The organism is Endozoicomonas sp. PH6C, assembly GCF_059322965.1.
The window spans coordinates 1,795,001-1,910,343 of record NZ_CP185342.1 but is presented as its reverse complement, the minus strand read 5'-3'; the positions used below and the strand labels follow the sequence as shown (position 1 = coordinate 1,910,343).

Annotated in this window: 107 protein-coding genes, 1 tRNA gene, 2 rRNA genes and 6 pseudogenes (2 of these 116 running past the window's edge); 68 read left to right on the top strand and 48 right to left on the bottom strand. The window is 45.3% G+C overall.

The window, feature by feature from the left end; all coding sequences use genetic code 11:
- Positions 1–160: the end of a hypothetical protein gene (locus ACOMG9_RS07770; protein WP_494530032.1), read on the top strand. It extends 395 nt beyond the left edge of the window; only the last 160 of its 555 coding nucleotides appear in the window; its start codon lies beyond the left edge, outside the window; the stop codon is at positions 158–160.
- Between the two features lie 90 nt (positions 161–250).
- A protein-coding gene (locus tag ACOMG9_RS07765) for an IS3 family transposase (protein ID WP_494530031.1) occupies positions 251–1,419 on the top strand; the annotation gives its coding sequence in 2 pieces (ribosomal slippage) (positions 251–533 and positions 533–1,419; 1,170 coding nt in all).
- A gap of 14 nt (positions 1,420–1,433) precedes the next feature.
- On the opposite strand, the gene ACOMG9_RS07760 is transcribed toward ACOMG9_RS07765, so the two are convergent.
- The 5 genes from ACOMG9_RS07760 to tnpA form a co-directional block, all read right to left on the bottom strand.
- Positions 1,434–1,694: a hypothetical protein gene (locus tag ACOMG9_RS07760; protein WP_494530030.1), complete on the bottom strand. Its 261-nt coding sequence runs from the start codon at positions 1,692–1,694 to the stop codon at positions 1,434–1,436.
- Positions 1,695–2,379: 685 nt separating this feature from the next.
- The gene (locus ACOMG9_RS07755) at positions 2,380–3,465 is read right to left on the bottom strand and encodes an IS630 family transposase (RefSeq protein ID WP_448218589.1); all 1,086 of its coding nucleotides are present in this window, start codon (positions 3,463–3,465) and stop codon (positions 2,380–2,382) included.
- A 318-nt stretch (positions 3,466–3,783) separates the two neighbouring features.
- The gene (gene tnpC, locus ACOMG9_RS07750) at positions 3,784–5,478 is read right to left on the bottom strand and encodes an IS66 family transposase (protein WP_494530029.1); all 1,695 of its coding nucleotides are present in this window, start codon (positions 5,476–5,478) and stop codon (positions 3,784–3,786) included.
- A 36-nt stretch (positions 5,479–5,514) separates the two neighbouring features.
- A complete protein-coding gene (gene tnpB, locus ACOMG9_RS07745; protein WP_448215654.1) occupies positions 5,515–5,883 on the bottom strand; it encodes an IS66 family insertion sequence element accessory protein TnpB in 369 nt (122 codons plus the stop codon).
- Positions 5,880–6,206 carry an IS66 family insertion sequence element accessory protein TnpA gene (gene tnpA / locus ACOMG9_RS07740; RefSeq protein WP_448215653.1) on the bottom strand — a complete coding sequence of 109 codons (327 nt, stop codon included), beginning with the start codon at positions 6,204–6,206 and terminating at the stop codon, positions 5,880–5,882. Before tnpA ends, tnpB begins: the two co-directional genes overlap by 4 nt.
- 91 nt (positions 6,207–6,297) lie before the next feature.
- Between tnpA and ACOMG9_RS07735 the strand changes: the two genes are divergently transcribed.
- Positions 6,298–7,026, top strand: coding sequence for a DUF4393 domain-containing protein (locus tag ACOMG9_RS07735; RefSeq protein ID WP_494530028.1), 729 nt, complete (start codon positions 6,298–6,300; stop codon positions 7,024–7,026).
- Between the two features lie 193 nt (positions 7,027–7,219).
- Here ACOMG9_RS07735 and ACOMG9_RS07730 read toward each other — a convergent pair whose 3' ends face one another.
- The 6 genes from ACOMG9_RS07730 to ACOMG9_RS07705 all read right to left on the bottom strand — a co-directional run bounded on the left by ACOMG9_RS07730 (position 7,220) and on the right by ACOMG9_RS07705 (position 13,630).
- Positions 7,220–7,651, bottom strand: a complete 432-nt coding sequence (locus tag ACOMG9_RS07730; RefSeq protein WP_494530027.1) for a group II intron maturase-specific domain-containing protein — start codon at positions 7,649–7,651, stop codon at positions 7,220–7,222.
- A gap of 16 nt (positions 7,652–7,667) precedes the next feature.
- Positions 7,668–9,419, bottom strand: a complete 1,752-nt coding sequence (locus tag ACOMG9_RS07725; protein ID WP_494530026.1) for a vWA domain-containing protein — start codon at positions 9,417–9,419, stop codon at positions 7,668–7,670.
- A gap of 94 nt (positions 9,420–9,513) precedes the next feature.
- On the bottom strand, positions 9,514–10,491 hold the full coding sequence (locus tag ACOMG9_RS07720) for a DUF3150 domain-containing protein (protein WP_494530025.1): 978 nt from the start codon (positions 10,489–10,491) through the stop codon (positions 9,514–9,516).
- Positions 10,488–11,492, bottom strand: a complete 1,005-nt coding sequence (locus ACOMG9_RS07715; protein WP_494530024.1) for an AAA family ATPase — start codon at positions 11,490–11,492, stop codon at positions 10,488–10,490. The genes ACOMG9_RS07720 and ACOMG9_RS07715 overlap by 4 nt, the downstream gene beginning before the upstream one ends.
- Positions 11,493–11,588: 96 nt before the next feature.
- On the bottom strand, positions 11,589–12,638 hold the full coding sequence (locus ACOMG9_RS07710; protein WP_494530023.1) for a lambda-exonuclease family protein: 1,050 nt from the start codon (positions 12,636–12,638) through the stop codon (positions 11,589–11,591).
- An 11-nt stretch (positions 12,639–12,649) separates the two neighbouring features.
- Positions 12,650–13,630: a recombinase RecT gene (locus ACOMG9_RS07705; RefSeq protein ID WP_494530022.1), complete on the bottom strand. Its 981-nt coding sequence runs from the start codon at positions 13,628–13,630 to the stop codon at positions 12,650–12,652.
- Positions 13,631–13,877: 247 nt separating this feature from the next.
- Between ACOMG9_RS07705 and ACOMG9_RS07700 the strand changes: the two genes are divergently transcribed.
- The gene (locus tag ACOMG9_RS07700; protein WP_257253224.1) at positions 13,878–14,003 is read left to right on the top strand and encodes a hypothetical protein; all 126 of its coding nucleotides are present in this window, start codon (positions 13,878–13,880) and stop codon (positions 14,001–14,003) included.
- A 297-nt stretch (positions 14,004–14,300) separates the two neighbouring features.
- On the opposite strand, the gene ACOMG9_RS07695 is transcribed toward ACOMG9_RS07700, so the two are convergent.
- Positions 14,301–14,591, bottom strand: a complete 291-nt coding sequence (locus ACOMG9_RS07695; RefSeq protein ID WP_448216473.1) for a hypothetical protein — start codon at positions 14,589–14,591, stop codon at positions 14,301–14,303.
- A 388-nt stretch (positions 14,592–14,979) separates the two neighbouring features.
- Here ACOMG9_RS07695 and ACOMG9_RS07690 point away from each other — a divergent pair, with 388 nt between their 5' ends.
- On the top strand, positions 14,980–15,285 hold the full coding sequence (locus tag ACOMG9_RS07690) for a HigA family addiction module antitoxin (RefSeq protein WP_448216472.1): 306 nt from the start codon (positions 14,980–14,982) through the stop codon (positions 15,283–15,285).
- 42 nt (positions 15,286–15,327) lie between these two features.
- Here ACOMG9_RS07690 and ACOMG9_RS07685 read toward each other — a convergent pair whose 3' ends face one another.
- The gene (locus tag ACOMG9_RS07685) at positions 15,328–16,347 is read right to left on the bottom strand and encodes an integrase domain-containing protein (RefSeq protein ID WP_494530021.1); all 1,020 of its coding nucleotides are present in this window, start codon (positions 16,345–16,347) and stop codon (positions 15,328–15,330) included.
- A gap of 446 nt (positions 16,348–16,793) precedes the next feature.
- Between ACOMG9_RS07685 and ACOMG9_RS07680 the strand changes: the two genes are divergently transcribed.
- A complete protein-coding gene (locus ACOMG9_RS07680; protein ID WP_448216470.1) occupies positions 16,794–16,931 on the top strand; it encodes a hypothetical protein in 138 nt (45 codons plus the stop codon).
- Between the two features lie 198 nt (positions 16,932–17,129).
- Here ACOMG9_RS07680 and ACOMG9_RS07675 read toward each other — a convergent pair whose 3' ends face one another.
- Both ACOMG9_RS07675 and ACOMG9_RS07670 read right to left on the bottom strand, forming a co-directional pair.
- On the bottom strand, positions 17,130–19,565 hold the full coding sequence (locus ACOMG9_RS07675; protein WP_448216469.1) for a DEAD/DEAH box helicase family protein: 2,436 nt from the start codon (positions 19,563–19,565) through the stop codon (positions 17,130–17,132).
- Positions 19,566–19,568: 3 nt separating this feature from the next.
- Entirely contained in the window at positions 19,569–20,153 is a 585-nt protein-coding gene (locus ACOMG9_RS07670) for a class I SAM-dependent methyltransferase (protein WP_448216468.1), read from the bottom strand.
- 152 nt (positions 20,154–20,305) lie between these two features.
- Between ACOMG9_RS07670 and traN the strand changes: the two genes are divergently transcribed.
- Complete coding sequence (gene traN / locus ACOMG9_RS07665; protein ID WP_494530386.1) at positions 20,306–20,830, top strand: conjugal transfer protein TraN; 525 nt, start codon at positions 20,306–20,308, stop codon at positions 20,828–20,830.
- A gap of 17 nt (positions 20,831–20,847) precedes the next feature.
- Here the strand turns inward: traN and ACOMG9_RS07660 are convergent, their stop codons facing one another.
- Both ACOMG9_RS07660 and ACOMG9_RS07655 read right to left on the bottom strand, forming a co-directional pair.
- Positions 20,848–21,150: a type II toxin-antitoxin system RelE/ParE family toxin gene (locus tag ACOMG9_RS07660; RefSeq protein ID WP_494530020.1), complete on the bottom strand. Its 303-nt coding sequence runs from the start codon at positions 21,148–21,150 to the stop codon at positions 20,848–20,850.
- A 5-nt stretch (positions 21,151–21,155) separates the two neighbouring features.
- A complete protein-coding gene (locus ACOMG9_RS07655) occupies positions 21,156–21,398 on the bottom strand; it encodes a type II toxin-antitoxin system ParD family antitoxin (protein WP_494530019.1) in 243 nt (80 codons plus the stop codon).
- 61 nt (positions 21,399–21,459) lie between these two features.
- Here ACOMG9_RS07655 and traL point away from each other — a divergent pair, with 61 nt between their 5' ends.
- The 11 genes from traL (at position 21,460) to ACOMG9_RS07600 (ending at position 29,763) form a co-directional block, all read left to right on the top strand.
- On the top strand, positions 21,460–21,741 hold the full coding sequence (traL, locus tag ACOMG9_RS07650; protein WP_422137534.1) for a type IV conjugative transfer system protein TraL: 282 nt from the start codon (positions 21,460–21,462) through the stop codon (positions 21,739–21,741).
- Positions 21,742–21,791: 50 nt separating this feature from the next.
- Entirely contained in the window at positions 21,792–22,292 is a 501-nt protein-coding gene (locus tag ACOMG9_RS07645) for a TraE/TraK family type IV conjugative transfer system protein (RefSeq protein ID WP_494530018.1), read from the top strand.
- Between the two features lie 25 nt (positions 22,293–22,317).
- Positions 22,318–23,082 (top strand): hypothetical protein, encoded by a 765-nt coding sequence (locus ACOMG9_RS07640; RefSeq protein ID WP_494530017.1) that lies wholly within the window; start codon positions 22,318–22,320, stop codon positions 23,080–23,082.
- Between the two features lie 10 nt (positions 23,083–23,092).
- Complete coding sequence (locus ACOMG9_RS07635; protein WP_494530016.1) at positions 23,093–24,253, top strand: TraB/VirB10 family protein; 1,161 nt, start codon at positions 23,093–23,095, stop codon at positions 24,251–24,253.
- A gap of 18 nt (positions 24,254–24,271) precedes the next feature.
- Entirely contained in the window at positions 24,272–24,667 is a 396-nt protein-coding gene (locus tag ACOMG9_RS07630; RefSeq protein ID WP_448216463.1) for a TraV family lipoprotein, read from the top strand.
- 14 nt (positions 24,668–24,681) lie between these two features.
- The gene (gene traA, locus ACOMG9_RS07625; protein WP_422137529.1) at positions 24,682–25,020 is read left to right on the top strand and encodes a TraA family conjugative transfer protein; all 339 of its coding nucleotides are present in this window, start codon (positions 24,682–24,684) and stop codon (positions 25,018–25,020) included.
- A 140-nt stretch (positions 25,021–25,160) separates the two neighbouring features.
- Positions 25,161–26,219 (top strand): TraI domain-containing protein, encoded by a 1,059-nt coding sequence (locus ACOMG9_RS07620; RefSeq protein ID WP_494530015.1) that lies wholly within the window; start codon positions 25,161–25,163, stop codon positions 26,217–26,219.
- On the top strand, positions 26,209–28,032 hold the full coding sequence (traD, locus tag ACOMG9_RS07615; RefSeq protein ID WP_494530014.1) for a conjugative transfer system coupling protein TraD: 1,824 nt from the start codon (positions 26,209–26,211) through the stop codon (positions 28,030–28,032). The genes ACOMG9_RS07620 and traD overlap by 11 nt, the downstream gene beginning before the upstream one ends.
- Positions 28,033–28,053: 21 nt before the next feature.
- Positions 28,054–28,674, top strand: coding sequence for an IncC plasmid conjugative DNA transfer DtrJ family protein (locus ACOMG9_RS07610; protein ID WP_448216460.1), 621 nt, complete (start codon positions 28,054–28,056; stop codon positions 28,672–28,674).
- Positions 28,632–29,531 (top strand): conjugal transfer protein TraF, encoded by a 900-nt coding sequence (gene traF / locus ACOMG9_RS07605; RefSeq protein WP_494530013.1) that lies wholly within the window; start codon positions 28,632–28,634, stop codon positions 29,529–29,531. The genes ACOMG9_RS07610 and traF overlap by 43 nt, the downstream gene beginning before the upstream one ends.
- Complete coding sequence (locus ACOMG9_RS07600) at positions 29,512–29,763, top strand: helix-turn-helix transcriptional regulator (protein WP_448216458.1); 252 nt, start codon at positions 29,512–29,514, stop codon at positions 29,761–29,763. The genes traF and ACOMG9_RS07600 overlap by 20 nt, the downstream gene beginning before the upstream one ends.
- 69 nt (positions 29,764–29,832) lie before the next feature.
- Here ACOMG9_RS07600 and ACOMG9_RS07595 read toward each other — a convergent pair.
- The 3 genes from ACOMG9_RS07595 to ACOMG9_RS07585 all read right to left on the bottom strand — a co-directional run bounded on the left by ACOMG9_RS07595 (position 29,833) and on the right by ACOMG9_RS07585 (position 31,269).
- Positions 29,833–29,909 (bottom strand) — tRNA-Arg (locus ACOMG9_RS07595).
- Positions 29,910–30,036: 127 nt separating this feature from the next.
- On the bottom strand, positions 30,037–30,246 hold the full coding sequence (locus tag ACOMG9_RS07590; protein WP_448216457.1) for a flagellar biosynthesis anti-sigma factor FlgM: 210 nt from the start codon (positions 30,244–30,246) through the stop codon (positions 30,037–30,039).
- A gap of 117 nt (positions 30,247–30,363) precedes the next feature.
- Positions 30,364–31,269, bottom strand: coding sequence for an EamA family transporter (locus ACOMG9_RS07585; RefSeq protein ID WP_494530012.1), 906 nt, complete (start codon positions 31,267–31,269; stop codon positions 30,364–30,366).
- Between the two features lie 249 nt (positions 31,270–31,518).
- Here ACOMG9_RS07585 and ACOMG9_RS07580 point away from each other — a divergent pair, with 249 nt between their 5' ends.
- From ACOMG9_RS07580 to ACOMG9_RS07570, 3 genes are all read left to right on the top strand, one after another.
- A complete protein-coding gene (locus tag ACOMG9_RS07580) occupies positions 31,519–32,241 on the top strand; it encodes an MlaA family lipoprotein (RefSeq protein WP_422133085.1) in 723 nt (240 codons plus the stop codon).
- Positions 32,242–32,536: 295 nt separating this feature from the next.
- On the top strand, positions 32,537–33,709 hold the full coding sequence (locus tag ACOMG9_RS07575) for a response regulator (RefSeq protein ID WP_422133084.1): 1,173 nt from the start codon (positions 32,537–32,539) through the stop codon (positions 33,707–33,709).
- Positions 33,710–34,303 carry an STAS domain-containing protein gene (locus ACOMG9_RS07570; RefSeq protein WP_422133083.1) on the top strand — a complete coding sequence of 198 codons (594 nt, stop codon included), beginning with the start codon at positions 33,710–33,712 and terminating at the stop codon, positions 34,301–34,303. It begins immediately after the preceding gene.
- 63 nt (positions 34,304–34,366) lie between these two features.
- On the opposite strand, the gene dusA is transcribed toward ACOMG9_RS07570, so the two are convergent.
- On the bottom strand, positions 34,367–35,380 hold the full coding sequence (gene dusA, locus ACOMG9_RS07565; RefSeq protein WP_448216455.1) for a tRNA dihydrouridine(20/20a) synthase DusA: 1,014 nt from the start codon (positions 35,378–35,380) through the stop codon (positions 34,367–34,369).
- Positions 35,381–35,820: 440 nt separating this feature from the next.
- Here dusA and ACOMG9_RS07560 point away from each other — a divergent pair, with 440 nt between their 5' ends.
- From ACOMG9_RS07560 to ACOMG9_RS07540, 5 genes are all read left to right on the top strand, one after another.
- Entirely contained in the window at positions 35,821–36,012 is a 192-nt protein-coding gene (locus ACOMG9_RS07560; RefSeq protein ID WP_422137524.1) for a hypothetical protein, read from the top strand.
- Between the two features lie 229 nt (positions 36,013–36,241).
- On the top strand, positions 36,242–37,936 hold the full coding sequence (locus ACOMG9_RS07555; RefSeq protein WP_448216454.1) for a hypothetical protein: 1,695 nt from the start codon (positions 36,242–36,244) through the stop codon (positions 37,934–37,936).
- A 102-nt stretch (positions 37,937–38,038) separates the two neighbouring features.
- On the top strand, positions 38,039–38,956 hold the full coding sequence (locus tag ACOMG9_RS07550) for a DMT family transporter (protein ID WP_448216453.1): 918 nt from the start codon (positions 38,039–38,041) through the stop codon (positions 38,954–38,956).
- Positions 38,956–39,666 carry a tRNA1(Val) (adenine(37)-N6)-methyltransferase gene (locus tag ACOMG9_RS07545; protein ID WP_448216452.1) on the top strand — a complete coding sequence of 237 codons (711 nt, stop codon included), beginning with the start codon at positions 38,956–38,958 and terminating at the stop codon, positions 39,664–39,666. The genes ACOMG9_RS07550 and ACOMG9_RS07545 overlap by 1 nt, the downstream gene beginning before the upstream one ends.
- Before the next feature lie 75 nt (positions 39,667–39,741).
- Complete coding sequence (locus ACOMG9_RS07540; RefSeq protein ID WP_448216451.1) at positions 39,742–40,137, top strand: helix-turn-helix domain-containing protein; 396 nt, start codon at positions 39,742–39,744, stop codon at positions 40,135–40,137.
- A 56-nt stretch (positions 40,138–40,193) separates the two neighbouring features.
- On the opposite strand, the gene ACOMG9_RS07535 is transcribed toward ACOMG9_RS07540, so the two are convergent.
- The 4 genes from ACOMG9_RS07535 to ACOMG9_RS07520 form a co-directional block, all read right to left on the bottom strand.
- Positions 40,194–41,933 (bottom strand): hypothetical protein, encoded by a 1,740-nt coding sequence (locus ACOMG9_RS07535; RefSeq protein WP_448216450.1) that lies wholly within the window; start codon positions 41,931–41,933, stop codon positions 40,194–40,196.
- A 168-nt stretch (positions 41,934–42,101) separates the two neighbouring features.
- Entirely contained in the window at positions 42,102–42,767 is a 666-nt protein-coding gene (locus ACOMG9_RS07530) for an amino acid ABC transporter permease (protein WP_448216449.1), read from the bottom strand.
- A 68-nt stretch (positions 42,768–42,835) separates the two neighbouring features.
- Positions 42,836–43,651 (bottom strand): amino acid ABC transporter substrate-binding protein, encoded by an 816-nt coding sequence (locus ACOMG9_RS07525; RefSeq protein ID WP_448216448.1) that lies wholly within the window; start codon positions 43,649–43,651, stop codon positions 42,836–42,838.
- Positions 43,652–43,832: 181 nt separating this feature from the next.
- Positions 43,833–44,897, bottom strand: coding sequence for a class I SAM-dependent methyltransferase (locus ACOMG9_RS07520; protein ID WP_448216447.1), 1,065 nt, complete (start codon positions 44,895–44,897; stop codon positions 43,833–43,835).
- A gap of 228 nt (positions 44,898–45,125) precedes the next feature.
- Here ACOMG9_RS07520 and yciA point away from each other — a divergent pair, with 228 nt between their 5' ends.
- From yciA to ACOMG9_RS07505, 3 genes are all read left to right on the top strand, one after another.
- Entirely contained in the window at positions 45,126–45,509 is a 384-nt protein-coding gene (gene yciA / locus ACOMG9_RS07515; protein ID WP_422133072.1) for an acyl-CoA thioester hydrolase YciA, read from the top strand.
- 10 nt (positions 45,510–45,519) lie between these two features.
- On the top strand, positions 45,520–46,143 hold the full coding sequence (gene udk / locus ACOMG9_RS07510) for a uridine kinase (RefSeq protein ID WP_494530011.1): 624 nt from the start codon (positions 45,520–45,522) through the stop codon (positions 46,141–46,143).
- A 357-nt stretch (positions 46,144–46,500) separates the two neighbouring features.
- Entirely contained in the window at positions 46,501–47,538 is a 1,038-nt protein-coding gene (locus tag ACOMG9_RS07505) for a GMP reductase (RefSeq protein ID WP_422133070.1), read from the top strand.
- Positions 47,539–47,626: 88 nt separating this feature from the next.
- Here ACOMG9_RS07505 and pflA read toward each other — a convergent pair whose 3' ends face one another.
- Together pflA and pflB are read right to left on the bottom strand one after the other, a co-directional pair.
- The gene (gene pflA / locus ACOMG9_RS07500) at positions 47,627–48,358 is read right to left on the bottom strand and encodes a pyruvate formate-lyase-activating protein (RefSeq protein ID WP_448216445.1); all 732 of its coding nucleotides are present in this window, start codon (positions 48,356–48,358) and stop codon (positions 47,627–47,629) included.
- 141 nt (positions 48,359–48,499) lie between these two features.
- Positions 48,500–50,782, bottom strand: coding sequence for a formate C-acetyltransferase (pflB, locus tag ACOMG9_RS07495; protein ID WP_448216444.1), 2,283 nt, complete (start codon positions 50,780–50,782; stop codon positions 48,500–48,502).
- Positions 50,783–51,656: 874 nt separating this feature from the next.
- Here pflB and ACOMG9_RS07490 point away from each other — a divergent pair.
- Positions 51,657–52,037, top strand: a complete 381-nt coding sequence (locus ACOMG9_RS07490; RefSeq protein WP_448216443.1) for a hypothetical protein — start codon at positions 51,657–51,659, stop codon at positions 52,035–52,037.
- Between the two features lie 359 nt (positions 52,038–52,396).
- On the opposite strand, the gene ACOMG9_RS07485 is transcribed toward ACOMG9_RS07490, so the two are convergent.
- Positions 52,397–52,855 (bottom strand): methylglyoxal synthase, encoded by a 459-nt coding sequence (locus ACOMG9_RS07485; protein ID WP_448216442.1) that lies wholly within the window; start codon positions 52,853–52,855, stop codon positions 52,397–52,399.
- A gap of 249 nt (positions 52,856–53,104) precedes the next feature.
- On the opposite strand from ACOMG9_RS07485, the gene ACOMG9_RS07480 reads away from it, so the two are divergent.
- Both ACOMG9_RS07480 and mnmC read left to right on the top strand, forming a co-directional pair.
- Positions 53,105–54,091 carry a tRNA-dihydrouridine synthase gene (locus tag ACOMG9_RS07480; protein WP_448216441.1) on the top strand — a complete coding sequence of 329 codons (987 nt, stop codon included), beginning with the start codon at positions 53,105–53,107 and terminating at the stop codon, positions 54,089–54,091.
- Positions 54,088–56,100 (top strand): bifunctional tRNA (5-methylaminomethyl-2-thiouridine)(34)-methyltransferase MnmC2/FAD-dependent 5-carboxymethylaminomethyl-2-thiouridine(34) oxidoreductase MnmC1, encoded by a 2,013-nt coding sequence (gene mnmC / locus ACOMG9_RS07475; RefSeq protein ID WP_448216440.1) that lies wholly within the window; start codon positions 54,088–54,090, stop codon positions 56,098–56,100. Before ACOMG9_RS07480 ends, mnmC begins: the two co-directional genes overlap by 4 nt.
- 292 nt (positions 56,101–56,392) lie before the next feature.
- Here mnmC and msrA read toward each other — a convergent pair whose 3' ends face one another.
- Positions 56,393–57,034, bottom strand: coding sequence for a peptide-methionine (S)-S-oxide reductase MsrA (gene msrA / locus ACOMG9_RS07470; RefSeq protein WP_448216439.1), 642 nt, complete (start codon positions 57,032–57,034; stop codon positions 56,393–56,395).
- Between the two features lie 381 nt (positions 57,035–57,415).
- Here msrA and ACOMG9_RS07465 point away from each other — a divergent pair, with 381 nt between their 5' ends.
- Positions 57,416–58,699, top strand: coding sequence for an ankyrin repeat domain-containing protein (locus tag ACOMG9_RS07465; RefSeq protein ID WP_494530010.1), 1,284 nt, complete (start codon positions 57,416–57,418; stop codon positions 58,697–58,699).
- 166 nt (positions 58,700–58,865) lie between these two features.
- On the opposite strand, the gene ACOMG9_RS07460 is transcribed toward ACOMG9_RS07465, so the two are convergent.
- The gene (locus ACOMG9_RS07460) at positions 58,866–59,669 is read right to left on the bottom strand and encodes a M23 family metallopeptidase (RefSeq protein WP_494530009.1); all 804 of its coding nucleotides are present in this window, start codon (positions 59,667–59,669) and stop codon (positions 58,866–58,868) included.
- Positions 59,670–60,458: 789 nt separating this feature from the next.
- Between ACOMG9_RS07460 and ACOMG9_RS07455 the strand changes: the two genes are divergently transcribed.
- A complete protein-coding gene (locus tag ACOMG9_RS07455) occupies positions 60,459–61,619 on the top strand; it encodes a glycosyltransferase family 87 protein (RefSeq protein ID WP_494530008.1) in 1,161 nt (386 codons plus the stop codon).
- Between the two features lie 54 nt (positions 61,620–61,673).
- Here ACOMG9_RS07455 and ACOMG9_RS07450 read toward each other — a convergent pair whose 3' ends face one another.
- From ACOMG9_RS07450 to ACOMG9_RS07400, 11 genes and pseudogenes are all read right to left on the bottom strand, one after another.
- On the bottom strand, positions 61,674–62,633 hold the full coding sequence (locus ACOMG9_RS07450; RefSeq protein WP_422133057.1) for an ABC transporter permease: 960 nt from the start codon (positions 62,631–62,633) through the stop codon (positions 61,674–61,676).
- Positions 62,630–63,610, bottom strand: coding sequence for an ABC transporter permease (locus ACOMG9_RS07445; RefSeq protein ID WP_448216433.1), 981 nt, complete (start codon positions 63,608–63,610; stop codon positions 62,630–62,632). Before ACOMG9_RS07445 ends, ACOMG9_RS07450 begins: the two co-directional genes overlap by 4 nt.
- 128 nt (positions 63,611–63,738) lie before the next feature.
- Positions 63,739–65,051, bottom strand: a pseudogene (locus ACOMG9_RS07440) (ABC transporter substrate-binding protein).
- A gap of 380 nt (positions 65,052–65,431) precedes the next feature.
- The gene (locus tag ACOMG9_RS07435; RefSeq protein WP_448216432.1) at positions 65,432–67,171 is read right to left on the bottom strand and encodes a dipeptide ABC transporter ATP-binding protein; all 1,740 of its coding nucleotides are present in this window, start codon (positions 67,169–67,171) and stop codon (positions 65,432–65,434) included.
- 542 nt (positions 67,172–67,713) lie between these two features.
- Positions 67,714–68,145, bottom strand: coding sequence for an L-alanine exporter AlaE (gene alaE / locus ACOMG9_RS07430; RefSeq protein ID WP_448216431.1), 432 nt, complete (start codon positions 68,143–68,145; stop codon positions 67,714–67,716).
- Between the two features lie 419 nt (positions 68,146–68,564).
- Entirely contained in the window at positions 68,565–69,152 is a 588-nt protein-coding gene (gene thpR, locus ACOMG9_RS07425; RefSeq protein WP_422133052.1) for an RNA 2',3'-cyclic phosphodiesterase, read from the bottom strand.
- An 83-nt stretch (positions 69,153–69,235) separates the two neighbouring features.
- Entirely contained in the window at positions 69,236–70,642 is a 1,407-nt protein-coding gene (gene menE, locus ACOMG9_RS07420; protein WP_494530007.1) for an o-succinylbenzoate--CoA ligase, read from the bottom strand.
- Positions 70,618–71,652 (bottom strand): o-succinylbenzoate synthase, encoded by a 1,035-nt coding sequence (gene menC, locus ACOMG9_RS07415; RefSeq protein ID WP_494530006.1) that lies wholly within the window; start codon positions 71,650–71,652, stop codon positions 70,618–70,620. Before menC ends, menE begins: the two co-directional genes overlap by 25 nt.
- A gap of 12 nt (positions 71,653–71,664) precedes the next feature.
- Positions 71,665–72,492 (bottom strand): 2-succinyl-6-hydroxy-2,4-cyclohexadiene-1-carboxylate synthase, encoded by an 828-nt coding sequence (gene menH / locus ACOMG9_RS07410; protein ID WP_494530005.1) that lies wholly within the window; start codon positions 72,490–72,492, stop codon positions 71,665–71,667.
- Positions 72,489–74,231 (bottom strand): 2-succinyl-5-enolpyruvyl-6-hydroxy-3-cyclohexene-1-carboxylic-acid synthase, encoded by a 1,743-nt coding sequence (gene menD, locus ACOMG9_RS07405; RefSeq protein ID WP_494530004.1) that lies wholly within the window; start codon positions 74,229–74,231, stop codon positions 72,489–72,491. Before menD ends, menH begins: the two co-directional genes overlap by 4 nt.
- Positions 74,206–75,624: an isochorismate synthase gene (locus ACOMG9_RS07400; protein ID WP_448216426.1), complete on the bottom strand. Its 1,419-nt coding sequence runs from the start codon at positions 75,622–75,624 to the stop codon at positions 74,206–74,208. The genes menD and ACOMG9_RS07400 overlap by 26 nt, the downstream gene beginning before the upstream one ends.
- A gap of 242 nt (positions 75,625–75,866) precedes the next feature.
- Between ACOMG9_RS07400 and ACOMG9_RS07395 the strand changes: the two genes are divergently transcribed.
- Positions 75,867–76,199, top strand: a complete 333-nt coding sequence (locus ACOMG9_RS07395) for a hypothetical protein (protein ID WP_422409404.1) — start codon at positions 75,867–75,869, stop codon at positions 76,197–76,199.
- Between the two features lie 129 nt (positions 76,200–76,328).
- Here the strand turns inward: ACOMG9_RS07395 and ACOMG9_RS07390 are convergent, their stop codons facing one another.
- Both ACOMG9_RS07390 and putP read right to left on the bottom strand, forming a co-directional pair.
- Positions 76,329–76,556, bottom strand: a complete 228-nt coding sequence (locus ACOMG9_RS07390) for a hypothetical protein (RefSeq protein ID WP_494530003.1) — start codon at positions 76,554–76,556, stop codon at positions 76,329–76,331.
- A gap of 93 nt (positions 76,557–76,649) precedes the next feature.
- Positions 76,650–78,179 (bottom strand): sodium/proline symporter PutP, encoded by a 1,530-nt coding sequence (gene putP / locus ACOMG9_RS07385; RefSeq protein ID WP_494530002.1) that lies wholly within the window; start codon positions 78,177–78,179, stop codon positions 76,650–76,652.
- Between the two features lie 280 nt (positions 78,180–78,459).
- Here putP and hutI point away from each other — a divergent pair, with 280 nt between their 5' ends.
- The 24 genes and pseudogenes from hutI (at position 78,460) to ACOMG9_RS07265 (ending at position 105,799) form a co-directional block, all read left to right on the top strand.
- Positions 78,460–79,701 carry an imidazolonepropionase gene (hutI, locus tag ACOMG9_RS07380; protein WP_494530001.1) on the top strand — a complete coding sequence of 414 codons (1,242 nt, stop codon included), beginning with the start codon at positions 78,460–78,462 and terminating at the stop codon, positions 79,699–79,701.
- A gap of 1,039 nt (positions 79,702–80,740) precedes the next feature.
- Complete coding sequence (gene lhgO / locus ACOMG9_RS07375; protein ID WP_448216422.1) at positions 80,741–81,922, top strand: L-2-hydroxyglutarate oxidase; 1,182 nt, start codon at positions 80,741–80,743, stop codon at positions 81,920–81,922.
- 547 nt (positions 81,923–82,469) lie between these two features.
- On the top strand, positions 82,470–83,408 hold the full coding sequence (locus ACOMG9_RS07370) for an NAD-dependent epimerase/dehydratase family protein (protein WP_448216421.1): 939 nt from the start codon (positions 82,470–82,472) through the stop codon (positions 83,406–83,408).
- Positions 83,409–83,463: 55 nt separating this feature from the next.
- On the top strand, positions 83,464–85,296 hold the full coding sequence (locus ACOMG9_RS07365; protein WP_448216420.1) for a glycosyltransferase: 1,833 nt from the start codon (positions 83,464–83,466) through the stop codon (positions 85,294–85,296).
- Complete coding sequence (locus ACOMG9_RS07360; protein ID WP_448216419.1) at positions 85,293–88,199, top strand: glycosyltransferase; 2,907 nt, start codon at positions 85,293–85,295, stop codon at positions 88,197–88,199. The genes ACOMG9_RS07365 and ACOMG9_RS07360 overlap by 4 nt, the downstream gene beginning before the upstream one ends.
- Positions 88,200–88,285: 86 nt before the next feature.
- Positions 88,286–89,152, top strand: a complete 867-nt coding sequence (locus ACOMG9_RS07355) for a class I SAM-dependent methyltransferase (RefSeq protein ID WP_448216418.1) — start codon at positions 88,286–88,288, stop codon at positions 89,150–89,152.
- Between the two features lie 759 nt (positions 89,153–89,911).
- Positions 89,912–90,415, top strand: a complete 504-nt coding sequence (locus tag ACOMG9_RS07350) for an FkbM family methyltransferase (RefSeq protein WP_448216417.1) — start codon at positions 89,912–89,914, stop codon at positions 90,413–90,415.
- Positions 90,416–90,802: 387 nt separating this feature from the next.
- A complete protein-coding gene (locus ACOMG9_RS07345; protein WP_448216416.1) occupies positions 90,803–91,783 on the top strand; it encodes a class I SAM-dependent methyltransferase in 981 nt (326 codons plus the stop codon).
- The gene (locus ACOMG9_RS07340; RefSeq protein ID WP_448216415.1) at positions 91,753–92,976 is read left to right on the top strand and encodes a methyltransferase domain-containing protein; all 1,224 of its coding nucleotides are present in this window, start codon (positions 91,753–91,755) and stop codon (positions 92,974–92,976) included. The genes ACOMG9_RS07345 and ACOMG9_RS07340 overlap by 31 nt, the downstream gene beginning before the upstream one ends.
- Positions 92,977–92,980: 4 nt before the next feature.
- The gene (locus tag ACOMG9_RS07335) at positions 92,981–93,901 is read left to right on the top strand and encodes an NAD-dependent epimerase/dehydratase family protein (RefSeq protein WP_494530000.1); all 921 of its coding nucleotides are present in this window, start codon (positions 92,981–92,983) and stop codon (positions 93,899–93,901) included.
- Between the two features lie 215 nt (positions 93,902–94,116).
- Positions 94,117–94,234, top strand: a pseudogene (locus ACOMG9_RS07330) (IS66 family transposase); the annotation flags it as partial.
- A 55-nt stretch (positions 94,235–94,289) separates the two neighbouring features.
- Positions 94,290–94,358: pseudogene (locus tag ACOMG9_RS07325) on the top strand (hypothetical protein); the annotation flags it as partial.
- 83 nt (positions 94,359–94,441) lie between these two features.
- A complete protein-coding gene (locus tag ACOMG9_RS07320) occupies positions 94,442–94,681 on the top strand; it encodes a hypothetical protein (RefSeq protein ID WP_494529999.1) in 240 nt (79 codons plus the stop codon).
- Positions 94,682–94,831: 150 nt separating this feature from the next.
- Positions 94,832–94,999: a hypothetical protein gene (locus tag ACOMG9_RS07315; protein WP_448216412.1), complete on the top strand. Its 168-nt coding sequence runs from the start codon at positions 94,832–94,834 to the stop codon at positions 94,997–94,999.
- Between the two features lie 249 nt (positions 95,000–95,248).
- On the top strand, positions 95,249–96,022 hold the full coding sequence (locus tag ACOMG9_RS07310; protein ID WP_448216411.1) for a hypothetical protein: 774 nt from the start codon (positions 95,249–95,251) through the stop codon (positions 96,020–96,022).
- Between the two features lie 656 nt (positions 96,023–96,678).
- The gene (locus tag ACOMG9_RS07305; RefSeq protein ID WP_448216410.1) at positions 96,679–97,662 is read left to right on the top strand and encodes a GHMP family kinase ATP-binding protein; all 984 of its coding nucleotides are present in this window, start codon (positions 96,679–96,681) and stop codon (positions 97,660–97,662) included.
- Between the two features lie 14 nt (positions 97,663–97,676).
- Positions 97,677–98,780: a non-hydrolyzing UDP-N-acetylglucosamine 2-epimerase gene (wecB, locus tag ACOMG9_RS07300; RefSeq protein WP_448216409.1), complete on the top strand. Its 1,104-nt coding sequence runs from the start codon at positions 97,677–97,679 to the stop codon at positions 98,778–98,780.
- Entirely contained in the window at positions 98,780–99,898 is a 1,119-nt protein-coding gene (locus ACOMG9_RS07295) for a glycosyltransferase family protein (RefSeq protein WP_448216408.1), read from the top strand. The genes wecB and ACOMG9_RS07295 overlap by 1 nt, the downstream gene beginning before the upstream one ends.
- A 444-nt stretch (positions 99,899–100,342) precedes the next feature.
- Complete coding sequence (locus ACOMG9_RS07290) at positions 100,343–101,125, top strand: ABC transporter permease (protein WP_448216407.1); 783 nt, start codon at positions 100,343–100,345, stop codon at positions 101,123–101,125.
- Positions 101,126–101,134: 9 nt separating this feature from the next.
- Positions 101,135–101,845 carry an ABC transporter ATP-binding protein gene (locus ACOMG9_RS07285; protein ID WP_494529998.1) on the top strand — a complete coding sequence of 237 codons (711 nt, stop codon included), beginning with the start codon at positions 101,135–101,137 and terminating at the stop codon, positions 101,843–101,845.
- Positions 101,846–102,110: 265 nt separating this feature from the next.
- Positions 102,111–102,776 (top strand): annotated as a pseudogene (locus ACOMG9_RS07280) (TylF/MycF/NovP-related O-methyltransferase).
- 575 nt (positions 102,777–103,351) lie between these two features.
- Positions 103,352–103,942, top strand: a complete 591-nt coding sequence (locus tag ACOMG9_RS07275) for a D-sedoheptulose-7-phosphate isomerase (RefSeq protein ID WP_448216405.1) — start codon at positions 103,352–103,354, stop codon at positions 103,940–103,942.
- Between the two features lie 5 nt (positions 103,943–103,947).
- Positions 103,948–104,661: a sugar phosphate nucleotidyltransferase gene (locus tag ACOMG9_RS07270; RefSeq protein WP_448216404.1), complete on the top strand. Its 714-nt coding sequence runs from the start codon at positions 103,948–103,950 to the stop codon at positions 104,659–104,661.
- Positions 104,662–104,686: 25 nt separating this feature from the next.
- Positions 104,687–105,799, top strand: a complete 1,113-nt coding sequence (locus tag ACOMG9_RS07265; RefSeq protein ID WP_494529997.1) for a glycosyltransferase family 4 protein — start codon at positions 104,687–104,689, stop codon at positions 105,797–105,799.
- 144 nt (positions 105,800–105,943) lie between these two features.
- Here ACOMG9_RS07265 and ACOMG9_RS07260 read toward each other — a convergent pair whose 3' ends face one another.
- Positions 105,944–106,213 (bottom strand): hypothetical protein, encoded by a 270-nt coding sequence (locus ACOMG9_RS07260; protein ID WP_494529996.1) that lies wholly within the window; start codon positions 106,211–106,213, stop codon positions 105,944–105,946.
- 708 nt (positions 106,214–106,921) lie between these two features.
- On the opposite strand from ACOMG9_RS07260, the gene ACOMG9_RS07255 reads away from it, so the two are divergent.
- The 5 genes and pseudogenes from ACOMG9_RS07255 to ACOMG9_RS07235 all read left to right on the top strand — a co-directional run bounded on the left by ACOMG9_RS07255 (position 106,922) and on the right by ACOMG9_RS07235 (position 110,065).
- Positions 106,922–107,890 (top strand): UDP-glucose 4-epimerase family protein, encoded by a 969-nt coding sequence (locus ACOMG9_RS07255; protein WP_494529995.1) that lies wholly within the window; start codon positions 106,922–106,924, stop codon positions 107,888–107,890.
- Between the two features lies 1 nt (position 107,891).
- Positions 107,892–108,578, top strand: a complete 687-nt coding sequence (locus ACOMG9_RS07250) for a sugar transferase (protein ID WP_494529994.1) — start codon at positions 107,892–107,894, stop codon at positions 108,576–108,578.
- A gap of 685 nt (positions 108,579–109,263) precedes the next feature.
- Positions 109,264–109,440, top strand: a pseudogene (locus ACOMG9_RS07245) (ISAs1 family transposase); the annotation flags it as partial.
- A 122-nt stretch (positions 109,441–109,562) separates the two neighbouring features.
- Complete coding sequence (locus ACOMG9_RS07240; protein WP_422137483.1) at positions 109,563–109,805, top strand: type II toxin-antitoxin system Phd/YefM family antitoxin; 243 nt, start codon at positions 109,563–109,565, stop codon at positions 109,803–109,805.
- Positions 109,802–110,065: a Txe/YoeB family addiction module toxin gene (locus ACOMG9_RS07235; protein WP_422137482.1), complete on the top strand. Its 264-nt coding sequence runs from the start codon at positions 109,802–109,804 to the stop codon at positions 110,063–110,065. Before ACOMG9_RS07240 ends, ACOMG9_RS07235 begins: the two co-directional genes overlap by 4 nt.
- Here the strand turns inward: ACOMG9_RS07235 and ACOMG9_RS07230 are convergent.
- Complete coding sequence (locus ACOMG9_RS07230) at positions 110,056–110,244, bottom strand: hypothetical protein (protein WP_494529993.1); 189 nt, start codon at positions 110,242–110,244, stop codon at positions 110,056–110,058. The genes ACOMG9_RS07235 and ACOMG9_RS07230 overlap by 10 nt on opposite strands.
- Before the next feature lie 297 nt (positions 110,245–110,541).
- Here ACOMG9_RS07230 and ACOMG9_RS07225 point away from each other — a divergent pair.
- From ACOMG9_RS07225 to ACOMG9_RS07215, 3 genes and pseudogenes are all read left to right on the top strand, one after another.
- Positions 110,542–110,769 (top strand): annotated as a pseudogene (locus ACOMG9_RS07225) (transposase); the annotation flags it as partial.
- Between the two features lie 149 nt (positions 110,770–110,918).
- Positions 110,919–111,143, top strand: a complete 225-nt coding sequence (locus tag ACOMG9_RS07220; RefSeq protein WP_494529992.1) for an AbrB/MazE/SpoVT family DNA-binding domain-containing protein — start codon at positions 110,919–110,921, stop codon at positions 111,141–111,143.
- Positions 111,140–111,553 carry a type II toxin-antitoxin system VapC family toxin gene (locus ACOMG9_RS07215; RefSeq protein ID WP_494529991.1) on the top strand — a complete coding sequence of 138 codons (414 nt, stop codon included), beginning with the start codon at positions 111,140–111,142 and terminating at the stop codon, positions 111,551–111,553. Before ACOMG9_RS07220 ends, ACOMG9_RS07215 begins: the two co-directional genes overlap by 4 nt.
- 863 nt (positions 111,554–112,416) lie before the next feature.
- On the opposite strand, the gene ACOMG9_RS07210 is transcribed toward ACOMG9_RS07215, so the two are convergent.
- Positions 112,417–112,638 carry a hypothetical protein gene (locus ACOMG9_RS07210; protein ID WP_317142562.1) on the bottom strand — a complete coding sequence of 74 codons (222 nt, stop codon included), beginning with the start codon at positions 112,636–112,638 and terminating at the stop codon, positions 112,417–112,419.
- 387 nt (positions 112,639–113,025) lie between these two features.
- Between ACOMG9_RS07210 and ACOMG9_RS07205 the strand changes: the two genes are divergently transcribed.
- Positions 113,026–113,574 (top strand): sugar transferase, encoded by a 549-nt coding sequence (locus tag ACOMG9_RS07205; protein WP_422133013.1) that lies wholly within the window; start codon positions 113,026–113,028, stop codon positions 113,572–113,574.
- A gap of 56 nt (positions 113,575–113,630) precedes the next feature.
- Here ACOMG9_RS07205 and rrf read toward each other — a convergent pair.
- Positions 113,631–113,746 (bottom strand): 5S ribosomal RNA (gene rrf / locus ACOMG9_RS07200).
- 224 nt (positions 113,747–113,970) lie between these two features.
- Positions 113,971–115,343 (bottom strand): 23S ribosomal RNA (locus ACOMG9_RS07195) (it continues 1,720 nt past the right edge of the window).

Here is a 115,343-nt window from a genome sequence, read left to right as displayed (position 1 = left end):
AGAAATAAATCCTGGACTGGCGGTATCATCAGATAATACAAGTCTCATAGATTTTATGGATCATGAGCCACTGAGAAATGCATTTTCTGATAAAGTCTCCCCTGAAGTAGTTGCCATTGGATTTGCTCAATCCTTTGATCCAAGAACCTTTGGCAAATAGAGTTCTTTCATACATCAAGACTGATGAAGTGGTCTAATGACTCCGGACACCTCGTTAAGCACAATAGTACAACCAGTAACGAGGTTCATAATGGCAACGCGAAAACATTATTCTCAGGAATTCAAACTCAAAGCTGTAAAACTGGTTACTGAACAAGCTCAGTCGCCTACAGCAGTCGCCAGAAGTTTGGGAATTTGTGCGACTAACCTCCGTCGTTGGGTTCGACTCAGTGAAGAGAAGAAAGAGCTGGCTTTCCCCGGCAAAGGCTATCAGGCCCTCACGACTGAACAGCAGAGAATCAAAGAGCTTGAAGCTGAAAACAAACAGCTGAAAATGGAACAGGAAATCTTAAAAAAAGCCATGGCCTTCTTTGCGAAAGACCAGCTGTAAGATACGCCTTCATACAGCGGGAGAGGAAGGCCTACCCTGTCGTAACGCTATGCAAAGCACTAAAAGTTAGTCGCAGTAGCTTCTACGAATGGAATAAACAACAGGCAAAAAATCAACAGATTGACCCGGAGATGTTTCGCCTGGAGGCAGATGCCCGAGAGATTTTTGCTCAATCAGATGACTCTTATGGAAGTCGTCGAATGGCGAAAGCCCTGCGTTCAAAAGGTTACAGCATAGGGCGTTATCAGGCCAAAACCCTGATGCAACGGCTTGGTCTGCGGGTTCGGGTGGTCAAAAAATTCAAGGTGACAACCAACAGCAAACACAAACTGCCAGTGGCGGCAAACCTTTTGAATCGTGAGTTTTCAGTTTCAGCACCCGACAGAGTATACGTAGCTGATATCAGCTACCTCTGGACTCGTGAAGGTTGGGTTTATCTGGCGGCTGTCGTTGATCTGTTTTCGCGGAAAGTCGTCGGTTGGTCGATGAGTAACCGTATGACGACAGAGCTGCCCCTGGAAGCTTTGAGAATGGCTTACTGGGGCAGAAAGCCTGGAGATGGCGTGATGCACCATTCAGATCGTGGCAGCCAGTACGCGTCTCTGGAGTATCAGAATCAACTCAGGGAGTATGGGATGGTCTGTAGTATGAGTCGCAAGGGTAATTGCTGGGATAACTCTGTGATGGAGCGGTTCTTTGGCAGCCTGAAAAGGGAAAGAACGGATCATTATATTTATGATACTCGGGTAGAAGTAGAGGCGCATGTTATTGATTACATTTTGTTCTATAACAATAACAGATTGCATTCCTATCTGGACTATATGGGTCCAGTAGACTTCGAGAAGCAAAAATTGAAAAAAGCAGCTTAATCAGGTGTCCGTTTTTACTTGACCACTACAGTCAGTAATCCCAGCGGTCTCGTGCCTCCATCTTTCTTGTTGATGTCTACACGCATGACGGGGGGAGGAAAGTAGCTTCCCGATGACTTCCTGTTCCATAATTTATAAAGGTTACCGCTCAAGTCAGCTTCAAAGTCAGCCAATGACTGACCATCAATGCCAGCGTCACCCTTGTTGGCCTTCACCTTCTGCCAGGCTTGCCAGACAAGCCTTTTCGAAATTGTGAACGGTTTTGCATCAGTCATAGATTCATTCCGTTAGGTTGGTTGATCTATTCCTTCCGCTGGATAAGTCAGCCCCTTCGCTCCACACCCATTACAGGTACTTCATCACTACTCGACAATATCCTCCTGCATTGTCTACCGATTACGTCCATGTAATCGTACGAGCTGATCCGCCCCTGTGCCCTGTATTGGTACTCAGAGCCTTGCTGTTTCGTCAGCTTGGCTGGCTCCTTAACACCAGAGCGACAGGTTCTCATGTTCCGCAAAAGAGCCTGAAATCAGTTCATGCCACCTTTGTGCCGGACACCGCCCAGACAGTAACTGGATAACCTCTGGACTTATCGTGGAGCAGCCAAGCTCCCCAGTTTTGATGTCAATGTACATACTTACGACACGTCATCAGTGGTTTACTTGTGTTCATCTCCTGACTTCGTACCTGACGCAATTTTGTTGCGCCTTTTCTGTAACGCTCACCACCCTGACTCTTAATCAGCGCAGCTCACAGTGGTTTGGTGGTCACTTCCAGAAGCCGCCACCGGAGGGCCTACCTCCATCTCTTTTACAGTTACGAACAGACCGACTCTGTTCTCATGACACACCACGGCCTTGTATGCGATTTCTGGGGGACGCCCAGTCTCCGTCGGCTCGCACCTTTGCAGTCAGACTGCCTCCGCACAATCCCTCGCAGGATTGCACTTGCCTTAAGCTAGTGTAGTGCGTCGTTCTTTTTGCAACTTAACCGGCGATTAGCCCGAACGACTTTTTCTAAGATATCATTTGCCTTAGCAGTCCAGATAAACGGCTTTGGATTTTGATTATGCTTTTCAATATATTCATCAATCGCACTGACTAGCTGTGGCACACTGACAAACACACCACGGCGTAAACGCTGACTCGTGAGATCCCGAAAAAATCTCTCAACCATGTTTAACCATGATGCTGACGTTGGCGTAAAGTGCATATGAAAACGAGGATGTTTTTCCAGCCATTCTCGCACCTTCGGGTGTTTGTGAGTCGCATAGTTGTCGCAAATCAGGTGCAGCTCTTTGTCTTTTGCCGTTTCCCTATTTATCTGTTTAAGAAACTTCAACCATTCCACATGGGTATGACGCTGCTGGCACTGACCGATGACAGCACCATCAAGTACATTCAGTGCTGCAAAGAGAGTGGTTGTACCATGTCGTTTATAATCATGAGTCATTGTTGCGGCACGCCCTTTCTTCAACGGTAAGCCAGGCTGTGTTCGATCGAGTGCCTGAACCTGACTTTTTTCATCACAGCACAGCACCAACGCATGTTCAGGAGGAGACAGATAGAGTCCGACAATATCTTCAAGCTTCTCCACAAATTTCGGGTCTCGGGACACCTTGAATGTCTTTTCCAGGTGAGGCTTGAGGCCATATGCATGCCATATCCGGCGAACACTTCTCTCACTGATACCGCTAACAGCAGCCATAGTTCGGGTGCTCCAGTGAGTGGCATTTTCCGGAAGGGTGTTTGTGGTCAGACTCACAATCTCAGCAGCATCAATCTTCTTTTTACGGCCACTGCGAGCTCGATCCTGTTCAATCCCGGAGAAGCCTTCCTGAGCATATCGGTCACGCCAGCGGCTGACCTGATGACGACCGATCTTCAGTATTTGCGCAATCTCAAGATTGCTTTTTCCTTCTGCAGAGAGAAGAACAATCTGGGCACGGCGGGCCAAGCGAAGAGGGCAAGTATTTGATGAAGTAATCTTTCTGAGTCGTATTTCTTCAGAAGCATCAAGTATTATCTCTGTGGCAACTCGCATAGTAAAAACAGGCAGTGGTTGGAATAACATCCATAGTAGACCGTTAGGAGTCTTTATGTACTGTTAATTAGGTCGCACTACACTAGTGGTTATCATCGGTTGGCTTATTAGGCGCAAGATCCGATGCTGGTTTAGCCACAGGGGACTTTCACCCCATAAGTTCATGCCCATGCCGGGCGTACCAAGAGCGTGGTATCGGCAGCAAGCTACCTGAGATGCCGCCTGTGGCGGCACCCCACACGCAGGCGTTATACAGCTGAGCGGAGAATTGGTAAGCGCCAAATAAACCAGCGTACTGGCTGCCGCCCCCAAGATTTCTTATTCTTTGCCTGTCTTAACATTCCAGGGGAGAAGCTGTTCCAGTTTCTCAACGGTATCGGCGTAAGGCAGCTCTTTTAAAATATGGTTCAGGTAATTGAAAGGCTCCAGACCATTCACCTTTGCGCTTTCAATCAGGCTGTATAAAAGGGCACTGGCTTGCGCCCCTTTTGGCGTGTCTGCAAACATCCAGTTCTTGCGGCCAATAGCGAAGGGGCGGATGGTGTTTTCCGCTGCGGCATTACTGATATCCAGGTGGCCGTTGTCACAGTAAACGACCAGTTTTGGCCATTGGTTCAATGCATAGCTCATGGCTTGGTGCGACAGGCTGCCCGGGTCTAGCCTGGTTATGTTTTTCTCCAGCCATACATGAAAGTCGTCCAGTAGTGGCTTACTCTTTTGCTGACGCAGGATGGCTTTTTCTGATGGAGGAAGATCTCCTATTTCTTTCTCAATGGCGTAAAGCTTACCGATTTTGCCTAAAGCGACATTCGCCTTGCTAACGCGGGTGTTTTTCACCTTTTTGCCCGGTTTGGCTTCGCCCTTCCTGGCATCCAGAAATTTCCTGCGAACGTGGTCGAAGCAACCCGCCTGGGTGATGCCTTCTTGTTTGCATACAGCGTCGTAACTGGCATACCCGTCAGTTTGCAGGTAACCGCTGAACCCTTCGAACAGACGCAGGGGAACCTCCTTGCCTCTTGAGGGATCGTATTCAAACACCACCGATGTTTGTCCGGATGGCCCACCAAGGCTGACCCACATATATTTGTCAGAGTTGATGGACTTGCTGGTTTCCTTGATCACCTGAATTCGGGTTTCGTCAGCATGGATCACCGAACCGGTCTTTTGATGATCTCTCATCAAATTGATGAGTGGCCGCAGTTCTGTAGACAGCCGAATCAAAGAGTTGGCCATCGTCGTCCGGGTGACAGAGCCACCGTATCGCTTGAGGATATTCTCTTGCCTGTACAAAGGCAGTGCGTCGCAGTACTTGGAGACAATGATCCAGGCCAGTGTGCAAACAGAGAGTGAAGATTTGGGCAGTGGGTGTTTTGGCAGCTCTGCAACTTTAATGACCCGCTTCTCCTGTCCATGCTCATCGACTTCTGGAAAGACTGCTTTCTCTTGCAGAATTTCTTTCACCTGAACCTTGGTCGGAACGATATCAAGCTCTTCACGGACTTTGACAAAGAAGGTATCAATGGCTCCGGCTTTTTCTTCTTCACTGAGTTCAGAGCGTTCCTGCACTCTGGGCAGAGACTCTGAAAATGACTTGCGCCCTGTTTTCTTTTTGCGTGGTTTTGGAGGCTCTTGCTCTGGCTGACCTTCAGCTTCGTCTTGCTCTCCGGTGCAGCCTTCCAGCTCCACCTCGTTGAAAATGTCGACCTGGCTGTTGTTTTTTTCAGTGCTTCTTCCGTACAGGCGGGATCGGGAGAGCCTCAGGTACTCTTCCAGTTGCGCAATGCGTTTTTTTTGAGAATCGATGACCTCTGACTTCTTTTGAATAATGTCGTCTTTTTCAAGAAGGGCATTTTCTTTTTCAAGAAGGGCATTTTCTTTTTCAAGAATGACACTTTCCTGCGAATGGATCGCCTCAAACAAGGCGACCATTTCAGGGTTAGTCTCAGCCTGATGAAAGGGCAAATCCAGTGCGGATTTCGGCTGAAAAATCAGAGTGTCGGCGGTCGATTTCATGGTCGCTATTTTACCATAAAACCCTGAAAAACAGGACTAAAAACAGCTCTCATAATGCCTTTTTTTATGGGGTTGCATGGCATTGAGATTGTAGCCGTCCAGCAGCCAGTTTAATTGTTTCCCGGTTAATGTAACCAGCTCTTCGTCCGGTTTGGGCCAGTGGAATTTGTCCTCAGACAGGCTCTTGTAATAAAGCACAAAACCATTATCTTCCCAGAACAGGCACTTGATTTTATTACGCTGCCGGTTGGTAAACGCATATAAATAGCCGTCAAAGGGGTTGTGCCCCAGCTCTTGTTCAACCAACACAGCAAGCCCACGAAATGACTTGCGAAAGTCAATCGGCTCCCGGTAGAGAAACACCTTTGGTAATACCTCTGACGGTCGCATAACCGGGGTGTTCATAGCATATCCCTCACCAGTTGCTCACAAAGCGACAGGTTACTTTCATCAATACCGGACACTGTTACACCACTGGGTAGGGTGATGGAGAGTGGTGTTATCCGAGAAGGCGCACCAGGTTCTGGTTGGGGTGTTACCTGGACAAAGCCAGAGTTGTTCGGGGTCGGTTTTACGCTGGGGGTTGTGTCGAGTTTACGCTTCCAGTATCCGAATTTGGATACCCTTATACCATGCTGTTGGCACCACGCACTCTGAGTCAAACCTGAATCCCGCCACGACTGAACACGCTCTAGCCATTCACTGTCTGCGGGTAATTTCTTTGACATATTGGCCTCCTTATATCGGGAGGCTAATCATTTCAAATGGGGTTTTGATTCTGAAGGGCGTGGGTTTATTTGGCGTTTACGAGAATTGAGTATGGACGAAGAAATCTCAAAAATAATTCCTGAAATTCTAGACAGTAAGGCTGCTGAGAAAATTTATGGTGATGGACTTAAAGATCCTATTTTGGAGACAGGTCATGCCTTAACAGATGCAGTTAAAGCATTGAGGTTGTTTACTGCGCCACTGCAAATAGCAGCTGCATATCAAGATAGGTTATCTGTATGGATTGACCGAACTGTTAGAAGAGTACCAAAAAAAAATAGAATTCAAGCACCATCAAATATTGCTGGGCCTATATTTGACGAGCTTAGATACTTAGAGGATGGGGATGCGATATCCGAAATGTATCTAAGCCTCTTAGCAAAAGCCATAGATAAAGAAAATGTTGGTTCAGCTCATCCGGCATTTGTTAAAGTTATTGGTCATCTTTCTCCTGACGAAGCTCTGATACTTCATCATCTATCAGAAAAACCGTATGAAGAACATTACCACTCAGTATTGGACAGAGAAAAGAATAGGTTTCATAGAAAAGAAATTACTTATCAAGAGTTTCCGGTCTCGGATCTTATTTATCGAAATAATTTCTACGTATACACTTCTCATCTAACTTCACTGGGCCTAGTAGAATTTCCGATATACAAACAAGAGCCAACCTTTGAAGATGATGAAAGAACTATCCAGAATGGAGAAAATGGTTATTCTCGGCTTCACTTAACTGACTTTGGGCTTATGTTTGTCAGAGCCTGTGAACCTTTAACATAAATCGATTAAACGCAGTATAAATCGGGTAAGAGCTGGTCTTTCTCCAGCCCTCCCTAACCACAACGGCATGCGGGTCCGCACCGAGCGGTTCACCGAGGATAGTCAAATCTGGTCCACAACTCTTTCTGAGAAACAAGCCCAGGTTTTGTAAGGTAACTGCCGTTGATTGCCCGCTGTGTTGCGAAGGTTTTGCTCAACCGGTAATACCCTTTGCTACTGGCTGCGATCGAAGCGGCTTTATATGATTAACGCCTAGCTTGATCAGATTTCTATAACGGGCTTTCGGTTTACGCCACTGTTTGATAAAACAGCAACGGATGCGCCGACGTATCCATTGTTCCACTTGCGTTATGGTGCAGTATTGTTCCTTTGTTCTGAAATAATCCATCCAGCCCCGAATATATTCGGCAAGCTTTTTTTGGTGGTAGTTCATTGAGACTACCCAACTACGGTCAGTGAGCTTAAAGATTTTCTGCTTAAAAGCAATGCCAGCTCCTCTGTGAACAGCGGATCCTTTACCAATGAAAGCAAAACTCGGCCACTCTACTTCACCGGCGTTAACCATATTGGCAAGCAGGAAAACATTTATAAAGGGCACTCCCTGCCCGGTTTTATTAATCTCCATCAATCTGATCCACAACCTATTGAACCAACCAGTCCCTGGTCAAAGTGAAGAGAGAGGACTTTAGCTGCCCCAACTGCTCAATCATCAGATTTCTTGGAAACAACTCCTCCAGCAACTGAATACTGATCCCCAGCCCCACAACATCTATCCCTGAATACCCACAACGTTTCACCAGATCAACCACCGCATGATAGTGATCAATATCCGGTGCTCCATCGGTAATCATCAGAATCAAGCGCCTTTCGGCATTTGACTGGCAAATCTGATGCACTGCGTACCACAATCCTGTGGCCATGGGGGTTGAGCCATGACTGTCCAGAGCAGAGAGTATTCCTGCAATTCGCAGATCTGAATCCTTGCCTGAAACTATTGGGTATACCCGGTCAGACACGGTGCCCGGATAGGCAGAAGCCGTCACAGTGACACCTTTGATCGGCTTCAATGCCATTATCAAAGCCAGAACCGCTTCCCTTGCCAGCTCCATCCGCGGGCCCATGGACGCTGAGATATCGAGAGAAATATGAACAGTCGCATTGGTTTCTATGGATTCTGAACGTCGTTTAAAAAGACGACCATCGTCCAGAGCTATCCTGTGCAGCCTTTTACCATTGATTCTCATACCTCGCTTGCCAGTGCGATCTCTGGTTAAGGTCTTCGCCTGAACCAATCCGGCTAGCTGTGCAGCTAGACGAGCGGATTCTGACTTTACCTTCCAGAGCAAATCCTTTGCTGCCTCTCTGCCTTCATCATTTATGAACACTTCATCAATTCCAGGTGTCGTAGTTATTGCTGACAATCTGGGTGATTGCTTATAACTCCAGCATTCAAGCTGTCCTGCCACGGATTCGTAGAGGTCTTCAGGCCAGTCAACATCGGACGACTCCAGGATTCGTTTCAGAATCGGGTCTTCAGCCTTGTCTGAAGCTTCTCCGTTTGCTGAAACAGATTGATCATCGTTTCCTGACAACTTCTCAGTTTTTATTTCTTTTCCTTCCTCAGAATCGGATTCCAGATCATCATCTGACACAGAATCTAATTTATCCTCCTGATCCTGTGTATCAGAATGCTGAGAATAGGTTTCCTGATCTACTGACGAATTTTCTGTTTTTTCCGCACTTGCCTCACCTGAATCTTCGCTTTCAGAATTTTCATGGCTGAGATTCTGAAATAACGCGATAATCTGGTCAGCCAGACTCAAAGCTTCCCTCGTGCTCTTCAGGTCAGGCACCTTGACCAAATGTTCATCAAGTGAATCCAGTAATTGTCTGGAAAAACAGTCACTCATCACTTCACGGGCTTTCGCTGCTTCCTGCTCCAAAGCGATCTGTCCCAGCACCTCGTAGCGCAGAATCGACAATAAAGAGTCGTTTAACACTTTCACAGGTGGATCACTCTTTTTTGGTGCACCTACACGACCTTCAGCCACTAACTGCCGGATGACTTCTGCAAGCGAAAAGCCAGCACCAGGGTATTCCTGGCTGATTGCTTTTTCGATCCGAATGTCCTCAAGCAGGTTAGTTAGCCTGTGCCGAAGAGCAGAGCCTTCATAGTCCAGATCAAAATCCGTGTAACGCACATGGGCGGCCTCATGACTCAAGAATCCCCAGCAAAGGGTTTCCTGTTCACGTCGCTGCGGGTCAAAGGCTGGAATCCAGATGCACTCACCATCGGTGCACGCTTTACGACCAGAGACTTCAACCCGAACACCCATTTTTCTGCCCAATGCACTGCCAACAATTGGGAGTGCTTTGTGTAAAACAGGAGCCATATCGAAATACCTCATATGCATAAGAAAAGGGACATAGCTCCTGCCCCGGCGGGCACTATGTCCCGCTTGGGGTGGCTGGCTTACACCAACCGGTTCAGAAGTAGAAAGTAGCTGTAGGCACCGTTTCCTCGGGTATCACAACCCGTTGCTCTTTAAGAGGTTCTTCCTGAATCTCTATCTCATTTAATGCCGACGACTGGGTTTGAGGCATTTCCTGATCCTGCACCTTCACAGGTTCAAGAGCCGTCAAACCTTCCGCACAACGCTCCATTTGCTCCACAGAACACAGCAGTAAAACCCGCTCCATCAGCTGAGTCAGCACCTCACCCTCCAATGCTCCGTTGTTAGGCAATTGCGATAACCCGGCATCCAGCCGTTGCACTATGGGCGAAATTCCGGGATCAACAAACGACAGACCGTGCAGTTTATCTCTGAGCCGAAGAATCGGATTCAGAGCTTTACGGGAGACTTTGTTTTTCCCTTTAAAGGTTTGCTCAAACAGAGTCTGGGCATCCCGGCTGATTTCTTCTCGCAGTGTGCCACCCAACTGGTTTACCTGTTGATTCAGATTCTCCGGCTGGGGCGATGCCACTACTTTGTAGGTCGTGTAACCAAAATGAAAACGTTGACCTACATGCTGAGCATCCGGCACGGCACTTCTTATGGCTTCGGCAAAATCAGGATGGGCACTCACCCATTCCTGAATATGCTGGTCATAGCCTGTCAGAAACACCTGCTTTTCCTGGTTAAAGTCCTGCTGAACCTGATCCAGTTTCAGGCTTAAACCTGAAACATAATGATCGGGCACAGCATAACCACTCAGAAACCGCACACCTTCTCTACCACAGAGCCGACACGCCTGATCTCTCAGACGATGAAATGGCTTGAGCACTTCCCGTTTACAGAGTTTTTTGCTTCCCAGCGATACCACTTCATCAGACGGCAATTGACCACCTTTTCCCAGCACCAAATCCTCTGGTTTCAGACGACGAGCGCCCGACCAGATGGAGCAGTCCAGGGCAATCACAGACATTTGATCCAGAACTTTGTCTACAACAGCGTGATCTGTCATGAGTCCACTCCTGAAGACCACAAGTCTCCGAATACATCATGCCCAATCCGATGAATCGCCTGTCGCTCCGCAGGTTCCACTCTGGCAGTCAGGGCTTGTTCCAGCGCATACTCAAATACTCTGGGTGCACCCTGAAACCGGAGTGATAACCTTGCCCAGCGCGCCAGTCCACGAGTGGACAAAGTGACACTGAGCTGCGATTCGCCTTCTCCAGCTCTTCCATCAGAATCACCCGTGAACAGACGACGCACCTCGTTAGCGAGTTTCACCATCTTTTCTCTGACGACAACGGGCAGGTCGGGCACCACCTGGTTAAGAATCATCAGCTCTGTGAATTCGTCGGGATAATCCACCGAAATCACACGAAAACGATCCAACCAGGCTAATGACTGTCGTAGTACTCCCTGATACAAACCACTGCCATCCCCTGCTCCAGCACTGTTACCGGTGGCAACAAACCGGAATCGTGGATGCACCGGAATAATTTCTCCGCCGTTTTGCGCCAATACCAGAGGCGCACCGTCCAGCAGATCATACAATCCAGCGAGTTCTGCCGGGTCGGCAACATCCATCTCATCCAGGATCAGAATATGACCGTCTTTTACCGCAATGCTGAGAGCGCCATATTGGAAGGGAGTTGATCCCTTATTCAACACTTTCTGCCCCAGCAAATCATCCAGCTCTAACCTTCCATGAACAGGCACCATCTGCACTGGCCAGTGCAACCTTGCAGCAGCTTGGGAAACCAGACTGGTTTTCCCACACCCTGTCGGACCGCACAAATACAAGCCATCACCCTCCGGATTATCCAGAAACGCCAGCAGCTTCCGCAGTCGGTCTCTGTCAAATACATAAGGCTGAACGGCCGGTACTGCCGGATGCCCACATTCCTTATAACCTTCGAGCAGAATCAGTTGATTGGAATCCAGATCGAAGGTTTCATTCAGCTCATAAAACGCCGGTTGCAAACCCGCTGACTCAGACTGAGCATCATTTTCCATTGTTAATATCCTGCACTCTCATAAAACAAAAAAAGGGCAGAAATCTCCCCCGGATGGGGAAAACAACTGCCCCGCCCGGGTTAATGAAAATTGGATTCAGAAATAGAAGTTCTGTTTACTGACGGTAGGGTTTAAGATCAACCGATCATTCTCAGACACTTCAATTTCTGACTCTCTGTCGTCCACTCTCTTTTCCAACAAGGTTACCCTTACCTGTTCTCTCGCCTTGCGGCGAAAAGCATCAAGATCCGGCAACGCCAGCTGGTGTTGTTTGCACAATGCTTCCAGCGCTTTCTGATAATCTATGGAACCACTGCATTCACTGCAGCAGATACGTAAACCATCAGACTCAGCTACCCGGAATGCTCCCATCAACTTTTGCAACTCCTGTTGCAGCAGCTTCTGTTGAGACTTCCCGGTTTCCAGCTTCTCTTTCAACTCATCGAGACGATACTGACGACGGCGATAGACCATTGCCAGCTTGAGCCAATGCACTTGCTCCGTCGGACCTTCTGGCACAAAAACATCCAGATTCGGATCTTTCTCCGGCTCATCATCGTCTTCGACAAGCTGCCAGAAAGCTTCTGCTTCTATCCGCAACTGCTGAATCAGGTGATCGTCCCTGCTGATACAGACCGGAAGAATCGGCCTACCTTTTCGGTAAAAACAGAGCCAGGCGCGATTAGAGTCTGCAACCAACATCTGAAACTGCACTTGTGCAAATGCACGTCGATAGCCTTCCGACTGCCCCTTCAAAGTCTTCACATCCTGATAGACTTTTTCACTTGGCGCTTTCAGTTCTACCGGAATACCGTCCCTGGTCATACCGTCAAAACTGCCACGCAGCCTTGGGTTCTGTTCCCACTCTCCACAAACGGGCAAGAGCGGCGCATCGCCCAACGCTTCTTCCATCCGAATCCTTGCGTCGTCTTCATCCTCAACGCCACGTTGAACATGAGGGTTTGAAGATAAATCCGGTTCCTTCAGAATCCCTGATTTCTCTGCACCTTTCTTTTCACACCAAAGCTGCCAACGAGATTTATAAGGCGATTGCCCGAGAATCACAGCAGCATCACTGGCTGTGATACCGCAGCTTCTCCAGTCGAACCATTCCTTTGATCGTTGCTCAAGATTGACCTGCTTCATCACAAATCACCTTAAACAGCCTGTTTTGCTGATTCTGCCTGCGCCACATCCAGCCGGAACAGGCAGTAATTCAGAGCATTACCATCTTCCTTAAACCGCTCCTGGGCAAAACCCTGAGCGGCGGTAAAGGCTCCTGTTCCCCTGGCTCGTTCCACAATCTGCTCAATAAACGACACAACCTGTGGTTCAAGACCATTGGGCTCAGGCACTTCATCACCAATAATGGCTTTCGCCGGTAATAATTCCCCTGCTATCTCAGCCAGCGTGTCATCCTGAACATCCGGCTCAGGCGACACAAGCCCAGCATTTTCCTTCACTTTCTTGCCCGCTGCTTCTGCCAGCTTTGACTCAGACTCCCGCAGATCAGGCACAGGATCATCCATCTGGGTTTCCAGTAACCGTTCAGCTTCATCCGGTTCAAATAATCCGCTGAGACCATAGGAAATCCGAATGGCCTGAATCTGAGACTTATGGCGAAGCATTCGCTTAGGACAAGTCTGCCAGGGGCCAGGAAATTTCTTGCCATTCTTTATCACCGCAGGCCGGTACAGCTCATCAAGATACTCACGCACCCGGATCGCATGTTCCCGATCTTTACGGTGAACCGTGCACTCAATCCAGGGATGGCAGGGTTTCATATCCTCATCGAACTGGATAAGTTCATCGGGATAACCGAATTCAATCCCATCACTTTCTTGATACGAGTTCATGATACAAACCCAACCATCGACAGATATCACAGGCAATACTCCACCTTTTCTGTCGGATAAAGCCCACACCTGCCGGATAAATGGGTTCAAACCATAGCTGTCTGCCACTGCCAGCAAAGACAGCATTTGCTCCCGGGTGGGAACGCTGCCGTTCTGCTGTCGAAACGCAGTCTGCGCCAAAGTATTCAACAACTCATCTTCACGGAAGCCATAGCGCTCCGCAAAACGAGCCACCAGATCGTTGGCACTGCCACTATCATTAACAACACAAGAATGATTCATAAGAAGTTCTCTCTCACTTTCCTGAAAACAAGATGCAAGACAGAACTTCCCCGCATGACAGAGAAATTCTGCCATGCACGACGGCACGGATGCCGGAGCTAGGGCAACGCAGGAGCAGTTGCCGTGAGGCACGAATAAGATTCTGGCGAAGCCAGAAGCTCATACGACGTAGGTGGATCACCGAAGCGATCAATGGACACGAAAACAGACTTTCTCTGCTAACGTCATTTGAAAATTGATGCTCTGAATGCCTGATCGCAAAGCTGACAGGCTGATTCCGGAATGCCACTTCCCTGTGACAACCACCTCACCGCTGCGCGTGTTTTATCTGCCGGATCTGCAAAACACACTGACCTGTGAGATCGTATTCTGATCATTACCGTTGTAGCGGTCTCATCAAGGATGAGGTCACTACGCCATAGATCATATTCCAGGAAGGAGTGGTAACTATAGGACACATGATCGGTAATTCAATTTTTTCGAGTCGTCCACAACTTGCTTAGGGCTTTAGTCATTCACGATTCTATTTTCTATTTCAGAGATTCAGCACACACTGTGTGCGGAATTGAGCGGGTTTCATATCAGTCTGATGATGCAAGTTATGAGTCTACCAAGACAACGATCTAAGCGGTTTGCGACCTGCATGACCTGATTCTAACTACAATGATTATCAAATATAGGCAGTGCAGCAAAAACCGTTAATGACATGGATAAACCGGGCTACCACCTTCATCCATTGAAGGCCGACCGTGAAGGCCTTTGGGCCGTTTTTGCCTTTGCCGGGATTGAACTTCTCGGTGGCGCGCTGGTCTAAAGTTAATGAATCCCCCGCTGGAGGACGGAGCACTACGTCAACCACCTCGTATGAGATGTTGCTAGTACCGGTTATTGCAGCGGGGTTTTCTTTTTCTGCTTCCAGTTGATAATGCTGTTTAGTGCCTTTTTCCAGAACCTTGAACACTAGCTTCACATCAAAGGGTTGACCTTTAACCAGTGTTTTTGCATCAAGATGGTAGAGTCCTTTTATGTCTTTCCTTTCACTACGATCCTTTGAAAAACACTGGATTGATCGCACTGCCGATAAGTTTAGGAAGTGCCGGAATGACCAGTGCCCGGTTTCGGTCGTAATAAGTAGGTTTTAATGGGTGCCTCAAGCCTTGCCAATTAAGTACTACATTACTATTCAAGGCAAGGCTGTATACTTCTTTATCCTTATATTTTGCTTTCACATATTCTCTGGCTGCCTGATAAAGTTCCTCTGTTGTGTATTCAGATCAACGTAACTGGCGCATTGTGTTTGAATTTAAAGACGGAGATGCCTACATCGTAAACTATGAGGATTACCACTGATGGCCATACAACAATTTGACCCACCTCACCCAGGGGCATTGATCTACCGCACCTATATTGAGCCATTCACCTCAATGACCGCTAACAGAATTGCCGACCAACTGGGCGTGGCCAGAAGTACTTTCAATCGTTTGCTGAATGAAAAAGCAGGTGTTTCACCGGAAATGGCCATTCGACTGTCCGAAGTACTGGGTGGTTCTGCTGAAAGCTGGATGACACTTCAGGAGAGCTTTGACTTGTGGAAAGCCAGGCAAGTGGTCGATACAGCAAACCTGGAACGCATTGATTTTAATCAGGTTGCGTAGTGACTGATTCTTCGTGTTGCCCAGTTATTTCAGATCGCTAATTCAACGTCTTTTTTTCGGCAGTTGCACTTTGCTTCTATCTCGCTGATTACTGCCAATGTAGGCTGAAACCACAGTGCTTCTGTGATGGCCTAGCAGATCAGCGATGGCTTTTCGGGCTTGAAGATCGTCGTGTTTATCAATGGTGATACCACTTGATAAAACGGGAGCAGAACAACCTGTAATTTGTTGATATTGTTCGCAAGCGTAGGCTGCCCGGAGATCGTGCCGATTATTCAGCCCATACTTTTTGAGAACCGGACCGCTGTGCATTCGCACCAGTGCCAGAAAATCCTCAAGCTTCTTACCGACAGGTATCAGGCAGTCGTTGTCACCCTGTAACTTTACCGCTTGAGACAAAGCCATACGTGCATAGCCGGATACTGGAACCCACCGTTCAACTCGTGAAGGACTGGTAGACGTCGATTTACCACGACCACCTTTTGTACCCCGCTCTATATCGACTTTTCCGCAGGCTTTGTCTTGTTTAAAGGCCCTATGGCAATCAAGCATTACAGCTTCTCGGGAACGCAGCCCAAGCTCTCGACACAAACCTAAAACGGCTGCTATTCGCTCCTGCCCTTTCAAAATTAACTCAGCTTGTGCCTGAGCCAACTTTTCCCTGCTTAGCTCTGGAGGTTCAGTGCGAATCTTCTCCCGGTTTACCTGCAAAGCCTCAGAGGGTTTTATCCTTATATCTTCATTGCCTCGCAAAGCCTTAAGAACCACATTACAGGTAGACAGCAGATTCTGTGCTGTGGCGACAGATAATGGTTTGCCCTGCCCCTCCAGCCTTGCCCGTAGGTAAACGGCATAGTGCTTCAATGTCTGGTTATTCACCTGATGGGCTTCAAAAATATTCCGGGTATGACTCCAGGCACAAAACTGTTTCCATCGCTCAGAATGGGTTGCCACCGTACAAAACTGACCCGGCATCATTGCCCTGAGCGCATTTCGTCCGGCATAAGACAATTGTCGGCCAAAACCAAAATTATGGTCGTTACGACTTAAAAAACGAGACACAACTCTACCCCTCCATCCCAATCTGGCACATCGGACAATCAGTCCCGAAACCCTGAACAAAGTTCAATTCGAAGCCACATCACGCAGTGGCCAGACGGGACAGCCTGTAACGCAAGGGTTGCGGGCAGTGACGCTCATTGCTCCAGAGAGCTGAGCTTTGCTGATGCCAGCAGCTGAGGCGGTTGCTGTTATAACCAATACTGAAGAATGGCCGGGTTTAGCACGTTCGCCTGCTTATAAAAAAGTTGATCAAATCATCAGAAAGTGCCGGTAGAAGACACTGGTCTGGCTGTAGGGTACGGATGCCAATATATCCAGAAAGGGTCTCTTGAAACGGCTTTTTGAAAATGCGCTGTAACCGGATTTCAGTGCGCATTTACCTGTGACCCGATGTAATGGGTGATGGCAAACACAGGTATTCACGCTCTGAGAAATGGGCAGCAAATGTGACAGGTTATTCTGACGAACAGAACAACCCGGTAGCAAGAGTGGTTGAGTTCTGGTGTCATTACAGCAGAGAAGCTGCTGAGTGGAATGACTCGCGAAGAGTGCTTGGTGCCTCACGGCAGTGCGGGTTTCTGTAATAGTTAACGTTGAAACTTTAGTTTCTCCATCCATTACGGAAACAAAAGCCTGCCTATATAAAGCTCAAGTTTTCCCAAGCTATAGCAGTCTGAAATTCAATAGTCCAAAGAATAGACATAGTTTTTTTGCCTCGACAGCAAAATCTGTGGGGCATTTCTGGCTCGGACAGGTTGCCCAGTGCATGATATTAATGATCACTAGCTTTGTCGCAGCCCCTTCCTCACACAGTACTGCTCCAGCCTCAGCTCTACCAGCTCCTGCACCAGCCGATGCAAAATATCCCGATGTTCCCGCTGTATATCCGTTTTGAAAGTAAACCGGCCATGTCTGACTTCAAAAAAGGTATTTTCTCCCTCAGCAAACGCTTTGATTGGGTTTCTTTTCCAGTAATTATGCCAGCCGTTATCTTCAGCAGACATTGCTCGCTGCCCAGCAGGCAGTTCAGAGTTATACAGCGTTGGTCGGCGCTTAAGTAGATGCCAGCTTCTGGCGGCCAGTGCTTCTGTGGTCGGTGCCGAGATAAAACCATCCAGCTCCAGAAAGGCATCAAGCAAAATCATCTTGAAGCATTTAGTCATGTTCGTCTGCTCTATACCATCCAGTAAAAACTGATGATGATTATTGGCCACTTCCGACTCGGATTTATTCAACTCTTTCAAATGTTCAAGCAGTTTGAACCAGCTGCCATGCTCAGATCGAACTCTATTGAAGTCAGTCTCCGTTTCCGCAAGATAATGATAAAACTCTGTCGCAGTGGGGCGATAGCCAAGCAGTGATTTCAGGGATTGATACTCATCCACCATGCTGGGTTTTTGCTTGCGAGCCATACGCTCCAGAAAATCAACCACTTCCGGGTCATAGTTAGCAAAACAGCCAATGGGCAAAGTGGTGATCTGTTGTCTAATTTGCTCTGTAACCTGACGGATAGAATGACTATTGTGTAAGGCAACCGGCTTGGTCAGAAACGATTTATGGTTACCAATAAAATCAATCACTACCAGATACTGCTTGTCTTTATGCAGGCGCAACCCCCGCCCTAGCTGTTGCAGAAACAAAATTTTAGATTCTGTAGGACGAAGCATCAGCACAGTGTCAATGGCAGGCAGGTCAGTCCCTTCGTTAAACAGGTCTACAGAAAACAGTACATCCAACTCACCTGCTTCCAGCTTTTGCAGGGCTTCATGTCGGCGAAGCTCAGAGTCGCTATAAACCGCTGCCGCCCGGAACCCTGCTTTGGTAAATACCGTTGCCATAAAATCTGCATGCCGCTTTGATATACAAAACCCGAGCGTCCTTACCTGCTTCTTTTCCTGCCAATGGTTCAGAATATGCTCTGCCCGCTTACGGGAAGCAAAGGCACTCTCCAGAGCTCCGGTATCAAACTTGCCGTTACGCCATGGAATTTCATCGTAATCGACGTATTTGTCATTAATACCAAAATAATGGAAAGGAGTCAGTAGACGTACATTAATGCCGTGTACCAGATTGCGCTCAAACACCAGGTTGTTGTCGCAAAGACTGAGAATATCAGCCTGATCGGTTCGCTCTGGTGTCGCAGTCAGCCCAAGCAAAAATGTTGGCTCAAAATGCTTGAGAAGGTTACGGTAGGTTCTGGCATCGGCATGGTGAAATTCATCCACCACAATATAATCAAAATGATCTTCGCTGAACTGTTTCAGGTGTTCCTGCCGCCCAAGGGTCTGCACGGAAGCAAACAACATATCAGCCTCTTTATTACGCTGCTTGCCATTATAAAATCCGGTGCGTGCATCAGGTCGAATTCGCACAAAGGTTTGCTGAGCCTGCATTAGAATCTCTTCACGATGCGCTACAAACAACACTTTCTCTGCCTTGCATTGCTGAGTATCAAAAGCCGCAAGCCAGGTTTTACCCAGACCCGTTGCCAAAACCACCAGTCCTCGCTGATATCCATCCAGTCGTGATTGTTGCAATGCCTGCAAAGCCTCAGTTTGAATATCACTGGGCGTGGGGGCTTCAATGAGTTCTTCAGCTTCAACAGCCACCAGCCGCATTTTACGATGGCGTTTCAGGTAACTATCAATCCAGTCATGACTTAAAGGAAGAACAAGGTTATGTCTGAAAATTTCATGGAACTGGTGGCGGATACGGGCAAACTGCCGAACATAAAGGTCATCAGAGTCGCCCTTACATTGCAGACGAAGATTCCATTCATGCCCCGTGGTTAATGCTGCTTTACTGATATTACTGGAGCCTACATAAGCACTGCCTTCAATAAAATCACCATCATGGGTATGGATAAAGATGTACGACTTCATATGGAAGCTTTGCTGACCATCGCACTGATAAATGCGAATATCTGCGCCCCTCTCTTTTAACAGCATCAGTTCCCGCAAAGCCTGCGGGTCAGTCACATCCAGATAATCAGAAGTCAGCACCTTAATCACTATGCCGCGATCAACTGCATCGCATAAAGCACCAAACAACAACTTCAAGCCACTGATGCGTATGAAGGCAACCGTAATCTCAATTTCCCGCGCCCGGTTAATAGCATCTCTCAACTTGGGCAGCAGTGGATCATTCAGCCCTCCGGTTGTCAGCAGAGCAGAATTGTTATCAATAGGATACGAAGGATCAAGCGGTCTTGCTTCCATACATCAAGTCTTTTTCAGAATTGCGTTTAACCAGTGTTCATTTTCACGGCCAGGCCGTAAGTCCTGAGTGACCCAGGTTCTGGCGATGCTCAAATCACTTTTTGCCAGAATCTTCTCAAGCCGTTTTTCATCGAGATGGGTAAAATGCCTTCCCCCCCGTTCTTCTTCACCACTACCCAGCTTGAACGAGCAGTAAAAAAGTCCACCTGATTTCAATAAATTACCAAGGTGAGAGAAAGTCATAGCCAAATTTTGAAGAGGAACGTGAAGCAGTGAGGCACATGCCCAGATAGCATCAAACTTTACTTCGGGGCTGTAATCTATAAACAATGCATGTTTGACATCCAGCCCTGTCAGACAGGTAGCTCGTTCAGCCATACTTCTGCTGCCATCAAATGCAGTAACTGTAAAACCAGCTTTCAAAAAAGCCAGAGAATCCCGCCCTGAGCCACATCCGGCGTCGAGTATATGAGCTTGATCAGGTAATAGTGGTAGAAACCGGTCGTATAATGCCTGTGCATCAACGCTCACGGTAGAGTCATAGAAAGTATCTGAATTGTCTTCATAAAAGGCTATGGTTTTAGACATATAGAGGCATAACTACTAAAAAATCGATAGGTTTGATGATGACACTAAGGGAAGGGGTTGGACAATAGAAAGTCCAAAGAATAACGATATTATTCCTAACAATTGGGATAGTTACAATGTAAAACTACCAGAAGCCATCAGCGACAACTTTCCTGACACAGGGGATTATCCAGATCACCAACAAATGTGAAACCGAAGAATTTGAATTAGCCGCCAAACGGGAGATGAAAACCTGCCATAAAGTCGGCAGCTACAGGGAAAACAAGTTTTTGGGATTGAGCAGCATGGAGTACAACCGCTATTGCTGTTTCAGTTCACCCCTTTCCCGCATCATGCAAGTGCAGATCAGGAAGCAGCTGAACACTGGATGCGGCTCTGCCGAACATCCCGATTGCTCGGGTATAACGCCTGAAACTCTGCAAGCTGTGAACTGGAACCAGATTGACCTTAGCGAGTGGCTGGCATTGTTAAAATTGCAAAACAAACTGCCAGAGTTGAATGCTGATACATTGAAACAGTTGAATCTGGAAACTCTGACGGGCAGAGGGTCAAGGCTGGATTTCGACCAGCACAGGGAGGACAGTCGAAAACGATTGGAAGCCCGATACGACAGTATTACCCCATCAGAACTCAACCACTATCAAAACACCAAAACTATAAATCTTCGACAGCAGTGAGCATTTCCCAGAATCGATCAGTATTTTTGTGATTGAAAATCCATCGATTGGTGAAGCACTCTGACAATTAATACACCATTCACCGTTTCTCTGAAGAAAACGATATGAGCCTTCACAGGGTATGATTTGAGCCCTTTTCTGAGGTCATCCCGGCATCGAGCAAAGCCCGGTGTTTCGGCCAGTCGTTGAAAGGTATCAAAAAGATTTCGGATATACAGATCAGCCTGCTCTTCTCCAAACTCACTAACGGTATAGTCATATATGCCTTCCAAATCCTGTCGTGCACGGGGCTTGAACAAGTACTGCTTGTATGGGGGCATAAGGGTTAACGTTTTTTCATTTGGGAAAGGAACTTTTCAACTTCAAGATCAACCGGTTCACCACTGTTATCACCTTCGTCAATCATTGCCCTCAATTGCTCCAGGTTTGACGAAGCTTTCTGTTCTCTCAGGTTTCTTAACGCCTCGCGCACCACTTCACTGACGGATGAGTACGCACCGGAATCGACCAGCTGTTGAGCATAGCCCTGAAGTTCGTCTCCAAGGCTGATGGTTAATGTTCGAGCCATATTGCACCTCCTGTAAGAATATGTCTTACAGAGTATAGGCGGTAAGTGAGTCGAAAGCATCATGGAAATCCCCCGCACCATCAACGACCCCATCCAGTTCCTGTTCTGGTCTCTGGATGAAATCTACCCCGTAGCCGTGGGCCTGATCTGGGGTATCTGGTTTGACCAGCTGCTTCTGGGCATGCTCCTGGGCTGGATGGCGATTCGTGTCTATCGACGGTTTCGGGACCGTCACCCTGACGGCCACCTGAGCCACCGGCTTTACTGGCTGGGCTTTTATTTTGTAAAAGCCAGAACCTTGCCCAACCCTTATGTTCGGGTCTTTTACCCTTCCCGAAAATGACCATTCAAAACTATCTGCGTCGTCTGAAGCAATGGCGTCAGCAGCTCTGTATGGACAGGCTGATGTTACTGGTACTGGTGCTGACGAATGCACTACTGCTTTTCCACTGCCTGAGTCGCAAACCGGCTGTTGAGTTGAGCTTGCCGTTTATGGATGGACAGGTTGGAATTCAGTCCAGTGCAGCTTCTCGGGTTTATTACGAATGGTGGGGGCTGTCTCTGGCTGAATTGCTGGGCAATGTGAATCCGCAGAATCTGTCGTTTGTTGAATCCAGGCTGCAAAGTCTGCTTTCACCCAATCTGCACCGGCAAGTCCATGAAATATTGAATCGGCAGTTCCACCAGTTACGGGAAGACAATGTTTCCCTGAGCTTTGAGCCATTGCAGCTTGAATTTGATGAAAACACTCATGAGGTCAGAGTGACGGGGAACAGTGCTCTCTCATCGGGCCATCAACGCCTGTATGGGCAGAAAACCTTTACCTTTCAGTTCAGTCTGATCCGTTATCGCCCTGTGCTTGCTGTCATTCAGATTGAATCTGATCTGAAGTAATCCTCCTTTATTCAGCGATTCCTCTATGAACAAAGCGCTTGTTGTTGTCTGTTTTTACTGTTCATTGACTCTGGCAGCTGCACCAGTCAAGTTGCAGGTATCACCGGGTCAGCAGCAACCCGTAACACTGAGTCGTCTACACCTGAACCGAATTGTCACGCCTTTTGCCGCTCCCCAGATTCGAACTATTGATCAGGCTGATATTCGGATTGAAGGTTCAGTGATTTATCTCTCTTCACAGCAAGAAGAACCTTTTGTCGTGTATATCACTCCTCATGATAATGAGTCTCATGCCTTTTCTTTGCTGGTAACACCACTGGATGTTCCTCCCAAAGAAATCCAACTGTCACTATCAAAACAATGGCAGCAAAAAATCAGCCATAACAAGGCATTAGCAAAACGATTCGAAGAAGCCTCGGACTATCAGCAGGCTATCACGGAAGTGCTTGCTGCGCTGGTGAAGGGACAAATACCGGAAGGTTATGAACTGAGCGTGTTGCATCAATCCGATATTCAGCATTGTGAGCAGGACGGCCTGATGTTTGATTTTTCCAAAGGCCAGCAGGTTCAGGGGCATCACTTCAGCATTCTGATAGGCACTGCCCAGAATAACACCGAAAAGCCGCTTACATTCCATGAAAGAAATTGTCAGGGCAGCCACACCGCCGCTGTCGCCATGTGGCCAAACAACAAACTGCATCCCGGCCAGCGAAGAGAGCTGTTTATTCTTCTGAATACGCCTGATTATGAATCTGCTCCCATATTGCGCCCTTCTCTGCTGACCAAATAATCATCAAGCAATGAACACCATCAACCATTATTTAACACCAAGAATAAAGCGTTATGGCATTGTGTTGGGTACCGCAGTGGTTCTGGTCACCCTGATTTTTATGACCAGTAAGCGGCAGGATTCAGGCATTACCAAAACCCCGGAGCAAACTACCACCTCTGTAGACTTTACCGGTGTGCCACCCAAAGAGTTAACTCTGAACCGTATCAGTGGTGATCTGGAACGCATCCATCAGCAACAGAAAGCTTTGCATGAAGCACATCAACAAGAAATGGAGCGGTTGCAACAGGAAATTAGCCAGCTGAAGCAGCCCGTTCAACCCACACTCTCTGTTCCTGAACCTTCGTTGCCAGAACCTGTTCCGGATGTATTGCAGTGGAATCAGTACAGTCAATCACCAGTAACCCAATACAACGAAACAGATTACTATGACACACCTCCTCAACCACCCAGAACTATCCGGGTATTAGGAACTACCAACCCTCAGGCAGTCACCCTAAATTCAAAACCTGAGGATAAACCAAAGCTTTTGCGCTTACCGGCCGGAAGTCTGCTATCCGGCCAGTTAATCACCGGGCTGGATGTTCCGACAGGGCAAGGGGCAAGACGTGAACCTTATCCTGTCCTAATCCGCATCAAAGCTTCTGCCATTTTGCCCAATCGCTATCGCACTAACGTCAGGGAATGCTTTGTTCTGGCATCAGGCTATGGCGATCTGAGTTCCGAGCGGGCTTATCTTCGCAGTGAAACCCTGTCGTGCATCCTCAAATACAACGACAAGGAAGAAGTGATTGAACGACCTTTAGAAGGTTATATCGCCGGAGAAGATGGCAAAGCCGGATTACGTGGCAGGCTGGTCAGTAAACAGGGGCAGGTTATGGCCAAGGCGGCTATGGCAGGCTTTCTCAGCGGTATCAGTGAGGCCTTTGATACCAAACCCGTCCCAGTCTTGTCTGTAATCCCCAACCAGAACGGCCAGATTCAGTCTCCTTTTCAGTCTGGCTTAAAGGGCAGCCAAGCTCTGCAAAGCTCTTTGATTAAGGGCAGTAACAAAGCATTGGAAAAGTTGGCAGATTTTTACCTGCAGCTGGCTGACCAGATGGTGCCCGTCATTGAAATCAGCGCTGAACGTAAGGTGGACCTGATTCTCACCCGTGGTCTTAAGAACTAATCTTTCGAGGCTTTTTCTATGTGTAAACACGATACCAGAGCATTGCTTCTGATGGTTTCGCTGGTACCTGTTATTCAGGGCTGCTCACTGTTTGGTGTTGGTGAAGCTGAGTATGCCTGCCCGGAACCCGGCAAAGGCGTATGTAAATCGGCAAGACAGGTCTATCAGGATACCGGTTCAACGTCTGCTGAAAACCTGTTTCCTTCAGCTCCCAAAAACTATTCAGAACCCGATCTTCGTTTTGTAACGCCCGAAGCGATACCCAACCGCACACCCGCTCAAATCCTGAAAATCTGGATTGCACCCTGGGTTGACAAGCAGGGCAACTGGCACAGCGGCGGAGTTGTGATGACCGATATCGCACCAAGAGACTGGCAGTCTGCCATTCCCGTCTATTCACCGTCTGATGATTAATGGAGTCACTGAATATGTATGTACTGCTTGCTGATAGACCACAACTTGTTATGAAGCTGCAGAAACTGATGGTGTCGCTGGCACCTCTGATCATTCTTTCTCTACTGCCACAGGAGCTGCAGGCGGCCAATCCTGTCAATGTGACAGGTTCCACTGACTTTGCGGAAATTTATGGTCGTTTGGTGGGTTGGATCAAGGGAGACCTGGGACGAACACTGTCTATCTCTTTTGTCCTGATCGGACTGGCCTACGGCATGGCTCGTAACTCATTAATTGGCTTTGCTACCGGAGTAGGTGCCGCTGTGGGATTGCAGGTCACTCCTACAATTATCAACTCGATTTTCGGGCTTTAACCATGTCCACCTCAAAGGCTTTAGCCATTATCAATCAATGGTTACACCCGCATCACGCTGATGAAAAAATCCTATTACCAATCAATCTTCCAAAAGCTGATCAGCCTATACAACCAGGTTCAGGTTGCGCTGGATATCAGGTGAGCACAGGAACAATCCTGCATCAGCAACAAAAGCTTTTGGAACAGTTAAACGAGCAGCTGAATTTGCCAGCAGACCTGCAGCGCATGTTTGACCAAACACTGGATAATCTCACCCACTGGCTCCATCTCTTACCTGCTCATCCTCAGCACCACTGTGAACCAGCAGGCGCGATCCGCCATGCTCTGGAAACGGCCTTCTGGTCCGTCACAGCCATGCAGCAGATTCACAGAGACCATGACTTGTATCCAGATCAACGCAGAGCAAGGGAACCGCTATGGCGGTTAATGGCAGGGATCGCCGGACTTTTATATGACAGTGGGAGAATGACCTCTTGTCTTGTTGTTCAAACATCATCCGCAGAGCAATCAGCAGAGCAATGGCCAGCGTTCCAGAAACCTCTTGGAAGCTGGTTGCAACAACACCGCATTAGCCATTACTCACCCCATTGGAAACAGTGTGATAACGATCCCAGGAAACCATTAGGGCCAGAATATACAGCCATCAATCTGTTACTTTTGCCGCAGCTGACACCGCAGGCATTTCGCAATGCCCTGCAACCTGATGGCAATAATGGCGCTCTCTGGCAGACTTTTATCGGTGCGCTTACCAGACAAAAAAGCGGCCATGGCGTATCGCAAATCATCGATGCCGTTGAGCTGGCACGCCTGAAAAGCATCAAATTGCATTTCGAAAATGGGGAGGCGCTTAACCAGATCACAAAACCGTCCAAAACTGAGGATCAGCCAACAGAGGAAAAGGATAATGAACTCGGTTGGCTTGAGCTGGTTATAGGTAACCTCCACGCAGAGGATATCAAATGGGCGAAAGACAGCCTTCTGCTGCCTTGGCCTGATGCGGTCAAATCCAGGGAAACTCCAGAACCGGATATTCTGCTCAAACAATGGAACCAGAGAGGTTGGATCAGACCTGTTGGCAATCAGATTATTTTTCGACGTAATGGCCGACTGGTCATTGCTCTGCAACCTGTCATTTCCGAACAGTGCAAACAATGGTTGCCAACAAAAAACATCACGGGGACACAGCATGATCAGTGATCGCCCATATCTGCAAAACTGGCGACCCATTTATGAGTTGAGTTCTTCTGCCGTATGGTTCTCCGCCATGATTACAGCCTATACCTTATCGTTTTTCAGTTCACTGCCACTGATTGGTTTTGTCCTGACCTCTGCTTCCTGCGGAGTCATGATGTTCATTCGGCTGAGACAGGCTTTGCCAAGATGGCAACAGCATCGGCGGCTTAAGGGGAAAAAGCTGGCTCTGTTAAAACTAACGGAAAAAAAATGCCATTCATTGCAAACAAAGAATCAGGAGCAAGGCGTCTGGTTAGGCTGGGGCTTTGAATGGCAACGACACCACGGGCAAAGAGCCTGGGACCTATTACGAAGTGATAACCTGCCAACCAAATCAGAAAAAAACATGGGAGCAGGCTGGATTCACGGTATGGAAGAACATGAGGAGCCGTTATATCAGCCTCTTGAACAGACTCAGATGCATACCATGGTGATCGGTGTCCCGGGCAGCGGTAAAACCCGACTCTTTGATTTGTTGGTGACACAAGCCGTATTACGCAATGAGCCCGTTATTATCGTCGACCCAAAAGGCGACCATGATCTTGCTAGCCATACCCTCAGAAGTTGCGAGCTGTCAGGCAATCAATACCGATTTATGAAGTTCCATCCGGGCTTTCCTGTAAATTCCATTCGTATCAACCTGCTACAGAACTTCAACCGTTCCAGCGAGCTGGCCAGCCGGATTTCTGGATTGATGCCTTCCGGTGGTGATAATGCCCCCTTTCAGGCTTTTGCCCAAAAAGCCGTTGATGCCGTAGTTCAGGGCTATCTGCTCTGTGGTCAGCGCCCGACCCTTGTCATGATTCGTCAGGGACTGGAAGGTGGCGTCACCAGACTGCTGATTAGAGCGCTTACTATTGTCTGTACACGACACCTGGCTCAGGCAGCAGATATCATTCTGGCGAAGGAAGTTAAAGGCAAGAATAAAGCCGAAGCCAAGGCACGACGCTGGATAGAGTTCTATCGGGATAAGGTCATGCCTGAATCGCCCTGTATTGATGTGGAAGGACTGATCTCACTGTTCGAACATGATCGGGCCCACTATGGAAAAATGATTGCAACCTTACTGCCTGACCTGGGAATGCTGACAGGAGGCCCACTGGCCCGACTGCTATCACCTGATCCCACCGATACAGACGACCTGCGCCCCTGTACCCATACCGCCAGCCTGATTGAGCAAAACAAGGTGATGTATTTTGGGCTCGATTCCCTGTCTGATCCTATGGTCGGCAAAGCCATTGGACAGTTGCTATTGGCAGACCTGGCGGCCGTGGCGGGGGATCGTTATAACTACACAGATAGCAACGACAAACCCATCAACCTGTTTGTCGATGAAGCCGCAGAAGTGCTTTGCCCTCAACTTCTGTCCCTGCTTAACAAAGGCCGGGGGGCTCAATTCCGGTTATACGTCGCTTCTCAGACACTGGCTGATTTTGAAGCTCAGTTGGGCTCGAAAGCTGCTGCCCAACAGTTTATAGACAACTGCAATCACCTTATCTGCCTGAGAACACAGAACCCTGACACCCAGAAATTTATCACCGACAAACTGCCGCCGGTTCGTTACCGCTACTTTATCCGCAATCAGGGCATCAGCACCGACGCTAACCGCCCTATGGAATTCACCGGCAACCTAAGTGAACAGCAATTGGAAGAAACCGGAGACTTGTTTCCGCCGCAACTGCTTGGTGAGCTGCCCAATCTGGAATACGTTGCACGATTGGGCGGCGGACGTTTATTGAAAGGCAGAATCCCGATTCTTTGCTCCCCAAAATCCTGAACATCTGATTCCATCTTTCTTATGACAACATCTCAAAAACAAGCCAGTCCATTCGCAATCTGGTGTTTCGGGCTTGGCCTGATATTGCTCTGGCTTGCTTTTTCTGGCCAAAAGATGAACCAGTATCTGTACAAAGAGCAGCAACAATATGCCCAGAGGCTGGGGCGGGAGAATGCTCTATGGATTATGCGAACAGGCGACCAATTATATGCGACAACCATTGTAAAATCCGGCATTCAGCACTTTCTGATGGAACATACGACTACAGATCGAAGCTCGGGTGAAGGGTTGGCAAAGGCCATGGAGCTCATTCAGGGTGTGGTTAAGAGCTTGCTTAGTCTGATACGACAGCTGTTCTATCGAATCTCCGTATTGCTGGCTTGCCTGCCATTCTGGGGCGTAATGTTTATTGCAGCTATTCTCGACGGCCTTTTGATCCGAAAAATCCGTTATCACGATTTTCACTATACCAGTCCATTGCAAAACCTCTGGAGCCGACGGGCATCAAAATGGATTCCGGGTTTATTTCTTTATCTAATCATCATCCCTCTGCCGGTTCCAGTATTGCTGATTCCTGCCGCCGCCTGGCTGGCTGCACTATGTCTGGGATGGTGGACAGCCAACTGGCAGAAGAAAGTCTGATGCCCTTCGTTCTGCTATTAGTCGGAATATATTCAGTGACTGCTTCAGCTGAACAACAATGGTTTAGTCGCCACTCCGAAGGCTGGTTCTGGTATGAGCAGATTGCCGAGCCAGAAACCGACGAGAATGTAGCCAACGATCAAACCAAAAGACACCAGCCACTCACAACCGCATGGATCAGAGATAACATCGGTCAATACCTGGACAAAGCCATCGACCTTCCCAGTAGAGAAAACGTGAGTAAATACCTCTATCTCGACAGGCTGATAAAAGAAAAAGCAGAACGGTTTGCCTATGTTGGTAAACAAATCATCGAAAGCGACCCCATGCTGGATGAAAATGTCCGTCGACCAATCTCTCCGGCAGCGGCAAAAATCAAAGATGATATGGCTCATAAGGCCAGGGAAATTATTTTGAGAAAAGTTGCCCGGATAGCCGGACTGGTTTTCTACTACCGGGGCAGCTGCAGACTTTGCCATATTCAGGCCAGGACAGTGCAACTCCTGAGCATGGAATACGACTTTGAACTGATCACCATCTCTACCGATGGACAGTTGATACCAGCATTCCCAAACAGTCGAATAGAAAGGTCGCCACCTGCATCTCTTAATATTGCCACATACCCTGCACTGTTTCTTATGCAGCCTCCTGACAACATCGTTCTTATACGGCAAGGCTCCACATCTTTGACTGCCCTGACGGAACGTATTGTTGATGTTGCCTATCAACAAGGCTGGATCAATGAAAGCGAGTACCAGAAAACCAGAATCACCAATGAAGTCTGGAGTAGCAGTTTGCTACCTGAAAATATAAACCTGTTCAATAAAGGTAAACTCAATGAACCACCATACCGTTAAAGAACTCTCACCTGCCGTCCTGAATACAGCACAAGCAGCAAAGTACATCGGCCTGTCAAAATCTGAATTGGATAAAGCAAGGATTTCAGGAGAACTTTGCGGGGAAGCTCCCCCAAAATTTTTCAGGGTGGGCAAAAAAGTAGTCAGGTACAGGGTAGAGGATCTGGATAACTGGCTGAACAAGCAAAAAAGCTATGAAAGTCTGGCTCAGCAATATTCTGACAATGTGTAGTGCATCCGACCTATTGACGACCCATCGCAAGGATAAAAAAGGCTCAAAATCTGGAGCCTTTACTCTATCTGGCGCTCCCTGGAGGATTCGAACCTCCGACCTGCCCCTTAGGAGGGGGCCGCGCTATCCAGCTGTGCCAAGGGAGCATAGAAAAGCCAGCGGGCAGATCGTTCCGGCTGGCTGACTTTCATTTTAACGAATCGATGAAATTTTTCCAAGAATTAAAGTCGTTCTGAGCACTGTCTTAAGATAAATCCCTGTCGGCGAAATCAGTCAGTTGCTTTTGTCGTTCAGATGACTCCGGTCACTCAGTGCTGATTCAAGTTTACTCTCGAAAGCGAGCAGTTTATCTGCCACTCTGGCACTGTCCACCCTTAGCTCACCCGCAAGGTAAGCTTTTCTCAGAGCCAGTAACCGTGTCTCACTAAGACAATTGGGTAAACTGCTGCGAGTCTCGGTTTCGTTCTTTCGGCTATCGTCCATGATTCCTCCTGATTGCTAAGCACCTGATAGTCTCACAAGATATTTTCAGCTTCCAGTGCCAAAACATGGCTTTTTTACCATTCAGGTTTCATGCCAGATTCATTTACTTATGCATCGTCAGATACTTACCAGAATCAAGCCGGAAACGATGAATCCGGTGCCCCACCATTTTTGTGTCGACCCCCTCTCTCCTAGCAGAAAAACACCCATCAAAACACCTACAGGAATGCTGGTTTGTCGCAAAGCCACAATCAGACTGACATTGTCAGCAAATGCCATGGCAGCCAGTACAATGCTGTAAGTAGAGAACATCGCCACTCCTGTAAAAAACAGAGTGCCCCGATGAGATGCAAACAACTGTGCGATTTCCCTTCGCTGCTTCTGAAAAGGAAATGTGAAAAGCACCAGCCAGAGGCAGGTTGTGATGGCCTGAAGAATCAAATAGAGCAGAGCACTTTTGAAGGCCACCCCTTCGACGGGCCACAGTACTCTCATCAACATAAGAGCCTGACTGTCGACCACAGAATATCCCGTAATACCTACAGCAGCCATTACTGCAAAGGCCGTTGCAGAATTGAGGTAATGAGACCAGCTTATATCACTCCAGTGCCACAATGGCAGGATGATACAGCCTGAAACAATCAGGCTGAATGCCAGCCATTTATCCGATGAGAACTCTGCTCCCCAACCTAATAAACCGATAACCGGTGGAACCAGAAGAACAGGCAGGGCTCGGGAGACCGGATACATCAACGACATATCACCAAAACGGTATGATTGGCCCAAACCCAGGTAGTAGATGGCCTGAAACAGACCACTCAGAATCAACAAATGCCAAATTTCCCGGGAAATTTCTCCCAACCAGTCGATATAGAAAAGCAACAGAGGCACAAAAGCCAGCATCCCCATTATTACGGACAGGGTAAAGCTGGCTCCAGAAGGCCTGACTTTTTTGCCAAGACAATTCCAGCCGGCGTGCATGAAAGATGAAACGAGTACGAGAATAATTGCCAGGTTGTCCAAACGTATACTCCTTAGCTGGCATGGTCAGAAAATATCCTTAACGAACACCGTAAAATAGGTGCAGGCTCGCGGTTTTGGCAGATTCACAGGAAGATTGAAAGATTTTTATACATTTTTCAGATTTTTGAATCCTTAAAAGATCAATATCCGTATGAATTATTTCACTCATCTGTGAAATGATTCAAACTATAACTCTACACACAATGATTTGGGCTAGTTTCTAACAACAAGGAAAGCGAGGACAGGAACGTGAGACGCGCACTGGCTGCAAACCTGAAAAATACTCTAAAAAATATGGTTAAATTAATACCCACTCTGCTACTGGCAGGTTATATCTCGACTGCCGGTGCTGCTGTTGTCTCCTACGACGACCCTTGGGAGCGAGCGAATCGTGCAATCTTTTCATTCAATCATACGCTGGACGACTATACCCTGAGGCCAGTGGCCAGAGGGTATGATGCAGTGACTCCCAAACCTATTCAGCAGCTGGTCACTAACTTCTTCTCAAACCTCGGCGAGATCCGTAATGCTGCCAATGCTTTGTTACAGTTTAAAGGCGGTGAGGCATTGGCTTCAGTTGGTCGCTTCGGCATTAACTCTACGATAGGTATGCTGGGACTGGTTGATGTCGCCACCCCACTGGGGATTGAACAGCAATATGAAGACTTTGGCCTGACGCTTGCTCACTGGGGCAGTCCGTCGGGCCCTTATATTGTACTGCCGTTTCTCGGGCCCAGAACACTCAGATCCGGTATCGGCTTATTGCCAGACTCCATGTTGAACCTTCAGGGACAATTTGAGCCAGAACGGAATCAATGGGTTGTAAGAGGAGTGGACATTGTCAGCACCCGTTCCTCCCTGCTCAGCGCTGAAGATTTGATTGTGGGTGATAGCTATACCTTTGTTCGGGATGCCTATCTGCAACGCCGTGAATACCTGATTACAGGTCAGCTGCCAGAAGACGACTTCTGACAGGTAGTACCTCTTCAAATGCCTTGAATCAGGCTCCTAACCCAGTGATTCGAGGCATAATTGGCCAATTCTGCCTCGATATAATCCGACGATCAGACCAGAAAAAACGGAACCTCAGCTCCGGATAGATTTCCTTGCTTTACCTTCCCTCAGCTTGCAGCAAGGCCGGGTTGAGAGTATGTTTCATCACAGACAAATCAATAATGGTTTAAGGTCAGATGCACTCTGTTTTCCTTGACGTAGATTTTCCTGACAAAGGTTTGGACAGATCTCTCCAGCAGGCAGGATTATAAATATGACCAGCAGGACCATCCTGGTCATTGATGATGACACAATTGTCAGAGAAAGCATCGTAGCCTATCTCGAAGACAGCGGATTCAATATTCTTCAGGCAGAAAATGGTGAGCAGGGGCTGGCTGTATTCAAAGAGACCTCCCCGGATCTGATTCTCTGTGACCTTCGGATGCCGAAGATGGATGGACTGGCAGTGCTTCGAAACGTCCGGGAGATGTCTCCGGATACACCCTTTATTGTGGTTTCCGGTGCCGGTGTCATGACCGATGTCGTTCAGGCATTACGCCTGGGTGCCAGTGATTACATCATCAAGCCTATCGTCGATCTGGAAGTTCTTGAGTACGCCATTAACCGTGCTCTTGAAAATGCTCAGCTGATACTTGAAAACCGCCGCTACCGTGAAAGCCTTGAAGAGGCCATTCACTCACTGGAAAACAACCTGCACCTGCTGCAGGAGGACCAGAAGGCCGGTCGCCAGGTTCAGATGAAGATGCTGCCTCAGGAACCCCTGATTTTTGAAAATTTCAAGGTCGACCACCGGATCATCCCGTCTCTCTACCTCAGTGGCGACTTTGTTGACTACTTCGTCCTGAACGAGCACAGTTTTGCCTTCTACCTGGCTGATGTCTCCGGCCATGGTGCTTCTTCGGCCTTTATCACGGTATTACTGAAACACATGTCCATGAACCTGCTCAAGGAATATCAGTCTCATGGTGGACGGGTCAGGGTCAAACCTTCCCATGTGCTCAACTTCCTCAACCGTAGCCTTCTCGAAACCGGCCTGGGTAAACATGTTGCGGTCTTTGGCGGTGTTGTCGACACCCGTGATAAAAAGCTGACTTATGCCTTTGGCGGTCACTACCCTCTGCCCATTCTTTCCACGCCGGAAGAGACCCGCTGTATTGAAGGCCGGGGGTTGCCCGTAGGGCTATTTGAAGACGCCACTTTTGAAGATGTCACCATTGACTTGCCCGAGCAATTTACCTTGACTATCCTGTCCGACGGTATTCTGGAGGTACTGCCACAGCAGACACTTCAGGAGAAGGAAGACTACTTGTTGTCTGTTATTAAAGAGGGAGCCGTCACCGTATCGGCGCTGACAGAAAAGCTGGGGCTAGAAACCATGAAAGCCATTCCAGATGACGTTGCCCTGCTGATCCTGGCTCGAGACTGAATGACTACTGGAAAGATACTGTTCGCAAAAAGCGATGGCACTTATATTCTGAAACTGGTGGGAGAAGTACGGCTAACCCTCTGTGCTTCTCTTGAAAAGATGCTTAGCAAGCCTGATTTCACCTCTGTCATTATTGACCTGACCGACACTGACACCATCGACAGCACCTCTCTGGGCCTCCTGGCCAAATTGTCGATTCAAACCAAAAAAAATCTGGGGCTGGTGCCAGTTATTATTTCTACTAAAGATGACATCACCCGAATTCTCCTGAGTATGGGGTTTGACAGAGTGTTTGTGATAGTCAGGGAGCTGGAAGGCTATGAAAAACTGAACCTGAATCTGAACATGCATGACATTGCCTGCGATGGAAATCTGGAGCAGTCCAGTCAGGCCAGGAAAGTTCTGGACGCCCATAAGGTATTAATGAGTCTGAGCGAAGAAAACCGTGAAACCTTCAGTGGACTGGTGAAGCAGCTTGAGCAGATTCAAACCAATGGCCCTGATGAAGACAAAAATCAAGACGAAAATAAACATCGAGATAAAAACAAAAATCAAGATGATGAAGATGAACAGGAAGACAAAAACAGGAGCTGAAGATCAATTCCAGAGAGAAGGTTTCAGCTCAACGTCGCTTACCACTGGGACTTTTTTACTATCTCAGGCCGCATCCTGTGCTCTTTCCCTCAGACTTTCAACCTGCTTGACTGCTTCAAGCAGCACCTCTGGCCCCGCGCCATTTTTATGAGCATTTTCGCTGATATAACGACGGAACTTACGAGCTCCAGGCTGCCCCTGGTAAAGACCCAGCATATGACGGGTTATGTGACTCAGGAATGCGCCCTTTGCCAGCTCGGATTCAATGTAGGGCAGCATTCTCTCAACAACCTGATGACGCTCGATCACCGGTTTGCCGGTACCATATAGACGATTATCGACTTCAGCCATCAGATAGGGATTATGATAAGCCTCCCTGCCCAACATAACACCATCCACATGCTCCATATGCTGTTCAATCTCGGCAAAGGTTCCTATGCCGCCATTGATGGTAATTTCCAGTTGCGGGAAATCTTTTTTCAGCTGATAAACCAACTCAGGCTTTAGAGGAGGAATATCACGATTTTCCTTGGGAGACAGACCCTCAAGAATTGCGATACGCGCGTGCACAATAAATGTTTCGCAACCGGCTTCAGCCACTTTTCCGACAAAATCCACCAGCTCCTCGTAAGAATCACGACCGTTTATGCCAACCCTGTGCTTCACTGTTACCGGAATATCCACCGCCTGTTTCATGGCTTTGACCCCTTCCGCAACTGTCTCGGGTTCTGCCATGAGGCAGGCACCAATACGACCATTCTGAACCCTGTCACTGGGACAACCCACGTTCAAGTTGATCTCCTGGTATCCGGACTGTTCTGCGTACTCGGCTGACCGGGCAAGATGTTGAGGGTCATGACCACCCACCTGAAGGGCCAGTGGATACTCTTCAGGATTGTGCCTGAGAAAACGGTCTTTATCGCCAAATACCAGAGCCCCGGTAGTCACCATTTCGGTATAAAGCAGAGAGTGCTCCGACAGCAAACGGTGAAAGTAACGGCAATGTCTGTCCGTTAATGCCATCATAGGGGCAACGGAAAACTTACGGTCCAGGGGTTTGGGCTGAGTCACTGGCATAATGATTTTCAAAATTAGAGAACGGATAATGATATAACAGAAAGCCCATTTCGGCAGTAAAGATCACTCACTATCGACTGTGGGATAGCATCACCCGCATAAGTAATTTGCCCCGCTCATTCCAGAGCATCCCCATTTTCAACTGAATTTGTCAGCGTTAACCGCGAGAGCCTGCATCCAGATGATGCTGTCAAAAAAATACCACACGTCAAAAGAGTGACAGTCGAAAAGAAATCCGATACCTTAGTCTTTACAGCTGAAGAACACAGACAGAATGTTTCAGGGCTGCAAATCTCAATAGCTTTAAGGCTTAACAGGAATACTTTCAGATCGGAGAAAATAAAAATACTGCGTTCATCGACAACTGATTAAACAATTTACCGCTTTAAATCTTTCCCGTTTTAAAGTCTTAAAAAACAGCATCGTAAAGGAAGACGATCATGTATAATCCAGGACTCGACAACAAACGGTTATTTGAGGACGCTACCCACCCTGGTGGCGAAATAGACGACATCCGTTATCCGGAATACCTTATCTCCCTCCAATCAGACAGCAATCAGGAACCTCTGGCCTGTAATGGCTACACCTCCGATCCCCTCTACCAGGCAAATAAGTACCTGCCGCAGGTTTGACAGCGCCAAATACTCTGGAAAACGAGGCAGTATCGTTTTCCAGAGATGCACGAAAAAATCAACCTTCTACTCTTCCAATTCGACAAAACCGGCCTGGACAAGAAACTGAAAGCTTTGGGTTATACCGGTAGCTCAAGTGTCGATACATATACTGAGAAAATCGCCAAACGCCGGGCTCAGGCCTTTAATATCGGGTAGCTGAAAGATTGAAATTGCCAGGGAAGGCAGGATGCACATTTTAAGCAGCGTTTATAATGGACTGTCCGGATTTGCCCGAACCGTCAAGGATAATGTGGTTTCTCGCTTCCGGGGAAAAAAGACCGAAGCAGTCAAACATCCGGTTCGTAAAATGCCCCCAAAAAAAACCAGTGGCTCTGATTACCGGCAACGCCCTGTTATCAGTAAAGGCTACCTTCTGGCCAAAAAGCTTTCCGATCAGTCACTGCCTGCCCACATGGTCTCCGGTGTTGAACTCCCTCCCCGCTTTCCATACGTTGAAACACCGAAAGAAAACCAAACTTTTCCTGAACCTTCGTCACGAGCCAGAAGAATCCTGACAGCCCTTATGCCGGGCAATAACGCAGTGCCAGAAGACTCAAACATATCTTTCAAGCAAGCCAAAAGGTGGCAAATCCGAAGGCTGCGTAAGGGCCTGCAAAAGATTAAAAGAGAAACCGGGCTGGATGTCTCAATTCGCAACTTTGATCATCAGGCAGCCAGGCTCACAGATTTTCTAACAGGTAATGGAGCCACTCCAGATTATCAAGACATAAAATTCTTCTGCGACACTGTCATAAGCGTCATGGAAAAAGCAGACTCACTGCCTCATCTTATCAAACTGGCGGTGACCGAATACATGTTTGTGCTTTCAGATCTGGGACAGGCTGCTCAGCTCAAGACACTGGAAAAAAGGCAGCAACTGGCTAAGCGATTCTTACCGGGCCATGATGGCTTCAAAGCTCACTGTCTGCAGCGAAACATAGATCCGGACTCAGCCCTGAACCTGCACGACCTCAAACAGTTTCAGGGAAAACTGATGGGTTGGCAGGACCGACTGGGGCACCGCCATCAGGGGCTGGTTGAAAGTCTGGAACTCAGTAGCATGGAAGCATTAACCGAGAGACTGAAAGCGGAGCTGGAGATTTTCATCGATAAGATTGAGGGTGTTGCTCCCGACCCCGAAAAAACAGCAACGAAATTCAACCATGATCAGATGCAGGCAGAAGTCATGAGACTTTATGCCCAACACGGTGTCGGGGATTTACCCGACCGACAACCAAACCCTATGTTGACATCTGCAGCTGAGCAACATCCTGTTTTGCAAAGTGCGACCCAATATCAGGTTCAACCTTCCGGAAAACTTCAAAACCATTCTGTGACGCCACTTGAAAAAGCCCGGTTACATCATTGGGTATTTGAGCAGCAATTAGCCGATGTAAGAGCCAGCCACGAGCTGGATGCACCGGAGCAGGTGTCCATTATCCCCACCTACCCTCTGCCTACACTGGTATTGAGAAACAGCAGGGGATTACGAATAGACTCAGACTTCATGAAAAAGCCAGAGCTTGATGAACCGGCCTTTACAATGCATGTCGTTCATTGTGAGACGGAGGATGTCAGGCAAATCGATCAGGCTCTTCTGAATACTCCGGGATTTGAAAGCAAAGAAGTTCTCGATCGATTCAAGGATACGATGAAAAGCTTTACACGCCAGTGCTATCAATATGCCATTGGTACCTCACTACCGAGTAAAGTCTTCTCGGAAAATGACACTCGTCTCATCCATGAATCCCGTCAGCGCATCAACAGTGCCATGGAAACTCTGCTGGCAAACCCTGAGGCCGACACGACAACTGCCTTTCACTACCTGAGGATGCAAGAAGCGGTGCTGGAAAACTTCCTGAAAATGAACGGCGTGGGCTGACTCTGTTAAACCCACATGGCGAAAAGTTGACTGTCGTGATATAAAGCCCGTTTTAGCCGCCTGAGTCAGGCTGGTACCCACTGTTGCGACTTGACACAGTATATGTCTTCACAAACCAAAGCCTGCCTTTATGCTCTGGCCACTGCCCTGATGTGGTCCACCGTTGCTACCGCCTTCAAGCTTACCCTCGACCATCTCGATCCATGGCAAATGGTATTCTGGTCAGTGTTAACTTCAACCCTTCTTCTGGGAGGTTTTGTCATTGCCCGGGGCAAGTGGCCCCAACTGATCCAACAGGGCAGAGAGCACTTTGGACTTTACATCCTGCTAGGTTTTCTTAACCCTTTCCTCTACCACATCGTCCTGTTTGGCGGCTATGACCTGTTGCCCGCCCAGCAGGCTCAGGCACTGAATTACAGCTGGCCTCTGGCGCTCACATTGCTGGCTGTGCCGCTGCTGGGTAACAAGCTGAGTTTCAAGGATGGCATCTGTTGTCTCGTTGCCTATCTTGGCGTCTTAATTATCAGTACCCGGGGGGAGCTGCAAAATCTCAACTTTGGTAGCCCACAGGGTGTTATTCTGATGCTTTCCAGCACCCTGGTCTGGGCCTTGTACTGGATTTTAAACGCCAGAAATAAGGGTGACTCACAGGTTGGCTTGCTGTTGTGCTTTCTGTTTGGATTACCCTGGATCACGGTGGCTGTTTTCTGGCAGTCCAGTGTCTGGCCTATTCCTGTGGAAGGTCTCAGCGGGGCTTTGTATATAGGACTGGTCGAGATGGGATTTGCCTATATTTTCTGGCTCAAAGCCCTCAAACTGGCAAAAAACACCTCAGTCATCAGCAACATCAGCTATCTCAGCCCTTTCCTTTCACTGATATTCATCGCCAATGTTCTGGATGAGAGCATTCATATTTCCACCTATGTGGGGCTGCTGATGATTGTTTCAGCCGTTGTATTTCAACAAAGAAAACCAGAGCCTGAAAAGCCTTCAGAAGCTCCGGTAGCGAGCAACTATTGATGGCCAGAAACAGTTATTTTCAATTCAAGCAGTTCAGGGTAGAACAGGGCCAGACTGCCATGAAAATCACCACCGACGCCTGCATTCTTGGCGCCAGAGCAGAGGTGGAAAACAGTCAATCCATTCTTGATATTGGTGCCGGAACCGGCCTGCTCAGCTTAATGGCAGCCCAAAGATCGACAGCCTGCATCGATGCGGTTGAACTGGACGATCAGGCAGCTATTCAATCCCGGGAAAATTTCTCAGCCAGCCCATGGAAGAGTCGTCTGAAGTTACATCACTGCTCCATTCAATCGTTTGTGCCTGAAAAACGCTATGACTTTATACTCAGCAACCCTCCCTTCTTTGAAAATGCCTCTAAAGCCCCCTGCGACAGACGATCACTGGCACGTCACACAGACAGTTTGAGTTTTCTGGAACTGGCTGAAAATATTGACAGACTAATGTCTGAAGATGGCAAAGCCTGGATTCTGTTGCCGGTTGAATCCAGCCCAGTGTTTTTGGAAGCGCTCCACCAAGCCACCCCCTTGAAGCTGGAGCGAACCTTGGCTATTCGCTCTTCTGACACCCATAAAAATCATCGTCACCTGCTGGTTCTGGGGCATTCCGGATCAAGACATAAGCTTGAGCAGATCACGATCTACAGCGAACACCCAGCGTACACAACTGAGACTATAGATCTTCTCAGGCCCTATTATTTAAAGCTTTAACTGCTTACTCCCTGTCGAGTCTGCAACAATATACAAACACTAGAGAGAAGGGCTTCGTCCCTCCGGAGTTTTGAAATGGCTGAAATATTGAATCACGAAGGAAAACCAGCTTTCGTTGTCATGCCTTACAATGAATATCTGGCGATGTTAGAAAAGATGGAAGACATCGAAGACTCTGAAGCCTTCAGAGAGGCAAAAGCAGATCTCCTCAACGGAGAGGATGAGATTTTGCCTGATCAGGTCACAAACAGGCTCATGAACGGTGATAACCCCGTTACCGTCTGGAGGGAGTACAGAGAGCTTAGCCAGAAAGGGCTACATGAAAAGTCAGGCGTATCGGCTTCCATGATCAGTCAGATCGAGAGTGGACAAAAAACCGGGTCTATAAAAACTATAAGGAAGCTATCAGAGGCTTTAAATATCGATGTAGACGACATTGTCGCTTATCAGAAAATGGATAAGGAATCCTGAAAAAAACGACACCTATAGGTCAGGTGCCGTTTTTTTTGTTTGTTCTTTGAACAGGGCTAGAAAGTATTTCTATTGTTTTGGGAACCTTTTTCAGAGCTCTGGGATGGATCCTCTGATTCACTCGTATCTGGCTCTCCAAAGGCTTCCCATTCATTACCAAAGTCTGGTGGCGGTGGCAATGGACTGGATACAGGTGATCCAGTATCAGTCGGCCATGGAGCCAATTTAAACACCTCTGAAGGATCCTGTTGTTTTTGTAAACCCGAAAGAAATGGATCAGTAGATGGTATTGAAGCGACTCCCGTAAACCGGTTATTCACTGCCGGTTGTATAAGGGGAGGAGTCTGACCAAAAGGAGGAATGGGCAAGTACTCCGGGTGCTCAGCCGTACCTTTTTCTGTTCTGGTCACTGATTCTTCCAGTTGCTTAAAGCTGGTGACACCGTATCTGGCCTGGGCCTCTTTCGTCAACACATCCAGGTTGTAGCCCGGGTGTTCACCCAGTCCCAACTCTTCACCATAACTGGAGAGGAAATCGACCACCCGGCTTGTGCTGTCAGCATCCTTGGTTGCAAACCTTCTCAGTTTTGACAGTGTTTCCTGGAAACTTCTCAGGTGGTGATATTCCCACATTTTTTCTGAATCAAAACTGCCAACGCCATTTTCTTTATCGATATCAACCCTGATTTTATCAATCTCAGACTGAACGTCACTGGCAAACAGAGACCAGTCATTGTGCATGAGTCGAACAGCTTCCAGTACCAGGCGGTCTTTATAGACGGGCTCACCCTGTGGCCAGTTTTCTTTGGCTGCACACATATAATAATCCAACCCTGGTAAACGCTTGGAGTAACCCGCTTCTGCTGTGGCAAATTGAAGCTTGTCAGTACCCCAGATCATCTGTCTGTTACGCTGGGCTCTGACCAGAGTATTGTGTTCTGAATGCTCATCAGGATTATCAACAAAGGCAATAATGTCTTTGTAAACTCTGTTTCTGTACTTATCACTGATCTCTCTGATCCGGGAATCAATATCCAGACGATCCTGAATCACACTGGCGATATTATTGGTGACACCCTGAACAAGATTGAAGGCATTACTTTTCTGCAAGCCCTGAGTTTTCACCTGAACCCTGATGGCATCGCGAAGGGCAGCCTCAGTATCAAACTGGCCACCCAGCTCCTTATACTTGAGCTCTGTAGCCATGTGTCTGAGGTAAGCCAGACGGGATTTCGAGTCATCCAGGTTCTTCTGCAGTTGATTGACTTCATTAATCTCTTCCTGAGTCACCTCGGTAGGGCGTTTCTTCATTTTGGCTTCAAACGCAACTCTTGCCTTGGCAAAAGCTTCAAGATCGATTTCAAACTGTTTATCAGCTTCTTTCAGTGCGCTTGATTTAACCTTAACCAGGAAATCAACAGTTGTTTTGCTACCTTCAGAGCCAACCTCTCGAGACTTCACCTCAAAGCCAGCGTGCTTCTTGAGAAATTCTGACTGATCAGAGCTTAGAGGAATACCTTCTTTACTCTTTGCCTTGATACGGTTACCCATCAAGGCTTCCTCAGCCCTGATCTGGACAACCCTTCTGGCAGTGATACGAACTCTGGGGATACGGTCTGAGATACCGTGGGCAAGACGTTTGGCATGGAAGGCCGCTATTTTCATTCCCTGAACGAAACGGCCCCAGTTTTTAACCAGCACTTTTTTAGGGTGCAATGCCTTGACTTGCTGTGACACTTCACTCTTGAAATGTGCAAGCCGGGGTACCAAGGACTCTATACGTGTTCTTAAACTCATCCTGACCTCTCCATGGTCAAACGCGGTCATAACTTTTCGTTAGTATAGGAAAAAATTAGAATGAATAACGCCGATATTAGTAGAAGTCAGAATAACAACATTATAAATTCAGAATCACCGCAGAAGAGAGGCGGGTGCCGTAGATTCGGCATCCGCAAAACAGAACAACTAAATGTATGCTCGATTGAGTCTTGCTTCAGCCCACTTCTGGAGCCAGGTGCATACTAACACCACTCCCCAGTAAATCAGTGCCACACTGAGGTAACTTTCGAAAAAGCGGAAGCTGCTGGCGGCCTCCATCTGGGCGCGGGCCATGATCTCAACAACCCCCAGAGTAAAGGCAAGTGATGTGCTCTTGAGCAGATCGATCCCATTGTTCATCAATCCTGGAAAAGCCACCCTTGCCGCCTGAGGAATAACAATTCTTCTCATGCCCTCGGCCCGGGTCATACCGACACTCAAAGCAGCTTCCATCTGCCCTGCATGGATACTAATGATCGCTGCCCTCATGCTTTCTGACATATAGGCAGCAAAATGCAGACCCAGACCGATGATCACAGCCACTATGGCAGGCATACCTGCAAGAGCAGGTAGCAACTGTGGCAGGCCATAGTAGAACAGGAAGAGCTGAACCAGCAGCGGCGACCCCCTGAAAAAAGAGATATACAGGTCAGCCAGATGGTGAAGATAAAAGGGCCGGGCAATTTTTACCAGAGCCAGAACAAGACCCAGAGACAGAGATAACACCAGACCACCCAGTGTCATAAAAAACGTCGTATCCAGATTCACGGCAACTGTCGGAAGCATTCCGACAGTGTATTCAAAATCCATCATTCAAATGCCTGTAGCTGACTTCGGAACAAACGGGCCAGTATTCCAGAGAACAGTAATGGATGAAAGGTTTACCCTGCAGGTTTAACAGTAATGTCTCCACCGAACCATTTACCGGAAATAGAAGCCAAAGTTCCGTCTTCAGCCATGGCAGCCAGAGCAGAGTTCACTTGATCCCTCAGAGCCAGACCCTCTTGATCATTGACGAAGGGCATAGCATTTTTCAGGATCTCAATCGGCTCACCGGCTAACTTCAGAGGCAAATCAGACTTATCAATCAGGGCCATTACGCTGACACGATCCATAACAAAAGCATCAGAACGTTTAAGCACAACATCTTGCTCAATGCCGGTATCGTAGGTTACCACATTGATTTTGTTCTCTGGATCATTCTGACGCAGGATCGCTTCAAAGTTAGAGCCCAGATTCACAGCAACTCTCTTGCCTGCCAGATCATCAACTGACTTAATATCATTGTTGTCTTCGTGGACTGCTATCTGGGCACCGTCGTAAACATAAGGCTCGGAGAAAGCATAACGTTCGGCACGGGCTTCAGTCAGCGTAATCTGGTTGGAAATAGTGTCCAGCTGACCTGCTTCCAGCATGCCAAACAGACCAGAGAATGGTGCCGTAACAAACTCGACATCTTTATTCAGGCGACTAGCGATCTCCTTCCAGAGATCAACTTCAAAGCCTTTCAGTTCACCCTGCTCCATAAAAGTGAACGGGTAATAGGTGCCAGACATACCGACTTTAACGACAGAAGACTTAACTTCATCATTGCCTGCCTGTGTCTGTGCAGACTGATCATCAGAGCAGCCAGCCAGCACCACAGACATAGCCAGAGTGACGGTGGTTATAGCTTTTTTAAATGTAAGACCGAACATGAGTGTCTCCCTAAGAACAGCTGTGGGCAATGTGCTCAACCACTCATTTAATCTAATGAAATGTGGTCCTGAAGGCTGCTTGCCCATAATCAGGAGCGCAGATTATCAGCGTCACCAATTATAACTGAAATAACATTTTCATCAGTTTTTATGCGAAAATATTATATAAATATTTTTGCGATCAGCGCTTGAAAGCCTGATAGATTGAGAAACCCTTTTTTACGACAAGTGTTTTACAATCTCCGAAAGCCTGTTTGATGATCGGCTCATAGCGGAGGAAGCTGTTCGCCACAATTCTCAGCTCCCCTCCTTTCTTTAGCAGGTCAACAGACCGGGCAAGAAACTGTTCCGTTACTGCATAATGAGTCTTGACACCCTGATGAAATGGAGGATTGGAAACGATCAGGTCAAACTCACCAGTGATTTCAGATAAACCGTCGCTGGCGATCACGTTAAAGTGCCTTACGTTATTTTCCTGCAGGGTACGGGTTGAACTTTCCAGAGCCAGAGCATCGGAGTCTACCAGAGTATAATGTCCGTCGGGGTTCAATTGCCCCAGAAAGCCGGCTACCACTCCGGCACCACAGCCAAAATCGAGAACACGTTCGGCCGCGCAGTGATCAAAGGTATCCAGAAGTGCTGCAGTACCCACATCAACACGTCCATGACTGAATACACCAGGTAGAGAGAATAACGGCATAAATGTATCACGAACTTTAAGTTCATAGGCACTGTAATAATCCGGCCTGGAGAATTCAACGCCATTGTGCAGATAGCCTGAAGCTTCAATTAAACTGCAATGACGGGCATTATCCATGTTTTTGACTTCAGAAAAGTTCTGTCTGAGTCGCTTGCGCCAGGATTTTATGCCTTCACTGTTTTCGCCCGTCAGCCAGACGACAGCGTCTTCTTTTAACAAAGGTGCAATCATCGCCAGCCAGAAATCCATCAGAGGTTTGCTTTTCTGCAGAAAAATCAGCACGCCATCAAAGTGGCCTGCTGTCGATTCGACCACAGAGCCATAGTGAAGAGTCATCTGACTGCTTGCAGACCAGTCCTCTTTAATGGCCCTGTAGACTGAAAAGTCTCGAGCCAGCCCGTAAACTTCTTCTGCAATGCCTTCCTGAAGAATTTCTCTTCCCAGACCATCAGCAAGCATACCCAGCACGAGCATCTTATCGCAGCTCAGCCATTCACTGTTACGAACCACCAACTGGCTTGGGTTAGAGAGAACTCGAGCGTTCATAGCATCCTTCAATCAAGCAAATAAAATCACAGCACAGAATAATATTCTATTAATGAGAAAACGTCATAAAATCTATGACTTATTGATGGGCCATCAACTGGCCAGGAGGCTGACTTTCCAGACTTGATCGACTTGTGTACGTACATTTTCTGAAACTACCGATTTACATGATCTTCCGTGGCTTTTAGCATTTGAGCCAGATTTTTTTGTGCTCACTGGAGACCCCTAATGCCCGAGCCACAGGGAGAGCTTATGCTCAGAACCCTCGCCATGCCCGCAGACACCAACCCTAACGGCGACATTTTCGGTGGCTGGCTAATGTCACAAATGGATATTGCCGGTGGTATCGCTGCCAATCAGAGAAGTCACAGCCGAATTTCTACTGTAGCCGTTGAATCTATGTCATTTCACCATCCGGTCAATGTCGGTGATGTAGTCTGTTGTTACGCTGAGGTCATTCACGTTGGCACCACTTCTATGCGGATCAAGCTGGAGGTCTGGATCACGAATATGCCTTTTCATCAGCAACGCATCAAGGTGACGGAAGGCGTCTTTACCTTCGTAGCCATTGATGAACAGGGTCGCCCTCAACCTGTGGATAGAGAAAAATAACGGAATATAAATGCTAAAACAAAAAACCATTCTGGTCGGCGTTGCCGGTGCCTCTGCTTCCGGTAAAAGTCTGCTGGCCAGCACTCTGGTCGAAGAACTACGGTCTCAGCACGTTTGTGTCATCTCCGAAGATTCTTACTACAAGGATCAGACGCACATGGCCATGAAGCAGAGGGTTCAGACGAACTATGACCATCCCGAGTCCATGGACCATGACTTGATGCTGGAGCATATGAAGCTGCTAATAGAAGGTCAGACAGTGGATGTGCCGCTATACGATTACACAGAGCACAACCGTAAAAAGGAAACCCGCACAGTCCCTCCTGCCCGGGTGGTTCTGATTGAAGGCATTCTGTTGTTTACCCGTCCGGATATCCGTGAAACCTTTGATCTTCGTTTCTACATGGACACGCCACTGGACATCTGTCTGATAAGACGACTGAAGCGAGATATTCTCGAACGGGGCCGTGATGTTGATTCGGTCATCAGACAATATCTGGAAACGGTTCGCCCGATGTTCCTGCAATTCATTGAGCCTGCCCGCCAGCATGCTGACCTGATCATTCCCCACGGTGGCAAGAACAGAATTGCCATTGACCTTATCAAAACCAAGATTCAGGATCTGATTGATTAATTCATGCCTGTCTACACTCTGTTTTCAGGTCTGCTATTTTATAAGTCAGATCCTGATTTCAGGCAGGGCATAGCCCTTCTGCCGACACTCGTGGGCGAGACCGTCCAGGCGGTAAACCAGCCATGAGCGAAAAAAAACGTTTCGCAAATTCAACCTTTGACCTGAGTACCTGTTTTTGTATAATCGACCGGTATAGGCGTAGAAAGTGCGCGCGCTTTCCGGGTCACCGGTATCTCCTCATAGGTAGCCTCCAAAATCCTGCCGCTTGTACACTCTCCCTTGTCATCAATCTGTCGAAGACTAAATCCTTAACCGTAAATTAGTCTTTAACCTGTAAAAAGGTCTAACGGGAAAGTTATGCGTGTTGAAGCTGATATCAAGCTGGGTTTTAAAGATGTTCTGTTCAGACCCAAGCGTTCAACCCTGAAGAGCCGCTCCCAGGTAAGCCTGGAACGCACCTTCAAATTTGTTCACACCACCCGGGAATGGACTGGTGTCCCTGTCATTGCAGCCAATATGGACACAGTGGGCACTTTCTCCATTGCCCTCGCTCTGGCCGAACACAAGATGCTGACTGCAGTGCACAAGCATTACACCATTGAAGAATGGGGTGCATTTCTGGACAATGCACCCGCAGGTATTGAAAACCATATCATGGTAAGCAGTGGCACATCCGATGCCGACTTCACCAAACTCAACGATATCCTGGCGCTGAACGACAATCTTCGTTTTATCTGTATTGATGTTGCCAATGGCTACTCCGAACACTTTGTTCAATATGTTTCCAAGGTTCGTAACCAGCACCCTGATAAGGTCATCATTGCCGGTAACGTAGTCACTGGTGAAATGGTCGAAGAGCTGATTCTCAAGGGTGCAGACATTGTCAAGGTAGGCATCGGACCAGGCTCTGTGTGCACCACCCGTGTCAAAACTGGCGTGGGCTACCCACAACTGTCTGCAACGATAGAATGCGCTGATGCCGCTCACGGTGTTGGTGGTCAGATTATCTCCGACGGTGGTTGTGCCTGTGCAGGCGACGTTTCCAAAGCCTTCGGCGGTGGCGCTGACTTTGTCATGATTGGCGGCATGTTTGCCGGTCACGACGAGTCCGCTGGTGAAGAGGTGGAAGTAGATGGCGAGAAATTCAAACTGTTCTACGGAATGAGTTCCGAGACTGCCATGGACAAGCACTCTGGCGGCGTTGCCAACTATCGCGCCTCTGAAGGTAAAACCGTTAAGGTGCCTTACCGTGGCCCCGTTGAAAATACAGTCCAGGACATCCTGGGTGGCGTTCGCTCAACATGCACTTACGTAGGCGCAGCCACCCTGAAAGAACTGACCAAGCGAACCACCTTTATTCGCGTTCAGGAACAGGAAAACAGAGTCTTTAACTAGACTTCTATGGCCTTCCCCCTTTCGGGCAAGGCCACCCCCACCTTATGCTCCTTCTACAACCCCGATCCAATTGCTTGCCGGGAAAGGTTTAGTAGGCCGCCACGATCCCCCTCGAAGTAAACTCATCCCGGATCAAATCAAGCTGCTCTTTAGTAGGAGGTATCACCTTTTCCAATTCATAAGTGTCGTTCAACAAATTCCATTTATGGACCCCAAGACTGTGATAAGGCAGTATTTCAACCTTCTCAATGTTTTTCATGGGCTCGATAAACTCAGCCAGCATAGCAGCGTACTGAGGGTCGACTGTGTAACCATCGACTACGACATAACGAATCCAGACAGGCTTTTTAATCTCTGCCAGATATTCAGCAAAGTGCCGGGTATGACTGCCGGTGACATAGGTCAGCTTATGATGCATCTCTTCATCCATGTGCTTAATATCCAACAACACCAGGTCGGTATTATTTAACAGACGAGTAACATCATCGTTAATGTGCTTGGCAAAGCCATTGGTATCCAGACAGGTATGAATCCCTTCCTGACGGCACGCTTCAAACAGGTCAGCAACAAATTCAGCCTGTAAAACAGGCTCACCGCCGGTGACGGTCAGGCCCCCTGAAAGAAAGCTTTTAACTTTTTTGATTTCCCGAAATACCTCTTGGTGGCTTTTCAGCTCCCCGCCTTCACGAAGATCCCAGGTGTCCCGGTTGTGGCAATAGCGGCATCGCATCAGACAACCCTGCATAAAGACCACATAACGAATACCCGGGCCATCTACGGTTCCAAATGAATCCATAGAGTGAACACGCCCAATTGCCATAACTGACCTCATCTCAAAGATGACAAATAGCGAAAATGCAGACCTGCAGCAAGTCATCCCGGATAACGGATTTTAAGAATAAAAAGCCGTAAAAAGAAGGCCGACACAGAGCCGACCTCTTTCACTCAGCACCCAAAAAGTTTACAGGGTTGATGTAAAGGTCCTGGCAATAACATCTCTCTGTTGCTCAGGAGTCAGAGAGTTGAAACGAACAGCATAGCCAGACACGCGAATCGTTAGCGAAGGGTACTTGTCTGGATTGACCACAGCATCCTCCAACATTTCACGATTCAGAACGTTCACATTCAGGTGCTGACCTCCCTCCCGATCAACTTCATGATGGAAATAACCGTCCATCAGACCGACCAGGTTACGACGACGACCGTCTTCATCTTTACCCAGTGCTTTTGGCACTATTGAAAAGGTGTAAGAAATACCGTCTTTAGCATAAGAGAATGGCAGTTTAGCGACGGAACTCAGAGACGCTATCGCACCAGTTGTGTCACGGCCATGCATTGGGTTGGCACCTGGGCCAAAGGGCTGGCCTGCACGACGACCGTCTGGCGTATTACCGGTCTTCTTGCCATACACGACATTGGAAGTAATGGTCAGGATTGACTGGGTTGGAATGGCATTACGATAAGTTTTGTGTGCAGCCACCTTCTTCATGAAGGTTTCTACCAACTCACAGGCAATCGTATCAACACGCTCTTCGTTGTTACCAAACTTGGGATAATCGCCTTCGATCTCGAAGTCTACCGCCAGACCGTCTTCATCACGAACAGGCCTGACCCTGGCATACTTGATCGCAGACAGAGAGTCGGCAGCAACAGACAAGCCGGCAATACCTGTGGCCATCGTACGCACAACATCACGGTCATGAAGAGCCATTTGAGAGGCTTCATAGGAATACTTGTCATGCATATAGTGTATGGCATTCAGAGCCGTCACGTACTGAGTTGCCAGCCAATCCATCAGATGATCCATGCTGGCGTAAACAGCGTCATAATCCAGAACGTCGTCGGTAATTGGAGCTACCTTGGGACCAATCTGAACCTTCAGTTTTTCATCCACACCACCATTGATGGCGTACAGCAATGTTTTGGCCAGGTTGGCACGAGCACCAAAAAACTGCATCTGCTTGCCTACAACCATTGGCGATACACAGCAGGCAATGGCGTAATCATCACTGTCCATATCCGGACGCATCAGGTCATCATTCTCGTACTGAATGGAGCTGGTATCAATGGACACCCTGGCACAGAATTCCTTGAAGCCCTGAGGCAAGCCCTCGGACCAGAGCACCGTGATGTTAGGCTCGGGTGATGGGCCCATGGTGTAAAGAGTATGCAAGAAACGGAAGCTGTTTTTGGTAACCAGTGTGCGACCATCAAGGCCCATACCACCAATAGACTCTGTCGCCCAGATTGGATCGCCGGAGAAAAGCTCATCGTACTCTGGCGTACGCAGGAAACGAACCATACGAAGCTTCATAACAAAGTGGTCGATCAATTCCTGGGCATCAACTTCAGTGATCCTGCCCGCCTCCAGGTCACGCTGGATATAAACGTCCAGGAAAGTCGCTGTGCGACCCAGAGACATGGCCGCACCATTCTGGGATTTCACCGCCGCAAGATAACCGAAGTAGGTCCACTGAACTGCCTGCTGAGCCGTTACTGCTGGTTGACTGATATCGCAATCATAACTGGCAGCCATCTCTTTTATCTGCATCAAGGCACGGATCTGCTCCATAATTTCTTCACGCAGTTGAATGGTTTGCTCAAGATTCTCTCCCGATTCCAGCACGGAATCCAGTTCTCCATGCTGTACTTTCTTGTCTGCAACCAGACGATCAATACCATACAGAGCTATGCGACGATAATCTCCTATAATTCGTCCACGACCATAGGCATCTGGCAGGCCGGTGATAACACCGGACTTGCGACAATTGCGAATAGAAGGCGTGTACACATCAAATACACCGGCATTGTGGGTTTTTCGGTATTCAGTGAAGATCTTTTTCACCATGGGGTCCAGAACCTTCCCGTACACTTCACAGGAAGTTTCCACCATGCGGATACCACCATTGGCAATCATACCCCTCTTAAGAGGCTTGTCAGTCTGCAGACCAACGATCTTCTCCAGACCTTTCTGAATATAACCGGCTTCGTGCGAGGTAATTGTTGAAGGCAGATCATGATCGAAATCGATTGGCGCATGTGTACGGTTTTCTTCCTTGATCCCTTCCATGACATCATCCCAGAGACGCCTGGTAGCTTCAGTGGCGTCGGCGAGGAAATCATCACCCCCTTCATAAGGGGTATAGTTCTTCTGGATGAAATCCCGGACATTGACGTTTTCGGTCCATTCACCCCGGGCAAACCCTGCCCATCCTGCTGGTAGGTCTTTGGCTTGATTGCTCATTGATAGCAGCTCCTCGTGTTTGAATATCCGTGAAGAACATCCTGTCACACTTACAGAGCGCATCTTCACAGAAAAAATATCAGTCTGGCCAAACAGAAAGGAAATGCATACCTGTGTCGAGCAATACCAGAAGCCACTCACGATCTCTCGGTATAATGACAACCATCTTACAAAGCAGTGCAGTATGACTGCCCTTCTGTTCGATAAAAACTGTCGCTCATTGAGTTACAAAATATATTAACCAATTACTTTCTACTATCGTGTCCAATACCTATCAGGACAGCTATCAAACTTTAACCTCCAAGATAACCATTTACTCGACTTACGACTTACACGACCAACTGTACGACTGCAAACAACTTGATGACTGACAAGGTAGCACAACCCTGCATAGAGTAAATCAACCAAAATATAACAACAGAATGCAAAGAAAAACAAAATCACCCACACAAGATTCTTTCAAAATTTATCCATATATAGGCTTTGGAGCCATATAATCAAATCAACTTTAAAGCAGTTATTTTTTGGAAATAGCCGTTAATTTGAACCCATTTAATTAATTAGTTATTAACATTTTTTCAAAATGCAAAAATATTATTTAAATAAACAACCCTAAAAACCACCGACTGCTATTCTTCCCTCCTAACATCGACGCGCCATAGTAATGATTCCATATCAACATTGGTCACGAGCATGTCCATAAGTTACTAATGCATCGTTAGCAAAACGACCCAACTCTCCGTTCCCGGTTCCTAGGTAATGACTTTTTTATTTAGGTATTGTTACCTATACATGGGTTTGTGGAGTTTTAATATCATCAAGTTATAAATAGACAAATTAATCTTTCCGGGACGAATCTCCTCTGGAGACAGTAATGAGCAAATATATTTACGCCACTGTTTATGAGCAATTTACCGGCTTAAAACCGCCCGAGCCAAAATCACATAAACCTCGTAGAAGAAGGGGCTATGGTCATCCGTACAGAATGCGCTTAAATATGCAGGAATCGGAAGACAATATTCAGGAGTCAACGTCCGGCGACTGCAATCATATCAGTGATGGTGAGCTTGATTTTCAGCAAGAGCCAGACAGGCAGCCTTTGAATCAACCGTACCGACATCAAAACTATTCACTTACAACCACGCCTCAAAAACCTGTTGAATGTCAAAGTTTCATTGAAGAGCAGAAGTCGGCTTGCTCTCCGAAAGTGACCTATAAAAAACGTCGTCACTATGAATCAGCTATTGGCAATTAAAGCTTGGATTCGGCTAGCTTAGTAAAGACTTCCAGCTGCCCGGAGTTACATTGTAATCAAATTGCCTGTAATATTTTGCGGGCAATTTTTCTGTTGGCTGTTGTTTCGAATTATTGTTTAGCATCACTCTAAATCTGATAAATTTTCATAAAACCTGTTCATAAAACAGGCATATTTCTTACCAACTTTTCGGAAAAGGGCTTAAAGCTAAGCTAAATTTCGATCAAACTACTGCCCCCACTCAGGAAAAAAATACTCTTGGAAATATTGCTCACAGGATCAAAGCATGCTTCCAACACAGATGATTGAGCGCTCTGTACATGAATCGACTGACCTTATCCGGCGAGCCGTATTATTCATCAAAAGGGTCTGGACTTCAGATAATGCTCATAATCGGGAATCTTTCTTTCGTGACTCTGACTCATCATTTTTGAAGAAAACATAAACTCAGCAGAGTTCTGATTACAGGCCACTGGAATATTCCAGACTGCTGCAATTCTCAGCAACGCTTTCACATCCGGATCATGGGGTTGCGACTCGAAAGGATCCCAGAAGAACACCAACAGATCCAGTTTACTTTCGGAGATCAATGCACCGATCTGCTGATCGCCTCCCAGCGGACCACTGATGAGCTTCCTGATGGGCAGAGACAGCGTCTTTTCCAGAAGACTGCCGGTTGTGCCCGTAGCAAATAACTGATGATTGATCAGCTCATCACGATGACGCAGGGCCCATTCTACCAGCTCTTCCTTCTTTTTATCGTGAGCTACCAGTGCAATGTTCTTTTTTGCTGGCACGACATGTGTTTTATATTCCATCGAGAATATTCCAACCCTGAAAGAAAGATGACTGAAGTATTTAACTGCTGACACTATTGCTGTCAAACAATATCCTTGCATGTGATCGAAAAAGTCAGGATTAGGGCAAAGAACAGACAGAAATGGAGGGAACAGAGTCTTATAAAAAGACATACGTTATTATTGATCGCCTTCAGAAGATAGCACTTGTAGGTGCAGAAATTTCTGTTAGATTGTCTCGTTTGCCCGAGAGCTATACCCTAATCATTCATGAGCACTATAACCCTGGCCCCCATGGAAGGTGTCGTCGACTATCTGCTACGGGAGCTGCTGACCGAGGCCGGTGGCATTGATCTGTGCGTAACAGAATTTATCCGTATCACCGACACCCGGCTGCCGACACAAACGTTTCACCGGATCTGTCCGGAACTCAGGCACGGCTGTCGTACACAAAGCGGAACACCTGTACACATTCAGTTTCTTGGCAACAATCCGGAAATGATGGCCCACAACGCGGCCAAGGCTGCCCGACTAGGCGCACTGGGGGTCGACATCAACTTCGGCTGTCCTGCCAAAACGGTAAATCGCCACAAGGGTGGCGCAGTTCTTCTGAAGGAACCTGAGCTTATTCATGAGATTGTCGCAAGAGTTCGTAAAGAGGTTCCTGATGAGGTGCCCGTCACTGCCAAAATGAGACTGGGCTATCTGGATGGTGACCTTGCCCTGGACAATGCCCTGGCCATAGAAAGTGCCGGTGCCAACTCTCTGGTGGTTCATGCCAGAACCAAACTTCAGGGTTATAAGCCTCCTGCTCACTGGCAGGGGCTGGTTCAACTACGAGAGGCCCTATCCATTCCCTTGGTAGCCAATGGCGATATTTTTAACGTTGAGGATGCCCAACGGTGTCGGGAAATATCCGGCTGTCAGGACATTATGATTGGCCGGGGTATCCTTCGCGATCCTGATCTGCCTGCTGCCATTGTCGCCAGCCAGCATAGCCAGGATCTTGAAGAACGCTGGACTCGCACTCTTTCACTGATCCAGAGGTTTACCGAAAAAGTGGTTTCTGCCCCTGATAATCCAGAGCAGGAGCACCCTTATTTCATCAACAATCCCAGACGCTATCTGGATGGCAGGCTTAAGCAGTGGTTAAGCATAATGAGTAAAAGCTCTGACAACGCCCGTGAACTGTTTGAAAAAGTGAAGCGGGAAACCTGCCTGCAAACCCTCTCCCACATTATCAGGGAAGCCAAATGAGCCGTAAATCTGATTCTGCAATCCTGCCTGTCACCCATGCAGACCTGGAATGGAAAGAAAACGGTCAGCCTGCATCCACTGCATTTGATGACATTTATTTTTCTACCGCTTCGGGCCTCAGGGAAACCCGGCACGTATTTATTGAGGGCAATGATCTGCCAAAGCGCTTCGCCGCTTTGCACCAGAACAAAAGTTTTACGCTTGGAGAAACCGGTTTTGGGACAGGCCTCAACTTTCTCTGTGCCTGGGCCTGTTTCGATGAAGAAGCGCCTCAGTCGGCAAGACTTCATTTTGTATCAACCGAAAAGTATCCCCTGTCCCGTAAAGATCTTCAGAAAGCACTCTCCCTGTGGCCAGAACTGGAAAAGTACACGACACCACTGATTGAATGCTACATGCCCGCCATAGAAGGGCATCAGCATTTCAGCTTTGCTGATGGAAGAGTCAAACTGACACTCTGCATCGGCGATGTGCTAAACACACTGCCTGAGCTGGAAGGTCGGGTTGATGCCTGGTTTCTTGATGGCTTCAGCCCCGCGAAAAACCCTCTGATGTGGCAGCCAGAACTGTTCACAGTTATGGCAGCTAAAAGCCATGCAGGCACCACCTACGCAACCTTTACGGCCGCCAGAGCCGTCAAAGACGGACTCAGTCAGGCGGGCTTCAGTGTCGAAAAAAGCGGGGGCTTCGGGCACAAACGGGATATGATCAAAGGCAGGCTGAAACAAACAGCCAAAGATCAGAAGACCAGGCCGATATGGTTTGCGAATCCCGACCAGCGTAATACTGATGGACCAGTTCAGAGTGCCATCGTCGTTGGCGGAGGACTCGCTGGCTGCAGCACAGCAAGAGCATTGGCTGAAAGAGGATGGCAGGTCACTCTGATCGAGCAACATCAGGCTCTGGCCATGGAGGCATCCGGCAATCCTCAGGGTATTCTTTACGCCAAGCTCTCGGCCAGTAAAACGCCTCTCAGTCGATTTATCACCCAGGGCTACCTCTACTCCATTCATTTGTTGAACACATTTACCAGTGTCCAACCGGAGCTCTGGCAACAATCCGGTGTCGTACAGCTGGCTATCAATGAGAAAGTTCGAAAACGTCAACAAGACCTGGCACAACTCTTTCCCACTGACTTTCTCAGGGCCCTCCCCAGCCAGGAGCTATCCGGGATCGCTGGCCTGCCGCTGGATCATGATGGCCTTTACTTCCCGAGTGCAGGATGGGTAAACCCTGCCCTTTTCTGCCAGACTCTGGCGAACCACGACAATATCAAACTATTTTCTGACAGGAGACTAGAGTCTCTTGAATATGGATCTGATGGCTGGAGTTTAACCCTTCAGGCTGACGGCACTTCCCGGATAATGAAGTCCCGTAATGTCATCATTGCCTGTGCCAGAGCGTCCAGCCAATTGCCCGCCCTGAACTTTATTCCACTAAAGAACATCAGAGGGCAAATCACCGAGATAAGCTGTACTGACGACAGTGCCCTGCTAAAAACAACCGTCTGCGGCGAAGGCTATGCAGCTCCTGCCGTCCATGGTCGTCATACCATTGGAGCCACTTTCGACTTTCACAGTGACTCGGCTGAGGTGTTACAAGAAGATCATGAGAAAAACCTGGCCATGCAAAAGAAATGTGCGCCCGGACTCTTCCGGGCATTGGGAGGAGAACAGGCCAACATTTCAGGAGGCAGAGCCAGCTTTCGTTGCACGACGCCTGATTATATGCCTGCTGTGGGTGGGATTGTTGATCAGGAAGACTTTCTGAATGAGTTTGCCATGCTGCGCAAAAACATGAAGCACCCATTCACTCATCCTCCTGAATACCTGAATGGTCTGTATATCAATGCCGGTCATGGCTCCAGAGGATTGATTACAGCACCTCTGTCGGGAGAATTATTGGCTGCACAGATGAATGGAGAGTGCTCACCTGTCGCTTCTGATCTTCTGGAACATTTGAACCCAACCCGGTTTCTGGTAAGGGCAATGAGTCGAAATCAGATTTAATACCAATCGTGCTTTCTAACTCCCTATTGCGCTGAAGATTCGAGCCATTGTTTCAAACAAGTAATAACCGATAGCAAGCATCGGTATAGCGAATCGTCAAAAGGACATCTACTCAGGGCGAAGCCACAAAAGCACATCTATCATTCGACCACAGGTGTTAATAACACCTTGAAGTAATCATTCATACAGTTGCGTCCGGACAGTTCTCCCCTCTGTGAGACTGTCCGGTTTTTTTTGCCCTGTAACTTTTGCCTTGTAACTATTCATCACCGCAAGGGAAACGCAATTCAATTTATCCATGCAACGAGGGAGGCATGCAGATTCCAGTCCCCCCGATACCACAGTATCCCTGAGGGTTCTTGGCCAGATATTGCTGATGGTAAGGCTCGGCATAGTAAAAGGCCGGAGCATCAACAATTTCTGTAGTAATACTGCCTCTACCCCTTTCATTCAACGCTGTCTGGTATTGGGCCATGGATTCACGAGCTTTCTCACTCTGCTCATCGGTAGTGGTATAAATCACAGAGCGGTACTGAGTGCCCCGATCATTGCCCTGCCGCATACCCTGGGTAGGATCATGAGACTCCCAAAACAGTTTCAGCAAAGCGTCCAGACTGATAACGCCCGGATCGAAAGCAATCATGACCACCTCCGCATGGCCTGTGCCACCGGTGCACACTTCTTCATAAGTCGGGTTAGGGGTATAACCTCCCGCATACCCTACTGCCGTCGTCCAGACACCTTCCTGCTTCCAGAACAGCCTTTCCGCCCCCCAGAAACAGCCCATACCGACATAAATCACCTCCACTGCACCGGGAAATGGGGGCACAATAGCATGACCATTTACAAAGTGTTCTGCAGGTACTTTAATCGCCCGATCACGCCCTTTCAAAGCGCTTTCCTCACTGGGCAGTTGATGTTTTTCAAACAACATTCTAATCCCTCCAATTCCTGACAATCATAATAGCTTTATGGAGCCGCCGATCTGAAAATCAATACTGCCATGGTGCAGAGTTCGCAGACCCAAGCTTACTCGAGCACCCTCAGAGCCGGATCAAACTGTACATCGCAGCAGTTCGCCCGCCAGCATGAGCACCTGTCACTCTGCCCACTGCCCCGAAACTGAGCTGACTCTTAGAAAGGGAACTTATTCCAGCACTATTGGTCAAAGTACTTATGAACGGCATGTTTTTGCCTGACTCAGAAACTTGAAATTTTCACGGAAAATAAAATGAAAGCAGTATTACACCTTACCGCTAACGGGAATGGCAAATGTTTGATACTTATTCTTTAAAACCTGAAAGAGGTACTACTCATGAATTTAACTCCTCACTGTTTTAATTCGTCTCGAATGGATGAAATGCTTTCTCTTCAGGCCGGACTTGCATCAGATGGAACTAATTCCAATGTGACTGCCCAAGGAGATGATAATCCCCTCTGCGGAATATGCCTGAAAAGTCTATTCGGCCCACATACTGTTACGATGCTGCATAAAAATAATCTTTCATACATGCGCGACTCCGAAAAACCTGGCAGGCATTTCTTCCATAATAAGTGTCTGCGTGATTGCCGTTCATCTTCTCCTGTATTGGACATTAGATGTCCTTCCTGTCGCACACCTGCCCCTATTAACCAAGACCTCTCTTTCTCGCCCGTTGCCCATGCCGTCGAGGTCGGCCGGGAAGAACAAGCACTCGAACTGATCGCCGATGGTGTCGACCCAAACGTTCTTCATTCAGAGGCGGGCATGGCAGCTATTCATATTGCCGCAAAAAACGGTAACCCGGAATTGATCCGTTCACTGCTAAACTCTGGGGCAAATATTAATCTGCAAGATAAAAAAGGGATGACGCCTCTACACCATGCTGTATGTAACAGCAATATTCAGACATTAAAGATAATTCTGGACCTCAAAGCAGATATGAATCTCCAGAACGAAGGTGGTGATACAGCTCTTCACATGGCTGCCGAGGACCCTGAAAACCCTGATTTATTTGACACCCTAATCGATAATGGCGCCTCCTTCGATAAAACAGATGGAAATGGCAGAAATGTCATGCACGCAGCTGCACAATCAGGGCATGAGCGGGCACTGAAAAAACTGATAGCCAAACACGCAGATGTTAATGCGGTTGATCTGGATGGATGCACACCTCTTTTCTGTGCAACTTCTGATTCTCTCTCCTGCAGTGAGGGAATTTTGAAGAAAAATGCGCCTGAACTTGCCAGGATACTCCTTTCGGCAGGAGCCAGAATTGACCTTTTTACTAATGCGGGGCATTCCGCTTTTGATGCAATTTCGGACGACCCTCTTTCTCTGGAGTTGCTCAAGGAATTACTTCCGGCTGGCATGGCTGCCTTTGCCGATGTCAATCTGCCAGTTTGTTCTTCTAGAGAAACACTTCTTTTTTTCGCACTTTTGGCAAAAGATAAAGAAGCGGTTCAAAAACTTATTGCCAGAGGGGCCAAAGCTGATGCCAGCATTCCCGGCTTTGGCACTTTCATGTTTAAAACTCTGTTAAAACATCTGGGCGAACAAAAACAGGCATTTGTTGAAATTCTTAATCAAGCAGGCAGCACTCAAAGCGAAGACGGGTAATAACAGAGTTTGAACATCTTCATCAGGTATTGGTCAAACTATCCAGGCGACCCGTAGCCGTATCCGAAACGCCAGAGTAAGCCATGTTCCTGGCTGCCTCTGTAACCGGTAACTGGTAGTGATTGCGAAACCGTATCAGAAAATGCAGAGCATGCAGACCCATCTCCTACTGAAGCATCATCAGAGCAGGATCAAGCCGGACATCGAACCAGTTTGCCCGCCAGTCAAGGTGAGCACCTGTCACTCTGCCCGTTGCACCAATAGCACCAATCACATCTCCCCTCTTTACCTTCTGCCCGTCAACCACCTTTAACTGGCTCAGGTGCAGGTAGCTGGTAGTGATGCCGTAACCATGGTCGATAACGATTGTGCCACCGGAAAAGTACAAATCGGACTCGGCCAGCCGGACAATACCGTTGGCTGGCGCCATGACCGGAGCCCCCTCGGGACCGGCAATATCGAGTCCAAAATGCGGTCGCCTCGGCTCACCGTTAAACACTCTCTGACTGCCATAGACACCACTGACAGGTCCTTCTGCCGGACGTGTAAAGCCTGCAAAAAAATCTTTCTGGACGGAATCAAACTGTCTGGCTGATTTAACCTGCTGGTTTTCATCGGATATTCGACCCAACACTTTTTCCGCCGGGCTGACGTATTTGCGGGCAATACCATTAATTCGCTGAATTTTATAGTCTCGCTTTGACAACCTGAGTTTCAGTTGCTCTTTTTTACCACCCGGAGCGACCAGCCGTAGTGTTTGCAGAAGCCGGGCATCCCGTCCAAACCCAATGATAAATTGGCCCCGTTCCGACACTCTGACGGACCTGTCTTTATAGATGACTTCAGTTCCCGGCTTCACCTGCCCTACATAAAAGCCCCCCTGAATCAGTTTGGACTTAAGGGAAACGACATCCTGGGCCATGGCCAGTGGCAACACCCAAAAGGAAAGCAGTAACAGAATTAAACGCATACGGACTCCATGTCTTATAAGCATCACTATTTTATCGCCACCACTTTTCAAACGTTACAGCAAACTGGTAGATTGATATAAGGCTATCCGGCTCAGGAGATCTCATCCAGCCTGCATTACCCGACAAAGTAACTGCAAAACAGGATATGAGATTTTCGATATAAAAAGAATAACAGCAGGTACCCTTCCATGAACATGGATTACATTATTCTGGCTCTGTCGCTTTTTCTCCCCACCGTTTACGGTTTTGCTTTACTAATGTCCCTGGCTTTTGAACCTGAAACCTGATCGTCAGGGTGCTTATGTCCATTTAATTCGTTTGCCAGTTGCTGAACGAATCGTTCAGCAAACTGTGTTACACGACTCCAATCTGTAAACTCATGATCTCAAAACGACAAAAATCAGCATGATGGTGGCCATATCGGATAGAACTGCCAAGCATCAAGGCATCGTACTACTACAAACGAATCCCGGTTGTCAGCCCTTCAGGATCAACCAAATCCACGCCGTGACCGGCATGACTCACTATGGAGCGCATCCTTTCGATGATTTTCTGTGTCTGACCTTCCCTGGATGCAAACAGAGTCAAAAAACAGCGGAAAACAAGCCCCTTTCAAATACGCTGCATCCACCAATGGACAGGAAATTTCAGACAGGAATTCATACAGACCACTGGCAGAAAAGACATTCTCATCGTATGTTGTAATCAGCCTCGGAAAAAACAGATGACTTTCGGCCAGTTTGGGAGTTATCCATTTTTGGTCATAACTCAAAAAAGAAAGAGTACTGATGAAGGACATAGCCCTCCTTAAAAATCATCCTGCTGCCCTTTTCGGAATGTTTCTATGGGGGCTGGCCGTGGTCCTGATCTTTGCCAAAGTCGCGCTGGAACCGGGTCAGCACACAGTGCTGGACAGCTACCTGCTGGGCGCTGACCGATGGATCGACCGGGTAAAGCTCTATTCGGGACCGGGAGGATTCATTTATACACCTACTTTTGCCCTACTGTTTGTTCCTGTCACCAAACTGCCTGTTTTTCTCGCTGACCTGCTCTGGCGTTTATTTATCATGGGTCTCTATGCCTGGGCCAGCCTGAGACTGCTGAGACACTTTCAGGAATACTCACAGGAGACACTCTTTAACCGATTTGGATTATTCAGCCTGATTGCCGTTCCCATTGCTTTTTCAGGTTTTCGAAATGGCCAGGTGAATGTGATCCTTATTGCGGCCATGATGCTGGTGATCAGCCAGATCATAGAGAAGCGCTGGAATTCGGCAGCCCTGGTTCTGGCCCTGATCATGAGTCTGAAACCCACCTTTATTGTCTTTTTCCTGCTGGTGACCACTTTGTTCAGACCTTTCTGGCTAAGAGTGCCACTGATGCTGCTGGCATTTCTTGCACTGCCTCTGATATTTGGCGGGCTCGATTACGGACTTGAACAGTACAACAACTTTCTTGAGATGGCCGAGTCTGCAGTTGACCGTGGAGTAACAACACCTAACTGGGCCAGTTTCTTTAACATTCCCATGCAGCTTTTCAACTACTCAGTACCCGAAGCCTTGCAGAACATAATAAAAATCATTCTGGCTGCCACCACCTGGGCCGTTTGTTTTTATGCCATTGTCCGTCATGGCACCAGGAATGGCCTGATCTATTTATTGAGTTTTGCAGCCTGCTATCACGTTATGTTCAACCCCAGAAGCGTCAATACCGATTATATTATTCTTGGTTCCGTTCTGGCCTTCTGGTTTGCTGCTGCCGCCTTTCAATGGAGAGATAAAGCACTGACATGGATAATCGGCTTAATCGCCCTGGGTGTCCTGTTAGCATTTGATATTTCAAGAACGCTGGTCACAGATACCACCAGCTGGTTCAACCCTTTAATGGCTGCCGTTTTCGTCGGCGTTCTGATCTGGCAATTGAGCAGAAAAAGGGTTTTTGCCCCATGAGTTCAAAAAAGGAAAAAGGCCGCTAAACGGCCTTTTTCCTGAAGAAAATTTGATTTAACCTTTATAAAGTTTGGGATTAAGCACGTCCCTCAGCCAGTCACCCAACAGGTTAATCACCAGAACCAGAGTGACCAGGATCACACCGGGGATGACCGTAATCCACCAGCTGCCAGAAAAAATATACTCAAAGCCGCTGGAGATCAGTGAGCCCAATGAAGGCTCCGACACTGGCATCCCCAGTCCCAGGAAAGAGAGGGCAGCTTCACTGATAATGGCGTTGGCAATCTGAACGGTTGAGATCACCAGAATAGGAGACAGGCAGTTTGGCAGAATATGACGGAACATAATGCGTCCGGAGCCAAAGCCCATGACCCTGGCAGCCTCGACATACTCCTTCTTTTTCTCAGCCAGAACCGACGCACGTATCGTACGTGCGTACTGTGGCCATTCGGCAATACCAATCACCAGAATCAACATCCACATCGCCAGCTTGCTGTATAACTCTGACCCAAAGGATGCCTGGAAAACTGCCAACACGACAATGGCCACCATCATGGTTGAGAAGGACAACTGAATATCCGCCATCCGCATCAGGAAGTTGTCAACCCGCCCCCCGACATAGCCGGCTGTCAAGCCAATCACAATGCCCAGCAGCGCCTGCAGTATCACTGCAAAGAAACCGATGGTAATGGAGATTCTGGCACCATACAGAATGGTACTCAGCATATCCCGGCCCTGAGAGTCTGTTCCCAGAAGGAATCGCTCATCGCCGTCTTCACTCCAGGACGGCGCCATCTCGGAGTCCATAATATCAATGGTCGAAAGATCATAGGGATTCGTCGGAGCGATAACCGGTGCCAGCAGGGCGGCGGCAACCATAACAGCCAATATAAAAGCAGCCACCATGGCCAGACGATCATTGACAAAACTGTACCAGACATTGGACTGACGAATCTTCTGCCAGATAGAAGGCACCTTTTGTGCCTCTGCTTCATTCATGGGCAACTCACTCATTGGCTGCCTCCTGCCAGTTTTACAGTTGGGTTAATAAGGCCATAGATCAGATCGACCAGGGTATTCACCACCACAAAGATGCCGCCAACAACGATCAGATAAGCAACAATCAAGGGTGTATCGACACGGTTTACCGCTTCCAGAAACATGAAGCCCATGCCGGGCCACTGGAAGACGGTCTCCGTCAGAATTGTATAGGCGACCATGGTTCCAATCTGGACCCCCCCTACCGTAATAACAGGCAACATGGTGTTCTTCAAAGCGTGCAGGAAGTAAACACGCGCTTTCTGCAGACCTTTCGCCTTAGCAAACTTCACATACTCGCTGTGCAGGGTTTCCACCATCTCGGAACGAATCAAACGAATAAAGAGCGGCAGCATGATGCTGGCCAGAGAAATAGACGGCAGAATCAGATGTAGCCAGCCACTTTTGGTCAGGAAGCCAGTTTCCCAACTGCCAAAAACGTGGGTTAAATCACCCCGTCCATAGGAAGGCAGCCACCCCAGCTCAATGGAAAACAGATAAATACTGAATATAGCGGTCAGGAAAACAGGGACAGAAATACCCAGAATACTGACTCCGAGAATCAATCTGGACAAAAAACTGTTCGGGCGAATAGCACTGTAAACACCTGCGGGAATGGAGATCAAAATAATCAGCAGGGTAGCACTGAATACCAGCTCAAGCGTCGCTGGTAACTTATCCATAATGACTTCCAGGGCGGGCTCTTTAAAGAAGTAAGAGGTTCCCAGGTCTCCCTGAACGGCTTTGGACATAAAGCGCCCATATTGCACCAGGAATGGATCGTTCAGGCCCAGCTCATCACGCAGCACCTCTCTTTCAGCTTCTGATACGGACTGGCCCACCATCTCCCTGAGAGGATCACCCAGATTATCCTGGATGGAAAAACTGATCAGGCTGATGACAAACATCACCACCAGACCCTGCATCAGTCTCCTGAATAAAAATAACAACATAAAAAATCCTGCAGCGTTTTATAGTTGCGAAAATGCCGCTCTACTCAGATGACGACACAGACTGACCAGAGAAAATTATCGATCAGAAAAAATAAAAAAAGGGCCAGCATAAACCGGCCCTGTGGGGATTACTTCTCACTAACGACCAGGTCAGCCAGGTATGGGAAGTTCATGATGTTCACCACTTCTTCGGCTTTCACACCTTTACGGGCACCCCAGGCCAGGTTCTCCCAGTGCAGAGGAACGTAAGCCGCTTCCTGATAAAGCTCCTTCTCAACTTCCTGCAGCAGTTTGGCGCGCTTGTCCAGGTTTGTTTCAGTCCCTGCCGCTTTAACCAGCTTATCGATGGACTCGTTGCAGTAGTTACCACTGTTGTACTGACCCCAGCCTGTAGTGTCATCCTTGCAGGCAGTCGTATATTCAGTCATGTTGGCTGAATCTTCGGTATCAGAGTGCCAGCCGATCATCATGATGTCAGCGGCACGCTCATCAAATTCTGGCCAGTACTGCGCCTTGGGCATGGTTTTCAGGTCAACCTTGATGTTAATACGCTCCAACATGCTGGCCACGGTCTGGGCAATCTTGGCATCGTTGATGTAACGGTTATTTGGCGCCATCATGGTGACAGAGAAGCCATCTTCATAGCCTGCTTCTTTCATCATTGTTTGGCTTTCTTCAGGTCATAACGTGGTGCCAGCTCATCAACATAGCCAACGTAACCTTCAGGTCCCTGCTGACCGGCAGCCTCGCCAAAGCCCTTCATAATCTTTTTAACAATGCCTTCGTTGTTGACAGCATAAACGATGGCCTGACGAACTCGCTTATCCTTGAATGCTTCAACACGATCCTGGTTCAGCTGGAAAGAGATCAGACGGGAACCGGTCAGAGTGATCAATTCAGCATCGTCTGAACGCTTGATACGCTCATGATCATTAGGTGGTACCGGATAGATAAAGTCCACACCACCGGACAGCAGAGCAGCAACACGTGTCGCATTTTCCTTGATCGGCGTCAGTGTAATCTTGTCCACGTTACCCGGAGACTGTTTGTCCCAATAGCCATCAAAACGCTCATATTCAAGCTTCACGCCCTGCTGACGCTCACTGACGACGTAAGGTCCGGTACCGGAAATGTGACGGGAAGCGAAGCTATCACCGTGCTTGACAATCAGCCCCTTATCACGGCCTTTATCATCTTTACCGCTATAGAACTGGCTGTCCATCGGGAAGATGTAAGTGGCAGAGTTCAGAACCAGTGGATAAGGCTTCCTGGTGACCAGATCAAAGGTGTAGTCGTCGATCACTTTCAGCTCGGCGAAAGGAGCGAAAATGGCTTTGTAGTCCGCACTGTCGACCATACGATCGTAGGTCCACTTGACGTCCCTGGCTGTCAATGTGTTGCCAGAATGGAACTTAACCCCCTTTCTCAGGGTAAAGCGCATGGTCAGGTCATCAATACGCTCCCACTTCTCAGCCAGACGAGGCTCAAAGCTCAAGTCCTGATTCCAGCGAATCAGTGGATCAAAGGACATATGTGCCATCTGCAGGGTACCGCCCGACAGCTGCTCATAAGGGTCCAGAGATACAGGGTCAGCGTCGTAAGCAACCTTCAACGAAGCGGCCTGTACACTCATGGCCAATGTAGAAGCCAGAGCAACTCCAGCCAGTGACTTGATCATTTTTTTCATTATTTTACCCTCTGGGCAGGTCAACAAACGTTTTTATACTTTTGTAAGAAACAACTTTTTCTGGAACAAAAAATAAAACTGATTCTGCGCTCATGGCAAAGAACACGGGCTTTAACGCGCTGGCCAATCAGACATCACACCAGTGCAACGGGTGCCTGTTGTAATTCCTTCAGACCCCGATGGGAGAGATGATCCATTTTCGGCATCAAATCAATCAGATTCCGGGTATATTCGTGCTCGGGCGATTTGAACAGCTTTTCGGTCTCATCCACTTCCACCAGCGTTCCATGCTTCATAACCCCAACCCGGTCGCACATCTGGCGGATCACCGTCAGATCGTGACTGATGAACAGCATGGTCAGGCCCAGCTCTTCCTGCAGATCTTTCAGCAAATTGAGAATCTGCGCCTGAACCGATACATCCAGCGCAGATGTAGGTTCATCACAAATCAGGAAGCGGGGACGGGTCGCCAATGCTCTGGCAATGGAAATACGCTGGCGCTGACCACCGGAAAACTCATGAGGAAACTTGATTCCGGCTCTACTGCCCAGGCCAACATGGTCCAGCAGGTCAGCAGTGATCTGTCGAATCTGCTGCTCAGACTGAGCCAGGCCATGAAAACGAATGGGCTCGGCAATAATATCGTTAACATTCATACGGGCATTCAGACTGGAATAGGGATTCTGGAATACCATCTGAATCTGTCGTCTTAAAGGCTTACGGGCCTTTTCGTTCAGCCGGGTAATATCATTACCTGCGAAAAAGACCTGCCCGGAGTCAGGTTGATAAAGACCCGCAATCACACGGGCAATGGTTGACTTGCCCGAGCCCGATTCACCCACCAGACCAAAGGTTTCACCGTCACGCACTTTGAATGAAACATTATTGGATGCTGTCACATAACGACGGTTCTTTTTCAAGAAAGCTGACTGGGTTTCAAATTTGAGCATGACATTTTCAACGCTCAGAAGATTCTCATCTTTTATAGAGCCAAAGGATTCACGCTGACCCAGCCAGTGATTTTTGACATCAATGCTGCGGCTTTCGACTTTCTCAATGTATTCAACCCGCGGAAAACGATGCAGTTTGACATCGGTTCTTGGCACAGCACTGATCAGACTCTGTGTATAGGGGTGTTCAGGATTTTTCAGAATCTTGCCAGGTTCACCAATCTCTACCAGTTCTCCCATATACATTACGGCAACGCGGTCTGTAACGTTTGCAATGACACCCATATCATGGGTTACCAATACACATCCGACTTCCCGCTCTTTACAGAGTTCACGAATCAAATCAAGAATCTGGTTTTGAATGGAAACATCCAGGGCAGTAGTGGGTTCATCAGCAATAATCAATTCGGGCTCGCCGGCCAAAGCAATTGCAATAACTACCCGTTGACGCATACCACCGGAAAATTGATGGGGATATTGTTTGATTCTGATTTCCGGCTCGGGAATACCCACGGCCTTCAGCAAATCGATTGCTTTAATGAAAGCTTCAGCCGGATTTAATCCGAGATTTTCGATAATGGTTTCGACTAACTGGGTTTCAATCGTCAGAAGCGGGTTTAATGAAGTCATTGGATCCTGAAAAATAAATCCAATTCTTTTGCCACGCACTTTACGAATGGCTTCACCAGAGAGACCTGAAATGATTTCACCATTCAACCTGATTTCACCACCCGCGACGCGACCGGGAGCACTGAGCAAATCAATAATGGCATTACCAACCGTGGACTTACCGGCTCCAGACTCCCCCACGAGGCCCAGAATCTCACCTTTGGCAACTGTAAAAGACATTCCCTTTACAGCCACTGCAACACCGTGACGTGAAGGAAATTCAATACGCAGGTCATTGACCTCCAATAAGGACATGCTCCCCCCCTCAAATTCAATGTGAAAACACAGTCGCTTCTTGATAACCGTTCCAATAAACGAAAAACTTTTAAAAGCTATTGTCCTGCTAATCGTTTATCAGCGGATTCTTTTATTGATGACTGTTTTTTCATCTAATTCTTATTCGTGCTTTGCCAATCCTTTCACTCTTGAATTAAACGGACTTACGGCCATAGAAACAAGAAAGATCCAATCAAAGCTTCGCGACCTGAAAGGTGCACATTCGCCTTTTGGCAAACACTCTATTTATACAGTCGCGCAACGACCAAGGCGGAAATTGTGCGAATCCGGGGTCCACCGGACGACGCTGCAATTGTATAATAAAGAGGCAACCGAGACTGTCCAACTCCACTATTGGCGGAGTTAAAACAGGCAAACCCATACAACACATTCGGGTAAACTGGAGGGGACTATAACCAGATAGTTAGAAAATAGGAAGCCTCATTAATTAATGACAGCTATTAAAACGGCATAATTTCGGAGATTACTTATATAGCTAAGTACTAATATGAAAAATATTATTAAGCGGTTCTCATACCCCCTGATACAAATCTGTTACGACAAATCTGCATGTAAACACCGTAAGGACGAGCCATCAGCATTAAAGCACCAGTCTGACCCAGACAGGCAGTAATAATCTGTTCCATTGTTGCACCTGTGGCAGCAACCAGAACAACATAAACCGGAATCTGGAAAGAGATAAACGCCACTATATCAAGAACAGTATCTCCAACTTTTCTTGATTTGAAGATATGGCTGTAACTCATTATCCAGTCACGATAGATTCCGTAAGGACGGGCAACCAGCATATTAACCGGAATACTCATCAAACGAGACTGCAGGGATTGTTCAATAGTCAACCCGGCCACCAGAATCTCAACCAGTAATCCAACAACCAATCCAAAACTGATCAGGGCAAATGTATCTGCCAGTGTTTCGCGTTTAATTGACATATCACTCCCCCTGAATGCAGACAATAGAAAACCTCTGACGTAAGTCACATCAGAAAAAGTCTGAAAAAAATTAATAGGTTGTCAGACACAGGCCGCTTGGTTTCGAGCGGTTAAGACACCTGTTTGACGCGGCATAATTTATACCTGACAAGAACAATTTACAACAGTGAAAAACTTTGTTTTATTATATAAAAACAAGATATATTTTGGCTAATAAATCATTTAACAAAATAATAAGCCAAACTAGCCCATCAGAACCAAAAGTCTTACTAACGAAAAATTAACTTCTTAATCGAATTTCAAATTTCTGGTGAGTTTTTGATCAAGGCATACAGCGAGACTGGACCAGATAGCAAAAAACCCCACCTTTCAACGAAAGTGCAGGGTTTCAATTTCCTTTGGACTTGTGGAGTTCAGTGTCAGGCTGACTTAGCCAGGGGCAATAGAGGGAATTCTTTCAGTACCGAGTATTGAGTACCTTCAGCCGTGGTTTCGCTCTTCATCAATACCGCTTCATTAACCGTCATGCGGTAACTGGGCATATTGAAAAAATGGCTGTGAGTCACATGATGATGCTGCTTGAAACGAGCCAGTGTGACATGGGGTCGGAAGTTGCGCATTTCACGACGCATTCCGCACATAAGAGCGCCTTCTTCGCAAATTCGGGACAACGCATTCAACTGCTGGCCTGAATGTATATTCAAGGCCAGTGCCCGGGGTCTGTGTGCATCAGGGAAAAATTCGAAACACCCGGTCATACAGTCGAATCCGTGCACATTTGCCAGGGCATCTTCGATATAACTGGAAAACTGCTCAAGACTCTGTTCGCCACATTCACCCAGAAAGCGCAGTGTTATGTGCTGCTGCTGAGGCACCATCCAGCGAAGTTTGTGCTGAAGCACATCACCGGCGCGGTGGCGCGCTTTTTTGTGCAGTATCGCTGCAAGCTCCAGCGGAATCCTGACAGCGATGAATGCACGGATGTTTTTTTGATCTTTTGTTTTCATCAGACACTTCAATTATCACCGCTATTTGCCAGCATTATGCCTTGGTCCGGGTCAGATAGCGACGATAATCAGTTAAAATACGATTAAGGATTTGCTAGCCTGTCAGCTAATGCTTTCAGGGTTTGACGATTGGGCTTGAGACCGGTGGGTATCTGCTCAGCCGGGAGCAAGCGAATCATATCAGGAATCTTGAATCGGCTAATGATGCCTGCAAGCTTTTGTTTTGTAAATACCTCATTCAGAGAGCCCGACTCGGTTTGCACAAATGCAAAAGGCCTCTGCCCATAATCATCATCGCTTACAGACACCACAACCGCCATAATGATGTCGTCAATGCTGAGCAAGGCCTTTTCAATTTCCTCCGGATGGATGTTCTCCCCACCAGAAATCAGCATATTATCTATACGACCAATAACCATTATTTGATCACCGGAATACCGACCAATGTCGCCTGTGTGATACCAACCTCGCTCATCGACAATCGGAATAATTCTGCCGTCGTCAAAATAGCCCGCAGATAAGGTTTCGCCTCTGACCAGAATCTCTCCGGAAGCAACGATTTGCAGCTCCCGATAAGGTAGAGGCTCACCTGAGGTTACTCCTGAGCGGGTAAATTTCGGGGTTCCGGTACAAACCTGGGCACTCATCTCTGTCATACCATAAGTGGTTAGAATATTAATACCTTTCTCCTGAACCTGAGATACCAGTTCAGGAGACGCAAACCCTCCACCCAATAGAATGTATTTCAGCTTACTGTTATCCAGCAGATCGGCTCCTCTTACCAACAGTCTGCGCAACTGGGTATTGACCAGAGATACATGGGTGATTCTGTATTCCAACAGCAATTGCTCTAATGACATTTTTTGCGTATCTATCACTATCTCGGCACCTGCGAGCAGGCAACGAACCACAATGCCAAAGCCGCCAACATGGAACAGTGGCAGAGACAACAGCCAGCCGTCATGCTCTGTCAGAGGCGTACAGGATTGAGAGCCTTTGGCACTGTAAACATGATTGGAGAAAGTATGACTGACGGCTTTGGGCACACCGGTAGTGCCTGACGTAGCAATCAGATCAAACAGAGCTTCTGGCTCGATGACCAAACGGGAATCCGCTGCTTCAGGCTGGTCAGAGAAGCTGGGCCATTCCAGGCCCGTTATTGCTCCAAACCCTTCATGAAGGGTCCACTGGGCACCGATCTTCTGGCAATACTGCCTCTTCTGCACGTCCGGCATTTGCGGATTGACCGGGCAAAAGACCCACCGGCCTCTCAGGCAGGCTATGCTCAGTATGACCGCATCCCATGCACAGGTTATCGGTACCAGAATCCGATCGCCTCTCCTGACACCCTGACTATAAAATGCATCAAGGAGTGTTTCTGCCTTTGCGTCCAGCTCAGCCCTGGATACAGGCTGACCATTCACTCTGGCAACGACCCTTTGAGGATCTTTGAGTGACCAGTCTCTCAGAGGGCAGAACGATAACTCCATACATTCTCCATGGCATTGAGTAAATCTAAAGACATTCGTCGACCGTACTCAGGCAACCGGCAAAATCCGGGGTTCTGAAAAGCAGAGAGCGTATCAAGGCCAGGACTTTCCATCGGGTCACACTGCAGGCTGAGTTGCTCGATCAGACTCAACCCCAAAGTACTTTCGAAGGATGAGCTGAAAACGACTCTGGCCTTTTTTTCTCTGGCCCAGTCAGCCAGAGTCAAACATCTGGACACACCACCCACCAGGGTTGGTTTTAATACGACAGCCCTGAGTCCGTCTTCAGCTCTGAGTCTATTCATTTCCGGCAGCATCGTGCCGAGTGCCGACTCCTGCAATGTTTCGTCCAGCGCGTACCCGACACCGGTTTTTTGGAATAATTGCGGAAATTCTTCATAATACTGTGTAGGTTCTTCGATGTAGCTGACTCTGCTGGCTGGCACCTGCCTGGCAAACTCTAAAGCCTCATCGAAAGACCACCGTTGATTGGCATCCAACCTCAGTTTTACATCGTCCGGAATCCGATCAAGAATTTGATTAACCGCATCCACATCCTGCCCAATGCTATTGCCCCCGACCTTTAACTTGAACTCATCGGGCCAGTTCCCGGACCAGTCATCCAGACGTTTGAGCGTCAATGCATCGGCTCCCATAAGCAAGGGTGATTCAGAGACCCTCTCTTGACTCCAATGCTCTTTGCCGAGACTGAACTGAATGCTCTCGATGGCAAAAGCAACCGACGGATATAGAAGACTCTGATCAATCACCCCCCGGGAACAATAGTATTCTGCCGCATCTTTCAGCTGCTCCTGAGCTTCAAAGACAGTTTCCCGGCTAAAACCTGGTAGTGGCGAAGCTTCGCCGTAATGCACCTGCCCATTCTGATCGACCATCTCAAGAATGAGCCCTTCACGGATTGTCAGTGTCATCGTTTTTAACGAAAGAGGCTTGCTCAGTGGTTGTCGATATCGATATAGGTTGCAGGACTGAAAGAGAGCAAGTGTCATAATGAACTCAGATCACAAAAGTAGCTGCCTTGTAACTGCGGCCATAGCTTCTGGCTGCTCCCGGTGGATGTTATGGCCTGCTTCTTTAATCTCATGAACACTATGAACACACCCCATCTCAAGTAGACGATGAGCGACGTCCTGAAATTTCAGGTCACGTTCGCCACAAAAATAATGTGACGCTTCTGAAGAACGATTGAGCACCCCGCAGAACTCTGGCTGCCGGGACAGGCTGAACGCTTCCAGTACCCATGCCAGAGATTCCCCATTCGTACCGGCTTTGTCGGGAGGTAAGCCTTCAATTTGATGACTTGAACAACGATGCCGCATTAGTTGCTCCCGCTCGCGACTGTTCAGGTCCGCAAAGACTGGCTGGTGATACCAGCGCTGCAAAACTTCATTGAGTGGATCATTGCGAAACTGCTCCGCCCAATCCTGATCATTCTTCCAGCGAGCCTGACGCTCAGCGTTGTCTTCCAAACCAGGATGGGACGACTCCAGCAGCAGCCGGTCAATAGCCTCTCCTGCCTGAGCAAGGTGGCTCATGGCCAGTCGCCCGCCCAGTGAATAGCCCAACACACTGTAATGATCGAGTCCCAATTGATAAAGCGTTCCCAGCAGCAGATCGCTGAACGCTTCAAAAGCATTATCCTGACTGACTTTGACATCACGACTTTTGCCATGCCCGGGTAAATCAACGGCTATCAGATACAGATCAGTTTCCAGGTGTCTGGCGAACTCCTCCCAGTCCCCGGAGTCTCCGAGAAAACCATGCAACAAAACCAGCGGCACACCTTCACGGATACCCCAGGTTCGATAAGCAAGGTTGGTTGCGTTCATGACAACATCTCCAGCTGGCTCAACGCCTGCTTTATCTGCTCAGCAGCCTGACCGGGTCGCGTCATCACCTCAATGACTGATGCACCCGGCTTCTGCCTCACTTGCCTCAGCAAAGCTGCCAGCGTCTCTCGACTGTCCGGCTGATGGTAAGGCAATCCAAACATTTCCGCAGCCTGACGGGCATTCAAGCCATGAGGGCTGACAAAATATTTCTGCGCGGCTTCGGGTCGGTCCTCAACCGGCAACAGGTTGAAAATACCACCGCCATCATTATTGATGACCAACAGAGCAAAGGGTGAATTCAACTGCCTCAGTAATTGCAGGGAATTTAAATCGTGGAGAAATGATAGATCACCGACGACAGCCACCATAAATTTCTTTTCGCCCACAGCACAACCTGCTGCCGTTGCCAGCAATCCATCAATACCACTGGCACCACGGTTAGCATATACCTGCCCGACCGGGGCAAGGGAGAACATATCCAATAGTCGAATGGGCAAACTGTTGCCAACAAAAAGACAATTGTCGTCAGGCAATAGTTTGGTCAGATACGCCCCGAGCCAACGTTCAGTCAATGACCCCGGGGCCGAGTCCAGCCTGACCACCAAAGTATGAATCGATTGCGATAACTGCTCGATCTGTCCTTTCCATAATGGATCAGAGCCCAGGTCATCAGAAAGTTCAGTCAACATACGACAGCAGTCTGCAACAGGCCCGACCAGCCGATAGGTCTGGCAGTGACCGGTATCCATTCGGCGAAATGCCTGGCCAAGCATCCAGTAATGCTGCCAGTCGCCGGAAGAAATGAACTTATCCAGTCTCTTTGAAACCAGATGAGCACCCACCTGAAGAATACGATCAGCCTGACTCAACAGCGCTTTTCCGGCTTTGCTGGCCAGAAGCAGATCAGGATGGGAAACAGCCAACGAATGGCCATAAAGCTGAGATTGAATGTCGGCCAGAAGAGGCCAGCCCAATGCCCGGGCCAACCCTGCAACCGTTTCGGCAGACTCTTGCTCATTAATACGGCCCGCTACGATCAAACCTTTGCCCGTCGAAAAATCTGACCAGGCAACAGGACTTTTGTTGAGTGATATATTCATCCCAGTGTCGTAGACAGTGTGAGGCGTTCTGGCTGAGCACCAGAATGACAGTCGACTCAGATAACCTGAAAAATCATGGGCCTTGCCTTCCGGATACAAAGGCTCCCGAAACATGCAGTTGATATGCATGGGAAGCCCCTGCTGGCAGGAACGGGCAAAGGCCTGATCAATACTGGTTAATAGCCAGCTGGGGGGAATATTCTCATCAGGTGTTGGCAACTTAAGAACAGCTCCGGGATAACCGGCATAAATATCCTGCTGCTCAATGGCCTGATTGGCACCGCAGTCAATAAGCTCGGGAGGTCGATCAGCCGTGACTATAACCAGAGAAACACCAGACTGCCTGGCTTCTATGATGGCTGGATAAAGGTTTGCAACCGCTGTCCCGGAAGTTGTGATCACTGCAACCGGTTTCCGCGTACTTTTAGCCAGTCCCAGAGCAAAGAAACCCAAACCGCGTTCGTCAAAATGGACATGCTTTTCAAACTGACTGAATTCTGCTGCCACCAGCGTCAATGGCGCAGAGCGGGAGCCTGGTGCAATACATACCTGCTCTACACCCAACCGGCTGAGCTCTTCCAGAATCAGTGCTGACCAGAGAAAATTCAGGCTAGGATGTCTGGTGGGAAAGGTCATTAGATCTTCCAATTTGGTTAGATGCATTCAGCACAGGGGCTTCAGGGTCCAGCAATGACAGAAGGGTTCCGATCTTGCTATCCAACTCCTGCCACTCATCCTGAGCATCTGAGCCATTGACTATCCCGGCACCTGAAAACACCCTGAGCCGTTTCTCTTCCAACAAAGCACTGCGAATCGATACCGTGAACTCACTGCGCTTTTTACCGAGCACACCGCAAGCTCCGGCGTAGAGTCCTCTGCTGTAGACTTCACGTTCTTCAATGAAGTGTCTTGCCATCTCCCTGGGTTCACCACCCACCGCAGGCGTAGGATGCAAGAGAGAAAGAAGCTGACTGTCACTGACTTCGTCTTTGAGCACGCCCCTTATTACTTGCCTTAGATGCTGAATCGTTTTTAGTTTGACCACAGAATGACTGCGGTCAAATTCCAGATCACAGCAGATGGATTCCAGACGCCTGCGGATATCATCCAGCACGAGACGATTCTCATGAACGTTCTTAGAGTCATTGAGCAGACACAACTCAAGTTTGAAATCTTCATGGCGACTGCTGCCCCGCCGGGTCGTCCCTGCCAGGGCTTCAGTCTGAACAACGCGATCAACCCGGCGAAACAAACGCTCCGGAGAGCAACCAAAGAAAAGTGAACCCTGATCGGATTCAAAAGCAAAAACATAAGATCTCGGGTTCGCCAATTGCCAGTGATAGAGCAGCATCCAGGGGTTCAGCTGACCTTCCAGAAGGCTCAATTGTGCCTCTCTGGAAAGCACCACTTTTTGCAAGGCTCCTGACTCAAAACCCTCAAGGGCATGCCCAATCAAAGAAGTCCAGTGTGCCTGATCGGGTATGAATTTCGGGTCTCCCAATAAATAGTGAGTACCTACCTCTTCAAGTGCCCAGTTGACTTGCGCCAGATAGCCCAGGACCCTCTCAATACTGGTGCCCCATAACAGCTCATCATGCCCCGGCAGATGACAGGCCAAAGAACAGCCTTTTCGGGTCTGAACCACTTCGATCACCGGAAAAAAGAATTCGCCATACCCAAATTCAGGCCAGATCATCTTCTGACTGTCCGAAAAAGACAGGTATCCGAGGCAACGCGTTGTTTTATCCAACATTGCGTTCACCTGTTGAAAGCAAGTGTTCACCTCTGCCTGATCTTTGACTTTAAACCGCCAGGCTTTGCCAAGACCCGCTACCTTGTAGTCACTTTCGCGATCCTGCCAGTAGCTTTTTCCCGGTAATGCCTGACCTGACAGCCAGTTGAATAAATTAATCATGGGAAGGGGCTGTTCTATCCGTACCAGAGTCTGCTCCGGTGCACCGGACAGCCGAAGCTGCCTCAGCCTCTCAGTCAGCTCTGCTACCTGACTTCGGACTTCTTCTATCAACATCCTACTCCCAAGCGCCTGGGTCAAATTCAGATAATAAATTCTACCTATCAGAATCAATCCCTTCAGGATGGTATTTTCCAAAGCATTATGTAAGTCAGGAAAGAACAGCATTTTGAAAGACAAAAGGCTCAGACAACTTCACAAAATAACTCCACCCGAAAGCCCCAACAAAAGCATGACCAAAAGCCGAATGAAAATGATATTATAGAACCCGACATAAATACTCTGGAACTGGATCGAGTATGGCAACCAATGGCGAATCTGCCAAAAGATGGCTGGAAGAAAATCAGGATAAGGTTTCTGTTGAACGTATACGACAAATTAGAGATAACATCTCAAACAAACTACAGGATCTCGATGAATCCGACGAGGCCTATCCCGGTCTTCTGGAAGCTCTGGATGTGATGGATAATCATCTGCTTCAGCAAGAAGGTGACTCACCTGCACCAGAAAGTGAATCTGCCAGCCTGGACTTGGGCCCGCTGGTTCCTCAATCCGACCTTCAAACCCCTCAACTCAGCGCCCAAGAGAAAAAGTTGAAGTTTCAGCAGTTGCTGAAAACCGGGAAAGTTTAACGCTCAGACCTTCACAACCTCTGTGATCACAGCTGCCGAAGTTAAAAAACACCTTACACAAGACTGTGGCACCGCACTGATCTCTTTTGGTGCCACGCTGAAAGCCTTGGCATTTTTTCAATCAAACGCTCAGTATGAAACTTTCAGCCGCTTGCACTCCGCTACCACCAAATCATAACTCCAGACCCGATCTTTGGGAGCAGGTTCTTCATGCTCAATCAACTTGTGACACATCTGCATGGGGTTCAACCCTTTCTTCTTCAGTCGCTCCAGGGTTTGTTTCAACTCGGCATCATGAGGATCAGTCTCATCACTCTCCTGATGACGCTTTTTGACAGCCACTTGCAATTGCTTCATGGCATCCTCCCACTGTGAACTCAGGATTTGTTAATGGAAAAAGACACCTCTTACTCTATACCCGATGGATTAATTCTGCGTAATGCTAAGCAATTATGACAACGAGGGCTCTTCATCATCAACACGGGAAACAATACAAGTCCTGCTCGACACTTTTTCAAAACGATCTAACATATTCCTCGAGGGCTGGCGTCCCAAAAAGCTGAACAAAATACAAGCCACCATAGAAATCACGAACCCTGGTATTATCTCGTAAAGATCGAACAGGCCACCGGTTAACGGTTTCCATATCAGCACGGTGACAGCACCAGTAACAACACCCGCCAAGGCTCCCAGCCCGGTCATTCTTTTCCAGTAAAGAGACAGCAGCAAGGCCGGACCGAATGCCGCCCCCAGACCAGCCCAGGCATAAGACACCATTGCAAGAACACTGCTGTCGGGATTCATCGCCAACCATGTGGCGATCACCGCAATGCCTACAACCGCCAGTCGACCCACCAGCAAAACTTCCCGGGCATCGGCGCCAACTTTGAAAAGATCCCGATAAAAGTCTTCAGCAAAAGCCGTAGAACAGACCAGCAACTGAGAATCGGCAGTGCTCATGATGGCCGCCAGAATGGCTGCCAGTAATATGCCAGCAATCACCGGATGAAACAGTGTATTCACCATCAACATAAAGATGGCTTCCGGATCATCCAGCTGAATACCGGACCGCTGCGTATAAACAATACCCGCCAGACCCACCATTAAGGCGCCCAGCATACAAATGCCGGTCCAGCTCACAGCAATTCTTCTGGCCAAAGTCAGCTGGTCTGAAGATTGCACCGCCTTAAATCGGGCCAGGATATGAGGCTGACCAAAATAACCCAGCCCCCAACCCAGTAGAGAGACAATGGTAATGAGTGAAAGCGCCTGACCTTCACTGGTTGTAAAAAGGTTCAGAAGCTCCGGATTCAGCGCACCGATTTCCACAAACACCTGATCCACCCCGCCACTGACCTCCAGTGCTGCAATGGGCACAATCAGCAAAGCGGCTGCCATGAGCAAACCCTGAATCAGATCCGTCCAGCAAACCGCCAGAAAACCTCCAAACAGGGTGTAAGAGATCACCGACAACATTCCAATGACTACTGCCCACTCATAATCAATGCCAAAAACAGATTCAAAAAGCTTGCCCCCGGCCACCAGACCAGAGCTGGTATAAAACAGGAAGAAAACAAGGATGAAGGCTGCCGATACAGGTTGCAGAAACCCTTTACGATCTTCAAAACGACTGGCGAAATATTCCGGTAAGGTCAGTGAGTCATCGGCAACTACGCTGTATACTCTCAAGCGTCGGGCAACAATCAACCAGTTCAGCCAGGTCCCCCCCAACAAGCCTGCAGCCAACCAAAATGCTTCCAGACCTGCGGCAAAAGCATAGCCCGGCAATCCCAGCAACAACCAGCCACTCATATCCGACGCCCCCGCGCTGAGGGCTGCAGACCATGGACCCAGCGAGCGGCCCCCAAGAAAATAATCTGCCGAACTGAGCGTTCTCTGCCAGGCGATGTAGCCGACCCCCAGCATCACGGTAAAATAAACCAGAAAGGTCAGGATTATCTGCAGGTTTCCTTCGGGCATAATTAATTCCATGATTGTTGTTGGTGCTTTTTTTTAATCAAGGTAGTTCATTTATGAATCTTCGGTAATATTCAGGCATTTTTTATAGTCAGATGGATTAATCGACTATTTTTCCCAACTCACCAACCTTAACCACCTACTTAACTCAGATTTCCTTTCGAATTAAGATTATCTGGCTATCCTTATCTCCCATATCCAGTCTTTATGAACTGCCGGCATCTTGATACTGGCTTCTGTCTGGAGCCAACTGTCCTGAGTTCAACCCATGGCAATGCACCCCATGATCCAACTTAAAGACTGCGACCGAGTCTGGATTAACGTCAATCTGGCGACTTTTGATCCTGCCGTGTCAGATCCTTATGGCTTGAAACACCATTGTGCCCTGGGTATTCACAGTGGAAAAATCGCACGCATAGAATCCATGTCCGAGGTTACTGCTACGCGACTGCCCTATGACGTAATCGATGGTCATAATGGCTGGCTGACACCCGGCCTCATAGACTGCCATACGCACCTGGTTTTCGGCGGCCATAGAGCTCAGGAATTTGAACTGAGACTGAAAGGCGTGCCCTATGAACAGATTGCCGCCCAGGGCGGTGGTATTCTTGCCACTGCCAGGGCCACCCGGGTGCGCTCCAAAGAGCAACTGATTAAATCGGCTCTGCCCCGCATCAAGGCATTAACCACTGAAGGCGTTACGCTGATCGAGATCAAATCAGGCTATGGCCTGAACCTGACGGATGAAATCAAGATGCTGGAAGTGGCCAAAGAGCTGCGCAATCGCCATTCTGTAAAAATTATCAATACCTTGCTGGTTGCCAATGCATTGCCTCCGGAGTATGCGGGCAGAACCGATGAATACGTTGACATGATCTGCCAACAACTCATCCCGGAATTAGCTGAAAAAAAACTCGCAGAAGCCGTGGATGTAAATTGTGAAAATGTTGCCTTCACCATGACCCACAGAGCCAGAATTTTTCAGGCAGCTATAGACCACGGCCTGCCGACAAAATGCCATACCGAACAGTTCAAAGAAAATGGGGGAGCTTCTCTGGCAGCACAAATGAATGCACTCTCCTGCGATCACCTGCAACATATCTCTGAGCAGGGTATTGTCGATATGGCCGAATCCGGATCTATTGCGGTACTGCTTCCCGGGTCTTACTACTTCATGCGTTCTCAGACTGTCCCCCCCGTGGAACTGCTAAGGCAATATCAAGTCCCGATCGCTCTTGCCACAGATACCAACCCAGGGACCTCACCTCTGGCCTCAATAAGAATGATGATGAATATGGGATGTATCTTTTTTGAACTCACACCCGCAGAAGCTCTGGCAGGGGTCACTGTTAATGCTGCTCGAGCTCTGGGTATTGCCGACCACTATGGCAGCCTGGAAGAAGGTAAAGTGGCAGACTTCTGCCTGTGGGATATTGATCATCCCAATGAACTGGCTTACCAGCTGGGGCACTGTCCTTTGCGGCAGCGGGTTGTTGATGGGGTTGTTACTGATGTTAGTGACTGATGGACTCAAACAGGGAGAGTTCCCACACTCCTTTTCTATCAGTTCTTAATCGAAAGCAGGGCTGAACTTCTTTAAATCAGGCAGCCTGTAGAGAGAAGGCTGAATCTTTACGACAAGCACTTCAACAAAGCGGATTTCTTTTCCCAGTCTGATCACTTCACCTCCCGAAAAGACAATTATGAGCTGACCGTCCGGACTGCGCCCCGATGACGATATTGCACGTGCTGTAGTCACTTTCTGGATAATTTACTGTGTCTACCCGGTGCAATCCAGATCAAACTAAAACAGGAAAAGCTACTCATAGACCTCAATGTCGCACGACACATGTCTGCAGTTAAAAAGTACATCTGAATCGGGAATTGTTGGAAATATCATTGATATCTTCCGATACTTTTTTGCAGTAGTCATCAGTGCTGACCGAGACAGCGAGGTGGGGGGGGTTGCAGTTATTACCTTTAAGCACGAGACAGTTGCCATTGGCAAGATAGCAATTACTGGAAGAGTATACAGATAAAAGACTGAGGACCTGATTTAGCAAATTATAAGGGTCAACATGTAAAAAAAATCGACACCTTACATGTAAATTTAAAAAGCTTTGCTAGACTATTTCTCCAAGCCGGTTAGCGCAAGAACATTGAGCTAACCATTCTATATCATTGAGACTTATATAGTTTGTCGTTTTTATAATCCTGCATACTTGAAAGTGGGCTTTGCTTACTCAAGGGTGTCGTTTGTCTGTTGCCAAAGAAAGACGTTTTTTCTAAATTTTTATGTTGTTTGTCGTATGTTTCTCCGTGTGCGGAGAAATCGGTGTTTTGTGCCTTCAGATGATCAACAGAAAATAGCGAAAAAAATTTGGACGGGCGGTAGCCTTTCTTTTGAATTTATCTGTCTATTTGTTCACCCAAGGGCGATGAACCGTAAACATGTTTCAAAGCCTTCTCAACCGTAGGCACAGAACTCAGATCCATCAGAAAATCATTATGCTTAAAAAGTTAAACAACCTAATTGTCTGTACTTCGTCTCACTACTCCCCCTTATGATTTATGACTATTGCATTATAGGTGGTGGCCTCATAGGTCTGGCAACGGCTAAGGCCGTCTTGGAGAGCCGTAAAGCTTCAATATGCTTAATAGAAAAAGAGGAACGTCTAGCCACACATCAGACTGGCCACAATAGTGGTGTCGTTCATGCTGGAATCTACTACACACCGGGTAGTTTAAAGGCGAGATTATGTCGCCAAGGGCAGGTAATGACGAGAGACTTTTGCAAAAAACACAAAGTGCCCTTTGAACAATGTGGTAAGTTGATTGTGGCAACTAATCCAACTGAAAAACAGCGTCTTGAGTTGCTCTATCAACGAGCAGCGGCTAATGGCATAGATCTCAAACATCTTACAGCAGCAGAAATTCGAGCTATCGAACCGAACATTAGAGGCACTACTGCGCTTCTAAGTCCGAAAACGGCGATAGTAAATTACAATGAACTCGCAATAAAAATAGCAAAGTTACTTGAAAAAGTTGGTATTGATTTCATTCTTGGGCAAAAGGTTCTTTCGATAATAGAGAAGAATGATGTGGTGCAAGTTTCGACTAATAGTAAAAGTTGGTCGGCAAGAAAGTTAGTTGTTTGTGGTGGCTTACAAGCTGACAGGCTTGCACGATTAGCAGGAATTGAGATTGACTTTCGTATTGTCCCCTTCAGGGGTGAGTATTTCCGACTTCCAGCAAGCAAGAATAATATCATCAACCACTTAATTTATCCTGTTCCAGATCCAAGTCTTCCATTTTTAGGTATCCATCTCACCCGAACCATAGAAGGTGGAGTCACCGTTGGACCAAATGCTGTCATAAGTTTCGCGCGCGAGAAGTATTCTAGGTTCTCATTTGACATAAGAGATTTGTCGTCGTTCATAACTTTTTCAGGATTTTGGAAAAAAATATGGAAACACCGAAGTAACGCATTACATGAACTAAAAGGTAGTATTTTGAAGTCAGCGTATCTTTTGGAGTGTCAAAAATATTGTTCGGTACTTAGCCTTAGTGATCTAACTTCAAGACATTCTGGAATACGTGCTCAAGTCATAACCAAAAATGGTGAAGCTGTGGATGATTTTTTGTTTCTTGAGACTAATAGGATGCTACATGTATGCAACGCACCATCACCCGCAGCAACTTCGGCTATGCCTATCGGAAAGATGATAGCCCAAAGAATCATTTGACTGAACTATTAAATCGGGTGAATTCACTTGAAAGCTGATTTATTAGCAGGAGATTGGAACAAGAATCTGTGAAGTGACAAACTCTAAACCGAAGCCTTAAGCGTTCAAGCTTAGCGCAGGTTCCATCTGTTTGTCGTGATCAGATTTTAACGGATTGGCCCCTAATTTCTCTTTCCAAATTCGCTGGTTCAGCTCTCGGTTATCTCGAGCTGGATGGTGGTTGTTGCTTCTCAAGCTAGTTGTGGGACTATTCAACCAGAGGTTTCGCTTTCTGTTATTACCTCCAGCGATCTAAAATCACAGGTTCGAAATGACTTCTCGATTAACCACTTCATGGCCGATTACCATAGTGCTACCAGCACTCAGGGAAAGGAGCAATGATCAACCGAGAGGACTACCCTATGATAAAGCAAGCCAGAAAAAAAGGGGCTGTCTTGAGGACATTGCCTGACAGACTGGAGGCTCAGACAGTACAGAAAATAAGAAAGCTTAATTCGAGCATAATCTGTTTGTTTTATTAAATATTCTGTGATGAATTGAGATTTATATGAGTTATAAAATAGTTGTTACAGGTGGAGCTGGTTACATTGGTTCAATACTAGTGCCTGAATTACTTGTAAAAGGTTATGAAGTTACTGTATTGGATAATTTCATGTACAAGCAATCAAGTCTGAATCATTGTGCATATCATCGACATTTTACCGTAATTAAAGGAGATATCAGAAATAAATCAATTGTAGCAACGTTACTTAAAAGTGCTGACATAGTTATACCTCTTGCTGCGTTGGTAGGTGCACCGCTTTGCAATTTTGATCCAATAAGCGCTACATCAACAAATTACGATGCTATCAAGATGATGCTCAAACTATTATCTAAAGATCAGTTAGTGCTAATGCCGACTACCAATAGTGCATACGGCACAAGTGAGCCAAACTGTTATTTTGACGAGCAATCTCCACTGAACCCAATAAGTCAGTATGCCAGAGAAAAGGCTGAGATTGAAAAATATTTAATGGATCATAGCAATGCAATAAGTTTCCGACTTGCAACCGTTTTTGGCATGTCGCCAAGAATGCGGATAGATTTGCTAGTTAATGACTTTACTTACCGTGCTGTTTATGACCGATTTCAGGTGTTGTTTGAGAGCAATTTTAAGCGAAATTATATTCATGTAAGAGATGTTAGTCGTGTTTTTCAGCATGGGATAGATAATCATGCGATAATGAGAGGTGAAATATACAACGTCGGATTATCTGATGCAAATTTATCAAAAAAAGAACTTTGTGAACATATAAAAAGGCAAATACCTGATTTTGTTTATTTTGAAGAGAAAATTAGGAAAGATCCAGATCAGAGGAACTATATTGTCTCAAACAAGAAAATCGAAGCAACAAAGTATAAAACAAGCTTCACAATTGATGATGGTATAAGAGAATTAATAAAGGGATATAAAATGATTTCAAACTCACGCTATCAAAATTTATGAGCAGAGTTTTTTCATGTAAGACCATCTATTTAATTAAATCCAAGAGTGAGTGAAAGTGAGAAAATTCATCCTCATTGATCAATCTATAACTGATTCAGGAGGTCATCATCTTGAATATGCACTGCGAACTTTGAAAGCGGCAAAAAAAAATGGATTTAAAACAGTTCTTGTGACAAACCAAAGTTTCAAAAACATGGAAGTTAATGGAATCGACATAGTAGAAAATATATTCAAGTATACATTCTGGGAAAACCTAAAAAGTGAACAAACATTTACTTCAAAAGCTATTAAAGCACTAGCAAGAAGAGCAGGTATAATTAAAAAAAAACTTGTTTCGGAATTCGTAAAAATAGGATTTGAATATTTTATTGAGAAAATAAGCCAACTTAAACACATAGATATAGATAGAAAATACGACACACGAAATAAGTTAAAAAAAGCAATACTTATTGTAAAACCAGTCATCAGAATTTTATTAAACAAATTAGTAAGACATGTGTTTTTTAAAAAAAATATGGATAGTCACAACAATCAATTTTATAAAGATTTATTACTTTTACATAAAAATATAAATATAGCTGACAATGATATAGTATTTATTCCAACCATAGGGAATATTGAGTTGAAAGGCTGTTACAAAGCAATAAAGAATCATTTAAAAAATGAAATTAATTGGCACTTCTTATTTAGAAGAAATATATTTTCAGGCCGTGAGTTTGATTACTCTAACCAAATAAAATATCAACTAAATTTAATAGAAACCCTTTCATTGTGCAAGCAAATATCTTTAAGAAAACCTCTATGCTTAAATTTTTATACAGATACAGACCTTCTCTCAGAGCAATATAATTTATTAGGCTTGGTGAAATTTTGCACATTACCAATACCACAAGACACCTTGCTTAATAAACATAAAAAAACATCAGAAAGCACACTAAACATATCGTACATAGGAGATGCAAGAGATGAAAAAGGATTCCATCTCTTGCCAGACATTGTTGGAAAAACAATAGAGGCAGGGTATTCTTCAGATGAAATAAAATTCACCATCCAAAGTAATTTCAATATCAAAGGCGGTGAGTCAAAGACACGAAAGGCAAGATATCAGTTAATAGAGAATTACAGTGATATGGTAAAAATAATCGATGGACCATTCAATAGTGAAAAATATATTGATTTAATAAACGATTCAGATATTATTTTAATACCTTACAACCATGAACATTATTATGCTAGAAGCTCAGGTGTGTTTGCAGAGGCTTTAGCGGCTGGAGTGCCATTTATCATACCAAGTAAAACATGGATGGCATACGAAGCAGATAGATACAATCAATTTTTTTACGAGTTACTACTTCTTAGTAACAAAATACATCAAACGATAATACTTAAAAGAATACATTCCTACTTTAACATTACTATTAAATGTAAATCCAACACAGAAAAAACAAACCTGATAATAAAAATAGAACAGTATAGAGAAAACCCTGGAACATATATGGATGCAACATGGAGAAATAGTTACAATAGTACAGTTAATAAATCAAAGTACATCTCGTCAATTAGCTTAGATTTGAGAAACAAAACCGCATTAGGTTTAATTTGCATTCCAAGCAGTAATTCGAGCACACTATCTTTTTTTTTAGATGGAAAATTAAAATCCTTTCATATGATAAAATCAATATACATTTATGAAATTGAATTATCGTCAAATTCAACAATATACCAAGGTGGTGTTTTATACTCAAACGATAAAGACATACCAAGCGCAATTTTTGAATTAATAAAAAAGCGATCATACTATGAAAAAAAAATGGTTGATATAAGAAATGAGTGGTTAAAAAAATCAAGTCTGAATACATTAACGACCCCGAGGATTAGCAGTCAATGAAAGTATTAATCGTAGAAAAAGACTTGTACAATAGTGTTGGTGGTGGTCAAACAATTTATCGTCAAATCATAGAATCTACGCCTGAAGTCGAATTTTATTATTTTGAAGAAAAAAACATAACAAAATACAGATACAGAAAGCCAAAGAATGCACATTCAATTAAACTACTTCCTCGAAAAAAAATTGAACTATCAATGATTCCAGCCCCGCCATCCTTTATTAAGAATGCAATTGAAGAAGCTCATCAATATTCACGTTCTGTAGCTGGAATGACTTTCGACATTATTGACCAACCAGACTACCTTACCATTGGTTCAGTTCTAAGATTAACGCTTAAATCAAATAAAGTCACATTCAAAAGAATTTTACTTTCTCTCCATGGCAATATATCTACATCAATAAAATTAAACTGGGATAGGACAAAAAGCGAGAACATATATGATTTAGTACATCTGGAAGAGTTACAGTTCAAAAGCTCGGACGGTGTTTATTCAATTTCGCCATATTACATGGAAGAATGGATAGGCAAGCAACACAACTTAATAACTTTTGTTGATCCAATCTGTTTTATAAAATCAAAAATTACAGATGAAGCATTCAGTAATAAAAAACCTGACATTTATTGCATTGGAAGGAGGGAAAGAAGAAAGGGAAATGATATTTATACAGAACTTGTAAAATGGTTGTCTCAAAGAACATACGACAAATTATATGATATTGGAGATGATGACTATTCATTTAATGGAATATCTTCAAGTGTTCTATTAGAAAAAATCGCAAAAAATAGAGAAATAGTTATTAATCACATGTCTCCAATAAATAAGGAAGAAATGTTCAGTATATATAAGAGAAAAAGCATTATTTTATTGCCTGTTAGATATGACACACTGAATCTAGTGGCACTTGAAGCCTTATTTTCTGGATGTCCAGTAGCGATCTCCGACAAAGCAGGCGTTTGTAATTATTTAGATAGATACCACCCAAGCCTACCTTATGTGAAAATAAATATGGATAACTTATATTCGTCTATCAATAAACTACAATCCCTAATCGACAACTACGAATACTACAGAAGCCGTCTTAAAAGTTTTCTACAAAAGTTTCATTCAAATGAAAAGCAAAGAAAACTAAATTTTTTAAAAATATACCAATCTTTCATTGATAAAGAAGCAAAGAATAATGATTCTTCTTTTTATCTGTGTGAGTATAAAGAGACGAAATTACAAATACGATCAATTATAAATAGATCAATAAAATTAATCCCAGAACAAATAGTCCATAACGTTAAATACCTTATAAGTTCTCCTTACGACTATATTCACTCCAGAATAAATTCAGATAATCTTCGTTCAATAAAAGAGAAATTATATCCATTTAATATCATAATAAAACAAAACAAAAAAATAAAACTATTAGGAAAGATAGATGAAAATTGCAGAGGTCTACTTGAGTATAAGAAAAGTTTAATATCAGCTAGTAATAATAAAATATTCTCGCGTTGTAATTTCTGGCGTGAGTTATCACGTATAGAGGCTATGCTTGGTAACGAATTAAATTCAGCAACTTACCAAATAAGAATACTTAGATGTCTAGGTAGTGATAATTTAGGAATATTGAATAACACACTTAGCATTCTGAATAAATATAATTACCATGAAGAAGCAACGGTATTAAGCTTAATGTATGACAAAAACAATCAAGCAGAAAATAGCATATATAAATACCTGCACGAGCGCAAAAAAAACCATAGTGAATATGTTGAAAAAAAATGGGAACTGATTAGTGACGATAGATATTCTATTAAAACAAAGGTATCAATAATTATTTCAATTTATGACGCTGCGGAAAAATTAATTTTCTTTCTAACAGCACTGAAAAATCAAACATTAATAAAAAAAAATTGTGTAGAGATTATTCTCATAGACAGTGCCTCACCAAGCAATGAGTATGAGCTATTTCGTAGATACCAACTAGAAAATCAACTAAATGCAGTCTATGCCCGATCACAACAACGTGAGACTATACAAAGTGCGTGGAATCGAGGTATAAAACTTTCAAAATCTCCATATCTTGTATTCTTGGGTGTTGATGAAACACTTTACCCTGATTGCTTGGAAATACTTTCAGATGAATTGGATGATAACTCTAAAATAGATTGGGTCATGGCTAATAGTCTGGTAACTGAAGTTGAGCCAAATGGTCTATTTAATAGAGATATCATGGTTTATGATCGTACAGGAGGCAAAAAGGAACATGTATATCTTGAAACCTGTTATTTATCATGGGTTGGCGGCATGTATCGAAAAAATATTCATGAAAGATGCGGTTATTATGATGAGACATTTAAAGCTGCTGGTGATACGGAATTTAAAAACAGAGTATTACCATTTATAAAAATAAAATACATCCCAAAAGTACTGGGTTTATTCCTAAACTACCCTGATGGTCAAACAACATGTAGTCCAACTGCTGAAATAGAAGATCTTAGGGCCTGGTACATACATCGTACTACTGATGGTTACAATTATGCATTTGAGGAACGGCTTTTATCTGATTCTATAGAAATGCTGTCTCTAGCTCTTGGTTACAGAAAATCCTATTGCAAACACATGAGCTGCGACATTGAGTACGCAATCTCTGCTTGTATGTTTATTAAACAGAAAGATCACGAGTTTAAAGAGCTGTTTGATGATTTACTAGACATGCAGTCTCTTATTCGAGATTTTGAGTTTTCATTAAAATTGAAAAGCCCTTTTATTAATAGTTTGAACTTTGCAAGAGTTATGAAAAAATTCAAATGTTATGAAAATAAGCACAGAGCATTTTTTGGAGACATGGAATTACCTATAACATACAATATATTCAATGATAATCGCTATGAACAGCATTCAAACATTTGGTAAGTTTTATTTAATAGACACTTGTTTTTTAATAATGATATTTGATCGAATGCTTAAAAAGCAGCACAAGGTTTGAAGGTAATTTAGCAATGGATGATCTACGATTTATAAACGAGTTATCTGATCATGTCTTAGAACGTGTTAGGTCAGAATACACCGTTATGCCCAGGTTTGGTTATCATCAACCTTTAGATTATCTTGATGTAACTGAGCCGGTTATTTATGATGAGTCAGTTTTGAATGAGGAGTTATCGGAGCTTCCAATACCTGGTAATGATGCCAGATTTGGTTATGCTATAGACAATGAGAAGGAGTATATTCGGTGGGGAAAGGATGACTCAATCTTAATCAAAGATGTAATTAATAAATACTTACCTAATAAGAAAAGTGATCTAAGCATATTAGATTTTGGTTGCTCTTCAGGAAGAGTTCTTAGACACTTCAATAGTGAATATCTGAAACATAATTGGTCTTTATTCGGTTGTGATGTTCAGGCTCGAGCTATTCAATGGATGCGACAGAACTTTCCTTCATACTTTAATGTCATGAACTCATCTACGCTACCTCATTTGCCTTATGAAGATAATACTTTTGATGTGATTTACGGTTTTTCAGTCTTTACTCATATAAAGTATCAATGGGATGCATGGTTACTTGAGTTAAAGCGTATATTGAAACCTAGAGGTCTTTTGCTTCAAACGATACACGCTGAGAATGCTTGGTCATTTTATTATCAGCATAGAAATGAAAACTGGGTTAGAGAAAATCTCACTTCTAGGGTTTATGATAATCCGTTAATGGATGTTGATTATCTCTATCATGGTGATGCTAGCGTTAGCCAAGTTTTTTGGAAAAAAGAGATAGCGATAGAATACTGGTCTCGTTATCTTACTTTTTTAGAACATAAAGAGCCACCAGAAAGGAGCTTCCAAGATTGGTTAATCTTCAAAAAATAAAATAATTTTTGAAGTTAATAAACTGCTCTGCTGTGGTTGCTTTAAGTGGATCAAAATACATACATAAAGTATTTACTTTAAAATGTGTAGGCTACAGTGTTTTTCAAGATAATCAACGCTGGTCCCGTCGCTGCAGAAAATAAAATCTCTCGAGCAACAATCCAACTGGTCTCCACTTACTGCGTAACAGATGACTCAGTCTTGTTTAAATCAGAAGCGCAAATAAAAAACATTGCTTATGCATACAAAAAAAAGTTGATGAGCTTAAATTTGAAATACCTGCAAAATTTAGCAGCTTGTTTGATATAAAGATAAATGTTTTTAATAATATTAATGGTAATCAAATCGTTTCGAACAAAATCCCCCTCAATCTTGGTAAGTAGTGCCTGTCCGAAAACCCTCAAGCACTTGAATACAGAAGCCTTCAGCCCCATATAGTTCTTGAAGATTTACCAAAACAGGCTGTTTTCACATTTATGCGCCAAACCATAAACCCACAAATGCAGCTGGGAGAGTTTGATGTCTCTGCCATCACCTTAGATGCTAAATCAAGGGACGATATTCCACGATTATTGCGGGCTTTACAGCACATATGAACAAATATCGAACTACGCAACCAGGTCTTACAGGTACTTGATACTATGACCACCACCGACCAGAACAATGATCGCCCTGGCATGGAGTTCTGGAAAATCTTAGTACCGGGTACACTCCGGCTGGTCACTAAATGCGACTTCGACTGTCTGAGAGAGCTTGCCAATGAACATGGTACCCTTAGACAAATGCTTGGCCACGGCCCTTACTGTACGCAATCAGGCTCAAAATATCACCATCTTACCATTTGCTATATCTGACACTAATGGAGAGTCGAACTTCATAGAGTTCCCCGAGGATGATACCGGGAAAAACCCTTTTCTTCCTGAAGGATCATGGTTAGAGATTGACAATGAGGAAGAATCTTATGAAGGTCAAGATATTTACCCTGTTAAAGTTGGGACACTTGACTCTGTTGTATCGGATATAAAGATTGATGCTATTGCAAGAATGTTATTTAAAATCGATGTTGAAGGATTTGAAGACAAAGTCCTGAATGGTGGGCTGAAGACTTTGGTAAAATACAAACCTATTCTTTACATTGACATTCATAACCACCCAAAATCTGATATTCTAACAGATGATGCATGCATTAGGATATTATCACCTCTGGGTTATAAGTTTTCTAGAATGGGTCATGTATTAGTTGCAAAAATTTCAGATTTTTAATCTCTTTATGTTAGTAATAGTAGGTTGCACGACCACGGTAGAACTATGTTAACGCTCTTTCTAATTAAACTGTTTTAAACAGTAATCATCAGTGTTAAAAATGAATTTTTCAGTATTCTTTTAACTGAAGAAAGGAGTGTGGATAGTTTTAAAATAGCTGAATGACTTATTATCGGGATGATCGTAGAACTGAGTACAGTAACCTGGACACTACTCACCCCTTTAATTCAAAAAATTACTACTGGATTAATGACTAAATCTTAATTAATTTCTAGATATTGCGTACACCTGTAATCACTCATTACCGAATTGATTTCGATAATAATTTACTCATTATGTACGAATCATATTTTTAAAAGATTTTACTATACACATGAGGATTTGTATATGAGATTAGAGCAAACTATTAAGACTTGGATAAGTAAGCTAACGAATAAGGATAAGTTAGAGTCGAGGGTATTTGAATTAGAAAAATCTTTAAATACTCTAAAGAATTCAGGGTATAAAGACATGGAAATTCTAGAAGGTACTGAATACTCGAAGTTCTTTATACCCTTAGATTACAAGCCATCACAGGATTTTTCGCCTAGATACGGGTATAAATCAGATAGAATAAGATTAATTAGCGATTTTTTTGAGCTCTACAATGACGACTACCTGACTTTTTTAGATGAAATGCATAGTTTAAAAATTAATCACATCCCTGTTAGTTCTACACAAAACGCTATAACCCCCTCTTGGCTTGGTGGACCAATATGTGCATTTGATTCGCTTGCACTTTACACAATGATTTTCAAATACAAGCCATCAATATATTTAGAGGTTGGCTCTGGAATGACCACATCGTTTGCCAAATTGGCAATTAATGATTCAAAAATTAAAACCAAGATTATTTCCATTGATCCGCAACCACGAAAAGAAATAGATGACATATGTGATCTTGTAGTTCGCAGCCCTTTAGAAATATGTGATTTGTCAATTTTTGACTCACTAAATCCAAATGATATTATATTTATTGATGGTTCCCATCGATCATTTATGAACTCTGATGTAACAGTATTCTTTATTGATATCCTACCTAAAATACAGCCTGGAGTTCTTATCCATATTCATGATGTAACTTTACCTTGGGATTATCCTGAAAGTTTCAAATACTGGTATTGGAATGAACAATATCTCTTGGCCGTCTATTTAATGGCCTCATTTGAACGTATCAGGCCTATATTGCCAACAGCCTGGATCTGTCGTAATAATTTCTTCGGCAAGAATATTAACTTCGAATTTATTGGTCTAGGTAATGATGAGTTGAATCAGTCATGGAGGGGTGGTGGCTCAATGTGGTTCACGAAGCTGGACGACCAACTATGATGTGCCGTATCTGCGACTCTAGTAATCTTCAGGCTGCTGTTGATCTTGGTGAACAACCATGGGGCAATGATTTTCTTAAAAAAAGAGAGATAGGTAAGGAAGAGTTTTACCCACTTGTTCTGATGTTCTGTCATGACTGCCATGCAGCGCAGCTCAGTTATACCGTAAAAAAAGAAGTTATGTTCGGAGATCATACCTATCTCTCGGGCATTACCAAATCCTTATCCTCACACTTTCAACAAGTTGCCAGTGATGTGGATAAAAGATTCATGCGTGGTAAAAATAACAAAACAGTATTAGATATTGGCTCTAATGATGGAACTCAGTTAAAACATTTTAAATCTTTAGGTTATGACGTTCTTGGAGTCGAGTCGTCTAAAACAACAGCAAACATTGCTCTTGACTTTGGTATTCCTACTATCAATGATTTTTTTAATGAAAGTACAATGAAAAATATTGGAGAAAAATTTGATGTTATTAATGCAGCCGGCGTTTTTTTTCATCTTGAGGAACTACATTCTGTTTGCCGAGCCATAAAAAATGGTTTGAAAAAAGATGGCATTTTTGTTGTACAGTTCTTATACATGAAGAACATTCTGGAAAATAATGCTTTTGATCAAATTTATCACGAACATCTACTGTATTATACATTTGAAACAATCCAGTTCTTGCTAGAAAGACATAATCTTCAAATGTTTGATGCTTACCTTAGTCCTATACATGGAGGATCAGCTATTTGCTTCGTTTCCCACAAAGGAGTTTTTCCTACATCTCAACGATTTTTGGATCTATGTAAAAGTGAAGCAATTTCTAATTGTAATCAATTTGAAGCTTATGAAAAATTCAGTCATGACATCAAGGTCATGAAGCAACAGAATCTGAACTATCTTCAATCCGCTAAATCTGATAGTAAAACTGTTTATGGCTTTGGCGCACCAGTTAAAGGTAATACCTTGCTTAATTATTTTGGAATTAACAGAGAATTAGTTAAAGCATTGATTGAAAAGAATGAACTACGTCGTGGTCTCTATTCTCCTGGCATGCACATACCGATTTTAATAGAGTCAGATTTAAATTCTTATCCTGACATTTACTATGTACTCGCGTGGAACTTTAAAGATGAAATTTTAAAAAACAATCAGCATCTCATTGAAAAAGGTGTCGAATTTTACTTCCCCGTAGAGATTAAGTGATCATATGAAAATTTTAATAACTGGAAGTAGTGGCTTCCTCGGTACGTCTTTATGCTCATATCTTGTGTCATTGAGCCATGAATTAGTGTGTTTGAATTCAAGAAACTGTGATCTAAGAAACTCTGACAGCTTAAAAAATTTTACCAGCCAAAAGTTTGATTACTTATTTCATCTGGCAGCTTGGACGCAAGCGGGGGAATTTTGTATTCATTATCCTGGGGAACAGTGGATTATTAATCAGCATATCAACACGAATGTTTTAGATTGGTGGGCCTCATATCAGCAACATTCCAAGCTAATAATGATTGGTACAAGTTGCGGCTATGCACCAGATATAAAACACACTGAGACCAACTATATGGAAGGGCAGCCCATTGATAGCTTGTATACATATGCAATGACAAAGAGAATGCTCTACGAGGGAGCAAGGGCATTAAACAAACAGTATGGATTAGATTATCTATATGTAGTTCCATCCACTTTATACGGCCCTGGTTACCATACTGATGGTCGCCAAATGCATTTTATATTCGATTTAATACGAAAGATCATCAGAGGTAAAGAGTATGGATACGATGTTGTTTTATGGGGAGATGGGCATCAAAAACGTGAGCTTATTTTCATAGATGATTTTGTTCACATACTCTGGAAGTTAACTGAACAAAACAATAATGATATTTTCAATATCGGAACGGGCAAAGAGTTCACTATACGATATTACGCAAAACTCATTTGTGATGAAGTGGATTTTCCATTAAGTCACGTAAATTTTGATACAGAAAGATATGTAGGCGCAAAATCCAAGTTTCTTGATATAGATAAACTATCGAACGTATTGGATGACTATGAGTTTACTAGTTTGAAATCAGGAATAAAGTCAACGATTAACTGGTTTTATCGTTCACAAGCCTACAAAATAGACTAGAGTTTTGCAATTTAATTTCAATAAATCACATCATCATTTAAAAAACATCTTGAGTATTAGCAGGCGATTCCTACACTATGCAGTGTTTTTTAATTTCCACTAACTGCGACCTGAATCAAAGTTTTTTTAAATGACATGTTAATTTCAAGAACTACATTTCGCATCTTTTTTTAGTTCTTAAGGTTTAACAGTGGGAGGCGATCCGCAATATGCAGAATCAGTGGTCGTACCTTGTGCGCTATCTGGACAATGGTCTTGCGGTCATCGATAACAACGCATCAGAACGGGCGATCAAACCCTTCGTGGTAGGGCGCAAAAGCTGGCTATACTCAGACAGTTTCGTTGCTACACGCAGCGGTGCGATTCTGTACGCCTGGTGTAAACTGCCAAAATCCACAGACATAAGCCTTACGCGTGGCTACGGCATGTATTGACGATTCTACCGGCCCCAGAGTAAGACGCGGACGTGGAACAGCTGTTGCCTATGAACATCAAACTGGTATCTTTAAAATATCCCACTTAAGCACTGCGGGTTAGGTTTTGTTGACTAAGCGCTTACCCTCGTTCGAAAGCCATACCGAATGGATCAGCAAAGGCAAGTCAGGTATGCCAGTAGAACTGGACCTGAGGGTCTGCGTATTACAGGATCAATTTGGCTTTACCTTGCATCACCTGTCTATGGAAAAACAAATCGACGAACAGGTCACGGTATTGATTGCCGAAGGTGTCAAACAACGGTTACCACAGGTGACACAAGACGGTTATGACCGGGGTTTTTAGTCACAAGAGAACCTTGAAAAGCTGGAAGAATTCCTCGACCGGGCAGTGTTGCCCAAAAAAGGCAGAGGGCAGAACAGGTCAGGCTTCGAGAGCGACACCCGGAGTTTATCAGAGCCAAAAGGAAACACTTTACAGTAGAATCTGATATTAATGCCGGACCAGCACGGGCTGGTCTGGTGCCCGGTCACCGAGGTTGATGGTAACCGTCATCATGTGGCCTTGGATGTTCTGCACCAATCTGTATCGGTTGGTTACCTTGTTGCAGAAGAAGGCCTGCCAGGCAGAGCAAAGAGCGGCCTGAAAAGAGCAACGGCTTAATGAAAAGTGGCTTCGGGTGACGCTGGCCCGTACGCAAAAAATGAAAATTCGTTCATAAAATGGTTAGAAATCATCGAGGAATGTGCGATTTCAAGCAAATAGGTTGGATTTTGACCAAAGATTTTGGTTATTGCCTGAAAGGTTGAGTTCTTTGTGGTTTTTTTAGGGCAGGCACTAAATAGGCTATTTTCTTCTAAAGGTACTGTTTATGTTTTGACAGCCTTTAGATTTAGTCATCTAGAGCGGAATATGGATATTGACACTCGTTTTTTAGATGACAAAAGAACGCGTTTCTATTTTTTTGACAGGCGAGAAAATGTACCGATAAAGTATTCACCTATATCACTGTTCGAAAGTGAAATCTCAGAAAAATGGACTACAGCAGGTAAAAGACATATCGCAGAATGGAGCTTCATTCTGAACGAATACGAGAATAAATTTTGTGAATATCCATTTTATTGTATATCTTCACGTTTCTTTGAGAAGAATCAAAGGTTAGCTATAGATTTATCAGATTTGTTAGACATAGCGTTTAAAGGGTTGAGGGAATATGGATACGGCTACTTGCCATCTTATGATAGAGATTTCGCATTTATTGATATAAAAGAATATATTAAAAAAGGTTATTTAGGCTCTACGGAATCCGGCTTTAAATTTATAGAAGACATATTCTGTATAGATATGTTTAATGAATACTGCTTGGTATCTGATTTTTGGTGTAATTACGTTGGTTTTCAAAGCAGAAAACATCTGGAAGATTATGTCGAATTTTATTTGCCTATATTCAATAAAATCTTTGACGAATACGGAGAGATAAAATGGGACTATTTGAGTGAGAATATTGTTGAGCGTGATGTTAATTTCAGGAATTTTAAACCTCTCAGTTTACTCTTAGAACAAGTATCTCATCTTTTCTTTTATAAAAATTGTCTCCCCTTCTTTGGGGTTAGTTATGGTAAAACTCTCGTAGTGAATGAATTTACTAGTGAAGCAAAAATCTTGTCAACCTTCCAAAACAATTAGATCAAATTTATATATTTCTTCCAAAACCTAAGCCATAGATCTTCTTAAAAAATGATTAACATATATAAACAATACTACTGTTACTAACTGATAATATTTACATGTTAATCTAGGAGTGTTAACCAGTGATTATCAGTCGAGCCCTCTTCCACGTATCATTTTTTTTTGGGGGGGGGGTTACTAAGAATGACAATACTCGTCATTTACGCTATGTCCGTGCAGCAGAAACTGTAGATGGTAGAAAAATTCATTTTCAGACTTGGGTTGCGCAGGTGGTTGAATTGTTCTTGTTTTTATTATGCGTGGTCATGAAGCAGTTGCTATTGAAGGCGTCGATTATGGCTTGATTAGAAAGAGAGCAGAATGGGTGTTCAAGCTGACCAGAATATGCAGTCCAAATAGTTACGTTTGCAGCTCTATTGCTTTAACTGAGGATTATTACCCAATTATTGTGCTGTCTGACACGTTACCGAAAAACCGAAAGAGTGGTGGCTAGATAAATTTGATAATTTTGGTTTCAAAACGGTTCAAAACCTATTTTTTAACAGAAGATTTTCCTCGTGGGACCGGTAATCCCAGAGCTATGGACTGGAGCGCTCTTACTAATCCGGAAATTGGGTTTCATGTATACCTCCAGAGAAAGGTAGACAAATGACATGATAATTTCAAGAACTCCATTTCGCATCTCTTTTTTTGGTGGTGGAACTGACTATCCTGACTGGTATCGGAATAATGGTGGCGCCGTTTTATCAACAACATTTGATAAATATTGTTATATAACCTGTAGAGAGCTGCCACCTTTTTTTGATCATAAATACCGTATCGCCTATTCAAAAGTTGAAGATGCAAAAAACATTGAAAATATAGAACATAGAGCAGTCCGAGCTGTTTTAGAACAATCAGATTTAACACAGGGTTTGGAAATACATTGTGACGCCGATCTGCCTGCACGCTCTGGGCTAGGTTCTAGCTCATCATTTGTTGTAGGGATATTACACTCGATTCAGGCATTTAAAGGGAAACGCGTTTCAAAAAAATGGTTGAGTCATGAGGCTATTCGTATTGAACAAGAGATTTTAAAAGAATCAGTAGGCTCACAGGATCAAACAGCGGCCGCACATGGAGGCCTGAACACCATAACTTTCTTTAAAAATGGCCAGATTGAAGTGAATCCCGTCATTATTTCTAATGAAAGAAGATCTGAATTAAACGATCATTTAATGCTTTTTTTTTCAGGGTTGTCTCGTATTTCCTCTAATATAGCCAAATCAAAAATAAAAAATCTTGTCGATAAAAGCAAAGAACTCAGACATTTATATCATATGGTAAATGAAGCTGTTGATTTACTTAGCTCAAAGGAAGATATTCGTCTTTTCGGTGAAATGCTAAATACAGCATGGGAATACAAGCAGTCACTTTCTCACTTGGTAAGTAACTCTCAGATTGAAGAAATATATTGTAAGGCTATTAAAGCTGGTGCTATAGGGGGTAAGGTCATAGGTGCTGGGGGCGGTGGTTTTATGCTTTTTTTTGTTGAGCCATCTAAACAGGAGTCAGTAAGGGCATCTCTTAGTAATTTGATTTATGTACCCTTTAAATTTGAATCAACGGGTAGTCAAATTATCTATTATCAACCCTGAGAGATTGTGAATTTATGGTTCAGAAAAAAATTCTTTGCATAGTTGGAACCCGCCCAGAAGCCATAAAAATGGCACCCGTCATCCTTGCGTTAAAAAATCAAAATTGGGTAAAAGTACGCATTTTATGTACTGCACAGCATAGACACATAATGGATCAAGTTCTTAATCTGTTTGATATTACTGCACATATAGATTTAAATCTTATGCGTCCCAATCAATCACTTCATCAGTTAACGGCTGATTTGATAACATCGATTGATAAAGTTTTGCTGAACGAAAAGCCTGATGCTGTCTTATTACAAGGTGATACAACTACTGTAATGTCTTCAGCGATTGCTTGTTTCTATCATCATATTCCCATTGGTCATATTGAAGCTGGATTACGTACCTGGGATATGAGCAGTCCATTTCCTGAAGAAATCAACCGTGTTATCACTGCTAGATTGGCGAGATGGCATTTTTCACCTACTTTAAGTTCAAGAAATAACCTGATAAAAGAAGGTATCTCTGACAGAAATATCGTTGTTACAGGCAATACCGTTATTGATGCTTTATTAATGATATCTAAAAAGAAACCAAAACATCAAATAAGACTTAATGAAAAGAAACGGCTTATACTTATAACATCACATCGAAGAGAACATTTCGGTTTACCTTTTTCAAATATTTGTCGTGCATTAATCATACTTGCTCAAAACAACCCATTTATAGAATTATTATATCCGGTTCATCCTAATCCAAATATTAAAGAGAATGCTTATAAGCATTTAGCTTCCGTATCGAATATCATTCTTTGTGAACCTTTGGATTATGCTTCATTTGTAGCTGTGATGATGCAGTCTTATATTGTTATGACAGATTCCGGTGGTATTCAGGAAGAAGCTCCTGCCCTAGGTAAACCTGTACTTGTTATGAGAAATAAAACTGAACGCCCTGAAGCTATCGAAGCAGGAGTAGTCAAACTAGTAGGATGTGATTATGAATTAATTGTTTCTGAAGCTCAGAAATTACTTGATAACGAACAAGCTTACAAATCTATGGCCAAAGGAACTTCACCTTATGGCGATGGACGTGCATCAGAACGAATAGTAAATACACTAAAATCAGAGCTAGCCTAATGAAACTGCTGTATCTCTCTCCAGTCCCATGGCAAGGCTTTGTGCAGCGACCGCATAAGTTTGTCGAATGGTTTCATAAATATTCAAAATCAGAAGTATTATGGGTAGAACCATATCCGACAAGACTACCAAATCTTGCTGATTTCAGACGAATTTCGCACTTTAATGGACAATATTCCAAACCCACCCCTTCATGGATTAAATTGTTTAAACCAGTCTCTCTACCTATAGAGCCTATACCTTGTATTAGAGTTATAAACACAGTCTTCTGGAAATACCAAATAGACTCTATTACAGATTTTATCACTGGCTACGATACAAAGATTGTAATTGGTAAACCATCATGTTTTGCATTATTTATTATTAAGAAATTTGAGAGATTGGTTTCTGTTTATGACGCAATGGATAATGTTCCAGCTTTTTATCAAGGAATATCCCGAAGATCAATGACTGCAATAGAACAACAGGTTGTTGATGCAGTTGACACTATGTGGTCTTCCAGTAGTAAACTAAAAAAGAAATGGGAAAAATATCAGCCAGGAATAAAACTTATTCCTAATGCTTTTGATACTCAATCCATATCTTACACAAGGCCAAGGCCAAATCCTGGCAATTCTATTGTGTTTGGTTATTTAGGAGTGATGGCTACTTGGTTTGATTGGTTTTGGGTAGAAAAGCTTGCTAACAAAAGACCGAATGATGTTATTAAATTAATCGGGAAAATTTATTACAACCCCAAGTTATTGTTACCTAAAAATGTGGAACTTTTACCACCAAAGAAACATGACATAGCCATGAAATTAATAAGCGATTTCAATGTTGGACTTATCCCATTTAAATCTAACGTATTAACTGATTATGTAGACCCCATTAAATATTATGAATATATAGGTACCGGGATTCCAGTCATCTCAACTAACTTCGGTGAAATGAAGCATCGAAGCAATGAACCAGGCGTTTTTATAAGTAAATCTTATGATGATATAGAAATTATGGCAAAGAAAGCTAGCGAGTTTACTTTCTCAGACTACCAAAAAAACTTTTTTAATGAAAACAATTGTTGGGAAAGTCGTTTTAATTCGACAAATTTTTTTGATTCAGAGAAAATAATTTCTTAATAAATATTTTTACGCATTCATCTATGTGAGTTGTATAAATATTTTGTATAGTTCTGTTTAAGTGTTTTTTCAAGATAGTTGAACCGTCAAGAGCATTAAATATTTATGGATGACTAACGCAATATGTTGCTTTATTTCACCTTAATCACAATGATTTGCAATTGCTCTTTACCAAATGCTGCTGTTAAGGCAATACTTGAAACCGGCAACCGTTTTATATCACGTAGGATTACCACTTCTGAATGTGGTGCACCGTTTTAAGAAGATTTAAAAAACGTGGGCAAACCTTACCTTTCAGAACGGCCACATGAGCATCATATCTTAATGCAAGCTGCTATGAGTACGTAACCCTTGCCGTATTATGCATTGCCAGGCTTTTAAATAGGCTTTATAGAGGTAACACTGTGCCTAATAATTTCTAGGTCGTAATAAAAAAGAGGTCGCATGTTCAAAAATTCTTATTATGAATTATCCGAAACCTATCGAAAGAAAAATCTGGTTATTAATCTTGCATGGGATGACATCAAGGTACGGTACGCCCGATCAGTCATAGGACCATTCTGGTTGGTAATGACCACAGCGATCAGTGCATTGGGTTTAGGTTATGTGTGGAGTATACTCTTCAATCAAAATAAAGAGACATTTATTCCTACCCTATGTATAGGCTTGGTTAACTGGCAGTTTCTTTCGTCGTGCATATTGGAGACGCCCAATTGTTTTATCATAAACGCACCTATTATTAGAAATACCATAAACCCGATATTGATATATCCTCTTGTAGCAATCATCAGAAATCTGATTATTCTAGCACATAACTTTCTAATCTTATTTGTAGTTTTTTATCTCTATCCGCCGAACCTGAATTATAACACCTTGCTGATTATTCCAGGACTTGTTTTGGTTATTGGCAACCTTACCTGGATCTCTGTAATTTTGGGTTTTTTGGGCGCTAGATATCGTGATCTCTCACCAGCCATTTCATCAATGATGACCATCCTTTTCTTTCTTAGCCCGGTTATCTACAAACCGGAACAGTTAGGTATTAAAGAGTTGGTCATATGGTTAAACCCGTTTACTTACTTTATCTGTGCAATCCGTGACCCACTTACGGGCCATGCATGCCCATTTTTTTCCTATGTTGTGATGACAAGCACCTTGCTAGTCGGTTTTATCATTACAGTTATCATGATTGATAAATACCGATACCGAATCCCATTCTGGCTATAGGGAGCAAAAATGCCCTGTATCAGGTTAGAAAATGTATCTCTCGAATACCCCCTTTACAATATAGAGAGCACATCAATAAAACATCACTTACTGCGTATGGCTACGGGGGGGCGAATAGCTGTCAACTCGCGCAAAAATACCGTGGTTAAAGCGCTGTCTAATATCAATCTGGATATTAAAGATGGTGATCGCATTGGTATCGTTGGTCATAATGGAGCAGGTAAATCGACGTTGCTTCGATGTGTTACTGGAATTTATCAGCCTACTTCTGGGACCATCGAGCGACAAGGCTCAGTTGCCCCCTTAATAGAAATTGGAGCTGGTATGGAGCCTGAATTATCAGGTTATAACAATATCAAACGACTATTGAGGCTACAGGGTGTCTCAGATGACGACGCTCAGACATTAACCGAAAGCATTGCAGAATTTTCAGAGCTTCAGGATTTCTTGTCATTACCTGTGCGGACTTACTCATCAGGAATGTTAATGCGATTGATGTTTTCAGTATCAACTGTTAGTACCCCTGATATTCTAGTGATGGATGAGTTTTTTAGCGTTGGTGATAATAATTTTAAGAATAAAGCAGAAAAACTGTTGAAGGATAAAATAGAAAAAACTTCTATTTTGATATTTGCTTCTCATGATATTTCTTTTTTAGAGAGCCTCTGCACTAAAATACTTCATATAAAGAATGGTCTAATAAGTGACATAAGTGGTTAAACTACACCTATTTTTAAAATAAATTCTTCTACATTATCTAAAAAAATATTCAACCCAGAGTTAATTGCTAATTACCTGGGCTGGAGAAGGCGGCTGACAGAAGCCCAGAAGCTGACTTCAGAAAAATTAACAGCAGCTATTGTTGATCATTGGATCAACTAACCATTAAAGGGAACATAGCCATGGAAAAATATGAAATGACAGATCAAAAAAATAGTCTTGATGATTACGATGCATGGGCTACTAATTTCATCAAAGCTGATAAATGCATGAGAAAACCTTTTTCTGGTTATATTCATCATTTCCGCCTGAAACTGAATACTTCAAAATAATCAATGAAGCAGCATTAAAAGCAGAGTTCCTTTATGCTTGCGACCTGATCAATGATTTAGAAAAAAAGAGCATCAAAGGGAACATCGTTGAATTCGGTGTTTTTGAAGGTATGTGGTTATCTGTATTAGCCAATCATGTGGAATCTTTTAACAATGGAAGAGACATCTGGGGTTTTGATAGTTTTGATGGACTTCCAAAAACTGATAAGAATGATTTAGACTGTTGGAATGAGGGACAGTATAAAGCTAACTTTGATTCAGTCTATAAATACCTGGATTGTGAAAATAGAAACTATATACATTTGATTAAAGGTTGGTTTACAGATTCATTAAAATCTGAATAGGCCCAATCAATTAAAAATGTTGCATTTGCCAGAGGTGACTGTGATTTATATCGATCATCAGTGCAGTGTTTAGAATATTTGCAAGACCGACTAGTTGATGGTGCAATATTAGTTTTTGATGATTGGACTTGGGACCTTAACAAAGGAGAAACAAAAGCATTCAAAGAATGGACAGAAAAGGATATTAGATTAATGTTCACATTCCTTAACTGTAATGCAATGGGTAGTTTATACTTTAGAGTTAATAGGCCATAGAAATCTAACAGTAAAACCTAAATAGATCAAAGTATTACAGGAGAACATAAATTAGTAATTAACTGGACAATGCAAATGTACTTTTAGCCATAATTTCTCTTCACCTGAATGTATCATAGCCATTATCAAAGATTCCATAAACCTTTATCAATCCTTGAGCGGTGAAACCTGGTTATGAAAACAGCGTTGGAAACGACCTGAATGCTAATATGCCAAAGCAAATCCAAAAGCTATTGAGGTAACATTCACCCATTACCAAGGTCTGGGCATGCGGGCCAAGAGTGAATGGCCATGCTAAACCTGCAACTGATCTTGACCTGGTTGCTTTTGTCAGTGCAGAACGGTCATTGGCTATTTCCAAGCTTCGAGAAGCCTCTAAGTAAAGTAATCTGACCTTATGGGTGGAGTTGTTTACTAAAGATCAGATACCAGAATCATTCAAAAAAAGGATCAGAGAACGGTATGCAGTGGTTCAAAGTGGACATGGATGACTATGCAACAATTAGAGGAAAATGGTTGCTGTACAGTAACTGCCAGTTTTGTTATGAAGGCTCACAATGCTGGACGATTAATCAATGAGTATCAATTACATTACACATAGCCTGGCTCAACATTACTCTCTGATTGCTCAAATGCAGGATGATGAAACGCTTATCAATTCACTTAATATGGCAGTTGCTAAAGTCATTCATTGCTTTGAGAATAATCGAAAAGTAATGTTTGCAGGCAATGGTGGCAGCGCTGCTGATGCACAACATATGTCTGCTGAATTTGTATCACGCTTTATGTTTAACCGCCCGGGCCTACCTTCAATCGCGCTAACCACGGATACGTCTGCGTTAACCGCTATTGGTAATGATTATGGGTTTGATGTTATTTTCTCACGTCAAATTGAAGCCGTTGGTAACTCAGGTGATGTGCTCATTGCCTATTCAACCTCTGGAACATCACCCAATATCCTACAAGCACTTGATGTTGCCCGTACTCGTGATATTAGCTGCATTGGCCTTACGGGTGCCAAGCCAGAAAGTATGGCAATGGTTGAACGATGTGATATTACTTTGCGAGTCCCTCATGATTTAACACCTCGTATTCAGGAAGGACATTTGCTATTAGGACATATTTTATGTGGCGCTGTAGAATCTACGCTTTTCGATAACGGGTAATCAATATGATTTCTGAAGCAATTATACTGGCTGGTGGCTTGGGTACGCGCTTACGATCGGAGATTGGGGATATACCAAAGCCAATGGCGTTGATTTCCGGCAAGCCCTTTCTTGAGATTTTGATCCATAAGCTAGAGACTGAAGGAATACAGCACATTATCCTGTCCTTAGGTTATAAAGCTGAGTCGATCATTCAGCACTTTCAAAACAGACAATTCTCGCTAACACTCTCTTACGTTGTGGAAAATCAACTATTGGGTACTGGCGGCGCAGTTAAGCTGGCTACCGAAAAAATGTCGACAGATTTTGCATTGGTGATGAACGGTGACACTTATCTGGATATAGATATTAATGCCGCTTCTCTATTCTTTGATAAATACAAATCACCGGTTATTTTTGGTTATGATATTGATGATACACACCGTTATGCCCGTATAGAGTCTGAAGGCACTCTGATAACAAAAATTGCTGAGAAATCTGGTACTGGCCCCGGTACTATCAGCGCTGGTGTTTATATACTACCAAAAAAAGCACTGGACCGTTTCCCTTCGGGTAAAGCATTTTCTATTGAGTATGATTACTTTGAATCTTTAACCAGAGAAGATAATTTTCGACTGTTCCATTCACAACACTATTTTATCGACATTGGCACACCAGAGACTTACAAGTTGGCACAAGTTGAACTGAGGAATCAGCTCCCGGAACTGTTTAAAACTTGAATAGCATTTTTTGATGATAGAGTTTATGAAAGTACTTCATTTTTTTAAAACCTATTATCCTGATAGTTATGGCGGCATTGAAAATCTTATTTTTCAGCTGGCAAGTAACGGTGATAAGCAGGGTATTCAATCAGAGGTATTGTCATTAAGTTCAAATGGGGGTGCACGAAATGAAAGAATTGATAACCATCTGGCACATCGCTCTAAGCTTGATTTTTATCTGGCGTCGATGGGTTTTTCATATTCTGTGTTCAACGACTTCAGAGAATTGGCTGATAACGCAGATATAATACACTATCATTTTCCCTGGCCATTCATGGATATTGTTCACTTTTTCAACAGGATAAAAAAACCTACCGTAGTCACTTACCATTCAGACATTGTTAAACAAAAATATCTATATTATCTCTATAAACCATTGATGTATTTATTTCTGAAGAGTGTAGATCGGGTTGTCGCTACCTCTTCAAATTATTTAAAAACCAGCTGTGTGCTAAAAAATATAAAAAAGAAAGTTGACGTTATTCCACTTGGCATAAATGATCATGCTGCCGCACCTGCTCCAACCCTTCTAAAACTCAAGTGGCAACAAACTATCCCCTCGCCTTTTTTCCTTTTTATTGGCTCCTTTCGCTATTACAAAGGCCTCCATATTCTTTTGGAATCCATGAAAGGTGTTGATTTACCGGTTGTGCTTGTTGGCATCGGTAAGCTTGAGAAGGAACTCAAGAGGCAAGCACACAGGCTAGATCTGCGAAACATTTATTTTTTAGGAGCATTGTCTGATGAAGATAAATGTGCGCTGTTAGAATTATGTTTAGGTGTTGTGTTTCCATCCCATCTTAGGTCAGAGGCTTTTGGCATCACTCTGGTTGAAGGCGCAATGTATGGCAAGCCACTGATCTCAAGCGAAATCGGCACAGGCACTACATATATCAATATTGACAATGAGACAGGTCTTGTCGTACCACCCTCCAATTCCACCGCCTTAAAAGCGGCAATGCTCACTCTCTGGAATAACCCTCAATTAGCTACCCACCTCGGCACTAATGCCAGAGCCCGTTATGAACAGTTTTTTACCGTTGATAAAATGGTGAGGGGTTATGCCGAACTGTACAAAAGTGTATTGGCTCAATAGCAAGATAGGCCTACAAATAGCTACGACTGCAAACTTGTTCGTCAAACGTTTGTTTTTTTGCTTTACCTGTTTTTTTTCTAATCATAGTAGCCCTTTGTTCAAAGGCCGACCGACAGGGCAGACCTCTGATTTGCTATGCAACGTTTAGCTGGGCAGTCTGGACAGGATGAGCTTTAAGGATTCTTTGATTTCCACATTGTCGGCTTTCAGTGCAGCAATCTCTTTGCCTTGCTGATCAAAACGTTTGTCTACCTCTTCAAAACGTTTGTCTACCTGCTCGAAACATTCGTCTATCTGAGCGAACCCTTGGTGCATTTCAGCACGGGTTTTACTGGCGTAGCTGACAATCCCCGTCAGGGTGACTCGGATATGGTAAAGCTCTGTTTCGGGCGTTTGTTTAGCGTTTAAACTCATGCGGTGCTCCTGAAAAGTGAATGAGAAGGACAACATAGCAGACAAAACAAATCAGTGAGCTGGAAATATGAATAAAAAAATTAGAACTGGATTTAGCAAAATCGTCGTAAACCCTCGCCCAATGCGAGGGTGTCGCAAAACTCTGGTTCCCATGCTCCAGCGTGGGAACCCATACCCATCTCGCGCTGCAGAGTCCACTTTTCAGGGGAGGTATGCATTCCCACGCAGAGCGTGGGAACGAGTTGTTAGAGTTTTGCGACAGCCTCAATGCGGGCGGGGATATAAGACGGGAACGCAGAGCGTTCCGGTTGAGTATTTGTACGTAGTTGGTTATATTTTCCATCGGTCTGTCTCTATGCAGAGACTCACGGTGACGAAAACCAAGCACTGTTAACAAAAAATTAAGGCAGAGAAAACTGCCCAACCGCCCTTGAAGAACCAGACGAGCCCATACCTGAGTGACCCGTTAAGGCTGCGGCAAATCAAACAAAAGACCAATAAATAACCGAGGGGCACCCGGTTACTGCTGATGGAGGCTTCTGTGTAAGTCCAGTCGCTATAGGCTGGCTGTAGCCTGTGAAGTCAGAAGCCTCGCCTGACAAGGCGGGGAGTGTCACCCATATAACACCATAATGATATGGTACCCACGATTTTTGACAACAGTTAAAAGTAGAGGTTTAACCTAACCTTTATTTAAAAATTTAAATCGTGACTATTTTAATCACTGGTGCCACTGGTTTTATAGGGAAATCACTGGTCAACAAACTCAAAACCATGACTCTACCCTACCGTTGTTGTATCAGAGATCGAACAGCATTTTCTGATTTATCCACTGAGAAAAATATAGTCACTGTTGGAAATATTGATGGTAAAACTGACTGGCGCTTGCCATTACGCAATATCAAGATTGTCATCCATCTTGCCGCTCGTGCGCATATTACGGTTGTTTCCTCCAGCGATTCGCGCAATGAATACAAGAAGATAAATACTGACGGTACATTGAACCTCGCTCGACAAGCAGCTAAAGCAGGCGTTCAACGTTTTATTTTTATTAGCACCATAAAAGTCAACGGTGAAACCACATCCGGTTTACCTGCTTTTAACGAGACGTCAAAGCTCACTCCACAAGACCCTTATGCTATTTCAAAATGTGAGGCTGAAATTGGCTTAAAGCGTATTATCAATGAGACCGGTATGGATCTGGTCATTATCCGCCCACCTCTGGTTTACGGCCCTGGTGTCAAAGCCAATTTTTTCAGCCTGATGAAGGTTGCTGATAGCCCTTTGCCTTTACCTTTTGGCGCTATAAACAACAGCCGGAGTATGCTGTACGTTGGCAATCTGGCTGATTTTATCGTCAGGTGCATTGACCATCCGGCAGCAGCAAACCAGACATTTCTGATTTCAGATAATAACGATCTCTCGTTAGCTATGCTCGTGAGGCTATTACGAACTTCACTCGGACGACCTGTTCATTTATTACCGGTTCCTTCCTGTTTGCTTCGTGCTGTTGCAATTCTTGTTGGTAAACGAGAGCTGACAAGCAAGCTGATTGGTGATTTACAGGTTGATCCCGCAAAAGCAATCCATCTTTTAGACTGGGAACCCCCTTATTCTGTCGAACAGGGTATTCAGGCCACCGTTGCGGCCTACTCCCAAGGTAAAGATAAAGAATAAAGTGTACCGTTTTTTCGATTGCCTGCTGGCTTCAATCGGCCTGGTTGTTGGCTCGCCTTTGCTACTGGTGATTTATATTATGGGTCTTTTCGATACCGGCTCCCCCCTGTTCAGTCAAGAACGGGTTGGACGTTATAAAAAGCCATTTGTTCTTGTGAAGTTTCGTACCATGCAATTGGATACTTTCTCTGTTGCCAGCCATCTTGTCTGTTCTTCATCCATTACGCCACTGGGTTGTTTCCTGCGTAAAACCAAGCTGGATGAACTACCACAGCTCTGGAATGTTCTGCTCGGCGATATGAGTCTGGTAGGACCAAGACCAAATCTTTTTAATCAGGAAGAACTGATTGAAGCTCTTGAACAACTAGGGATTTATGATGTGCGGCCAGGCGTTACCGGGCTTGCACAAGTCAGCCAGATTGATACGTCTACCCCTGAACTTCTTGCCAGAACAGACAGCCAAATGATCCAAACCTTAACGAGGCTGTCGCAAAACCCTGGTTCCGCCTTCATCCCCGTCATTCCCGATTTCATTCTCGTCATTCCCGCGAAGGCGGGAATCCACACTGACTCACCACCAGAACCATACTGCCCGGTGCTCCCCTGGTCTTGTCATCCCCGAGAAGGCAGAGATCCGCCGTTGGCGCTGGATTCCCGCCTTCGCGGGAATGACGAACTCAGAGCATAGGAACGAGCTGTTGGAGTTTTGCGACACCCTCAGAGCGTGGGAACGAGTTGTTAGAGTTTTGCGACGCCCTCCTTCGCGGGAATGACGACCTCAGAGCATAGGAACGAGCTGTTGGAGTTTTGCGACACCCTCAGAGCGTGGGAACGAGTTGTTAGAGTTTTGCGACGCCCTCCTTCGCGGGAATGACGACCTCAGAGCATGGGAACGAGCTGTTCGAGTTTTGCGACACCCTCTAACCCTCTGGGATTATTTTAAATATATTTTGATGACTGCAACGGGAAGAGGACAGGGAGATAGAGTGCGCTTTGCAGGGAAAAGTCATGAAAACCCCTGAAATTATTTATCTCTAGATTATATTTTTTTCTTTTCAATGCGCCCATGCTCTTATAACTACACATCAGGATAAGACCCCAGCATGAATGCTCACAATTTGATTTCACAACTCCCTATTATCAGTGACCCACGCTAAGCCACAAGCTCACAGACACTCTTTTTCTGACCATCTGTGCTGACATTGTCGGCGCAGAAGACTGGGACCATCAGCACAAAGCGGTTCCAGAAGTGTTTTATTGACTGGATGCTGGCGGTCAAAGGCACTCAAGCTTGAAAATGCCTTCGATCATCACTTCTCTTTGGAGAAGCTAAACCAATGGCAGAGTGACACATCGAGAATAGGCTTCACTAGAAACTCGATGTTGTGATGAGAGAAGACGAGTGTCGTATCTGAAGTAATGACGGTGCAGAAATTTTAGCAGGCTTTAGACATATTGCAGTCAATCTGCTGAACAACACGAAAACCTTCAAAGCAGGTCTGAAGAGAAAACAAAAGAAAGTAGCTATTGAGTATACGCTATCTGGCTGAAGTCCTTGCTGGGCATGCACTTTCATGATTTTTCTGTGGCGCGCACTCTTCTCGACTAGGCAGAGTCAAAGAAAACGTACTATATTACGTACGTTGATAGTGAAAGAATCAGGAGAAAACCCATGAGCAGATACAGTGCCAGCGAAGCCCGTGCAAATCTGTACAGGCTGATTGATGAAACCGCCCAAAACCATAAACCAGTTCTCATTACCGGCAAACGGAATAATGCCGTAATGGTATCTGAAGAAGACTGGAGTGCTATTCAGGAAACACTTCACCTGCTCAATGTACCGGGTATGCGAGAATCCATCCGTGAAGGATTAGCCAGTGATATTTCAGATTGCAGTGAGGAACCCGGCTGGTGAGTTGGAAGTTAATTTACACCCGGCAGGCCCAAAAAGATGCAAAGAAAATCTCAGCAGCAGACCTCAAAAACAAAGTAGAAGACTTGCTGCAAATACTGGCGATCAATCCATATCAAACGCCACCACCCTATGAAAAGCTGATTGGTGATCTGAGTGGAGCATTATCACGGAGAATTAATATCCAGCACCGGCTGGTTTATCAGGTACTTAAAAAAGAGAAGACCGTTAAAATTATCAGGATGTGGACACACTACGAATAGTTGGTCATTGCCTTCAACGGCTTTTCAAGATACTGCTGTTGTTCAGAAACAAATTGATTATCGGACTGATTGATCTGCTGTTCGAGTAGCAGGGAAAAATTATGAAACCCCCTGAAATTATTGCCCTGTAGCTTATATTTTTTTCTTTTTAATACGTCCATGGTCTTATAACTGCTCATCAGGATAAGACCACAGCATGAATGCTCACGATTTGATTTCACAACTCTCTATTATCAGTGACCCTCGCCAAGCATGGAAAGTCGGCCACAAACTAACAGACTAACAGACTAACAGACATCCTTTTTCTGACCATCTGTGCCTGTCATTGTCGGCGCAGAAGACTGGGGTGAGTGAGTACGATCAGCCCAGAAGTGTTTAATTGACTGGATGCTGGCGGTCAAAGGCAATGAGGGTAAACTTGAAAAGGCTTACGATCATCACTTCTCTTTGGAGAAGCTGGACCAATGGCAGAGTGACACATCGAGAATAAGCTTAACTGGTAACTCGATGTTACGATGAGAGAAGACGAAAGCCACATCCGAAGAAATGACGGAGCAAAAATTCTAGAAGGCTTTAGACATATTGCAGTCAATCTGCTGAACAACACGAAAACCTTCAAAGCGGGTCTGAAGAGAAAACGAAAGAAAGCCGCTATGAGTACACGCTACCTGGCTGAAGTCCTTGCTGGGCAGGCACTTTCATGATTTTGCCGTGGTTTTGATAATCAGAAATGTGAAAATTACTTTGTGAGAATTCCCTGATCTCAGGTTGTTGGACTTAACCTGGTTTTTCTATTGTACGCACCTTAAGGTAATACTATATTAGTATTACCTTAAGGTGGAGATAGTAAACCATGAGAGCGTCTATAAAAGGACAAGTTACCATCCCTCGGGAAGTAAGGGAGGCACTCGGGATTTTGCCGGGTAGTGAAGTAGAATTTATTGAGGAAAATGGCAGATTCTATCTGGAAAAAAGAGATCAACCAAAAACAAAGAAAAAATTTGCCCGGTTCAGGGGAATCGCATCAGCCCAAATGAGCACTGAAGAAATTATGGGACTTACGAGAGGCGAGCCGTGAATGGCATTCTGATCGATTCCTGTGTTCTTCTCGACTTGTTGACTAACGATAAAAATTGGGCTGATTGGTCAGAGAAAATTCTCGAGCAATACAGTCAAAGTAATAGCTTGTTCATAAACTCAGTAGTATACACAGAGATATCCATTGGTTTTAAAACAATAGAAGAAGTCGATGAAACATTGACTGAAATGGGTATCAAAGTTTTGGAAATCCCTCGAGAAGCATTGTTCTTGGCGGGTAAAGTTTATCTTCAATATAGAAAGAACAAAGGCAAAAAAACATCACCATTGCCTGATTTCTTTATTGGAGCCCATGCGTTGATCTCAAATTTTCAACTAATAACGCGGGATAATGGTAAGTTCTCAAGCTATTTTCCCAGCCTGAAACTGATAACTCCCGGTAATAATTAATAAGCTTATCTTAGGAAAAAGTCATGCAAGCAGCCGAAGCCATTGGGTTCAATGCCGTGGAAAAATCATGAAAACTGCTGAAATCATTGATCTGTAGCTTACATTTGCTTTCTTTTTAATACGACTACGGCCTTATATCTACACATCAGGATAAAGCCTCAGCATGAATGCTCACGACTTGATTTCACAACTCTCTATTATCAGTGGCCCTCACCAAGCTTGGAAAGTTGACCATAAGCTAACAGACGTCCTTTTTCTCACCGTCTGTCCTGTCATTGTCGGCGCAGAAGACTGAGAATAGGCTTCACTGGTAACTCGATGTTGCGATGAGAGAAGACGAGTGTCGCATCCGAAGAAATGTCGGAGAAGAAATTTTAGCAGGCTTTAGACATAATGCAGTCAATCTGCTGAACAACACGAAAACCTTCAAAGCAGGTCTGAAGAGAAAACAAAAGAAAGTAGCTATTGAGTATACGCTATCTGGCTGAAGTCCTTGCTGGGCATGCGCTTTCATGATTTTTCCGTGGGCAGATACTTTCAGTTCAAGGGTTATTGCACTTTTCGTGAAATAATTTGATGTAAACGATGAATAATTTCATTGAATTTCTCTGCTTTTATGGTCGCGATTTCTTGGCAGATAATGCTTTGGTGTGCCGTGAATAACTTTCCCGGGCGCGCAAAGCTCTAACGGTCCAGGATTCCCTGGTTGAAATCGTTCGGAGTGATAACAATTGCTGTCGGATCAGAGTAAGGTTTACTGGTGATCTGACAGAGAATAACATCACCTTTTCCGACGCTGGCAAGTGTAAGAGCCGGGCGGCGTTTAGTTGACGACAAGTCGGAGAACGGGAAATTGATAGTGACTATTGTTCCTGCTGAAGGCATTCCCATGCTTCATCCTCATCTGGCTTATTCCAGTCTGCTGCGAGTGACGGTTCACTTAACAGCACTTCATCATTAACCCGCTGGCCGGGTGACTCCTCAAGTATGGTTATCAATACGTTAGACCCTGAAGGCAATACCAGATTATCTGGCAGTTTGAGGTTGCCCTTACTGTCTACAGTGGCTTTGTATGTCTGAAACATATCCATGCTCCCTGTATCAATGGTTCATCAACGATAGCTTAGTTCTGTAGTGAGGGGAAACTATTGACACCTGGAAAACAAGGGTATGTTTTAAGAAAAGTGAAAAAGGAAGCTTGATGGTGCGATGAGAGAAGATGAGTGTCGAATTCGAAGTAATGCCGGGGCAAAAATTTTGGCAGACTTTAGACAAATTGCAGTCACTCTGCTAACCAGTTCGAAAACGTTCAAAGCAGGCCTGAAGGGAAAGAGCAAAGGAAAGCTGTTATGAACACATGCTATCTGGCTGAAGTTCTGGCCAGGCACGTACTTTCATGATTTTACCGTGACTCACTGTCGAACAGGGTATTCGGGCTACCGTTTTGGCCTATTCTCCAGGTAAAAAATGAAGTGTATCGTTTCCTCGATTGCCTGCTGGCTCTACTCGGCCTTATTCTCAGCTCGCCTTTACTTCTGGTAATTTATATTATGGGTCTTCTTGATACCGGCTCTCCCCTGTTCAGCCAGGAACGGGTTGGCCGTTATAAAAAGCCGTTTGTGCTTGTGAAGTTCCGTACCATGCAAGTGGATACTTTCTCTGTTGCCAGTCATCTTGTCCCTTCCTCATCCATTACGCCACTGGGTCGATTCCTGCGTAAAACCAAGCTGGATGAACTGCCACAGCTATGGAATGTTCTGGTTGGCGATATGAGTCTGGTAGGTCCACGGCCTAATCTTTTTAATCAGCAAGAGTTGATTGAAGCCCGTGAACAACTCGGGGTGTATAATGTGTTGCCTGGCCTTACCGGACTTGCGCAAGTCAGACAGATTGATATGTCCACCCCTGAACTGCTTGCCAGGACAGACAGCCAGATGATCCGATCCTTAACTCTTCGGGACTATTTTAAATATATTTTGATGACTGCGACGGGGAAAGGTCAGGGAGACCGGGTGCGATGAGTAGTAATAACAAAAACCCCGGTCAATCTCTCAACCGGGGTTCTGCTTTATTCAATGCCTGGCGATGACCTACTCTCACATGGGGAAGCCCCACACTACCATCGGCGATGTGTCGTTTCACTTCCGAGTTCGGGATGGGATCGGGTGGTTCCAACACTCTATGGTCACCAGGCAAAACTGGTCGAGCCGTTGGCTCTCGAGCTGGAAGCTTTAAGCTGGAGGCTTGAAGCTGTTTCTCGAAAACTAAGGCTCTGGAATCCAAATCTCTTTTAAGCTGTGTCGTCTATTCTTGCTCAACACTCTCGTTCACTGTGTACGGCTTCCAGCTTCCAGCTTCCAGCTTCAGGCTTCCAGCTTTTGCTGGCAGCTTCACTGCGCAAATCGCTTTGGCGTTATATGGTCAAGCCTCTCGAGTCATTAGTACGGGTTAGCTCAACGCCTCACAACGCTTACACACCCCGCCTATCAACGTCGTAGTCTTCAACGTCTCTTATGGGCCTTGCGGCCAGGGAAGTCTCATCTTGAAGGGGGCTTCCCGCTTAGATGCTTTCAGCGGTTATCCCGTCCGAACTTAGCTACCGGGCAATGCGTCTGGCGACACAACCCGAACACCAGTGGTTCGTCCACTCCGGTCCTCTCGTACTAGGAGCAGCTCTCCTCAAACTTCCAACGTCCACGGCAGATAGGGACCGAACTGTCTCACGACGTTCTAAACCCAGCTCGCGTACCACTTTAAATGGCGAACAGCCATACCCTTGGGACCGGCTTCAGCCCCAGGATGTGATGAGCCGACATCGAGGTGCCAAACACCGCCGTCGATGTGAACTCTTGGGCGGTATCAGCCTGTTATCCCCGGAGTACCTTTTATCCGTTGAGCGATGGCCCTTCCATTCAGAACCACCGGATCACTATGACCTACTTTCGTACCTGCTCGAGATGTACCTCTCGCAGTCAAGCTGGCTTGTACCATTACACTAACCGCACGATGTCCGACCGTGCTTAGCCAACCTTCGTGCTCCTCCGTTACTCTTTGGGAGGAGACCGCCCCAGTCAAACTACCCACCACACAATGTCCCCGATCCTGCTAAAGGACCTGGGTTAGAACCTCAATATTGCCAGGGTGGTATTTCAAGGTTGGCTCCATGCAGACTGGCGTCCACACTTCAAAGCCTCCCACCTATCCTACACAAGCAACATCAAGATCCACTGTGAAGCTGTAGTAAAGGTTCACGGGGTCTTTCCGTCTAGCCGCGGATACACTGCATCTTAACAGCGATTTCAATTTCACTGAGTCCTGGGTGGAGACAGCGTGGCCATCGTTACGCCATTCGTGCAGGTCGGAACTTACCCGACAAGGAATTTCGCTACCTTAGGACCGTTATAGTTACGGCCGCCGTTTACCGGGGCTTCGATCAACCGCTTCTCTTGCGATAACAGCATCAATTAACCTTCCGGCACCGGGCAGGCGTCACACCGTATACGTCCACTTACGTGTTAGCACAGTGCTGTGTTTTTAATAAACAGTCGCAGCCACCTGGTATCTTCGACCCCCTTCAGCTTACGGAGCAAGTCCGGTCACCAAAAGGGGCGCACCTTCTCCCGAAGTTACGGTGCCATTTTGCCTAGTTCCTTCACCCAGGTTCTCTCAAGCGCCTTGGTATTCTCTACCTGACCACCTGTGTCGGTTTCGGGTACGGTCCCTTTTGACCTGATGCTTAGAAGGTTTTCCTGGAAGCCTGGCATCAACCACTTCCCCACCTTGGTGGGTT

What these genes read in the sequence shown, in the direction of transcription:
- hutI (WP_494530001.1), top strand. Translation starts at nt 78,460, where the DNA reads ATGATCCAACTTAAAGACTGCGACCGAGTCTGGATTAACGTCAATCTG.
- ACOMG9_RS07705 (WP_494530022.1), bottom strand. Translation starts at nt 13,630, where the DNA reads ATGAATCATTCTTGTGTTGTTAATGATAGTGGCAGTGCCAACGATCTG.
- ACOMG9_RS07460 (WP_494530009.1), bottom strand. Translation starts at nt 59,669, where the DNA reads ATGCGTTTAATTCTGTTACTGCTTTCCTTTTGGGTGTTGCCACTGGCC.
- ACOMG9_RS07660 (WP_494530020.1), bottom strand. Translation starts at nt 21,150, where the DNA reads ATGCCCCCATACAAGCAGTACTTGTTCAAGCCCCGTGCACGACAGGAT.
- ACOMG9_RS07700 (WP_257253224.1), top strand. Translation starts at nt 13,878, where the DNA reads ATGCCTGATCGCAAAGCTGACAGGCTGATTCCGGAATGCCACTTCCCT.
- ACOMG9_RS07355 (WP_448216418.1), top strand. Translation starts at nt 88,286, where the DNA reads ATGGATGATCTACGATTTATAAACGAGTTATCTGATCATGTCTTAGAA.
- ACOMG9_RS07435 (WP_448216432.1), bottom strand. Translation starts at nt 67,171, where the DNA reads ATGTCCTTATTGGAGGTCAATGACCTGCGTATTGAATTTCCTTCACGT.
- ACOMG9_RS07640 (WP_494530017.1), top strand. Translation starts at nt 22,318, where the DNA reads ATGAACAAAGCGCTTGTTGTTGTCTGTTTTTACTGTTCATTGACTCTG.
- traA (WP_422137529.1), top strand. Translation starts at nt 24,682, where the DNA reads ATGTATGTACTGCTTGCTGATAGACCACAACTTGTTATGAAGCTGCAG.
- ACOMG9_RS07690 (WP_448216472.1), top strand. Translation starts at nt 14,980, where the DNA reads ATGGCCATACAACAATTTGACCCACCTCACCCAGGGGCATTGATCTAC.
- ACOMG9_RS07730 (WP_494530027.1), bottom strand. Translation starts at nt 7,651, where the DNA reads ATGGAGATTAATAAAACCGGGCAGGGAGTGCCCTTTATAAATGTTTTC.
- putP (WP_494530002.1), bottom strand. Translation starts at nt 78,179, where the DNA reads ATGCCCGAAGGAAACCTGCAGATAATCCTGACCTTTCTGGTTTATTTT.
- traD (WP_494530014.1), top strand. Translation starts at nt 26,209, where the DNA reads ATGATCAGTGATCGCCCATATCTGCAAAACTGGCGACCCATTTATGAG.
- ACOMG9_RS07370 (WP_448216421.1), top strand. Translation starts at nt 82,470, where the DNA reads ATGAGTTATAAAATAGTTGTTACAGGTGGAGCTGGTTACATTGGTTCA.
- tnpC (WP_494530029.1), bottom strand. Translation starts at nt 5,478, where the DNA reads ATGAAATCGACCGCCGACACTCTGATTTTTCAGCCGAAATCCGCACTG.
- ACOMG9_RS07540 (WP_448216451.1), top strand. Translation starts at nt 39,742, where the DNA reads ATGGCTGAAATATTGAATCACGAAGGAAAACCAGCTTTCGTTGTCATG.
- ACOMG9_RS07360 (WP_448216419.1), top strand. Translation starts at nt 85,293, where the DNA reads ATGAAAGTATTAATCGTAGAAAAAGACTTGTACAATAGTGTTGGTGGT.
- ACOMG9_RS07610 (WP_448216460.1), top strand. Translation starts at nt 28,054, where the DNA reads ATGACAACATCTCAAAAACAAGCCAGTCCATTCGCAATCTGGTGTTTC.
- ACOMG9_RS07645 (WP_494530018.1), top strand. Translation starts at nt 21,792, where the DNA reads ATGGACAGGCTGATGTTACTGGTACTGGTGCTGACGAATGCACTACTG.
- lhgO (WP_448216422.1), top strand. Translation starts at nt 80,741, where the DNA reads ATGATTTATGACTATTGCATTATAGGTGGTGGCCTCATAGGTCTGGCA.
- ACOMG9_RS07220 (WP_494529992.1), top strand. Translation starts at nt 110,919, where the DNA reads ATGAGAGCGTCTATAAAAGGACAAGTTACCATCCCTCGGGAAGTAAGG.
- ACOMG9_RS07450 (WP_422133057.1), bottom strand. Translation starts at nt 62,633, where the DNA reads ATGAGTGAGTTGCCCATGAATGAAGCAGAGGCACAAAAGGTGCCTTCT.
- ACOMG9_RS07670 (WP_448216468.1), bottom strand. Translation starts at nt 20,153, where the DNA reads ATGTCTAAAACCATAGCCTTTTATGAAGACAATTCAGATACTTTCTAT.
- ACOMG9_RS07295 (WP_448216408.1), top strand. Translation starts at nt 98,780, where the DNA reads ATGAAACTGCTGTATCTCTCTCCAGTCCCATGGCAAGGCTTTGTGCAG.
- ACOMG9_RS07305 (WP_448216410.1), top strand. Translation starts at nt 96,679, where the DNA reads ATGATAATTTCAAGAACTCCATTTCGCATCTCTTTTTTTGGTGGTGGA.
- ACOMG9_RS07635 (WP_494530016.1), top strand. Translation starts at nt 23,093, where the DNA reads ATGAACACCATCAACCATTATTTAACACCAAGAATAAAGCGTTATGGC.
- ACOMG9_RS07725 (WP_494530026.1), bottom strand. Translation starts at nt 9,419, where the DNA reads ATGGCTCCTGTTTTACACAAAGCACTCCCAATTGTTGGCAGTGCATTG.
- ACOMG9_RS07755 (WP_448218589.1), bottom strand. Translation starts at nt 3,465, where the DNA reads ATGCGAGTTGCCACAGAGATAATACTTGATGCTTCTGAAGAAATACGA.
- mnmC (WP_448216440.1), top strand. Translation starts at nt 54,088, where the DNA reads ATGAGCCGTAAATCTGATTCTGCAATCCTGCCTGTCACCCATGCAGAC.
- ACOMG9_RS07400 (WP_448216426.1), bottom strand. Translation starts at nt 75,624, where the DNA reads ATGTTGATAGAAGAAGTCCGAAGTCAGGTAGCAGAGCTGACTGAGAGG.
- ACOMG9_RS07310 (WP_448216411.1), top strand. Translation starts at nt 95,249, where the DNA reads ATGGATATTGACACTCGTTTTTTAGATGACAAAAGAACGCGTTTCTAT.
- menD (WP_494530004.1), bottom strand. Translation starts at nt 74,231, where the DNA reads ATGACCTTTCCCACCAGACATCCTAGCCTGAATTTTCTCTGGTCAGCA.
- ACOMG9_RS07760 (WP_494530030.1), bottom strand. Translation starts at nt 1,694, where the DNA reads ATGACTGATGCAAAACCGTTCACAATTTCGAAAAGGCTTGTCTGGCAA.
- pflB (WP_448216444.1), bottom strand. Translation starts at nt 50,782, where the DNA reads ATGAGCAATCAAGCCAAAGACCTACCAGCAGGATGGGCAGGGTTTGCC.
- dusA (WP_448216455.1), bottom strand. Translation starts at nt 35,380, where the DNA reads ATGCCAGTGACTCAGCCCAAACCCCTGGACCGTAAGTTTTCCGTTGCC.
- ACOMG9_RS07335 (WP_494530000.1), top strand. Translation starts at nt 92,981, where the DNA reads ATGAAAATTTTAATAACTGGAAGTAGTGGCTTCCTCGGTACGTCTTTA.
- ACOMG9_RS07675 (WP_448216469.1), bottom strand. Translation starts at nt 19,565, where the DNA reads ATGGAAGCAAGACCGCTTGATCCTTCGTATCCTATTGATAACAATTCT.
- ACOMG9_RS07480 (WP_448216441.1), top strand. Translation starts at nt 53,105, where the DNA reads ATGAGCACTATAACCCTGGCCCCCATGGAAGGTGTCGTCGACTATCTG.
- ACOMG9_RS07710 (WP_494530023.1), bottom strand. Translation starts at nt 12,638, where the DNA reads ATGAAGCAGGTCAATCTTGAGCAACGATCAAAGGAATGGTTCGACTGG.
- menE (WP_494530007.1), bottom strand. Translation starts at nt 70,642, where the DNA reads ATGGAGTTATCGTTCTGCCCTCTGAGAGACTGGTCACTCAAAGATCCT.
- ACOMG9_RS07525 (WP_448216448.1), bottom strand. Translation starts at nt 43,651, where the DNA reads ATGTTCGGTCTTACATTTAAAAAAGCTATAACCACCGTCACTCTGGCT.
- ACOMG9_RS07210 (WP_317142562.1), bottom strand. Translation starts at nt 112,638, where the DNA reads ATGTTTCAGACATACAAAGCCACTGTAGACAGTAAGGGCAACCTCAAA.
- thpR (WP_422133052.1), bottom strand. Translation starts at nt 69,152, where the DNA reads ATGAAAACAAAAGATCAAAAAAACATCCGTGCATTCATCGCTGTCAGG.
- ACOMG9_RS07545 (WP_448216452.1), top strand. Translation starts at nt 38,956, where the DNA reads ATGGCCAGAAACAGTTATTTTCAATTCAAGCAGTTCAGGGTAGAACAG.
- ACOMG9_RS07260 (WP_494529996.1), bottom strand. Translation starts at nt 106,213, where the DNA reads ATGAGTTTAAACGCTAAACAAACGCCCGAAACAGAGCTTTACCATATC.
- ACOMG9_RS07315 (WP_448216412.1), top strand. Translation starts at nt 94,832, where the DNA reads ATGCCGGACCAGCACGGGCTGGTCTGGTGCCCGGTCACCGAGGTTGAT.
- msrA (WP_448216439.1), bottom strand. Translation starts at nt 57,034, where the DNA reads ATGTTGTTTGAAAAACATCAACTGCCCAGTGAGGAAAGCGCTTTGAAA.
- ACOMG9_RS07630 (WP_448216463.1), top strand. Translation starts at nt 24,272, where the DNA reads ATGTGTAAACACGATACCAGAGCATTGCTTCTGATGGTTTCGCTGGTA.
- ACOMG9_RS07490 (WP_448216443.1), top strand. Translation starts at nt 51,657, where the DNA reads ATGAGCAAATATATTTACGCCACTGTTTATGAGCAATTTACCGGCTTA.
- ACOMG9_RS07590 (WP_448216457.1), bottom strand. Translation starts at nt 30,246, where the DNA reads ATGGACGATAGCCGAAAGAACGAAACCGAGACTCGCAGCAGTTTACCC.
- ACOMG9_RS07270 (WP_448216404.1), top strand. Translation starts at nt 103,948, where the DNA reads ATGATTTCTGAAGCAATTATACTGGCTGGTGGCTTGGGTACGCGCTTA.
- ACOMG9_RS07230 (WP_494529993.1), bottom strand. Translation starts at nt 110,244, where the DNA reads ATGAGCAGTTATAAGACCATGGACGTATTAAAAAGAAAAAAATATAAG.
- ACOMG9_RS07560 (WP_422137524.1), top strand. Translation starts at nt 35,821, where the DNA reads ATGTATAATCCAGGACTCGACAACAAACGGTTATTTGAGGACGCTACC.
- yciA (WP_422133072.1), top strand. Translation starts at nt 45,126, where the DNA reads ATGCCCGAGCCACAGGGAGAGCTTATGCTCAGAACCCTCGCCATGCCC.
- menC (WP_494530006.1), bottom strand. Translation starts at nt 71,652, where the DNA reads ATGACACTTGCTCTCTTTCAGTCCTGCAACCTATATCGATATCGACAA.
- tnpB (WP_448215654.1), bottom strand. Translation starts at nt 5,883, where the DNA reads ATGAACACCCCGGTTATGCGACCGTCAGAGGTATTACCAAAGGTGTTT.
- ACOMG9_RS07655 (WP_494530019.1), bottom strand. Translation starts at nt 21,398, where the DNA reads ATGGCTCGAACATTAACCATCAGCCTTGGAGACGAACTTCAGGGCTAT.
- ACOMG9_RS07550 (WP_448216453.1), top strand. Translation starts at nt 38,039, where the DNA reads ATGTCTTCACAAACCAAAGCCTGCCTTTATGCTCTGGCCACTGCCCTG.
- ACOMG9_RS07735 (WP_494530028.1), top strand. Translation starts at nt 6,298, where the DNA reads ATGGACGAAGAAATCTCAAAAATAATTCCTGAAATTCTAGACAGTAAG.
- ACOMG9_RS07275 (WP_448216405.1), top strand. Translation starts at nt 103,352, where the DNA reads ATGAGTATCAATTACATTACACATAGCCTGGCTCAACATTACTCTCTG.
- pflA (WP_448216445.1), bottom strand. Translation starts at nt 48,358, where the DNA reads ATGGCAATTGGGCGTGTTCACTCTATGGATTCATTTGGAACCGTAGAT.
- ACOMG9_RS07505 (WP_422133070.1), top strand. Translation starts at nt 46,501, where the DNA reads ATGCGTGTTGAAGCTGATATCAAGCTGGGTTTTAAAGATGTTCTGTTC.
- ACOMG9_RS07575 (WP_422133084.1), top strand. Translation starts at nt 32,537, where the DNA reads ATGACCAGCAGGACCATCCTGGTCATTGATGATGACACAATTGTCAGA.
- ACOMG9_RS07290 (WP_448216407.1), top strand. Translation starts at nt 100,343, where the DNA reads ATGTTCAAAAATTCTTATTATGAATTATCCGAAACCTATCGAAAGAAA.
- ACOMG9_RS07350 (WP_448216417.1), top strand. Translation starts at nt 89,912, where the DNA reads ATGAACATGGTACCCTTAGACAAATGCTTGGCCACGGCCCTTACTGTA.
- ACOMG9_RS07485 (WP_448216442.1), bottom strand. Translation starts at nt 52,855, where the DNA reads ATGGAATATAAAACACATGTCGTGCCAGCAAAAAAGAACATTGCACTG.
- udk (WP_494530011.1), top strand. Translation starts at nt 45,520, where the DNA reads ATGCTAAAACAAAAAACCATTCTGGTCGGCGTTGCCGGTGCCTCTGCT.
- ACOMG9_RS07265 (WP_494529997.1), top strand. Translation starts at nt 104,687, where the DNA reads ATGAAAGTACTTCATTTTTTTAAAACCTATTATCCTGATAGTTATGGC.
- ACOMG9_RS07395 (WP_422409404.1), top strand. Translation starts at nt 75,867, where the DNA reads ATGGCAACCAATGGCGAATCTGCCAAAAGATGGCTGGAAGAAAATCAG.
- ACOMG9_RS07715 (WP_494530024.1), bottom strand. Translation starts at nt 11,492, where the DNA reads ATGGAAAATGATGCTCAGTCTGAGTCAGCGGGTTTGCAACCGGCGTTT.
- ACOMG9_RS07445 (WP_448216433.1), bottom strand. Translation starts at nt 63,610, where the DNA reads ATGTTGTTATTTTTATTCAGGAGACTGATGCAGGGTCTGGTGGTGATG.
- alaE (WP_448216431.1), bottom strand. Translation starts at nt 68,145, where the DNA reads ATGTCAATTAAACGCGAAACACTGGCAGATACATTTGCCCTGATCAGT.
- ACOMG9_RS07600 (WP_448216458.1), top strand. Translation starts at nt 29,512, where the DNA reads ATGAACCACCATACCGTTAAAGAACTCTCACCTGCCGTCCTGAATACA.
- tnpA (WP_448215653.1), bottom strand. Translation starts at nt 6,206, where the DNA reads ATGTCAAAGAAATTACCCGCAGACAGTGAATGGCTAGAGCGTGTTCAG.
- traL (WP_422137534.1), top strand. Translation starts at nt 21,460, where the DNA reads ATGGAAATCCCCCGCACCATCAACGACCCCATCCAGTTCCTGTTCTGG.
- traF (WP_494530013.1), top strand. Translation starts at nt 28,632, where the DNA reads ATGTCTGGGATGGTGGACAGCCAACTGGCAGAAGAAAGTCTGATGCCC.
- menH (WP_494530005.1), bottom strand. Translation starts at nt 72,492, where the DNA reads ATGAACGCAACCAACCTTGCTTATCGAACCTGGGGTATCCGTGAAGGT.
- ACOMG9_RS07465 (WP_494530010.1), top strand. Translation starts at nt 57,416, where the DNA reads ATGAATTTAACTCCTCACTGTTTTAATTCGTCTCGAATGGATGAAATG.
- wecB (WP_448216409.1), top strand. Translation starts at nt 97,677, where the DNA reads ATGGTTCAGAAAAAAATTCTTTGCATAGTTGGAACCCGCCCAGAAGCC.
- ACOMG9_RS07555 (WP_448216454.1), top strand. Translation starts at nt 36,242, where the DNA reads ATGCACATTTTAAGCAGCGTTTATAATGGACTGTCCGGATTTGCCCGA.
- ACOMG9_RS07535 (WP_448216450.1), bottom strand. Translation starts at nt 41,933, where the DNA reads ATGAGTTTAAGAACACGTATAGAGTCCTTGGTACCCCGGCTTGCACAT.
- ACOMG9_RS07530 (WP_448216449.1), bottom strand. Translation starts at nt 42,767, where the DNA reads ATGATGGATTTTGAATACACTGTCGGAATGCTTCCGACAGTTGCCGTG.
- ACOMG9_RS07240 (WP_422137483.1), top strand. Translation starts at nt 109,563, where the DNA reads ATGAGCAGATACAGTGCCAGCGAAGCCCGTGCAAATCTGTACAGGCTG.
- ACOMG9_RS07455 (WP_494530008.1), top strand. Translation starts at nt 60,459, where the DNA reads ATGAAGGACATAGCCCTCCTTAAAAATCATCCTGCTGCCCTTTTCGGA.
- ACOMG9_RS07570 (WP_422133083.1), top strand. Translation starts at nt 33,710, where the DNA reads ATGACTACTGGAAAGATACTGTTCGCAAAAAGCGATGGCACTTATATT.
- ACOMG9_RS07390 (WP_494530003.1), bottom strand. Translation starts at nt 76,556, where the DNA reads ATGAAGCAATTGCAAGTGGCTGTCAAAAAGCGTCATCAGGAGAGTGAT.
- ACOMG9_RS07285 (WP_494529998.1), top strand. Translation starts at nt 101,135, where the DNA reads ATGCCCTGTATCAGGTTAGAAAATGTATCTCTCGAATACCCCCTTTAC.
- ACOMG9_RS07520 (WP_448216447.1), bottom strand. Translation starts at nt 44,897, where the DNA reads ATGAACGCTCGAGTTCTCTCTAACCCAAGCCAGTTGGTGGTTCGTAAC.
- ACOMG9_RS07345 (WP_448216416.1), top strand. Translation starts at nt 90,803, where the DNA reads ATGAGATTAGAGCAAACTATTAAGACTTGGATAAGTAAGCTAACGAAT.
- ACOMG9_RS07720 (WP_494530025.1), bottom strand. Translation starts at nt 10,491, where the DNA reads ATGACAGATCACGCTGTTGTAGACAAAGTTCTGGATCAAATGTCTGTG.